Below are 115,343 nucleotides of genomic sequence, written 5' to 3'. Positions count from 1 at the left end.
AGCCGGGGCGACCATTGTCGGCGGGCATTCCATTGATGACCAGGAACCGAAATTCGGGATGGCCGTAACAGGGCTCGCTCATCCTGACCGGATCTTTACCAATGTCGGCGCGCGGCCGGGGGACTGGCTGATTCTTACGAAGCCGATCGGTGTCGGCATTTTGACGACGGGCATCAAGCGTGGCGCGGTAACGCCGGAGCAGGAGCTCGCCGTCACGGAAACGATGGCCGCGCTGAATAAACGCGCCGCCGAGCAGCTTGAAGGGCTTCATCCAAACGCAGTCACCGACGTGACAGGCTTCGGCCTGCTTGGCCACAGCTTTGAAATGGCGAAAGGAAGCGACGTCAGCTTCGAGCTGGAGTTTGCCAACGTCCCTCTGCTTGCCGGAACACGCGAGCTTGCAGAACAAGGCATTATCCCTGGCGGTTCAAAAGCGAACGAGCGCTGGCTTGAAGAGCAGGTCATCTATGCTGATCATATTACCGCCGTTGAGAAAAGCATTTTATGCGACGCGGTGACATCAGGCGGACTGCTGATCAGCCTTCCACCCGACGATGCCCGCCTCTATCTTGAACGGATGGAGCGCGACAATGCACAGGCTTACGTCATCGGTACAGTTACAGCTAAACAGGACAAGCCGCTCATCGTAAAATAAAAAAACGCCTAAGGCGTTTTTCAGCCTGTCGACAAAGTCTCGCAAAAGCGAGACGGTCGACAGGCTTTTTTGGTAGAAGGATTTGTCACGATCCAGAGTTTCGGGCACGCTTTCTGCAGGAGTCGGCCCTCCCACCCCGAGGAGGCTCACCAGCTTCCCGCGGAAAGCGAGGTCTATTTCAGGAGCGACGGATTCCTTCTTTTCATTTGTTCGGATAGTCATATAGAAAATACGTTTGACCCGCCCTCGTTTTTCCTACGATCTAAAAAGCGCCTATCCCTCTTTCCGCTCTTTCTCCATCGTTTTTCGCAACGCTTTATAGCCTGTTCTTGTCAGCTTTACCTCTTCATCTACATAGCCTTGCTTTTTTAACGCTTCGATTGTTTCCGGCGGCAAAGAACTGCTCAGTTCCTTACTGATTTCATTTAAATTCGTGATGGAGCCTTCCGCTATTTTATCCTGCTCAATTGCCGCAGCCACCTCTTTAAGCGGATCTGCTTTAACAAAATATTTCTTTGTCTCGATAACCGCTGTGCTGAATCGGCCTTTTACCTTCAACAGCTCTTCAAGTAAACTCGAACGCTCCGCATCCTTTTGTCTGATTTTCTCCCGATACGTCTGCTTTTCCGCTTCCTCGAGCTGCGCTTTGGCAAAAAGCTCCTCGAGCAGTTGGGTGCGGTCAAAATCAACGAGCGTCAGCTCTTCTTCTTTTTTCTGCACTTCTTTTTCAAAAATAATCGTCTCCTGATTCTCAATTACAGGCTCTGGAGTCGATTTTATCGGTTCATCCTGAAATTCCGTTTTTTGTTCTTTTCCTCTCCGCAGGACGACATAAGCAAGCCCAGCTAGAAAAAGAACGACGAACAAGCGGAAAAGCACTTCATATTGAACAACAAAGTAGAGAAGAACAGCAGCCAGGATCAATCCGGAAATTCTTTTTCCCCAGCCGGCACGCTTCTGCTCCCGCTTAGGGGATTGGTGATTTACTTTCTTCAACTGTTCGTTCATTTGCTTACTCCTTTACCTTGAACTGCACAACATCATATCATACTTTCACTAAGTCTATTGATCTATTTTTCGTTATTTAAGTTTTTGTTGCCTTCTTTTCTTGCAAATCCTCTTCTAAACTAGCAAAATAAATAAGAGTGAATGAATGATAAAGGAGGCAATGCTTTTTGACTACGCGTAAAAAAAGAAAAGGAGCAGCCGGCCTGACTGGGAGCTTGCTTGCTATGATGCTCTTCCTGTCTCCTCCTGCTTTTGCAGCAGAGGATGTCGCTGATGCTTGCGGCTATGAACCAATCTCGGGAGAAAATCCGCATTATCAAGTGACCAACTGTCTGCTGACGGAGACGGCGCTCGCTTATGATATTCCGCCGGAAATCGTTAAAGCGGTCGCCCACAAGGAAAATGGCGATTGGTCTCATTTCCAGGCAAACGGCGAAGCGATTGAAACCGCAGATGGTGGAATCGGCCTGATGCAAATTACGAACTACCAGCAATATGATGTCGACAGATTGAAATCAGATCTTATTTACAATATTCAGGCTGGTGCTGAAATTCTTGATCAAATGTTTGCCCGCCGTGATCTGCCAACGATTAACGATGGCGATCGCGATGTGATTGAACACTGGTATTTTGCCGTGCTTGCTTATAATGGAACGATGCCGGTCAACAGTCCGGTCGTCCAGGCAACGGGAGAGCGAAACGACGATGCCTATCAGGAGAAGGTTTGGGATATTATCGAGGAGTACCACCTCCTTCCGCTGGCAAGAATTCCGTTTGAACCAGGCGACTTTCGCTACGATCCAGAGGTGCGGGCGCCGATTGAATTTGTAACGACTCACTATGAAACAGAGCTTCCTTTAACGGAAACAACCTATCACTTCCTGAATGGCGATACGGTTTATTCCACGACAGGAGGTCTCCAGTTCCGCGAGAGACCGACTCGGGAAAGCAGCAGCCTTGGAACGATTGCCGAGGGGGAAGCGTTGACGATCACCGGCTCGTTTGTTTACGATGAATCAAACCCGGTGCGGACCAACCATTTTGTCTGGTACCCTGTTCAAAGAAGTGACGGCACGAAAGGGTTTGTCGCTTCGAGCTATTTAACCGCACAAGGAACAGAGCGTCCTGATCCGGTGGAGCCGCCACCAGCACTGCCAGAGCCACCGGCTGCGCCAAGTGAATTCTCGGATGTACCGGCCGGACACTGGGCGGCAACAGCCATCTATCAGCTGAGTGAACGCGGTGTCATTCAGGGCTATCCAAACGGAGCTTTCGGATTGAATGACTCGATCACGCGGGCACAGGCGGCGACGCTTTTAGCGCGGGCTGAAGGAATTTCCTTTGACAATCGCCCGAATCCGAATTTCCGGGACGTACCGCGCGACCATCCTTATTACGCGGCGATCGCCGCTGCCGTGGATGAAGGAATCTTCTCCGGCATAACAGCGACGAGCTTTCAGCCAAGCGCGCCATTAACCCGGGGGCAAATGGCCGTCCTGCTTACGAGACTGTATTCGTTTGAATCAGGCGGCACGTCCCATCCATTTACCGACGTTCCCGCCGGCATCTGGTATGAGCAAGCTGTCCAGACCCTGTACGCCAACGAAATTGTCGCCGGTATTACCGCGACTGCCTATCGCCCGACGATGGAAGTAACAAGAGGGCAATTCGCCGTCTTTATGCAACGGGTAATTGACTAAAACAACAAGTCCCAAAAGCAAATGCTTTTGGGACTTGTTGTTGAAGCAATGCGCGAAGCCGCTGCAAGATTTTAAGTCAACTAGGAGTGACTTTCTTCTAGTTGACGAGCAGCGTGCGAAGCCATTGCCGCTATGTGCTAAACCCATTCATCAGCTCGCAGCTACTACGACCTCGAATAAGCCGGGGTTTCGGCTCCTATCCCATCATTAATGTAAGCTGAAACGCTTCAATAACCGTAATTTGATGCGTCCCTTCTCCGAACGTAACGCTGCCTTCTTCTGCAAGGAGGCGATTGATGCTTTCATCCGCTCCCACCGTTTCTTCAACTCTGGTTGCCGATACTTCGACATCATTTTCATTTTGCAAATAGAGCGACACAGTCGAGGCGCTTTCGACTATCCAGCTGCTTTCGGCATCGCGGGGCTTGAGGCTAACCGGGTACTGCTGCCCGACGACTTCCACTTCAACATCACCCGGGACAAAGACGGTCGCTTCTACTTGAGGCGTCATTTGTGAAAACCCTGCTATTTCCCGCGGCAGCTGCTTAATGATAAGATAAAGCGTATCGCCGCGCTGGTATATTGAGGCGTATTCTTCCGGCCTGGAGACTAGCGTGTCCTCCTTCCCTAAGGAAGCCCGGTATGTTCCAAAGAGCGACAATTCAGCGCCGGTTGTCGCTTCAACCGTAAGCGGATATGGACCGGTCTGGACAACGACACGATTAACTTCGGGCTCAATCGGATGAGAGACCGGCGGCAGATCAAGCGTCCGCTCTTCCCGCGCAAGCTCATTTTCCACCAAATCAAGCAACCCGGTGGAGCTGGCAAGCGCAAAGGCAATTCCGGCCGTGCCGATCAGCGCGACGAAGAATATACTTAAAAAATCATAATGCAGCAGCGGTTTTTCCTGCTTTGATAAAAAAAGATAGACGAGCATTTCCAGCCCTAAAATAATCATAATGACCGGCCACCACGCCAGCATAATTTGCGAGACGCTAATCTCGCTAAATTGAGCAATGAAAAGAATGATTCCTAACAGGAGCAGAGACGCTCCCATTGAAATCGTACCGACACGCCAAACTCTCATGATACGTCCTCCTTATTCTTTCGCTTGCTGCCGACCAGCAGTTTGATCCCTCCACCAATGAGCAACAGGCAGACGATCGTCGTTTGAAAATAATGATCAAACCAGTACTTGAAATCGACGTTGAGCCAATCATCGAGCAGCGGTGCTACCGCCGGCAGTGCCATATGACTTGTTAAATAATAAAGCCCGAGTAAAATGAGCCCGATGCCGACCCATTTCTGCTGATTAAGAAAGTAAGAAATAATCGGTGTATCATCCAGTTCCTCTTTCCCGTAAGCGGAAGCTTTTTGCAGCCCGTCAAAAAAGCTGTAAAACCAAATAATCGGAATAAGGAACAAAAATATGCCGAGTCTAAGTACGTCTAAAATATAGATCGAAAATAAAAAGGCGGCCATTAATTGAATTCCACGTCGCTGGAGTCCAAGATAGAGGTGCCCCGCGCCGGGAAAAAACGACAGAGCGACGGCAATCGATTTGCTTTTCTTCCCATTCACCCGATTTAATTCGATGTCTTCGAGAATCGAGCGATCAATAAGCTCCTCCCCTTTGTGCTTTTTATTCAGCTGATGGATCGCATCAAAAAAACCATACACCCAGATCACCGGTAAAATGGCGAGAAACAGCAAAAACTCTTCTCTTGATGTAAGGACAGTCACGAAGAAAACCATCATAATCGTACCGACAAACGCCATAAACAGCGTCAAACCGCGATTCATCAAACCTAGCTGAAAATGGCCCAGACCCGGTATAAATGATAGCAAAATCGTAAAAAAACGTTCCTGCTCTTCGGTCGGGTTTTTCATTGCCTCCGCTTGATTGGCAGCCGTCGGATAAGCCGTTTTTGAAGCGGTAATCGCCGTGTCAACAAGGTTGACGACGTAAAGAATAACGCCTGCTATCACGACAAAGAACGCCAGCCCGTATTCCCAATGGGCGTACAGAAACGTAAAAATCACAATCAAGCCGAACTCTCCAAACATATACGCGAGCCCGCGAAGCGGCTTTCGTAAATAAAGCAAGCCCCCGCCAGGGAAGAATGCCAGCAAAAAAGCTAATATCGGGTTTTTCATTGATCGGTCTCCTCCCTATTTTTTTGTTCAATGACATTGAGCCAGGCAACGGTTTTATTAACAAGCTGCTCCGTTACCGAAGGCGAGCTTTCCGCGAGCGCCGGACTTTGGACAGTGGTAATGGAATGAAAAACACCGGAGGTCATGAACATGACGGTTATCGCTGCGGCGACCGTATAATGAACGATCGTCCTTTGATAAAATGGACGTGCCGCTTCAGCCTGCATCTCTTTCGGCTGTTCCGCCACCTTTTCAAGAATCTGACCGGTAAAGGCAGCTGGATCGGTCACATCCGGTAGCTTCTCCTCATAAGCAGCCACAGCGTGCAGATAAAGCTCAAGGCACTGATCACAGCGATACAAATGCTCCTCGTACTGCCGACGGGTGGAAAGATCGACCTCGTCCTGCACATACTTTTTCCATTGTTCTTCACTGATATGATTCATCAAAACTCCTCCTCCTTCCAATGCTTTTTCATCCACTGACGCGCCCGGTAAAGCTTTGTTTCAATCGTTTTCACCTGGACCTGCTGTTCATCAGCCATTTGCTGGTAGCTTTTCTCCGCAATATAAAAATCATAGACGACTTCCCGGTAGCTGCCCGGCAATTGATCGAGCTTTTCCCGCACGAGGCGCTGCTTTTCTGTCAGCATCACTTCAGCTTCAACGTGATCCTTGGCTGAAACCGCCGATTGAAACGCCAGCTGCTCGGTCATCTCCTCACGCCTGCGCTCCCGTTTCCTTCTACTATCAATCGCATGATTGACGGCGATGCGCGTCATCCATGTTTTCAACCCTTGATTCTCAAAGGTGGAGAGAGAATGATAGATTTTAATAAACACTTCTTGCGTCGCATCTTCAGCATCCTTCTGATCACGCAAAATCGCGTAGATGACGCGGAAAAGCTCTGTGCGATATTTCTCCACAATGAGCCTGAAGGCATGATCATCGCCGCTTCTCATTTTCTCTAGTAAAATCCGATCGCTAATCTCTCTCCCCCCTTTTTACGCCGCACATATAATAGACGACAGCGGTTGACCTAACCCCTACACTTTTTTTCAAATTACAGCTTATCTTATCATTTCGAATGAAAAAAAAGGGCTTGAGACAAAACTAGCTTTGGACCAACTGGCAATGGCTTCACACGCCACAAGCCCGTTGTGAGAAACCCACTCACAACGGGCTTTAAAAGATCGTGGCGGTTCCGCTCATTGCTTAGAGAGGCTGGGAAAAAGGTAAAAAAACAACCTTTTGTCCCAGCCTCCTCCATGCTACCTTTTGTTTCATCCCCGAAGCGGTCCGGACGTCTTCATCGCTCACAAGGAAGATCGCCTTGTTCTTTTTTTTGCAGAGGGCTTCGCTCCTCGCCCGGAGCAGGGAATAAAACCGCTTCCCTTCTCCTTTTAACTGCTGGCGATGGCTCCTCCTCTGCTTCGCTCACAAAGAAGATCGCTTTGTGAGCTAGTAGCGGTCGGCTTTGTGGCCGAGCTTCTGCGCCTCGTCGACGGCTTCGTCGGCCTGCTTGGAACTGGTATGTTCCTTACTCATTGTTCCTGCCGCCTTCAGTCCTTCGGCGACGCGACGGCCGTAATCCTCGTCAGCTTTTGTAAAATGCTCAATCATTTTCTCCTGAATATGCGGCTGACAGACAGAAAGCGCATCAACGAGGTTCGAAATCAGCTCGTCCTGCTCCCACGGCTCAAAGCTGCGGTACGTATCGCCGGCCTGCCCGAAGTTATTCTGCCGGTCAATCGGCTCGCGGACGAGCTTATCGTCGTAGTGCGGTTTATGGACGTCGCCGATCTGCTCCGCTTCCTTCAGCCCGCCTAATGACGACGGCTCGTAATTCGTATGCGGATTTTGACCTGGAGCGGTATCAACATGGTATTCCATTTGACCGCCCTGCTGGTTTGTCGCCACGCGTTTTTCCGGCGAGTTAATCGGCAGCTGTAAATAATTTGAGCCGACACGGTAACGCTGGGTATCGGAATAGGAAAAAGTGCGACCTTGAAGAAGCTTATCATCTGAAAAATCAAGCCCGTCGACGAGCACCCCGGTGCCAAACGCCGCCTGCTCAACTTCATTGAAGTAATTTTCAGGGTTTTTATTTAGCACCATCTTGCCGACAGGAAGGAAAGGAAACTGCTCCGCCGGCCAGAGCTTTGTCGGATCGAGCGGATCAAAATCAAGCTCCGGGTGCTCCTCGTCGCTCATCATTTGCACACAGAGCTCCCATTCAGGATAGTCGCCATTCTCAATCGCTTCGAACAAATCCTGTGTCGCATGGTTCGTGTTCGTCGCCTGAATGTGCTCCGCTTCCTTTTGCGTTAAGTTTTTAATACCTTGCTTTAACGGTTCCCAATGATACTTGATCAGCACCGCTTCACCCTTTTCATTCACCCATTTGTAGGTGTTGACGCCAGAGCCTTGCATTTGCCGGTAATTGGCCGGTATGCCCCACGGCGAGAATACGAAGGTGATCATGTGTGTCGCTTCCGGAGACTGCGATACGAAATCAAACATCCGCTCAGGATCCTGAATATTCGTCACCGGATCGGGCTTAAAAGCATGAATCATATCAGGAAACTTAAGCGGATCACGAATAAAGAAAATCTTTAAATTGTTACCGACAAGATCCCAGTTGCCGTCTTCCGTGTAAAATTTCACGGCGAACCCACGAGGATCCCGTGCTGTTTCTGTTGATTCACGTGCACCGACGACCGTTGAAAAGCGGACAAATACCGGCGTTCTTTTCCCTTTTTCCTGAAACAGCTTCGCCCGTGTATAAAGCGCGGGCGACTCGTCACCGACTTTTCCGTACGCTTCAAAATAGCCATGCGCCCCGGCTCCGCGGGCATGGACGACACGCTCCGGAATCCGCTCTCGGTCAAAATGCGAAATTTTTTCGAGAAAATCGTAGTTTTCCAGCGTCGTCGGACCTCTGTTGCCGACCGTTCTTACGTTTTGATTGTCAGTTACCGGATGTCCCTGCCGATTCGTTAGCGATTCGGCCGACTCCCCGGTGCCAAGCGGTTCCGTTTGATGCTCTTCGTCCTTCTTTTTCACTCAAATCCCTCCTTTTTGTACAATACAAGTGTGCCCGACAAAAAGGAAAACATGAGTAAAATTCATCTTTTTATTGAAAAGATTGGATGACGCCCTGCTTCATTTTTTTCTTACTGATAAATCGCGGAAAACGTCGCCTCATCAAGCTCTTCAGGCTTGCCGTCAAAAAGCAGCTGCCCGTCTTTTAAGGCGATGATCCGCGTCGCAAATTCCTTCGCCAGGCTGACATCATGAACATTGACAATCGATAGCAGCTCTTTTTTCTGATGAATATCGCGTAAAAGCGTGAAAATATGACGCGACGTCACTGGATCAAGGCTCGCCACCGGCTCATCTCCAAGCAGCAGCTTCGGCTCCTGAAGCAGGGCGCGCGCGATGCCAACCCGTTGCTTCTGTCCGCCGCTGAGCGCTTCAACCCGCCTGTCACCGTGGCGTTCGAGGCCGACCTGCTCCAGCGCCAGCCGCCCGCGCTGTTTTTCTTCTTTTGAAAACAAACCGAGCAGATTTTTCAACGCCGGCCGCCGGCCAAATAAGCCGGTCAGCGTATTTTGAAAAGCCGTCATTCGCGGGATTAAGTGAAAATGCTGAAAAATCATCACCATTTCCTGTCTGACCGCTCTCATCTGCGCTTCAGACAACGTCGTCAGCTCCTGTCCTTCAAAGTGAACCGAACCGGAGGAGACGGGCTGAAGACGGTTAATCGTCCGGACGAAGGTTGATTTTCCAGCTCCGCTTTTTCCGAGCACACAAACAAACTCTCCCTGTTCAAATGATAACGAGAGCCGGTCGAGCGCCGGCTCCGCCACCTTCGGATAGCGGACTACGACATCGGTCAGCTTCAACATCGACACCCTCTCCTTCCTGATCGTCTACGGCTAAATGACCCGCGCCCGGATCCGCCCGCCAATAAAATCAACGAGAAGCACAAGCGCCATGATACAAATAATATCAAGGGCAACCGCCGTGTAATAAAAGCTCTGAAAATGATTAAATAATTGCTGGCCGATTCCTCCGCCGCCAATAAAACCGAGAATCAACGACGTTCTGATCGCCACTTCAAACCGGTAGAAATAATGCGAAAGAACATTAGGCCATATTTGCGGCAAAATCGAAAATAAGTTGGCGACCCATTTCGTCGCGCCAATGGACTTCATCGCTTCCTGCGGACCGGGGTCGGCTGATTCGATCAGCTCGGCGATCAGCTTGCCGAGCACGCCGATATTATGAAGGATGATTGCCAGCACCGCTGCAAATGGGCCAAGGCCTAAAACCGTAACAAAAAGCAGCCCGAAGACAATTTCAGGAATCGAACGCAAGCCGCTTAACAGAAAGCGGCTCGTTCCGTACACTCCAATTGAACCGCTCGTATTTTGCGCGGCGAGAAAGCTGACAGGCAGCGCAATCATAAGAGCGAACAGCGAGCCTAAAAAAGCGACGGCCAATGTGACAATGCTATGATAGGCCATTCTCGGCAAAAGTGACCATTCGATTGGAAAAAAGCGGGTCGCCAGCATCTCAAACATGTTGCCGAGCTCGGTAAGCTGGCGAAAGTCAAATCCCGTTATCCGCATGCTCCACCAGCAGGCGACAATGAGCAGAATCACATAAACGATATACCGTTTCCGAAACCATACCATGGCGATCTATTCCAATGTCAGCATATCAAATTCCCGGGCGGCTTCTAGCACGTCAGCATACTTGCTGTGATCGGCTTCGACAAAAGCAGAGGCTCCACCGAAAATTTGCAGGATTTCCGGATCATCAATTTGATAAAACGTCTCTTGAATAGCAGCAATCGTCTCGTCATCCATTTCAGACGGAACGACCCATGGATATTGATAAAGCTGCTCCGACTGCCAAATGACCTTCACATCATCGCGCAAGGAACCGCCGTTGGCATCCGCTTCCTTCATCAACGCTTCCAAAATCGCGCTGTCAATCGCGCCGGCATCGACCGTTTGCTCCTGAACGAGCGAAGCGACAATATCATGTGAACCGGCAAATTGAACCTGATTAAATTGATGCTGATCCTCGCTCTCATAGTAACCGCGCTGACGCAGCTCAAGCCCCGGCATTAAATGACCTGACGTCGAGGAAATGCTGGCAAAAGCTAAATCAACTTCAGCCGCATCCTCTAACAGCTCATCGAGTGATTCCCACTGCGCATCGGCATGCGTAATAATATAGGAATAATAATATGGACTGCCCTCCACTTCCTGTGTAACAATCGCTTTTGCCCCGCTCTGTTCATGAGCGATGACGTACGTTAGAGGGCCGAGGAATGCTAAATCAATATGATTAAAATTGAGCGCTTCGACGACAGCATTATAATTCGGATACGACTCCACTTTCACCTCTCTGCCAAGTCCATCAGCGAGCCTTTCTTCAAGCAAATCCAGTCCAGTCTGCATCTCACCAACCGTTTGCGACGGAATCACAGCGACTTCAAACGGCTCTGAAGTCCCCTCTGATTCCGGTTGCTCCGTTCCTTCCGTCGGCTGCTCCGTTTCTCCTCCGCCACAGCCTGCCAATGCAAGCACAACTCCTACTGCTACTAACCATTTTTTCATTTGTTCTCCACCTTCTTATCATTCTCACGTGTTGCCTTGTAAAAAATACCACCATGATAAACGTTTGTAAAGTATTTATCCTTGTCTTTCACTTTCTGCTTACCTACTGCAGGCAGTGATCATACACAGCAAGCAACGCCGCGATTTCCTGCTCGACGGAATGCTTCGCTTCAACAAACAGCCGGGCCCGTTCGGTCAGCTGCCGGCGCCACTCATCACGCTCCAGCACTTGTTCGATGAGGGCGGGAAACTGTCCCGGCTGATCAAACAGCACCCCTGTCTCACCATCTACAATAATGCTTTCGTTTCCCGGGTTCCGCCGGGCCACAACCGGTTTACCGAACGCCATCGCTTCCAGCAACGCCATCGGCTGCCCTTCAGACTTTGACAAATTCAATACAAGATCGAACTGCTCGTACACAGAGCGCATACAGGCAAGCGGCACTTCCTGAATATAGTGAAACCAGTCATATTTTTGCCGGCGCCGCTCCACCTCTGCGAACAGCTTTTCATCCAACGCCGCGCCGATGATCGTAAACGTCAGCTCCGGCCATTTTTCCCGCATGCGCTTTAATTCTTCCCATATGTAAAAGACATCCTTTACGGGACGCAAGCCGGCCGGCAGTAGCAGCTTCGGCCAACCCGGATGTATCGGTATCTGCATTTCATAATCCGGGTCCGGTAGCCACGCGCTCTGCGGAATGACATAAATTCGTTCAGTTAATTCAGGATAGGCATGAAGCAGCTTGCTTCGCCCATCCTCACTAAAAACGGTAATCGCGCACGATTGGGTCGTGACAGACTGAATCAGCTTCGCCGCCTCTCTGTTTTTCAAATCTTCATTGACGTCAGTGCCTCCTGATGTCAGGACATAAGGCTTTAAAAATTCAAGCCCGTCCCTTTGCTTACGCCATTCGGCAAAACGTCTTAAATGAAGAATATGATACAGATCAGCCTCGGCAAAGCGCTCGTCCCACTCCTCGTCCCAGCTTGCTTCTTCATAGGGAAAGACCGTAACCTTGATGCCTCTTGCCACGAGCCCGGCGACAATTCGCTTCGCTGTCGTCGAGTTCCCGCGATTTTGTTCGTAATAAGGTGTAAAAAAGAAGAGATGCTTAAGCTTCATTTTCTTTTGACTCTCCTTTATCACGCCATCTGCGCAGCTGCTCCTGCCGCGACGTCAGTCCTATCTGATCCATTTTTTCTAAAAAAGGAACGAGATATTTGCGCGACAGACCGCTGATTTCCTTCGCCTCCTGCAAGGTGAACTCGGCACCCGTCCCTGCTTTCAAGCGATTCACATAGTCATTGAAGACTTCTACATCAACCGAATGCTTGTCATCAAGCTGATACAATCGCGCTGTCTCATGCACATAGTGGGTCAGCTCGTCGATTAAGGAAGCTGGCAGCTGCTGGCGCTCAAAATGATCCGTTAATGGCGTGACGTTCATCCCTTCCTCTTTGACCGCCGCAAGCGCCTGCTCGACCCGCTTTTGCCACTGCGCCGGCGGATGAGCGGTATGGGTCATGAGGGCGACATATGGACCTCGCCGTTCAAATGCTTCTTCTCGCGAATGTTCAAGCAGCCACTCCAGTAAACGGGCCGGATAACGCCTTTGATAGCTTTGCAGCAGCTCGGCTTTTTTTACGCCGGTCCGCAACGGATGCGCGCGGTGATACTCCGTCAGCTCAGCAAGCAGCTCCTGCCGCAGCGCAGCAAGTACGCTTTTGCTCGTCACCGCTCCGGCTACTACAACAAACGCTTGATGCTCGTCTGCCCATTCGTATAAAGCCGGCTCCGTCAGCTGCAAAACGGCACCAGCTTCAGAAACGTCGACGAGTTTCTTGTCTAATAGAAGCTGATCAAGCCGCTCCTCCGGTGTCGCTGTCTTTTTTTGTTCGAGCATGTTCACCGTTTCCTGTCCGAATCGATAGCTGCCCGCTTCGGGATCGATCACGACACCGCCACCGATCGTTTCCATCGGTGTCGGCCGCCGTAAAATAAAACGGTCCCCTCTTTTCGTCACGAGTGGACGGTCAAGTCGCAGCTGGCAAACAAGCTCGCTGTTCCCTTCCGTCAGCTCATTACGGTCAAAAAAGACAATCTTTCCGAAAACTTCAGCCGTGCCGAGATGAAGCTTCACCGCGCTCCGTTGCTTGACTGGCAGCTTAAGCGACGCAACCGTCGTTAACGCAATATCAATCGTTGTCGTCGTTTCAAACTGCCCGCTGCTCGCCAGAACATCGCCGCGCCTGATCTCCTCTTTGCTAATTCCGCCAAGGTTAATGGCGACGCGCTGACCCGCTTGCCCTTGCTTGCGAGCCTGATGATGGACTTGGAGCTGGCGGGCGCGCACGAGCTTGTTTTGCGGCAACAGTTCGAGCATATCTCCTTCCGAAACAGCACCTTCATATACCGTCCCTCGTACAATTGTTCCCTGTCCATGCACAGTAAAAACCTGATCAATCGGCAAACGAAAAGCGCCGCCGGACTCACGGCTTTCTGTCTCTTGCAGCTGTCTGATCAGCCCTTCCTTCAATTCAGTGATTCCGGACGCCGTTACGCTGTCAACATAAAACAGCTCGGCTTTTTCGAGAAACGTCCCTTCGACAGCGTCGCGAATATCAAGCTCTGCCAGTTCACGCCCCTCTTCATCGACGCGATCGATTTTCGTCATGACAATGATTCCTTTTTCAATACCAAGAAGGCGGAGAATATCGAGATGTTCCCGCGTTTGCGGCATCACCCCTTCATCCGCGGCGACAACAAGGATGACAAGATCAATACCGGCCACCCCGGCGATCATCTGCCGAATAAACCGTTCATGCCCCGGGACGTCAATTAAAGACACTTCCATTTGAGCCGTCAATGTAAGCGGCGCATAGCCGAGCTCAATCGAAATATTCCGTTCTTTTTCTTCTTTAAGACGATCCGTATCAACCTCGGTCAATGCCTTCGTCAGCGTCGTTTTGCCATGATCAATATGGCCCGCCATTCCAACCGTGTAATGCTTCATAATGTCAAAATCCCTCTTTCCAAAGCGTCAACTGTCTCACGCTACATCATACTACACGCCAGTCGCAAAACAAAAGAATAGTGGCTCAGCGCCCGGCCATGATCAACACTAAAAAAGGCTGAGTCAAACGGAATTCCCGTTTTTGACTCAGCCTTGCGTACATCGTGATTAATCAGCACCGCCACTGCTCTCTCATTAGCGTTGTTCCAAGCGGGCAATGCGTTCATCTAAATCGGGGTGACTTGAAAACAGTCTCATCACTCCGCCTTTTCCGTTTATTTTCATCGTCTGAATTGCCGTATCGTCCGTCCGGTCATTGACCTTCGCCCGGTCGACATACGCCTTCAACGAACGAAGCGCATGGGCCATTTTATCGTTTCCGGCTAAATCGCCACCGCCACGGTCAGCGTGGAACTCACGATGGCGCGAATACGCGTTGACGACAATGCTCCCGAGAATCGAAAATAAAATTTGGAAAATAATGATCGCCGCAAACTGGACAATCCATTGCAGCTCTGCTCTGACAAAGCGCGAGACGATAATTGCCGCAATCCGTGAGAAGAAGACGACAAATGTATTGACGATCCCCTGCAGCAAGGTCATCGTCACCATATCGCCATTGGCGACATGCGCCACCTCATGGGCGATGACACCTTCCACCGCATCCTCGTCCATCGTGTTTAACAGACCGGCCGAAACAGCGACGAGCGAGCGTTTCTTCGACGGCCCTGTCGCAAAAGCATTTACCTCAGCAGACGGGTAAATCCCGACCTCCGGCATATGTGTAAGCCCGGCCGCGCGTGAAAAGCGATGTACCTTTTCCACGACAGCCCGTTCCTGAGCCGATAAAGAACCATTTGGATCAAGCACCTTGACCTTCATCATTTTCTTCGCGACCCAGCGCGACATCGCCAAGGAAATAAACGAGCCGGTGAAGCCGACAAGCAAGCTAAAGATCATTAACGAAGCATAATCAATGCCCAAACCAGGACCACCTGTTTCAAACGTGCCATTGACACTTGTAAAACGGGTAATCAGCGACCAGACAATGACAATCGTCGTCATGACCATAATATTCGTCACTAAAAAAAGCAAAAATCGTTTCCCCATTTGTTCCCCTCCATATTCTCTTTGTTTAAGTGTAACATAGCTTGCAGCGCGGTTGAACGAAAATCATCGGCAAACGATGATTTCACGGACAAAGCGGCCTTTTTTCGCAAGCGCCCGGTCGATGACATGAAAGCCAGCCCCCTGTAAAAACGAATCGAGTTCTTCCACGGTCACGACGACAAGCTTACCGGCAAACGCCCGCGCCGCCTCAAGCATCTCCCGCTTCACGTCAGGACTGAGCACCGAACAAAGATTGTAGGGCATATCCATAATCGCGACATCATAACGCTCCCGGACTTCCCGCATATCGCGAAGGTTGACCGGACACTCGTAGCCGAAGTGAGCAACGTTTTTGCGCGCCTTCTGGGCGACGAGCGGATTGACCTCACCACCGGCAATCTCAATGCCCATTGACAAGGCCTCAATCAAAACCGTCCCTGCACCGCAGCACGGATCAATCACCTTCGCTCCTTGCGGCTCAGGCACGGCGATATTGACAACCGCTCGCGCGACCCTTGTGCTTAAGGCTGTTGAATACGCCTCCGGCTTGTGCTGATGCTCGAGCCAGATCGACTGACTTTCCTCGTAATAGCCGAGGAGCCAGCCTTCCGTCCATGTAAGCAGAGCGACGATCCGTTCAGGCTTGTTGAGATCCACCGTTCCCCGCAGCAACGAGCCAATCTCTCGTTCCAGCCGGCGACGCTCGTGAAAAGCAAGCGATTTTCCCTTTGCCAGACTGTCATTTTTGATCATCGTCACTTTAAAGGACTCCGCTTCAATGACCCGACCATCCGCTTTCGTGAGTAGCTCTTCCAACGACTCAGCCTGAACGATGATCTCGATTCGCCCACGTATAAACGGACTTCTGCTCGGATCAATCTTCTTCCTGCTTTGCAGCACCTTCATACCCGTATCTGCCCCAAAGAGGCTGCGCATTTCCAGCTTCGCTAACGCCTCGTCATCGTCATGATAGGCATAGAGGTACATATAATTTTTTTCTGCTGTCTTCATTGCTGCCTGCCCTTCTTTATTCATACGATCCGTTACACGAGAGGAGCGACACTTTTTTCCACCTCGGGATCGGAAATAAGCGGCGGGGCATGGTGCGGCTTGATGCGCGCATCGATGATTAGCTGATCACAGCCCCAGTGCTTGTATTCATAACGGCTGTTCACCCCGTACAGATCATGCGACGGATTGCTGCGCGTAAAAGTAACCCACAGGAAATTGGCCAGCGTGTCACTGACAAACGCACTGTCATCACATAGAATGAGCAATGGGCAGGAGTCAAGCCCGGCTTTTTCGGCAAGCTCGGAAGTGAGCTTCTTCACTTCCTCTTCTGCCTCGTCATAGCTGACAAAAGCTGGCCCCTGAAGCGCGACGACTCCCGGCATCACAAACTGCGGCCGCCCAAAGTCGGCAAGCCCTTCAAGCCCGGCCGGCACCTCCTGACACAGCTCACGCTTCTTCTCGCCATATGCCGCTATAACCACCTTGCTGCCTTGATTAAGTCCGGTCCCTGTATAATCAAGCGTATCAATCGTCGTATTCGTTTGAAAATGCAAATCGCGTCGCAAATCCACCCGTTCCAATATATACGTCAGAAATTCAATTTCCTGATGGGTGTCAAGCGGCTTGTCATCCTCCGCTGTAATGAACAAATATTTTGCCAGACTGACCTGCCCTGTTCCTAAAATACGGTTGGCGATCGTTAAAAGCTCGGCCGGCTGCTTCACCTGCGCATAAGGCGTGTAGCGCTCGCTGCCAATCGCAAACAGCAACGGGTGCACCCCCGCGGCATCGACAGCGTGAACTTCCTTCACTCCCGGGATTTCCTGCTTGATCGCGCTTCCCGTCAGCTCATGAATCAACTCGCCAAAAGCGGTATCCTCCTGCGGCGGGCGGCCAACGACAGTAAACGGCCAAATCGCCTTCGGCTTGGCAAACACTTTATGCACTCTCATGACAGGAAACGGGTGAGTCAGACTGTAATAGCCTAAATGATCGCCAAAAGGACCCTCCGGCTTCGTTTCGCCCGGATGAACTTCCCCCGTAATGACAAAATCAGCGTCGTGGCTAATGCAATAGCCGTCGACATAGCTGTATTGAAAGCGGCGCCCCGCCAGCAGTCCAGCAAAGGTCAGCTCGCTCAGCCCTTCCGGCAATGGCATCACCGCCGCCAGCGTATGCGCCGGTGGGCCGCCGACAAAAATACTGACCTTCAACGGCTTGCCAAGACGAGCCGCTTTCTCATGGTGGACACCAATTCCGCGATGGATCTGATAATGAAGTCCGACTTCCTTGTTAAGCTCATAGTCATTGCCGCTTAATTGCACCCGGTACATGCCGAGATTCGCATTCATGATTCCCGGCTTCTCCGGATCTTCACTGTACACTTGCGGCAGCGTGACAAATGCCCCGCCATCGTTAGGCCAATGATGAATCATCGGCAAATCGGAAATGCTGATCTCCTCAAAGCCGGCTGACTCAAAGCTTTTTTTCTGCGGCAGCGCCTTGCTCGCGGCGAGCCCGGTTTTCATATGCTTGAACGGCTGCTTGAGCACGCTCATCGGATCATTGCGCAGGGCGATAACCTCCTGCGTCTTCTGCAATGTCTCACGGAAAAGAAACTTGCTTCGCGCCAAATCGCCGAATATATTTGACGCCGCCCTGTACTTCGAGCCCTTCACTTTCTCAAATAGCAGCGCCGGACCCCCGGCCTCAAATACCTTCAAATGCAATGCCGCCATCTCAAGATAGGGATCAATCTCTTCTGTCACTCGCATCAACTGACCGTTTTTTTCAAGGTCTTTTATACTTTCTTCAAGAGTACGAACCATCATTCACTGCTCCTAAATCTGTCATAATAGCTTTATTATACTTCGTATCGAAGAGCTTGTCTGTAAACAGACAATGACTTTAAAGAAAATGCACAGCGATTTTTGGTTTGCAAGCTCCTTCCTTTGCTTGTATAATGGAGGCTGTCCCTTGGGGCTGGCTGCGACACTGGTGTTCGCCACGGTCTTCAAAACCGCCTGGGAGGCGCGTGCCGTCTCCGCTAGGTTCGATTCCTAGACAGTCCCGCCACAAATGATCCATACTATTGACATGTTACATTCACGATGAAATACACTGCAACCCGCGCCCCCTCTGTTCGGCCCATCAACCGGAACAAAACACCCCTTTATGCCTAGGTAAAGAATTTCTTTCCCATAAAAATCTTATGTAAACTTTATTGATCTTCCCTCTTTACAAGCTTTGTCCATATTGAAGTCAGCCAATCGTCCAATCGATGATTTTTTTTTTGTAATAATGGTTACGTTAAAACAGACATAAAAAACAGCGAAGGAAGTGAAGGAGGAATGGAAAGTGATATCAAGGAAGCATCTGTTTGTTAACCTGGCGCTACTCATTGTGCCGTGGCTGTCGATGCTGTTCATTGGAAAGCGTACTTTTAAACAATACTCTTTTTCGGGTATCGTTATCGTCATTTTCGAGATTTTAAATCACTTGTACGGAAATAAACGGAAATGGTGGAAGTTTTACGACAAACCAAATTCCTTTCTCAGAGATGAACTTCCTTTTGATATTGGTCCCTATATGCCTCTTTCGATGTGGATGCTCAAGCTTTCATACGGGAACTTCAAAAAATTTATCCTGCTCAACGCAATCGCGAATGGCCTTTTTGCCTTTGTCTTTTTCGACATCCTTGAAAAATTAAAAATTGTCCGCTTACACAAGCTAAACCGATCTCAATTCTTTATCTACCTGCATTACAAAGCGTATGTATTATATGGCGTTCAGTATTTATATGAAAAAGTAAACACTCGCCATTCCCTCACATTACAAAGATAGGGCAGCCCCTTGCGCTATCTTTGTTTTCCCTTCCCCACTTTTTCTTTGGCCCTGCGCTCATTTTGATTACATTGAATGCTGTCTAAACCTAGATAAATTCCTCTATTTTTTCTATACTAGTTTCAAAGAGGAATAGGGTAAAAAGATCAGACAGGAGGTATGCTTTATCAGTGATTTTTTTGATCAGTCCGATAAAGACGTATTAGATGAATTTATGGAAGCGTTGATAGAGGAAGAAAGACAGCAGATTAAGCTTGAAAAACGGCGTCAACTAAAAATAGCGAGAAACATCTCCGCTCCCTGTTCCCTTCAGGAAGCTCTGCGCGCTGTACCAAAAACACAGCTGGACTTGATGCGGCGGCTATTCAACATTTCAGGCTTGAGTCAATTAAAAAAAGCAGAGCTTGCAGATGAACTGAGCAAACGAATCCCTTCAGAGCTAATCGACCGATTCTTTCTGTTAAATGAAGAGAACTACAAGCTGTTACGCAAGTTAAGCAGGAATGAGTTTATCGCCGCTGCTGAATTGTCACTGGAGAAGCTCGCATTTTTGAGCGACTTTAGTATCGCGTTTCCAGCTTTCAGAAAAGCGAAAGCTGAGCTCGTTATAACGATGCCGGAGGAAGTCCGACATGTGTTTCAGCAAGCAGAGAAAAACAATCTGCAAGCAACAGTGAAAAGGAATACCGACTATTTGAATGTAACTGCCGGGATGCTTTACTATTACGGTTATTTACCCAATGATACCCTTTACGACATGATGACAGGGATGTATGGGGAGACCTTCGATATGATAGAGTACATGGATATTCTCTTTTTCAATATCGCTGAAATGGACATGCCCTTCATCCCGGCCGACGATGGTTGGCTCCACTGTAGAGTATTTGGTTCTGAGCATCTAAAAGAGGAACAGGCGATGTATCCGGAGGTCGACTATTATCCATTTACGAAGGAACAATTTTTGCAGGCAGCCGACGATCAATTTGTCGAATATACACCAGCGATGAAAAAGCTTCTCGCATTTCTGCAAGAGGGCTACCATCTCTCAAACGAAGATCTTCATGAGGAAGCGCTTGATTTTGACACGAGAATCAAAAACGATATAAGTTGGGATGAATTAATTACATCTGCCAAAGAGGAATTCGAACTCCCTACCGCCCCGATTGGCGAGCTGTTTACGAATCATCTGATGGACGTGTTTATGAATACCCGCCAGTGGAAATTCAAAGGCTACACCCAGAATGAAGTGAACCGCCTCTCCACCCCGGAAGAGCACAATGTCATCGACATGCAAAGCTACCGAAAAGTACGGAGAAACGCCCCCTGCCCATGCGGAAGCGGAAAAAAATACAAAAAATGCTGCGGACGGAAGTAAGAAATGCAGGTAAATAGAGGCCACTGAAAAACCTCTTTTTCCGTAACTCGAAGAAGAGTAATGGCTCCGCGCGTTGCGCGCCTTACTACGAGAAACCCACTCGTAGTAAGGCTTTCAAAATCAGGCAACGGCTACGCTCATTACGAAAAAGCTGTTGAAAAAGTACGATTTTCACTTTTTCAGCAGCTTCGGTAAATATGCGAATCTAAAACAAGGATCGAGCTACTATTTTCATAGCTCGATCCTTGTTTTAACCATTTTATTCAATCGGGAAAATCGTCCCTTTCTTCATGATCCCGTTTGGATCAAAAGCCTTCTTTAATGTTTCTAAAATATAGTAAGAGGAGCCATCTTCATCTTTCACCCATGCTGTTCTAATCGTTTCCACACCCATTTTTTGATGGCTAAGAAATCGCGTTTTCCTTTATATCCTCTTGTCTGCCACTCCTCTGATTCACTTCCAGGAATTCCGTTAACAATGCCGTCAGCCGGCCATGACCAAACTTCATCCGCCTGCCATTCCGGCATTCTTTGGAGTGATTGGCTAAAAAGTGCAAAATCTTTTTCCTTCGTTTCAGGATGTCTTTTGTTCCGTTCAGAAAAAACCATTCGTCGATCGTATTGTAAACGCCTCGATTGAGGCCATATCTTTTCTCACACCACTGTACGAAGGACAAGTCAGGTAAATGAATGATGAGATCGTCGTTTTCTTTCATTCCCCGTTCCCCCAGTTTGTTTGCCCGAGTGTAGTCACGTCAATTCTTTTATTTTCTGATCGGACTTTTGCGTCATGTCTGTTTGCTGTATCCATTCACGCAGTTGCTTAATGACCACTCTCTTTTCTTCGGCGCTAAGCGGTTGACGTTCATCTGCCCGTTGATAAATGAGACAGCTGTAGGTACCGTATAATAATTGATCAAAATAGTACGGAAAGTGTTTTTCACACGAGCAATTTTGGTTTTCATTCAACAAGTCACCCCATATGCATTGTTCGTACACATGAATCCGCTTCAGTTTGTCTCGTGTTTTCCGCAAATAGACCGTGAAGCTGCTTTCATTCAGGCGGTTTGTCATTTGATAAACGTCGATCTCCTGATTGGCCGCTTTCATCACTTTTCTTTCCCCTATATCGAGCCAATTTGTTTTTTCAAGCTGCCATGTAGTCACCTCACTGATCGTGACGAAGGGAAGGCGATGGAGTTCAGCCATTTCACGTAACCTGTCTAATGAGGCTATCTTTCCTTTTTCATCAAGAATTTCGCAAAGGTAGGCAACAGGTTCCTTTGTGAGCATATCCGCCAGAGAGACTGCCGCTTCGCAAATGTTCCGCTTTGTTATGATGCCTTTATCGCTGCTGATTAATGGAAAGATGTGACCCGGTCTTTTAAAGTCTTCTGCTTTCGTCCCTGCCCTGGCAAATGCGCGAATCGTCTCCGCACGTTCAAACGTGGAAATCCCTGTCGTTGATGTTGTATAGTCTACCGAAACAGCGAAGGCTTTAGCGGACTGTAACGAACCCGCTCCGCCGATCAGGGGCAAGGCGAGTCGCTTTGCATGACTTTCTGTAATGCAGACATAGACAAGCCCTTTTCCATGGTGAGCCATAAAATTCACCTTTTCCTTATTTACTTCCGTCGCCGCTCCCATCAAATAGCCAAGCTGACTGGCAAGATCATCATATAACAGGACAAGCCCAGATGGATCGTTCAAAGGTCCACTCACCCGGCTTCCCTCCTTCCAAATTGCTTGTTAAAGCAGCTTGCTCCGTTTTGGTCTTTCTCCATAAAAGGCGTACTCTAATAAATGACGAATTGAGGTTGCCTCAAGAGGCCGGGGGTTGTAGTATGGATGTTTCACAGCAATGTCCGCAGCTTCGTCAAGCTGCTCCTTCTTCATCCCGATTTCCTTTAATGAAACAGGAACACCCAAGGCATTTGTCAGATCGTATAAAGAGCCGGCGACATCATCAGGCTCGCAGTTGAGCGCCCGGGCGATCGCTTCCAGCGCCGGCCGGATAGCAGCTGAGTTGTACCAGAGCGCATAGGGCAGGATGACAGCATGCGTCTCCGCGTGCTGAAGATTATAGCTCCCCCCAAGCACATGGCACAGCTTATGATGGAGCGCCATCCCTACCGAACCTAGCACGAAGCTGCCGAGCCATGTCCCGTACAAAGCTTCCGTACGCAGGGTGACATCTTTCGGGCTCTCGATAAGCGCCTGCAACGTTGAACAGAGGACGCGAATTCCTTCCTCCGCCAACAGGGAAATGACCGGATTGGCATTTTCAGCATATAGCCCTTCTACACAATGGGCTACAGCATTTATGCCACTTGTCGCTGTCAGGCGTGACGGCAAGGTCACTGTTAATTCGGGGTCATAAATGACTGTTTTCGGCCTGACAAGCAAACTTTTCCCCGTTTTTTTCTGCCCGTTTTCCGTGATTCCCCAAATCGGTGTCATCTCTGAACCGGCATAGGTTGTCGGGATCGCCAAGATCGGGTAGCCAGTTTTCAAAGCGAGCGCTTTCGCCAGGCCAATTGAGGAACCTCCGCCAACAGGCACAAAGCTATCAACATCAAATTGACGCACGACTTTCATCGCATTATCGACCGTTTTTACGGGTACATGCTGAACCGCTTCCGTAAACATAGCGGCGCACCGTTCTCCAAGTAATGCGGCCATGCTATTGGCGAGTTCCCGGCGCCCCGCTGTCGTGATCACCAGTGCTCTTTTGCCGCCTAGTTTCTCCAGCTCAAATCCAGCTTCTCTTATCAGCCCTCTACCGAATTTGACACGGGATTCATGACTTTCATATAAAAATGCTTCCATTCCGATTCTCCTTTATCAAGGTCAACGCGAGCTCATCGAGCGGCATGTCTGAAAATCGTGGCAATTCCCTGACCACCGGCAATACATAAAGTCGCTAGCCCCCATTCAACTCCTCGCCTCATCATTTCATGAATCAGCGTCACACAAATTCTCGCCCCGCTGTTCCCAATCGGATGTCCGAGCGCGATTGCCCCGCCATTGACATTGACAATTTCCTCAGGAAGATCAAGTTCTTTCATGACGGCAAGCGCTTGTGCAGCAAAGGCTTCATTCACCTCTACTAAACCAAGATCCTCACGTCTCAGCTTCGCCATTTGTAATGCTTTTTCCGTTGCCTGTACCGGACCGATTCCCATCCGCTCAGGCTGCACTCCCGCTACCCCGACACCGACGATCTCAACGAGCGGCTTCAGTTGATAGTGCTTGATGATGTTTTCAGAGACGACGAGCAGCAGCGAGGCACCGTCGTTAAATCCTGACGAATTTCCAGCTGTCACCGTTCCATTTTGTTTAAACACCGGTTTGAGAGAAGCCAGTTTTTCGATCGTGGTTTTTCTAGGGTGCTCATCCGTGGCGAAAAGCAGCGGCTCCCCTTTTCGTTGCGGGACCGAAATCGGGATGATTTCGTCTTTGAACCTTCCGCTTATGATTGCCGCATTTGCTTTCGTTTGACTGGCATGGGCAAAGGCATCCTGCTCTGCTCTCGAGATCGAGTATTCTTCTGCGAGATTCTCAGCGGTCATCCCCATCGTCAATCGTCCATAGGTTTCTTCCGGCTGTGACCCCGGCTGACTCTCTTTATTCGGATCGAGAATCTCGGCATTTCCTGAGAAAAACCCGAACCGGGCATTGCGCAAATAATAAGGCGCTGTACTCATGCTTTCGACCCCTGCCACAATAAAGGCCTCCCCCAGGCCGGCTTTCATTTGAAAAAAGGCGTTATGAATCGCCTGCATCCCGCTTCCACATTGGCGATGAACCGTATAGCCCGGCAGCGACTCTGGAAAATCAGCTTTTAACAGCGCTTTTCTCGCTATGTTTGCCTGATCCTGACTTTGTTTCGCCTGACCGACAATGACCTCATTGATCAGGCTCTCGGGTAGCGATTTCTGCTTTTTGATATCCTGAAGCAAAGGTAAAAGCAAGTCATCGGGTTCGATCCTTTTCAGGGTACCCCCTAGCTTGCCGACCGCAGTGCGCTGTGCACGTACAATATACGCACGAGCTGCCATCCGACTCCCCCCTTCTATTAAATGCAAAAGACCCTTCCAAAATAAGCATGGGCACAATGTGCGTTTCTTCTGGAAGGGCAATGAGAAGTTCCGGCAAAACCGAAAGCGCTTTCTATTTTTTGATTACGATTTTCGGCAGAACCTCCCGCACTTCATTCTTTCACATTGCGAATCATCTCTCTTGCAAAATCGATTTCGTCGTCATTGATCTCATGCCCCATCCCTTTATATATAACCGTTTTCGTTTGAGCGCCGAGCTTGTTAAAAATCGCCGCGGTATCATGAATCCGTTGTTCCGGCACCCATTCATCGACATCGCTTGACCCCAGAAAAACCGGAGTATTCTGAAAGGAGCCTTGGCTATTCCATTTCGTGCCATCAGGCCCGATCACCCCACCCGTATAGACGATAATCCCGCCATACCGTTCAGGACGGCGTACCGCAAATTCAGCTGTTAAACAAGCTCCCTGCGAAAACCCGAGCAGGACGATCTTCGATTTCGGTATGCCCTCGGCGACCAGCTCTGAAATCCGCTGCTCATAGCAATCGAGAGCATAGCTTAAATAAGGCTCATTTTCAGCGATCTCTTTCATGAAGCCGACCGGGTACCAGCTGTTCTGAGCCGCTTGCGGGGCGACATAATGAACATCAGGAAGCTGGATGCGATCCACTAGATTCAAGACGTACTCAGTCGTTTGGTCACGCCCGTGCACCATGAAGACAACGGCTTGTGCTTCAGAAACCGCCGGCCCCCGCCTGACGACCGGCTGCTGTAAATGAATATTCATTAACGCGCCTTATTTCACCAGTGGCTTTTGCGGATTGGTGATCGGTTCAAGCTGGCTCATAATTTCTTCACTATCCTTAAGCTTCCACGGCGGAAGATGAAGCTTTTGTCCAAGCTCTTCAAACGGTTCATCGATCGTAAAGCCGATATCACTTGTCGTGAACTCACAAAGAATGCCACCAGGCGATCTGACGTATGCGGAATGGAAGTAATAACGGTCTTTAATTTCGGACATGTCGGTAAAGCCCAAGCCCGTCACAATTTCCCGCACCTGATTTAGCTCATCGTCCGTATCAACGGCAAAGGCAACATGATGAATCGTACCGGCACCGAGACCCCAGCTTCCTTGAGGAAGATCCGGCTCGTGCACAACATAAATCGTTTTATTCGCTCCCCCCTCCTTTAATTCATACTGATAATAATTCCTTTCCTGGCCGATAAATTGAAAGCCGAGCACTTCAGTAATAAAACGGTTCTGTTCTTCTACTTCCCGCACCGACATCGTCACACTATGGAATCCTTTGACCGCTTCGTTAATCGATACGTCATCGGTGACATATCCTCTCCTTGTATCCGTATCATCTTCGACAAATTCAAACTCAAGCCCGCATGGATGCATAAAAGTTAGGCGTCTTTGGCCAAAGCGTTCTTCAATGGTACCGTGCCGGACATGATGCTTTTGAAAATGCGCCACCCAAAATTCGAGTGAATTGGAAGGCACGGTATACGATGTGATCTTAACCTGCCCTGAGCCTCTTCTTGCTTTAATTCCAGCCTTTCCATACGGAAAAGTCGTCATCGCCGAGCCGATATCAGCATCAGCATTTGTATAATAAAGATGATAAATAGGCAATGGACCGTCCATTAAGACCGTCTGCTTAGCCAAACGTTGCCCGACAATCGTCGTAAAGAAGTCGACATCTTCCTGGGCGCCTGCCACCCCGGCCGTTACATGGTGAATCCCGTTAATAAGATTTTGCAGCATAGAATTCTCCTCCTTGTTCATTGTTAATTTGATGTGGTGAACCACTGTCTTCACTTTAAAACGCTGCTCTAACCAGTTACTTACACAGGCAGGCTCTTTTTCTTACTCACAGCGTTTTTTTTCTGACAAAAAGAGGAACGGAGAAAAATTAGCAAAAAGGCCGGGAAAAAGGTAAAAAACCCTTTAACCCGGCCTGCCTCACACGTGAATCTCCTTTATATCATTCGGGACAATTAATGCCGGCCCGGTGGCCTGCTGGACTTCCTCGACCGTCAGTCCCGGGGCGATTTCTTTTAAAAGCAGCCCTTCCTTCGTCACTTCAATCACAGCCATATCTGTAAAAATACAGCTTACACATTGTAAAGCGGTCACCGGATAATCAAGTTCCTTGACGATTTTCGCCTGACCATCCTTGCTCGTATGCGTCATCGCGATATAAAGTGCCTTCGCTCCGATCGCAATATCCATGGCTCCGCCTATCCCGCCTAATTGCACGCCTTTTACTTTCCAATTGGCAAGGTCGCCTCGTTCTGACACTTGCATCGCGCCGAGCACCGCCACATCAATGTGCTGACCTCTGACCATCGCAAAAGAGTCGGCCGAATGAGAGAAGCTCCCTCCCGGAACAAGTGTGACAGGCTCCTTTGCGGCATTGACGAGATCGGGATCAGCTTCATCCGGGTCAGCAAGCGATCCCATCCCCAGTACACCTTGTTCGCTGTGATAGATAAATTCCGCTTCCGGGGAAACGAAATTGCTGACCAGGACAGGAATGCCGATTCCTAAATTAATCACATCGCCATTACGCAGCTCTTGGGCGATCCGTTTGGCAATTTGCTCTCTCGATAGCAGTCGTTGATCCATTTTTTCTCAGCTCCTTTTTACGACACGTTGGACGAAAATCCCCGGTGTGACGATTGCCTCCGGGTCCAATTCACCGACCTCGACTATTTCATCAACTTCAGCAATCGTGACCTTGGCCGCCATCGCCATCACCGGATTAAAGTTACGCCCTGATTTGTTGTAAACGAGATTGCCCCAGCGATCCGCCTTTTTCGCGCGAATAAAAGCAAAATCCCCTTTGATTGCTTTTTCTAGAATACAAGTGATCCCGTTGAATTCCTTCTCGTCCTTGCCTTTTGCCACTTCCGTCCCGACACCTGTTGGTGTATAAAAGGCTTCAATGCCCGCTCCCCCGGCCCGGATCCGTTCGGCCATCGTCCCTTGGGGAATCAGCTCCAAATCAATTTTTCCCTGCTTATATTTTTCCTTAAACACATAGCTGTCTTTTTGCACCGGAAAAGAGCAGAGCAATTTCGCAATCCGGTCATGAGCGATTAATTTCGCAATTCCTTCCTCGTGATAGCCTGGATTGTTGCTGACGGCTGTCAGGTTTTTCGCCTCCTGGTCGTATAACGCATAAATTAATTCATACGGCACCCCCGCGCCGCCGAAGCCGCCGAACAAGACCGTGCTCGCGTTATCTACGTCAGCAACTGCCTCAGAAGCAGAAGCGATTACTTTGTTAATCATCTGTCACACCCTCCGTTCATCAAAAATAACCTGCTTATCAACTTCTGTAATCGGTATGGTTCTCCACATATTCAAACAGCTGCTGAGCGACGGATTCCTGCCTTCCTTTTTCAATCTCCTCGGCAATATGACCGACGAGCCCGACAGCCCTCGCCGCGACAGCAAATGACTTCACAAGTCTGTAATCAATCTCCATATCCGACATGATCGCCCCGATCGCTCCGGTGACATTTAACGTAATTTGCTTCCCTTTCTCCTCACAAAACTGCTTGTGCATCTCCAGCAATAGCTTTGAATGCTTACGGAGGAAGCCGAGATCTTCCGCTAACGCGAACAGCTTTGGTGTACGCGGATCGACCGGTTTATGGATGTGGTGACCAAACCCCGGCAGTTGCAAACCCTGCTCCTTCCGTTCCTTAATGACCGTCGCCGCAAGCTCTTCAATGCTCTTCTCCTCTCCATGCTGCCGGAAAGTGTTTTGCAGCATTTCAGAGACATATTCCATCGCCCCGAAATAAACAGTGCCGGCCCCAAGCAAGCCGGCCGCCACGGCAGCCTGAACAGCCTCGGGCGCGCCGAGATACGTAAGTCGGGCCGAAATGGAACTCGGGGTAAAGCCGTGCTCACAAATCGCGATCAACAATGCGTTGAGCATTTGTGATTCCTCCTCCGACGGCTTTCGATGCTTCGCCCCTAAAAACGCCATATCAGCAAGGGTAATGTTTCCGATTAACTGCTCGGCCAGGTCGTAACCATGTACTTCGATCGATTCTTTCGTTGACTTGCCAATTCTTGTTTCTAATTCCATCGCGACAGCCTCCCCATTCAATTCATGTAGAATAGAAAAACTATAAAATATATTTCTAACTGACTTCTTACTGGAAAGCGCTTTAATCTTACAAACGGACGGAGAAAGAACCGCCAAGCATAAAAAAAGAGCCTGGAAAAAAGGACGTCTTTCCCCTTTTCCCAGACTTGCATGGAGCGGGATCACTCTTGCATAATGCAGAAAAGAGCTGGGCCAAACGTTTTTTCTTTTAGCCCAGCCCTCGATTTGAGCTTGAGACAAAACTATCTTTGGGCCTACTGGCAATGGCTTCACACGCCACAAGCCATCCTTTCGTTTACTCGCACGAAAAAGTATAGCTTAAGGAGAGAAGATTTCTTTCTACCTTCGGAGCTCCGCCTAATTCAGAGCAGCGGTCACTTGCCAAACTGATTTCCTTATTGTTGAAATAGGATTGAGTGCCGACTAAAAACACGGCTGCAAGCAAGACCAGCGCACATAGCGCCATCCCTATTTTTCTGTTCAATTTCACCCGTTTCTACCTCCCAGCTCTATAGCCAGTTTATCATAACGTTTTGCTGAACAGCTTAGAGATATCATTAAAAAAGAGGCTTTATCTTGCAGCCTCTCTTTCTTTAAAACTTCAACGCCTTGCCCATATGAACCAGCTCTTTTGCCAAATGCTCCATTCGCCTGATGACTTCCTCATCGATCAGTTCTTGCCGTTCATTGAAATGGTCGCGCGTCACGTAGACAGAGCTTGGCGCTACAAAGGCGCGAAAATAGCCGGCTATCGGTTTCAGCTGATTTTCGATAACGAGATAATGCTGGGGAATTGCTCCTGTTGCGATAAATCCGATCACTTTGTTCCTTAACGCAGCTACCGGCGTTACATCAATTAGATTTTTTAACGGACCGGACAAGGATCCGTTAAAAATCGGCGTGCCGAATAAAAAGACATCAGCAGCATTCATAATGTCGATTACTTTTTTCGTATCCCCCTCATAGGCAGCCGGATCCCGCCCATCACAAAATTGGAGCTGATAGTTTTTCAAATCAAGCAGCTCTGTCTCGACAGTGGAGTCGACTTTTTTGATTTCGTCCAAGACGAGACTGACGACGGCACTCGTTTTCGTTCCAATGATCGTGCCGGAGATGCCAACGACTTTCATGTAAGTCCTCCTTTCGCCCTTTTCAGGCTTGTTACTCGTACATCATGTCGGGAAGAAATGTAACGATACTCGGGAAAACAACCAAAATCGCCGTGAAAATAATGATCGTGACAAGCATAGGAACGACGCCGCGAAAGATCGTTTGAATCGGGATATTTTTCGCCACTCCGCTGATGACATACACACTTAGCCCTAAAGGAGGTGTCAAAAGACCCATGTTCAGCACCAAAATCATAATGATCCCAAACCAGACGCCATTAAACCCTAAATCAATGATCAGCGGATAGACAATTGGCAATGTCAGGACGAGGATCGCGAAGCCTTCCATAAACAGTCCAAGAATGAGATAAACGAGCAAAATGATTAGTAAAATTAAATAAGGTGAAATGGTAGTATTGGCAACTGACGCTGATAATTGCATCGGCAGCTTTGAAATCGCCAAAAATTTCCCGAACACACCCGCGCCAATTAAAATCATAAACAGCATCCCCGTAATCCGCACCGTATCCATGATTGACTTTAAAAAATTCGTCCAGTTCAACGTTTTCGTCGCAAGAGCGATCAGAAGCGCCCCAATTGCCCCGACACCACCAGCCTCTGAAGGGGTAAAAAAGCCAAAATAGATTCCACCGATGCTGACGAGAAAGACGAGTAAAAACGGCCAGACCTTTTTTAAAGAGCCAATTTTCTCACGGAAAGGGGCCGACTCTGCTTTCAATGGAGCCAAGGCAGGATTTCTGCGAATCTGCACATAGACGGTGACCATAAATAAAAGCGCCATGGCAATGCCGGGGACAATACCGGCAATCAGCAATTGCCCAATCGGCTCCATTGTCAAAACACCGTATAAAATTAGCGTCACACTTGGTGGAATGAGAATCCCCAACGTCCCACCGGCGGCGACACAGGCCGTCGATACTTTTTGATCATAATGATAGCGTTCCATCTCTGGTAAGGCGACTTTGCCAATGGTTGCCGTAGTCGCCGAGACAGAGCCCGAAATTGAAGAAAAAAGCGCACAGGCACCAATCGTCGCCATCCCCATTCCTCCGCGAAGATGGCCGATCCAGCGGTCGACTGAATGGAACAGATCTCGCGCTAAACCACTGTAGGATAAAAACATCCCCATTAAAATAAACAAAGGCATGACACTTAAACTATAATTACTCGCCGTTTGAAAAGCGGTACTGCCAAGCTGAACCAAAGCGGCGTCGACATTCACGAGTAACGAGTAGCCGACAAAGCCGATTAATAGTAAAGCTACAGCGACTTGAACGCGAAGCAGAATTAGTGTGATTAACAACAGGATACTCAACCCGCCCAGCATTTCAGGACTCATGTTCCGGATTCACCACCTTCAGCAATGACTTCAAAAAATCAACGACGGCGGTCATGGCATATAGGAAAGCACCAAGCGCGCAAAGATAGACGAAGGCGGAAACCGGCAGATGCAAATCCCCCGTTAACGTCGTACTCGTCCGGCCGGCGAAGACAACCATTTGCCAGCCCATTAAAAAAAGCAATGAGAAGGTGACGAAATAGCTGATCGCATCGAGGACCGCCTGAGTCCGCTTCGAACATCTATCAACGAATATTCCAATCGCAATATGCTCCTTCTTGCTTTGAACGTAGCCGAGGCTCAGAAAGACGATTAGCGCCAGCGACAAATAGGTTAACTCGTGTGTTCCTACGATCGGCCTGATAAAATACCGGCCTGTGACATTGGCGAATGTCAGGATCATCAGCAGAACAATTAGAGTTGCCGCTATGAACCCGGCGATTTCATTGATTTTGCTCATTCCTTTTTCTAAGGAAGTAACAAATTTCCTCATTCCGCTCACCCCGGCTTTCCAGATTAATCAAGCGTTTCCTTCAGTCTGAGCACTTCTTCATATACCTCACGCCCGGGCAGGCCCATTGCTTCAATGCTTTCAATCCACTCATCTGCGACAGGCTGAAGCGGATTTTCCCATAAATGCTTTTCTTCTTCTGGAATATCAAAAATTTCGACGCCTTTTTCTTCTGCCATCCTCCAGCCTTCTTCAGCAAGCGAGTCATACGCTTCGGCATGCTTCAGGCCATATGCTGCAAATAATTCTTCAAGAGCCGCCTGATCGTCCGTGGAAATCTGACTCCACGTATCCTCATTGATGACGCAGAAGAATGTCGGCAATACGAGATTTAACCTCGTGATATGACCGGCGACGTCACCCAATTGAAAATTTGGAATCGTCGATCCATTGGCAAGCGCCCCGTCGACAATTCCGCGCTGCATGGCTTCATATACCTCGCCCATCGGCAGCGTGACCGGAATCGCTCCGAATGCTTCCAAAAATGCATTTCCAGTCGGCGATGGTGTTAAACTGATTCGCAGCCCTTGCAAATCCTCCGGCTTATGAATCGGTTTATCAACCGTAAATACGTTCTCCCCATCGCCAATCCATAAATAAGCAATCTTCGTTCCGTCGTGCTCTGCTTCAAATTCTTCTGAGAATGTTTTCAGCAGGGCATTCGATATCTCGGTTCCATTGATTGCGCTATCCCCAATGAACGGAAGGCTGTTAACCGAGACTAAGTGAAAAACCCCCGGCGTCGTATTGTGCAGTCCATATCCGATATCCGCAATCCCGGTAACGGTCATGTCATATGTTTCACTTGGTGCACCCAGTCCCCCTGCCGGATAGAGCGTTGCCGTAATCCGTCCTTCTGTCACTTTTTCAATTTCCTCCATTAGTGGTTCAACGACCTGAACATGCTGACCGTGCGGGCCCGGCCAAACACTCGCGATCGTCAATTCGATTGCCTCCGCTGCCTGCTGCCCCTCCTGCGAGGAGGAATCGCTTGCACGGCTATTCCCATTATCCTTCGTTGAGACCGATTCAGAAGACTGGCCGCTGCACGCCATCATTAGGGAAAGCATCAATAAAAGCATGCCAGCTACAATTTTTTTCATTTCACTCTTCCCTTCATTCATTATTACGAACATATGTCATTGCGTTTCCGTGCTTCTGCTCTGCCTGGAAAGACGGCCTGCTGTTTTCGGTTTTATCGAACTGGCAGGCAGCAGCCAGTCCTGATAAAAGTGAGCAGAAAACAGGTTTCCTGCTCACTTTGTCTACTTTCCCAGTCTCAAGTCAGCTGTCTACTTTGTCACATGAGCCGCCTGTAAAAATTGAAGTGTCGCGTCGACAACTGCGTCAAGCTCCTCAGCCTGAGGATAGTGGCCGGAATTTTCCATAATCACGACTTGGGAGCCCGGCAATTTTTTGTGGTATTCATAAGCATAATCAACCGGGACGAGTGCATCCTTTGCGCCCCAAATGATGCAGCTGTTCGCTTTCACCCGGTGAATCCGCCGGCTTAACCCCTTGTCCGGGATGCCCCACATAAATTTTGCGGCTTCTGCGGCGGCTGTATTTTGCGCGACCATAAAGTCAATCCGCTCTCGCTCATCCTCCGGCGCCGCATTGGCAAATGCCTGGGCTGCCGGTGAATGGAGATCGGCAAACAGATGCTGGAACAAGACATCCGGCGTGTTAAGCATCGTAAAAACATCCTTGACCGGCGCTTCATCAAGCCATAATCCTGCCGCGCACACTAGTACAAGGTTCGTCACGCGCTCCGGATTGGTCGCAGCCAGCTCTGCCGCAACCATCCCCCCGAACGAATGACCGATAATATCAACTTGTTCCAATCCGAGCGCATCAAACAATTCATAATAATACAGAACTAAGTCCCACCAGTCGCGTATTTCATCTTTGCCGAGCGAGCCGCCTGTTCCAATATGGTAAGGCGCGTACACTTTGTAATGCTCGGCAAGCCGATCTAAATAACCATCCCATTGCAGCCCGCCCGCGCCGTGAAGATAAACTAAAGGCTTCCCTTCGCCGGCAATTAAAACCTTCGCGCTGATGTTATCTCTTACGTTCACCGTTTCTACTGCTGGTACAGCCATGATTGATTCCTCCCTCTACCCTTTTTTTACCGCTGCTTTTTCTGTGACTTCCGGCCAGTTCTGCACCTCATATTGATCGCCCCAAATGTCGCGCACATGCGGAATCACTTCTTCTCCCATTAGACGGATGTTTTTCAATGCCAGCTCATGCGGCATCGATCCATGATTTAAGAGCGCGATAAAATGACCGACATGCAGCTTCTTAATCGCCTTTCTCATTTGCTTGATAACGCTTTCAGGAGAACCCGCAATAATATAGCCTCCTTCCACCATCTGTTCCCAGTTCAAGCCTGCTCTCAGCTTCGCCCCAGCGCTTTCGGTTCCATACTGGCTTTGCATCCCCGCCCTGACACTTTTTTCTGTCCGGTAGCCCGGAGCCTCGAGGAATTCCGGCGATACATGAAAGCTTTTTTCAAAGAAATAGTTAATATGCTCTTCATATTCTTCCTTCGCTTTTTCATCGGTTTCTGAAATACAGATCATTTGAACAAAACCGACTTTATACGGGTTCATATCGAGGCCTAATTGCTTCCGGCGCTCCCAGAACTTATCAAACTTATCTTTCGCAAATTCATGCCCATAAAAGCTGAGATAGCTATATTGATAGTCGTTTTCTGCTACCCAGTCAAACGTCTCCTGGCTAGCTGCGCCGCCCGGAATCCAAACGGGCGGATGAGGCTCCTGATAAGGCCGGGTCCAGACATTGACATATCTTAATTGGTTAAATTTCCCGTTAAAATGGAAGACTTCCCGTTCCTTCCACGCCTTCATAATTAAATCATGGGCTTCATAATAACGAGGCCTCAGCTCAGCCGGATTAATGCCATACGCATAGTTCGTATCCATCGAGGTACCAACCGGAAAACCGGCAATCAGGCGCCCGCCTGAAATATTATCCAGCATCGCCAATTCCTCGGCGACGCGAATCGGCGGATTATAAAGGGCCAGACTGTTGCCCAAGACGATCAGAACCGTTCGCTCCGAATCCTTCACTTTTCGCGCCAGTGTGGCGGCGATCAAGTTCGGTGAAGGCATCATTCCGTACGCATTCGCATGGTGCTCGTTTACCCCTACACCATCAAAGCCTAAATCAATCGCCAGCTCGTATTGATCGATAAAGTCGTTGTACATTTGATGCCCTTTTTCAGGATCATACAGTTTGTTCGGGAGTGAAATATAGACGCTTTTATACGTTTCCGTGAAATCTTCCGGTAAATCACGATACGACATTAAGTTCATGAATACAAATTTCATACTTTCCCCTCCGTTATCTCTTCTAATCTGAATTGTTTGTGCGGTCCACCACACTTGCCGCGTCCTTGCTGCCTCCTTTCTGTTCCAGTCGATCTAATCGCACTATAAAGGAGCCACCTAACCACACCCTTACAAGTAGTTCTGAATTTTCTTACAATTTTAACGCCAGCAAAATAGAAAAAAACTGTATGCCACTACAGCCCTTCTTACTGTAAGATAAATAAATACTAACAAGTGATAAATATTTTTCTTACGATTGACTTACACTCCCTTGACAATTAAGTAACTTATAAATAGTATTAATAGCAAAAATATGAGAAGTTGGGGATATCCTAGGTATGTTGGGCAACTTTATGAATGCGCTTACATTTTGAAGGAGGGTCTACATGCTATTTTTTGAATCAAAGTTAAGTGTGCCGCATTATACTCCTTATTTAGTTAGAAAGCGTCTATTTACTTACCTGGAAAAACATTTAGACTGTTCCCTCATCTGTTTGATAAGTGACGGCGGCTACGGAAAAACAACGCTCGTTTCGAGCTTTACGAAGGAAAGGAATATACCTACAGTCTGGTATAAGCTATCACAAATCGACAGCAATCCAGCTGTTTTTCTCTCTTATTTAAAAACCGCGATTATGAGAAAAATATCCGGCGAGAATGTGATCTATGATGTGTCGGACACTGACCTTTCCCGTGAGCTGGATAAGATTATGAGCATTTTATCAACCTGGCCGGAACGGCTCATAATCGTTTTGGATGATTATCAGACGATTGACCAAAGCCCGGAGATCGAACGGATGTTGATCAATATTCTATCGCATGTCTCCCCACACGTTACCTTTATCATTACGAGTCGCATACGCCCTAATTTAAATCTCGTAAATTTAAAGTTGAAAAATAAACTGGCTCGCTTGAGTACAAAAGAGCTGAGATTTACTCCAGATGAAATCAAGCAATACTTTTCCCATTTACACAAAATCGACTTACGGAACCAGGAAGTTCATTTCATTTATTCAAAAACAGAAGGCTGGGCTGCCTGCTTGCAACTATTGCAGGACTTGATCAAAGATATTAATGTAACGGAGCGGTTGCCGTTTTGGATAAACTTCAAAGGAACTGAAGATATTTACAATTATTTAGGTGAAGAAATTCTTGCCAAACAAAGTGATGAAATTAACTATTTTCTTCGGCGGACATCGATCCTTTACGAGCTTAGTCCGGAAGTCATTGACAAATATTTAAACATTCATCACTCAGAACAAATTATTGACCACCTGCTGACAAATCATCTCTTTATTTATCAAAATGATTATGGCGAAGTGCGCTACCACCCTTTATTTCAAGCCTTTCTGACGAAACAACTGACAACACAATCCGAAACCGACACGATTCAAAAGCTGCATAGTCAACTTTCGACAATCTATGAAGAAAAGAAAGATTTCTTTCATGCATTTGCCCATGCTATCTCCAGTAACAATTTTTTTATAGCGACGCAAATCATGGCAAAGATGAAAGAATTTTATCCGCCCTCCAGGTTTGTCGAATTTGTTGATTGGTTTTTCCAGGAAGTTTCTCCCCGGTTACATACAGCCAGTATTGGATTATTCCTTGTAAAATGCCTGCCGTTAAGCGCTTTGCAAAAAGTGATACCGGCGATGGAAAACAATTTAAAACAATATGGTAACCACCTGAATCCATTATCGGTTTCGCATTACAAGCATCAGCTCGCCGCCGCTTATTTTTACAGCGGGGAAATCGGTAAGGCTGAACAGCTTTGCGCCGAATCCTTGCAGGAGTCCCATCAAAACAAAGATAATCAGATGATCGCGATTAACCTTTCACTCCAATCTGTCATTTATTTCTATAAGGGCAGCGCTGATAAAGCGCTTGAAGCTGCTCAGAAATCGTTGTCATACCCAAATCTGAACAATTTTTTTCACCCTACTCATATTTCATCGTGGATATTAGCGGAAGTTCATCTCATGAACAAGAAATTAGATAAGGCGAAACTTCTGTTAGAAGAAACATTGAAAATATCAAAGCAACGCCATAACGCTTCTATCGTTTATCCTTACTGTTCAATGGGGAAATACTTTCGCTTAATTGGCGATCACCACCACGCGCTCGAATGGATTAATAAAGCGAAAGCTACGGCTGAGGAGTTTCAAATTGAATATGCGATGGCCTGGGTGTATAAAGAACTTTCCACGACTTACATGGAGCTCGAAAATTGGGATTTGGCAGAGCTTTACTTATCTAAAGCGTACTCATATGTCACGGACTCCGCCTATTTAAAATGCACCATTCTACAGTTACAAACCAGCCTTTACACAAAGCGGGGAAAAAATGAAGCCGCGGCCGATACGTTAAAAGAATTTCAGGACATCTGCACCGGCAAAAACTATCACTGGTTACTCTCCTCAGCTCCGGTTGAAGTGGAGCGGAGGCCGGTTCTCATCAAGGAGAAGCGGCATGCTGACCGCAGCGCTCTTTCCATCACAACGTTGGGAAACTTTGAAATCCTTGCCAATCATAAGCTCGTTCCTATTAAACGAAAGGCCAGTTTGCACTTGCTGCAATATTTGATTACACATCAAGGGAGTAAAATAAACAAAGACAGCATCCTTGACGAACTTTTTCCTGGCGGGCTGATGGAATCGGCGAACAACCAGTTCTACGTCGCCTTATCCAATTTGCGTAAATCGTTGGAGCCCGATTTAAAAAAAGGCCCCTCATCCTCTTTCATTAAGCGTGATGGTGAACATTATTATTTAGATACAGAGTACATTCACCTGGACATTAATGAATTCACCCGATTAGCAGAACAAAAAAACTCCCTCAGTCCGTTAGAAAGAATTCAAGATTTGAAACAGGCTGAAGCTTTATACAAAGGTGACTACTTCGAGGGCTATCCTTACAATATCTTTTTAGAGCTTGATCGGGAAAGATATCGCGTCCTTTATATCAACCTCCTACAGGAACTGGCCGAATATTATTGGAATACCGGGGACTATTCAACCGGACAACATTATTATGACAAATTATTAAACAAAGAACCTTATCAAGAGAGTCTTTACCTCGATTATATCGAGAAGCTGCTGACAGCGAAGATGCTTCTTCACGCCAACAGGGTATCAAAGCTTTATCAGCAAATGATTGAAAAAGAGCTCGGAATCCCGGTAGTAGCAAAAATCGAAGCGATGTTCAGCAACTATTCAAAATCGATGTGAAACAGGCGCGGTTCTGAGGAAAACCGCCTGTTTTTTTCAAGCATTTTCTCATTGTTTCCCTCCTTGACGGGTAGAGGATAGCCGTGCTTTCATGCTATTGTGATAGAAACGACAGAACAAAGCGGACGAGCTATATTCAATAACAGGAAGGATCGAGATGAAGGTAAACCGGGATTCACAATTTATTCGCGAGGTCCGTTTGAAGGAGGAGCTGATTTTGTCTTATGACACTTTCCCGCTTACCCTCCCGTTTATGCAGCATTTCGGGACGGTATCCTTTCATCCTAGACGTGTATCATTGGGGAGAATGGGATGGGAAAGTCAACGTTGCTTGAAGGAATTGCGATCGCCTTGGGATTTAACCCGGAAGGCGGCTCGTTGAACTTTTCTTTCGATTTTAATGGCTTATCCGGGCGCGAAAATCATCCAGCTTACCGAAGAGGGGATGGAGAAGTCAGCTTAGAGGAGATCGAGCATTATTCGCTCATGAAGCAATTTTAAAGGCTGGTCAAAAGGTAAAAAAAACAACCTTCTGTCCCAGCCTCTTCGCTTTTTATTTAGTAGCTAGAAGTTGTTCAATGCTGGCGATTTCGACGCATGTGCAGAGAACGTTCAACGCCTCTTTCAATTCGTCTACTGATGGGAATGTCGGCGCAATCCGAATATTCCGGTCACATGGATCAATGCCATACGGGAAAGCCGCTCCGGCTCCCGTCAAGGTCACGCCAACTTCCTTTGCCAGTGCTACCGTTTTGCGGGCTGCACCGTCAACAATATCGAGGCTGATGAAATAGCCGCCGTTTGGCTTTGACCATGTGGCGATTCCTTTGCCGCCCAGCTTTTCTTCAAGCGTCGAGAGGACAAGCTCAAATTTCGGCTTAATCAGCTTCGCGTGCTTTTTCATATGGGCGTCCAACGGTTCCACCTCTGTGAAAAAGCGGACATGCTGGAGCTGGTTGATTTTATCGAAGCCGATTGTCTGTGACGACATCAGTTTGAGAAAATGGTTGATATTGTCACGGCTAGCCGCTATGACAGAGACACCTGAACCTGGGAACGTCACCTTTGAAGTAGAAGCGAAGATGATCGGCCGGTTCGGCTGACCAGCTTCTTTGGCGGCTGCCAAAACATTTTTTAACGGATCATGCTCATCTGTCAAATGATGGACGGTATAGGCGTCGTCCCAAAACAGGCGAAAATCATTCGCTTTCGTTTCCATCGAAACGAGACGCTCCACCGTTTCGTCACTGTATGTTGCGCCGGACGGGTTGCTGTATTTCGGCACGCACCACATCCCTTTAATCGAATCATCTTCGCGAACAAGACGCTCGACTTCCTCCATATCCGGTCCTTCTTCATTTATCGCTACTTGGATCATTTCAATGCCAAACAGTTCACATATCGCAAAGTGGCGGTCATAGCCCGGCACCGGACAAATAAACTTGATCTTCCCCTGCTTCGACCACGGGGCGCTGCTTTCTGGGAACCCAAACACCATCCCGCGCATGATTGTATCATGCATTAAATTGAGGCTGGAATTTCCGCCAACAACCACTTCATCGGTCTCCACCTCAAGCAAATCAGCAAAAAAACGCTTTGCCTCCGGAATTCCGTCAAGCTGTCCGTAATTTCGTGTATCAACACCATTTTCTGCCTTCATGTCTGATTTTGAAGAAAGGACATCCAACATTGGCATCGACAATTCCAATTGCTCCGGACTCGGTTTGCCGCGGGACATATCCAACTTCAACTTTTTCGTGCGATATTGCTCATAGTCGGCCTTCAATGCGGCCAAACGGTCTTTTAACGCTTCTTCTGATTGATCTTGTAACTGAGTCAACGTCATTCGAGCTCCTTTGTTCCTATAATTTTCTTTACTTCTCCCATTGTAAAACAACTTGCGCCAAGATGTTAGTCTCGTTTTTCAGAAAAAAGCAAATTTGTGCTAAAACGTATCGGGAAAAATGTTGTTTTCCTGTCACGGAACATAACGAAATTGATCATCCGGCTATGATACTATAGATGTTTGAAAGGTTATGCCTTTCGGAGGCACGTCGTAATTTGGTATAATTTCAACAGAAATTTAAAACAGAGACTCAACCAGGCAGGAGACGGAACATGGACAAAAACGAAAAAGACAATCCTCATCAAAACAACTCATTTAGAACACAACTGGCCGCGCTGGTGACGCACCAGTATTTTCAGTTTGCCATTATCGCGATCATTTTTCTTAATGGACTGATTATTGTAGCGGAAACGTATTTGAAGGGCAATGCCCTCTTGCTGACGCTGGATAAAATCATTGTCTGGATTTTTATCGTGGAGATGATTTTGAAATTGGTCGGACTCGGCGTGAAAAGGTATTTTTCAAGCGGCTGGAATCTATTTGACTTTTCCATTGTCGTAGCAAGTATATTGTTTTACTCGACTCCTTTTGTCAGTATTCTCAGATTGGTACGGGTAATGAGATTGATCCGGATGATCCCGGCGATTCCGGCGCTCCGGAAAATTATTGACTCGCTTTTAAAGGCCGTGCCGGCCCTGACGGGAATCTTAGGGCTTACCTTTCTCATCTTTTCGATTTACGCGATTATCGGCACGACATTCTATCATGATGTTCTGCCTTACGAATTTTTTGGCAGCTTTCATTCTTCTTTGTTTACATTACTGCAAGTCGTGACATTTGAATCGTGGGCCAGTCAAGTGGCAAGACCGGTGATTCAGGAAATTCCCGCGGCGTGGATTTATTTCGTGTCGTTCATCATCATTGGCGCCCTGGTGATTTTGAACCTTGTGGTTGCTGTCATTTTAAGCTATTTGAACGCTGACGAGGATGCGCACCGCGACGAAAAGCTGGAGCAGGTGCTTGAGGAGAACAGAGAGGTGAAGAAAGAGCTTGCTGAAATTAAGCAGCTGCTACAAAACCGCTCATAGGAAAACAGGACGAAAAGGCTGACTAACGGAGAAAATCTGGCAGTCAGCCTTTCTTTTTTAACGTACTTCAGCGCCGAGACTGTTTTGAAAATGCTGCAAGGCAAACTCATGCCCGGCCGGATTAAAGCTGGCGACCCCTTTTTTGTGCACGACGAGGTCATAGCCACGCTCGTAGGCGCCATAGAGACTGTGAAGGACGCAAATATCGGTCGCCACTCCAACGAAATGAAGCTCCGTGATCCCTTTGGCGCGCAATTTCAGATCAAGATCTGTTCCGCTGAACGCTGAATACCTTGTTTTGTCCATGAAATAGACATTGGGCCGATCCTTAATTTCCTTATACAGCTCCCCCAGCTTTCCGTAAAGCTGCCGACCCGCGGTTCCGCGAATATTATGCGGCGGATACAGCCTCGTCTCCGGATGATGGTCATCCTCCAGCTCGTGTACATCAACGGCAAAGACAACAAAATCTCCCGCCTCCACAAATTGTCGTGTCAGTCTGACAATCTCCTCTTCGATCGCCTGGCCAGGCGCCCCACATGTCAACGCTCCGTCCGTGGCGACAAAGTCATTTGTATAGTCAATCGCAATCAATGCTTTCATAACTCCTTGCCTCCTTCCCAGTACCCCTATCATTCTAGCGGCAGCTGGCAGAATCCTGCCCGCCCCGGCGATCATTTATTTGCTTCGTTGGAAGGCAAAGACTATAATACTACTAGGAAAAGCGCGGACTGGACGTACGCGCTGTAAATGAGGTGGACATCGTTGGATAGTATTGCGGTTGTTTCTTTTTTAGGCGCTGCCATTGTTTTGACATTAATGCCGGGGCCGGATAATTTATTTGTTTTGGCCCAGAGCATCGCGAAAGGCAAACAAGCGGGGATCGCCACGGCGCTTGGGCTTTGCACCGGTCTGCTCGGTCATATTAGCGCAGCGGTGATCGGGCTTTCGGCGGTTATTTATCAATCGGCATTCGCTTTTACGATTGTCAAATACGCCGGTGCCGCCTATTTGCTGTTTTTAGCCTACAAAGCATTTCGTGCCAAGGAAACGGGCTTTGGGTCGCTGAGCGCCGATCCACTGGATTATCGTGCGCTTTATAAAAAAGGCGTGATTATGAATTTGCTCAATCCGAAAGTTTCCCTTTTTTTCTTAGCGTTCCTGCCGCAGTTTATTCATTATGAAGCAGGGCCCGTTGCCGGGCAAATGCTTGTCTTTGGATTGATCTTTTTGCTGCAGGCGCTCATTCTTTTCTCGCTCATCAGCGTGTTCGCCGGAAAGATTGGTACTTTTTTGCGGAAAAGTCCGGCGCTCGCCAGGAAGATCAATTTGATCGAAGGAAGTCTTTTTGCTTTCATCGGCTTGAGAATCGCCTTTAGCGAGCATAAATGAAGGATTTAAAGAGGAAGTGTGACTCACTCCCCTTCCTCAAACACCTCCATAGCCAAATCAGTATTCACCCCGGCGGCGGCACATACCCCTTGACCGGCAGCGATTATCAATTGTGAAGGCCCGGACTGCGACGTGTCTCCCGCAGCATAGACTCCGGCGACATTCGTTCTTCCTAACCCGTCAACAACAATCCCGCCGGTTTCATTCAGCTTACATCCGAGTGCTTCAGCAAAATCGGTCGGCTGCGCGAGCTTGGTTGGCACGAAGCCTCCAGTTCGCTTAATTTCTGTTCCGTCGCTAAACAACACGTTTTCCAGCTTCCCTTCCTCTCCCTCCAGACCGATAATTTGCTCCTCCTTCACCCTGATTCCTTTCCTCTGAAACAACTGCTTGTCTTCCGGCGATAACACAGAATGCCCATTCGTACAAACGACGAGGTCATTGCTCCACTGATAGATCAGCTTCACCATATGGGCGGCATGCTCTGTTTCAGCAATCAGCATCAAGGGCTGATCCCGTAATTCCCAGCCATCGCAATATGGGCAGCTGAAAACGCTCGTTCCATAAAAGGTCTCGATTCCCTTGATCTTTGGCAGGCTTTCTTTGAGACCCGTAGCGATAAGCAATGTGCGGCTGATAAAGCGCTCCCCCTGCTCTGTCATCAGCAAAAAGCGGTCTTCCGCTTCCTTTTTCACTTTGGCAATCTTTACTTGCTCAAAGCGGACAGACGGATAATGACGAATGTCCTTCCAAGCCAGCTCGCGCAATTCATTTGGTGACACCCCATCCCTCGTGAGAAAGCCGTGTGAATGCCGGGTAACCCTGTTCCGCGGCTGACCGTTATCAAAGACCAGGACACGTCGCTTTGCCCTCCCCAATACAAGCGCCGCATTTAATCCGGCAGGACCGCCACCGATAATCGCACAATCAATCATAGAATCCACTCCATTCATTTATAGAGATTAAAGATTGTTAAAGTCTATAATTAAGTTAAAAAAAATTACAGAACAACCGCATGCAGCGAGTCAACCATGCTTTGATCGACCTTTTTCACAATATCTTCAATCGTCCGGCTACTTAAATGCTGTTCCATTTTCTGTTCGGCTTCATTCATAACCGCCTCGATCAGGCAGCCTTTCTGTTCCTCGGGCCGATGCTCGACATGGCAATTGAACATCGAATTACTTCCCTCAATCGCATGAATGATGTCTAAAAACGTAACCTGTTTACTATCCTTAATTAAGCGATAGCCACCGTTCACCCCTGTTACCGACTCGATAAAGCCGCCTTTCACTAATGTCGTTAGCACTTTTGACAGATAGCTTGGCGATACCCGCTGCACCTCGGCCAGTGGCTTGACACCGATCGTTTTTCCGGCAGGCAACAGCGCCAAATAAACAATGGTGTGGAGCGCATAATTCGTCGCCTTTGAATACTTCATCTTCTCACCACCTCATTATAGATTCAATGAGTCTATAATATCGTTAGTCGAACGACGCTGTCAAATTTCTCATCCTTTTTTTACGACTGCCAAACGGTCAGAAAATACAATTCCTTTACTTTCATTCGTGAATCGACTATTATATAAATCGTAATAATTTCGTTTTAAAACAGGAAGGTGATAAGAATGGCAAAGAAATCAAAGATTGCAAAAGAAAAAAAGCGCCAAGAACTCGTGGCCCGCTATGCAGAAAAGCGAAGAGAATTAAAGGAAAAAGGAGATTATGTGGCGCTTAGCAAACTGCCACGTGATTCAGCGCCAAGCCGTTTAACGCGAAGATGCGAATTAACCGGCAGACCTCGTGGCGTGCTTCGTAAATTCAAGCTCTCCCGGATCGCCTTTCGCGAGCTCGCTCATAAAGGTCAGGTTCCCGGTGTGAAGAAATCGAGCTGGTAAAAATCCATGTGCAAAAAGAGAAATGACTTAGAGGATGGAATATAACGAAAGTTTGCAACTGCAATATCGAACAAAGCACCAAATTAGCGGATGAAATAGACGTAGACTCCAGCGGGAACAAAAGCAACGGTGAGACCCCGCAGTGCATAGCACGAGGAGGCTCACCAGCTTCCTGCGGAAAGCGAAGTCTATTTCAGGAGCGGTGCAGGTAGTCTCGCTGTCCTTTGTTCGGATATCCATGTAGTTTAGATACTTTTTCCCGACCTCTTCCCTTAAAGGAGGAATACACGAGATGAACAAAGTGCCTGTCACGGTTTTGAGCGGTTATTTAGGAGCCGGAAAAACAACGCTTTTGCAACATATTTTAACCAATTGTGAGGGGTTAAAGGTCGCCGTGATTGTAAATGACATGAGTGAAATCAACATTGATGCGATGCTGGTCAAAAAGAATCACTTTTCCAGAACGGAGGAAAAGCTTGTTGAACTGCAAAACGGCTGTATTTGCTGTACATTGCGGGAAGACTTGATGCAGGAGGTTGAACGGCTCGTCCAAGCGGGCGGCATCGATTATATCGTAATCGAGTCATCAGGCATAAGTGAGCCGATTCCTGTCGCGCAAACATTCACATACATTGATGAAGAGCTTGGAATTGATTTAACGAAGAATTGCACGCTCGATACGATGGTAACCGTCGTTGACGCCCATCATTTCTGGGAGGATTATCTTTCAGGGGAAACGCTGCATGAGCGACGGCAAGGAGTCGACGAAACCGACACGCGTGAAATTTCCGACCTGCTTATCGATCAAATCGAATTCGCCGACGTGATCCTGCTTAATAATGCCGATCTCATTGAAGAGGCTGACTTGCGTGAGCTAAGCGGTTTTATCCGCAAGAGCAATAGCGATGCCGTCATCATCCCGACCTCTTATGGAAACGTTGAGCTTTCCTCGATCCTCCATACTCGGAAATTTGATTTTGAAAAAGCGAGTCAGTCCGCGGGCTGGATCAAGGAATTAAACGAGGAACACACGCCGGAAACAGAAGAATACGGTGTTTCTTCCTTCGTGTATCGCAGACGCAGACCCTTTCACCCTCAGCGGCTGATGGACTGGCTCGAACATTGGCCTGATGCAGTTGTAAGGGCAAAGGGCTTTTTCTGGCTTGCCAGCCGAAATGAGATCGCCGGCTTGCTGTCACAGGCTGGCTCGACGATTACCATTCAGGGAGCCGGTAAATGGGTTGCCGCTTATGACGAGGACGAGCAGCAAGAGGTTCTGCGTGAGGAACCCGAGCTTTTACAGAAGTGGGATCAGGATTTCGGTGACCGGATGACCGAGCTTGTTTTCATTGGCATTGACATGGACGAGGAAGCTGTCAGCCGTTCGCTGGACCACTGCCTCCTCCGTGTTGAGGAAATGACAGTAGACTGGACAAGCCTTTCCGACCCGCTCCCGGCTTTTGTCGAAGCATAAAAGGCCCGGATAGAAGGCTAAGTAGAGAGAAAAAACATCGCAGCTGAAGACAAAAAGCCAGACCGTTGACAAAACTAGCTTTGGACCTACTGGCAATGGCTTCACACGCCAAAAGCCCGTTGTGAGAAACCCACTCACAACGGGCTTTTAAAGATCGTGGCGGTTCCGCTCATTGCTTAGAGACTGGGCAAAACAACCTTTTGTCCCACCCTCACTTTTACGTTAGTTGTCTCGGGTTGGTGACAAGGAGGATGGGTGTTTCTCCAGTGCCAGATGGCTAATTTTTAGGTTCATTGCAGCAAAAACAAGCATCACCGGCATCGAAGCCCTTTCAGCTTTGTCCGGCTTCATTCAAGGCATCCTGGCAAATAGATGAATCAGATCGGTATTCTCGATTTGTTGTCCGATAGGAAAGAAGCTGATCTTCCGGGCATATCTACTAGACGAAGCTCTGGATCGGGACAAATCCTTCTACCAAAAAAGCCTGTCGGCCGTCTCACTTTTGCGAGACTTTGTCGACAGGCTAAAAAAAGCTACCCTTTGTCTTTAGCTCTGATTTCCGATAATAAAGCGCCATAAGCCCGAAAAGACCTTGGCCTCGTATAAGGAAACGAGCAGGACGAGCAGGACAGGCCCGATAAATAAGCCGATAAAGCCGAAGAGCTGTAAGCCGGCAAACAAGGATACGAGCGTCGCCAGCGGGTTCAACCCGAGGCTTGAGGAGAGTACTTTCGGTTCGGCCAGCTGGCGCAGCACGATCGTAATCGTATACAAAATAAGCAGGCCAAAGCCTAAAAACAAGTCCCCCGTCACCAAACAGTAAATCCCCCACGGAATTAAAATAAGCCCAGTACCCAAATATGGCAGCAAGTCGACGAGGCCAAGAATGAGAGCGATCGTCAACGGCTGCTCGACGTTTAAAATAAGCAGACCGATGAAATTGACGACGGCTGTCATGCTAATTAATATAAACTGCGCCGTTAGAAAGCCGACAAGCTTTGTTTTCAAATCACGGTAGACGCTTGCAACCTGTCCGGAAACACGAATCGGCAGCTTTTCTTTGAGCCACACCTTCAACCGGTTCCAATCCTTGCTAATAAAATATAAGCCGAGCAACACGAATAAAAACACCGTCAATGTCAGCGGCAGCGCACCGACAAAATGAGAAAGACTATTGGCTACCGCCTGGCCGGCATTCCCGAGAATCGAGGCAAATTGACCACCGATCTGCTGAATGCTCGTTTCAATCGCGTTCTGCTGAGCCGGATCAAGCTCATCGATCATCCCGAGCCCCTTGATCCACAAAGGAACGAAATGCTCATTAAAATATGTTTGCAAATTGCGGGAAATCATTTCGATCTGCGTCGGGACAAACTGTGAGAGATATTGAAAGCCGTCAATTAGCTTGATAATGATCAAGGTCAACAAGCCGCCAACTAAGCCGAACAGGACGAGAATCCCGGTCAGAACAGCGAGCGGCCGCGGGAACCTTGCTTTTTTCTCAAGAATGTTGACGAGCGGGTTCATCAAAAAAGCGAAGACGGCAGCAATCAGAAACGGAAAAGTCAGCCAGACAAAATAGTAGAGAGCGAGCCAGCCAAGAACGATCAGCAAAGCAACAACGAGCATTCGCGCAATAACTTGAAGCACTTTATTGTTCCCCACTTGACACCTCCAACTAAGATCGGTCAGTCGCTATCAGCCGACCGCTTCGATTCACAACTGGTTTTTCTGTTCAAACCGGCTCAAAAGGAAAGCGCAGCCCGCCCCGAACAGGAAGGTCAGCACGCTGACCAGCAGCAAAAAGCGATCCGTGCCGATGCCCGGGTAAATTACAATTATCGAGCCGACAATAAAGCCGATAATAACCGCATAGGTTCCGACCTTGAATTGTCGCAAAAGCCAGGCGATGAACCGGCTTGTGACGATTAAGCCGATCGCGATCCCCGCCCCGACGGTCATAATAACGGGGATATTAATCGTCGATAAAGCATTGACGACCGTCGGATAAACACCGAAAAGCAGGAAAATAAACGAGCCGCTAATCCCCGGTAAAATCATCGCCGAGCTTGCCAGCCAGCCGGCAAAAAATAAAAGGGCATAATCACCTGTGCTTAAAGCCGTCATCACCGGCGCAAGCTCGTCTTCTTTGACAAAAACCGTTAAGCCGACGATCAGCGCTCCGATTAGCAGCAGGACATAATGAGCCGCCGTAAAGGTACGGGTAAACTCAATATCGTGCATCAGCTTAGGGATGATGCCAATAATCAAGCCGAGAAAAAAGAAAAAGGTCGGCTGCGGGTATTCCGCCAACAGCCACTCTACGAGATGACTGACGGCAAGGAGCGCTGCGACAATGCCGATCCCGAGCGGAAGCAAAAACATGAGATGCTTTTTCCATTGTCTCGTGAAAAGCCCGTTAATGGCCGCTAATAGATTCTGATAAATACCTAGCACTAACGCAATCGTTCCGCCACTTACTCCTGGAATCAGGTCGGAGATTCCCATTGTCATACCTTTAAAAATGTTACGCCATTCAAACAACACATCTTTCTCCTTTTCTAAACAGGTCGGTTCCTATGTAAACATGACAGGGAAGCAAACTGTTGTAATCAAATTGATGAGGGTCATGCATTTCCATCATTATTCTACCATTTCGCGCCATGATAAGCATGTCTTCTTTTGTCGCCTCGTAAAAAAGACCTTTACCATCAAAGCAGACCACTGAAAAACTTCCTTTTTCGTAACTCGAAGAAGAGTAATGGCGCCGCACGTTGCGCGCCTTGCTTCGAGAAACCCACTCGTAGCAAGGCTTTCAAAATCAGGCAACGGCTACGCTCATTACGAAAAAGCTGCTGAAAAAGTAAAAATCGCACTTTTTCAGCAGCTTTCCATCAAAGCAGACGTCTTTTCATGAAATGAAAGACGGAGCTACTGGTAAAGGTCTGGCTAACAACTTGATCCGGTTGCCAACAAAGCCGGGGATTTGCTCCCGTCATGACGACTTTATTGTACAGCTACTCCCCTTCGATTATAGTCATAATCATACCCGAATTGGTGATGTGATACAACTTGTTCACTGCTTTTCCTATTTCTTTCACAATTTTGCTTCAGACTGGTTCATAACTGACTGTAAACCTTCGGCAAAGTCTGGTCGTAAAATCCCTTTTTCCGTAATAATCGCCGTTATTAAACGGTGATCGGTAACATCGAAGGCCGGGTTGTATGTCTTGACATTAGCCGGCGCCATCGGTTCTTCGTACCACTTTGTCGTAATCTCCGTTGCATCGCGTTCTTCAATCACAATGTCCTTTCCTGTTTGGCACGAGAGATCAATCGTTGAGGTCGGCGCACAGACATAGAAAGGAATGCCGTAATGCTGCGCGAGAATCGCCACACCCGATGTACCGATTTTGTTAGCCGTATCGCCGTTAGCCGCGACGCGGTCACAGCCGACTAGCACCGCCTGCACCTTTCCCTCGCTCATCACGATTGACGCCATATTGTCACAGATTAAGGTGACATCAATCCCGGCTTCTGATAGTTCCCAGGCCGTCAGCCGCGCCCCTTGAAGCAAGGGTCGTGTTTCATCGGCGTACACCTTAAATTGATACCCCTGCTGCTGTCCCAAATAAATTGGCGCGAGCGCCGTTCCGTATTTCGCCGTCGCAATCGTGCCGGCATTACAATGCGTCAAAATGCCGTCTCCCGGCTTCAGCAACGATAACGCATACGTCCCAATCGTCTCACAGACCTGCTCATCTTCCAGGCGAATCGCTTCCGCCTCTTCCTTCAGCTCGGCGACAAGCTGGCTGACATCCGCCGTTGCTTTCATCTCGGTCACGAGCCGCTTCTCAAGCCGTTCAAGCGCCCAAAACAAATTAACCGCCGTCGGACGCGAGGAGCCTAGGTAATCTTTCACTCTGCCAAAAGCGGCATAAAGCTCGGCGGACGTTGACGCGCCGCTTTGCTTTGCGCCTAAATAAGCGCCGTACGCCGCCGCGATTCCGATAGCCGGCGCTCCTCTCACTTTCAAATGGTAGATCGCCTCCCACACATCTTCAGGCGTTTTCAATGTTTGATAGACCTTCTGTGTCGGCAGCAATGTCTGATCTAAAATGACGACAGCCTCGCCCGTCTCATTTAAGATGACGGATTGGACAATATCGATCATGTTCTTCATGGCCTTCCCTCTTTTCTTCAGCTCTCAACAATTGTCTTGATGAAATCCTGGCCGTTGCTGTACTGTTGCCGGTTAAGAATCAGCGTCTTTCCAACTTTTAAACAGAAGATTTCTGCTTCCGCCCGGCTCCCCGGTTCCTTGATTTCCGTTACATCCTTTACTTTAGCCAGTCCGATAACGCGCCGGCAAAGCTCAAGTCCGCATACCGCCGCCGTATCCTCGATAATTCTTTGAAGATAGTAGTCAAGAAACCCTTCGTATGACGCGACCTGTTCTGTTACTTCGCGCTTGTAGGCGCTGATAAATTTTTCTTTAAACAAGTCTATCGTCTGCTCAATCGTCTCGAGGATATATCCGCAAAACTGCTCGCGCTCCGCTTCATCTATCAGCGTGTGACGGCCATTGACATAGGCAAACAGCAAATTGGCGATTACATTGCCGATATCGTAACCAGCCGGGCCGTAAAAGGCGAATTCCGGATCAATCACTTTCGTTTCCGTTTCTGTGACGAAGATTGACCCGGTATGCAAATCACCGTGTAAAAGCGACTGGGCATTTGTCATAAAGTCGAACTTAAGCTTTGCTGTTTCCAGCGCCAGCGCCTTGTCGTTCCAAATTTCCTCTTCGACAAATGCCCGTGTGCCGTCAAACACTTCGTTGCGCGGGCATGGATAGAAAGGCTCTGTGTAAACGAGGTCCTCCGTGATTTCACATAGCTCAGGATTGATGAACGATTTAACGAGTTCCTTTTTCTCTTTATGATTCAGCACAAGATCCGATGTCGCCAGGAGAGTGTTGACTAAAAACGTGGAAATATGATCAGCGAATTTCGGAAACGTTCTCTTTTTTAAGAATGCAGTTCTCAAAATGTCAAAGTCAGATAGATCCTCCATCACGCAGCAGTTCATGATCGGATCATAGTGATACACCTTTGGCACGAAGCCTTCTGCCAGCTTCCCTTGCAGCCGTAAAATATCACTTTCAATCCGGTTGCGGTCCGGAGACACTTTAAACTCGTCCGAAATGCGCGCCACCGGCCCGGCCTGCTTAATAATAATTGACTGGCCGCCTTTCTGATCGCGGATCCGAAACACATAATTCAAGTTTCCATCGCCAATTTCCTCACATGTCAATTCAGCATCAGCTGGAAAAATCGACAGTCTCGTCTTCGTATAATCGACCGCTTCAGCTTCCGTCATCGTAAAATATTTCTCAGTAAATGTCGTCATCTTCCTTCCCCTCCCCGTTCATCGTTTACTTCTGTCTGCTTTTATAATAAGTCAGGGCCAGTGCCAAAGCGAGCACCGTTCCTTTTACAATGTCCATCGCGTAATACGGTACACTCATCATCACAAGTCCATTGGCCAATATTCCGATTAAAACAGCCCCGACAAACGTTCCGAGCGCGTTCGGCTTTCCGGCGCCAAGGACGGCAAAGCCGATGAAGGCCGCGGCGACCGCATCCATCAAATAAGGTCCGCCGGCATTAATTTCCGCCGTCATCACCCGCGAGGCGAGGACGATTCCTCCCAATGAAGCGAATAAGGCGGAAAGCAGGTAGGCAACGACCTTGTATTTGTTGACGGGAATGCCGGAGAGCCGAGCCGCTTCCTCGTTGCCGCCGATGACATACATGTAACGGCCATGCTTTGTATGCGTAAGGAAAATATGAACAATGAAAACAACGACAAGCATGATGATAATAATATAAGGCACCTGGCCGAGCTTGGCGAATCCGCTGCTGATCGTGCCCTCCGCATAGCTGCCATCGGGCATAATCATATTTTCAGAGACGGTCGCCCCTTTTGTATAGGTCAGCGCCACTCCTTGAATAATGAACATCGTCGCCAGCGTTAACAGCAAATCCGGAATTCGGACTTTGACGATCATAAAGGCGTTAAACGCACCGACAAGCAAAGCAACGGCAATGGCTGTCACGATTGCAACCGCAGTCGGCTGGGAATACCAGACAAACATCGAAATCACGACGGCGCTGGCAAGCGAGGCGACTGAGCCGACTGATAAATCAAAGCCGTCGACCGCCAGGGAAATCGTAATGCCGATCGCGATAATTGTCACGATCGAGATCGAGCGCAAAATCGTAATGATATTATCCGCCTTAATAAAGGACGGATTCACGCTGGCAAAGACAATAATCAGCACGACAATTAAAATCATCGTCCCATATTTATATAAAAAATTAAACAAGTCAAAGGACGCTTTATGGTCGCCCCTTTTTTGTTCCGCCATATTACTTTCCTCCAGTTGAGAGGTATAACAATTCCTCTTCGTTCGTAGTTGATGTGACGAGTTCCTTAGTCATTCGCCCATCGTACAGCACATACACCCGGTCGGTAATCCCGAGCACTTCCGCCAGCTCGCATGATGCGTAAATGATTGCTTTCCCACGGTCGGCAAGGCCGGCGATCAATTCAAAAATATCTTTTTTCGCGCCGACATCGACGCCTTTTGTCGGCTCATCGAAAATATAAAGGTCACTGTCGGCAATCAGCCATTTTCCGATCGCCACTTTTTGCTGGTTGCCGCCGGAGAGATGCTTGACGGTTGCCGCCGGACTAGGTGTTTTGATCGCAAGCGCTTCAATCATTTCCTCGGCCTTCGTTCGTTCCTTTTTCACATCAACGAAGCTGAATCGTTTGAGAAAGTTTCCAAGGCTTGATGCGGTCAAGTTCGTAACGACCGATTCTTCGACGAGCACCCCTTCCTTGCGGCGCTCCTCCGGCACAAGCGCGATCCGCTGGCGCACCGCCTCGGTCGGACTGGCAATGGTGACATTCTTCCCTCTGAGCGAGATCGTGCCGGCTTTTAGCTTCTCTGCTCCAAAAAGCAGCTTGCACAGCTCGGTTTTCCCGGCACCGACAAGTCCCGCTACGCCGATAATTTCCCCGGCTCTCACTGTCAGGCTGACATCATCAACCTTGTCGCCGTCAGAAATATGGGCAGCTTCCAGCACCACCTCCCCCGCCGTTTGCCTGCGCTCCGGAAACTGGGCTTCGAGCGACTTACCAAGCATATGCTCAATCACCCTCGTCGCGCTCGTTTCACTTGTACGTTCACGGGAAATATAGCAGCCATTTCTCATCACTGTGATTTCCTCGCAAATCTCAAACAGTTCTGGCAGGCGATGAGAAATGAAAATGACTCCGACATCCTTTTGCTTCAGCTCATTTACAACGCGAAAAAGCTGCTTCGTCTCTGTCATACTGAGCGGTGCCGTCGGCTCATCTAAAATGAGAAATTTGCATTCCGTCGACACGGCGCGGGCAATCAGCACCATCTGCTTTTCAGCAAGCGAAAGCTCACTGACCAGCTTTCGCGTCGGCAGCTTGACTTGAAGCGTCTCGAGGATCACCGCTGCCTGCTGATGAAGCCTTTTCCAGTCAATCATCAGTTTCTTCTCTTTATTGGCCACAAGAGCATTCAGCATAATGTTTTCCGCGACTGTTAAGCTTGAAACAAGCGCTGTATCAACTTCCTGGTAAACGATTTGAATGCCGTGCCGCCGGGCATCCTTTGGGGAGCGGATGTCAATGAGCTCCCCATCAAGGTAAATCTCCCCGCTGTAGTGATTGTACACGCCGGACAGCACCTTCATTAACGTCGACTTCCCGGCGCCATTGGCGCCGATCAGCGCGTGGGCCTGTCCGGTCTCCATTTCAAAGGAAGCCTCGTCCAATGCGCGCACACCGGGAAATTCGATTGAAATATTGCTCATTTTCAGGTTCATGCCATCACCTATTGGTTATGATGTTCTTTCAGTATCGTCATCCACTCTTCTTCAAACGCATCAGATATGCCCCAGCCTTCAATCACGTCAGCAAGGTTAACCATATTGACCGGTTCTGACCCGCCGATGAGGCTCTCTCTTGAAATCAACGATGCTTCCAAATCATAGGTTTGCGGGGTTTCCTCTCCGGCAAGCTTCTTCGCTAAAATCCGCAGATTGATCGAGCCGATCAGCTTCGGATCGACAGCAGCCGTGTAGCTCCACGTGCTGTTTTCCTGCTGCATCACTTGAAGATCGGCATTTGATACGTCAATTCCGTAAATCGCGATTTCATCACGGCCCGCTTCCTCCAGCGCACGAGCGGCCCCGATCGCAAAGGCGTCCCATGTCGCAAAAATCGCATCAATCTCCCCTTCAGGGTATTTGTTCAGCATCGCCGCGACCGCATTTTGTGTCTGTGTCGACGTATCCTCAGAGGCGACCCCAAACCGTTCAAGCTCGTTCAGCCCCGGATTTGCCGCAAGCACTTCCTGATAGACGTTGTTGCGGCGTACCATTGGTGGAAAGCCGTCAACCCAAAGATAAATCATGTTCGCTTCTCCGTTGAAATCCTCAACGAGCTGGTCAAGCGCCAGCGTCGCCAATGCTTCGTCATCCTGAGAAGTCAGCGTTACGCCTTCAATCTCTTCCAATTCAGCAATCGAATCGAACGTAACCACTTCAATTCCCGCCTCACGGGCGCGCTCAACCGCATCATAGGTCGCCGCATCGTCGCCATGCGATAAAATCAGCCCATCAACGCCAGCATCAATCGCTTGAGAAATTGCATCATGATAACGGGCCGTATCGCCGTTTGCTGTAAATACGTCGACATCAAAGCCGAGTGCCTCTCCTTCTTCCTTTACTCCGGCCAAATATTGCGCTGTATGATCATCGCCGCCGATTTTGCGGATCACTCTGATTTTCGTTTCTTCACCGCCGGCAAATCGTTCCGGCACACCTTCGATCGTGTCGCTTTCCGCTCCACCGCCCTGCTCTCCTGTTGACTCTTCTCCAGCTCCGCAGCCGACAAGCGTTACGGCAAGCGCCGCTGCCACTACTGATTTCCACCACTTATTTTTCTTCATTTGTCTCTCTCCCCTTTTTTGTCGGCAAAACATAAAAAAGCCTCTTTCACTCACGATCGAGAAAGAGGCGGAATGGACTGGCTCCGTCCTCTTATCTTTCAGCTCGTTTCACATGTAAAACGAGCTGTTGGATGTAGCACCGTGTCTTTACACCTTTTAGGCTTCCATCAATCTCCTTGATGAACAGACCGGTTGCCGGGCTTCATTGGGCCAATTCCCTCTGCCAGCTCTCGATAAGAGTGAATCATGTAATTTTATGTTTTACATTTTGAATTCTGAGAGTAATCATACGAGTCAGACATTCGTTTTGTCAATAGATTTTCGCAAAAATAATTCATAATTGACAGACGACTCTTCCTCTGGCATAATTCATTACATCATTTTCTAACGACAATACCAATACGAATACTCTTATTAAGAGCAGGTGGAGGGACGAGCCCGATGAAGCCCGGCAACCTGTTTCAACCGAGCGGTTGATTCAAGGTGCTAATTCTCTCAAGCGCAAAGCTGACAGATAAGAGGACATAGAATCATAGAATGGGTCCTCTTCTTTTTCAAAAAAGATGAGGATTTTTTTGTGATGGTAACGAAAGGAGGACTCCGCTACGATGAGTCATATTACGGCAACCTACAAGGTGTTTGACCAAAAAGGCGACCTCGCTAAAAAAGCGGAAGGCATCGCGCTCGGCCTGACAATCGGCTCCTGGACAAACCTTCCCGCACTGGAAAAGAAGCAGCTTGAAAAGCACAAAGGAGAAGTCATCTCTGTCGAAGAGCTTGTGCCAACGGCGGATGACAACCGTTATTTCTCCAGCAAACGGACGGTCGGCCTGATTAAAATCGCCTACCCTGCCGCCAACTTCAGCGCGGATCTGGCAGCGATTTTGACGACGATGTTCGGCAAGCTATCCCTCGATGGAGAAATCAAGCTTGTCGACATTGAGCTGTCGCCCCAGCTTGAAGCCCAATTTCCTGGTCCGCAATTCGGCATCAGTGGCGTCCGGGAACGACTCGATGTGTTTGACCGCCCACTGTTAATGAGTATTTTTAAAGGGATGATCGGCAAGGACATTGGTGAATTTCAGCAGCAGCTCAAGCAGCAGGCCATTGGCGGTGTTGACCTTGTCAAAGACGATGAGATTCTGTTTGATAATGAGCTGACCCCATTTGAACAGCGGATTACGACCGGCGTCCAGACGCTGGCTGAGGCCTATGAAGAAACCGGAAAAAGAACGCTGTACGCTGTCAACTTGACCGGACGGACGTTCGACTTAAAAGAAAAGGCGAAGCGCGCAGTCGATCTCGGTGCAAGCGCATTATTGTTTAATGTGTTTGCTTACGGCCTTGATGTGCTGCAAAGTCTAGCCGAAGATCCGGATATTGCCGTACCGCTAATGGCCCACCCGGCTGTTTCCGGGGCGATGACCGGCTCGCCTTATTATGGCTTCTCCAACAAAGTGCTGCTCGGCAAGCTGTTGCGCCTTGCTGGCGCCGACCTTGTCCTCTTCCCTTCTCCTTATGGCAGCGTCGCTTTGGAAAAGCAGGAAACGCAGGACATTGCGACAGCATTGACCACGCAAAGCCAGCTCAAGCCGGCCTTCCCGGTTCCATCGGCCGGGATTCATCCGGGGCTGACACCGCTTTTAATCAATGACTTCGGCCACGACGCGGTCATTAACGCCGGCGGCGGCATTCACGGCCATCCGGCCGGCGCTGATGCCGGGGCCCGTGCCTTTAGAGCGGCGATCGATGCTGTGCTCGCCGGACAGACTCTTGATGAAGCCGCCGGACAGCAACCCGAGCTGCGCACCGCGCTTGAGCTGTGGGGGCAGCGATGATGAGTTCAATTGACGGACGAAAGCCGATCATTTTCTGTGATTTTGACGGCACGATCACCACTAAGGACAATATTATCGCGATTATGAAGGAATTCGCCCCGCCCGGCTGGGAGCAGATTAAGGACGAAATCCTCGCCCAGCGGATTTCGATACGCGAAGGAGTCGGCGCGCTGTTTTCTCTCATTCCGGTGGAACGAAAAGCGGAGATCATTGCCTTTGTGCAGCGGCAGGCGACGATACGCGAAGGCTTTCAGCAGCTGCTGGACTTTACGAAGGAGTACGGCTTCGACTTTAACGTCGTCAGCGGCGGAATTGACTTTTTCGTCGAACCGATGCTCGCTCCCTACAAGCTGACTGATAACCTTTATTGCAACGGCAGCGACTTCAGCGGCGAGACGATCGAGATTCTCTGGCCTCACGCCTGCGACGCTGACTGCACAAATGATTGCGGCTGCTGCAAGCCGTCGATTTTGCGGCAGTATTCCGCCGAGGATTATTATAGAATCGTTATCGGCGATTCAATTACCGACCTGGAGGCAGCCAAGCTCGCCGATGAAGTGTTCGCCTGTGATGACTTTCTGCTTGAGAAATGTCAGGAGCTTGGCCTCCGTCATACGGCTTTCTCGTCCTTCCATGAAGTGATAGCCGGGCTGAAAGCGAAAAAAGGAGTGAGCATCAATGAGTGAAGCAGTACAGGAAAAATGGAATGAGCTTGCTGACATTAAAGATGAACTGGCCGCCCGCGACTGGTTCCCGGGCACAAGCGGAAATTTGTCGATCAAGGTCAGCGACTCGCCGCTCTCTTTCCTTGTCACCGCAAGTGGCAAAGACAAACGAAAACGGACAGCCGAGGATTTTTTACTAGTCGGCGGCAACGGCCAACCGCTTGAGGAAACTCATCTCAAGCCATCAGCAGAAACGGTGCTTCATCAACGAATTTACGAAAAAACCGATGCCGGCTGCTCGCTTCATGTTCATACGATTGACAACAATGTCATCTCAGAGCTGTACGGCGAACAAGGTGAAATCACCTTCCGTCGTCAGGAGCTGATCAAAGCGTTTAACATTTGGGATGAGGATGGCGAGATCACCGTGCCGATTGTTAAAAATTACGCCGATCTCCCCCGCTTGGGAGACGCGGTCGCCGAACGGATCGCTCCAGGCATCTACGGAGTGCTCATTCGCAACCACGGTATCACCGCCTGGGGACGAAATGGCTTTGAAGCGAAAAAACATTTGGAAGCTTTTGAGTTTTTATTCAGCTATCATCTTAAGATGCTGGCTTTAAGAAAATAACCATATTGAAGGAGGAAAATCAAATGGCTGAAATTCAAATTCGTAACACAGGAGAAGTCATTCACGGAGAAGAAGAGGTGCGCAGCTTTTTAGCAAGTCAGGACGTTCTTTATGAGCACTGGGATACGAGCAAGCTGCCTGAGCGTTTGCAAGGGGTTTGCCATCTGACAGATGGCGATAAGGAAGAGGTGCTGGCGACATTTGACGAAGACATTCGTTCCCTTGCCGAACGCCGCGGCTATCAAAAATGGGATGTCATCTCGTTAAATAATGACACGCCCGACCTCGACAAGCTGTTGAAAAAGTTCGAGCAGGTCCACACTCATACCGAAGACGAAGTACGGGCGATTACAGCCGGATCAGGGACTTTTGTCATTAAAGGGGCAGAAACCGGCTATTTCGATGTCAACCTCACACCAGGAGACGTCATTTCCGTTCCGGTCAACATCCCGCACTTCTTCACCCTCTCGGAAGAGCGCCAGGTCGTCGCCGTCCGCTTGTTCATTGATCCGGAAGGCTGGGTTGCTCATCCTTTTGCTGATCCTGAGTTTGAGGGAAGTAAATAAGAAAACCGTACAGCGGCTTTTCTTAAAAGCGGTGTGCGGAGCCGTTACAATGCAACGCGCGAAGCCGTCGCTCTTCTTCAATTCAACCCGAAAACTATATACGTTAGTGGCTGGGCGAAAGGAAAAACATCCTTTTGTCCAGCCACTTTAGCTTCTAGGATACCGCTCTTCTCTCCGCCTTCCCTTTCCGCGAGAGAAATTGCGGATTGGAGGCTAGAATGACCCCGGTTAAAATCAGGATGCCGCCGATCAGCTGTGCTTTCGCCAGGCTTTCTCCGGTAAACAGCACGGCGAGCACCGTCGTGAACAGGACGATCATATGCAAATAGTTGGACGCTCTGCCCGGTCCGACCTGCATCACGCCCTCGTTCCAGCAAATAAAAGAGAGAAACCCCGGAAACAAGGCGAGATAGACGACTGTCAGCATAAGCGAAGGTGATAGCGACGTCAGCTCGAGCGGCTCATAGGTCCGCTCGAAAAGCGCGAACGGAATCAGACAAGCAATCGCAATATAGATTGTGATCAAAAAAGTCGCTTTTTTCGGCAGATCGACCCCGAACCGCTTCATCAGCACCGAATAAATCGACCAGCAGATCACCGCAGCGACAACGATCACATCACCCGGATTGATCCGCAGCGCAACAATCGCTTCCATGCTGCCGCCAGTTACCACGACAACGACGCCGGCAAGTGAGACGACAATCCCGACGAACTGCCAGGGGACAATCCTCTCCTTCAAAAACATGACCGATAGTACGACAATCAGCAACGGTGAGAGCGAATTCACGAGCGATGCGTTAATCGATGTCGTATATTGTATCGCAATATATAATAGCGTATTAAAGCCGCCGACGCCGGTAATCGCCAGCAGAATCAGTACCTTCCAATTTGCCTTAAGGATCGCTTTATTCGCCTTCACCTCATTGATAACGAATGGCAAAAAGACAATACTGACAATCAGCCACCTTATTACAGAAAGCTGAATTGGCGGGATTTCCTCGATCACCATCCGGCTAAATGCAAAATTCGTTCCCCAAAAAAAAGTAGCCAGCACAAGCAGCAGATAGGGGGACTGCTTCAGTTTGTTGAATACGGCCTGCAATCATTTCGCCTTCTTTCTCTAGTCTAGTAGGTCAACTCCATCATACCATATTCTGTCTGCCGCGCGTGCTCGATTGCCGGAGGCTATCCTCATCCTCCTTCTATTATGATCGATTTCATTCTGTCTGTCGCGTACGCTCCCGGGTTGACCGCATTGGCGTCAAGCCAGTAGGAAATGCGAAAAGAAGAGCCATCCTCAAGGTGAAGCCGCAAAAAAACCGGATTGCTATATGCAATGTCAGAATAGATTCCATCAAAGCCAACATAAGCCAGAGAAAGAAAATCCTCGATAAAAGCGATTGTTTCTTCCTCACTGTAATCGTACATCTGGCTACCATCATTGCCGCTTTCCCGACTAAGCTTCGTCACTTTTCCTTCGATGTCGTACAGCTCCTTTATTGTCTCGGCCGCTTCATTTCTATGTACTTGAAAAAGTCGTCCCCCGGCGATCAGCCGGAAATCAGGCCGGTAGCCGACGCTTTCAAAAATCTCAGTTCCTTCCGGCAGAAAAGCAGCATCGCCATTTTCGATTTGATGATCGGCGCAGGCCTGGTCAGCAAGTTGAAAGGATACTTCACCAAGCTTTTCTCCTTTTTGACGCTGCCCCCCCTCCTTTCCCAATCCAATATATTCGATATCGTTATACATCAACACATCGGCCCATTCATTGATCTCATTCGGGCAGGTTTCCAGTTTTTGCACCTGAGACGAGCAGCCGCCCACCACCAATAAAAGCAGAATCATACCCTTTTTCATCTCGATCCCCCCTTTATGTGATGAGACGCCCGTTCGTCGGTTAACGTTTCTTCTTCGTGATTAAAATCTTCCAGAGCGGACGATCGCCCAAATGATCCAGAGAAAGAGAAACGAGGCGATCCCAAGCCCGATTTCGAGCGAAGGCAGGCGCGACAGAATCGTCTGCTCCGCCGTGAGTGAACCTCCGACAATCACCGCCGCCATAATGATGCTGAACGATAAAAGCACGATCGAAAACGAAAGCTTATTCGTAATCTGATCAATTTTATGGTTCAGCTGATCGAGCTCGGAAATCGACATTTTCATTTCCAGTTCATTGCGCCGCGCGGCACGGATCACGTGTTGCAGCTCCTTCGGCAAGTAGCGCAACGTCCTGAGTAAATCAATTGTCTCTTCCTGCATCTGCTTTGCGGCGCGGATCGGATCATAACGCTCTCTGACCAGATCGTGGCCAAACGGCTCGATAATATCAATAATGCGAAGCTGCGGCGCCAACGTTGCCAGCAGGCGCTCAATGGAAAGGATTGATTTCAGCAGCACCGTTAAGGACGATGGGACGAGACAGCGATGCTTGTGGGCAATATCGAAGATTTCCTGCAAGGCGTTTGCCAGGCTGATCTCGCTTATTTCCATCGTCGCATATTTGATCCGCAGCTGCTCGAGGTCGTCCCAAATCAGCTCCTGGTCACTGTCCTCCCGTAAAATTTCCATCCCGATCAGGGCGCGGTGCACTTTGTTTGTATCGCGCTTGTAAAGGCCGATCAACAGCAGTGCCAGCTCCTGCCGCATCCGACGCGAAAGCCGGCCGACCATGCCAAAGTCAATCAAGACGACCTTGTTCGCTTTCGTGACAAATACATTCCCTGGATGAGGATCCCCGTGAAAAAAGCCGTGGACAAACATTTGCTCAAACATCCCTTTGGCGAATTGTTCGGCTATCCGTTTAGGCTGATAGCCGGCTGCTTTTGTCGCCTCTGTTACTTTCACTCCATCAATAAACGACTGCGTCAGCACCTTTTTCGTAGAATAATCACTGTAGATCCGCGGTGCTGAAATATAACCGCTTTCCATGCTCTGCTTGCGAATCCGCTCGGTATTATCGGCCTCAATCACGAAATTAAGCTCCTGGCGCAGCACTTTCGCAAATTCGTCAAACAGCTCGACAAGCTGAAACTGCGCGACCCAGCTGAGGCGGTCCTCGGCCATCACGAGCAAATCAGCGATAATTTCAAGATCCGTTTCGATCAGGCGCTCAATCATTGGCCGGCGCACTTTGACGACGACCTCCTCCCCACTTATCAGCGTCGCCCGATGCACCTGTCCAATCGACGCCGCGGCAAGTGGCTGTTCATCGAAAGAGGCAAAGCAAGCCGGCAATGATGCTTGCAGTTCGGCTTCAATAATGCCCTTCACCTCCTGAAAAGGAAAGCTTGGCACATGATCCTGCAGCGTTTCCAGTTCACTAATAATCATCGGCGGAAATAAGTCAGATCGCGTACTCGCCACCTGTCCGAGTTTAACAAAAGTCGGCCCCAGTTCTTCCAGCAAAAGGCGGATTCGTTTCGCCATCGAAGCGTCGCTCTCCGGTTTCCTGCCAGACTTCCTCCTCACCTGGTCCATCAGGCCCAAATCACGGACAATATGGCCGAAGCCGTAATGAAACAAGGCCGTAGCTATCTCCTGATACCTTGACAAATGGCGCATTTTTCGTCTTAACATCTCTTCGTCCTTCCTTTTGACCGTTATCCTCTTCTATAACCATACCAAATTATCAGGCTGATCAAACACCCTGTTTTTTCTCACTGTGCTCATTACCTATTTTTCTCAGGCAGGTCCGGCGTGATGCGAATTCCCCCTGTTTTTCAACCATAGCAAAAAAGCAGTACAGCCTGCTAAAGACTATACTGCCAAGTTGACTCGTTAATCGAGATCGACATTATGGTAAACCTGCTTGACGTCCTCCAAATCTTCAAGAACATCAATCATTCTTTCAAATTGGGCCTGCGCATCAGCATCAAGGGTCACATCATTTTGCGCAAGCATCGTCAATTCCGCGACCGTAAAATCAGTAATGCCGGCCTGCCTGCATGCCTCCTGCACGGCATGGAACTGAGCGGGATCCGCATAAATAATAACCGAATCATCTTCTTCAAATAGATCACGAACATCGACATCGGCTTCCATCAGCAATTCCAGCATCTCTTCCTCCGTCTTCCCTTCAATGCCAAACACGGCAGTCGCATCGAACATATAGCTGACCGAGCCACTCACACCCATATTGCCGCCGTTTTTACTGAACGCCGCCCGAACCTCTGCTGCCGTTCGGTTGACATTATTCGTCAGCGCATCGACGATCACCATTGAGCCGTTCGGGCCGAAGCCTTCATAGCGCAGTTCATCGTAGTTCTCCTCTGAGCCGCCCTTTGCCTTCTCCAACGCGCGTTCAATGATCGCCTTTGGCACATTATACGTTTTGGCGCGCTCCAGCACGACCTTTAACGCCTGATTCGACTCCGGATCCGGCTCGCCCTGCTTGGCGGCGACATAAATTTCACGGCCGAACTTCGCATAAATCCGGCTCGTATTCGCATCCTTTGATGCCTTCTTTTCCTTGATATTATTCCATTTACGACCCATTGCTTAACACTCACTTTCACTTCAAGTAAATAGCGTTTCGTCATTCTTTTTTATTATACCTTACTTAGCAGAAAAAAACGAGATTGCAAGGGTCGTCGGAGATGGTTGGCGCTAGAGCTGTCCGTTCTTGACTGAGCACCTCCCCCACTTTGGAAATCCGGCAAAAATAATAGACAAGTTTCCCTTCATTCCTTGCATATGTATATAGCAGGGCTTGTTTAAGAAAGGAGAATGAAGATGGTTATTCGTTTACGGAAAGGCTGGCTGCTGCTTGCGCTCGCGGTCGTCGTCTCAAGTGTGTTATGGTACGTGCTGCAGGACCGTTCTTCAGTTGAAACCGCAGGACGGGCTGGTGAAATCTTTGAGCTCCATATGGTGACAAGTGAAATTAAGTCAACGACAGAGGACGGGCATGAGCTCGAGGCGTACCGCTGGGACCCTGGCACATTGTATATTCCAAAAGACAAGGACATCACCTTGCGCATTTACGGGGTGAATGGGATGGAGCATCCTTTTTATGTGGAAGGAACCGACATAAAAGGAACGGTCAAAAAAGGAGAAGAAACGCTGATTAATTTGCATTTTTCAGAGCCTGGCGTCTACCGCCTTATTTGCACCGCTCACAGCAATATCGAAAATAACGGACCAATGATCGCCTATCTGATCGTCGAGTAAGGCGACTACGTTTATGAAGGAGCGCCACCGGGAAGGTGACAGAAACGGAACAGAAAAGGAGGCGATCAGATGAAGCAATTTAGCGTGGCCCCAAATGCCGATGCATCGCGCTGGCTCGTCAAGCTGGAGGATGTCGCTCCTGAAGACAGCTTCACCTCAAAGGATGAAGCGATACGGGCAGCGGAGGAGCTGGCGCGGGAAAATCAGCCGAGCCGGGTTCTGATTCTTGATCAGCAGCATCAAATCATTGAAGAAAGACAGTATTAGACGTATGGGAGTTGCCGGCACGTCAAAATGGCGAAGCTGCTGAAAAGGGAAATCATCCTTTTTCAGCAGCTTTTTCGTCATGACGCTTTTCGGCAGCTCTCTTTTTTTACAAAAAAGCGACCCTCTTCCTCGTCAGACGCATAGAATAGCGGAAAGATGCGTAAGGAGAGATGGAAGCATGAAGATCAATTTTCCGGTATTTACTACCGAATCTAACGAACAGCGTGAATCGTTTGTTTTTTCGTATGCGGAAGGGGATGTGAATGGAGACTTTATCGTCGACTATGTTTATTTAATCGGGCAGCGGTCCGACGACAGTCCGTACAGCACGTCTGTCACGCTCGTGATTCAGGACGGAAGGACGAATCAATTTCACAGCGTCGCCCTTTCGACCGATCAAGGCTACGAGCCGCGCCTGTTCCTTGCCCCGTTTTCACGGGCGAATGTCGATGATATTTTGATCAGCATGGACTCAGGCGGGAGCGGCGGCTACGGCTATTATTATCTCTATTCGTTTTACGAGAATCAGCCTGTGCTTTTATTTGACTATGACGCTTTTGACCGGTTATATGACTATGAGGTGATCTACAAAAACGACTACCGAATCGAGGTGACAAACAAGACGCTGCATCTTTCCTTCGTCATCGACATTAGCAACCGTGATCATGACTACCTGGCAGATCTTTATCATCCGGACGGCACATTAAAGACCCCTCTGGAGGGGTCTGTTTCCGGGTTGAACCAGCTTTATCCGATTGACTTCGACGGAGACGGCGTCTATGAGCTGTATGCGCTGCAGCGCATTATCGGCCAGTATAATGCCGATGGTCTCGGGCTTGTCCAAACGCCGCTTAGTTGGGACGGCACAGCGTTTACACCGGCGTTCGGCAATCAATACGTCGCCGTCCTCGGCGTGAACCAATAGACGTTACAAATTTTCAAGAAAGACACGAATGACATCCGTACCGCCGACGACCGTGCCAAGCGTGCTGCCAATGTTCGTAAAAATAATAATCAGCAAAATGCGCGTCACTTTATTTTGCCAGAAGCCTTTGACAGAAACGACATCATCGGCAAGGCTTTCCAGATCACCGACATTCGGCCGGCGGAAATAAGCTTGTACAAACCCGGCAAACCAGCCTGCGGCAATTAATGGATTGAGCGAGCTGATCGGCGCGACGACAAAGGCGGTCAAAATCGTTAACGGATGACCAAAGGCAATCGCCGCTCCAAGGGCGGCAAATGATCCGTTCCACAGTATCCAGCTAATCGTCTGCTGGAGTCCAGCTGATGGGTTGGCGATGAACGTGTAGGCGATAACGGCCAGAATCATAATCGGAATCGCCCAGCCAATGATCTTCGGCAGCTTCGATTTTGGAGGAAGTTTCGTTAACGCCTGTAAATCCTGTTCTTTTTTGATTTCCTCCGTAATTCCCGGCACGTGGGCCGCGCCAAGCACCGCCACGACCTTTTTGCCCGGTGCTTCTTTGATCTTCTGCGCCAAATATTGATCTCGCTCGTCAATGAGCGGAACCTTTAAACGCGGAAAGGAAGCAGAAAAATCCTGAAGCGTGGCGTTAAGCATATCCTGAGATTTCATTTTCTCCAGCTCTTCTTCCGAGATCGTTTCATTTGTAAAAATGCTGCCAATCATCTGCGTCAACAGCTTCGCCTTGCCCCAGAAGCCGACGTTGCGCCAAATGCGGGCAAAGGTGATTTGTATGTTGCGATCAGCCAGAACAAGTTCGGCGCCTACTTCTTTGGCCGACTCGATTCCTTGGATCATTTCCTGCCCCGGCTGAATGCCGAATTGCTTGGCGATCCGCTTTTGAAAGGAAGAGATGACGAGATTCATTAATAGAAACGTTGTTTTCTTCGCCTTCATAATTTTAAAAATGTCCATTTCCTTCCAGCGATCCTGGTTTTGGATCGTTTCAAACCGCTGCTGATCCAGCTCGACACAAACAGCGTCCGGACGCTCTGTTTCAATTACTTCTTTGACCTGCTCCGCGCTTTTTTTCGAGACGTGAGCCGTTCCAACTAGAATAAATTCCTTGCCATCTTGAGATATTCTCGTAATCGTTTCCTCTGACATCGTTGACCTTCCTTCTCCAGACGTTTTCCCAGTAAGTATACCAATAATGGAGCCGAAAACATAGCGTTCTGTCAAAAGGAAGGTCCTCTAAAGCGAAACGCTCGGCACTGTTCGCTTTCTCTGAAAGCCTCTTTTGCCATTCTCGCAAACTGTCAGCTTAAAATCCTCTTAAAAATATCCTTCCCGGCATAGTGCGCAGCAGCTCCAAGCTCCTCTTCAATCCGCAGCACTTCATTCCATTTCACCGTTCTTTCAGATCGCGCGACCGAGCCAACCTTTAGCTGACCGGCATTTGTCGCAATTGCCAAATGAACGATTGTTGCATCCTCCGTCTCCCCTGAACGGGCAGAAATAACGGGCAAGTACCCGGCGCTTTTCGTCGACTCAATCGCATCCAACGTTTCCGTAATTGTGCCGATTTGATTCATTTTAATCAGAACCGAATTATAGACACCTTGCCGGACTCCTTTTTGAATGCGGGGAACTGATGTCGTGAACAGATCATCACCGATCAGCTGCAGCCGCTTGCCGATTCTTTCCGTCAGCTTGCGCGAGCCTTCCCAGTCGGTTTCTGCCATCCCGTCTTCAATGGAGATAATCGGATAGCGATCAGCCAAATCACACAGATAATCAATAAACTCATCACGCGTAAAGGAACGATTCTCTAAAGCAAGACGGTAGCTGCCATCCTCCTCGTAAAACTCACTCGAGGCGATATCGAGCGCAATCGCCACCTCTTTGCCCGGCTGATAGCCCGCTTCTTCAATTCCTTCCACTAGTAGCTGCAAGCCTTCTTCATTCGTGCTGAAGCCCGTCGGCCAAAAGCCGCCTTCATCGGCCGTCGCTAAAGGCTTCCCTTGTCTTTCGAAGACTTTTTTCGTTGCCTGATACACATTGACGACCATTTCATAGCCCTGTGAAAAGCTCGTTGAGCCGACCGGAATGACGAGATAATCCTGGAGGTCGGTTGTCGCTCTCGCATGGGCGCCGCCGCCGATAATTTGAATCATCGGCAGCGGCAGCTGCTTCGCATTCGCTCCGCCTAAATAGCGGTATAGCGGGACGTTGCTTCCGCGCGCTGCGGCCCAGGCGACCGCCATCGAAACGGCAAGTATGCTGTTCGCTCCGAGCCGTGACTTATTTTCCGTTCCATCGAGCTGGCACAACAATTGATCAATCGCCACCTGGTCGGTCGCATCTAAACCGAGCAAAGCAGGAGCGATAATCGACTCGACATGCCCGATCGCCTGATAGACCGCCTTCCCCTGAAATGAGCCAGCGTCTCCGTCGCGCAGCTCCAGTGCTTCGAATTTTCCGGTTGACGCGCCTGACGGAACCGTCCCCCGTCCCCAGCCTCCTCCGGCTAAATGGACATCAACCTCGACTGTCGGAACAGAGCGGGAATCAAAAACCTGGCGTGCTTTTATTTCAGTAATCGCAAATGGATTCATAAGAGCCTCCTCGTTTTTTTAACATGACGTGCTGAACATCGTGAAACGTGACAGCGGAGCTGATGATCTCGTAGCTGAGCTCACGAATTAGCGCTTTATCTTCAGCTGCCGTGATATACTCGGCAGGTGATTTGCCGTCGACTCTGGCGAGAAACAAAAAGGCGAGCAATCTGACCGTCTCGCGCTCCAGCTGCTGCCGGTCGATAAAGTCGATATGCTTGAAATAGCTGGCGATAAAGCATTGCATCAGATGCAAATAGGCCGGCGCCCATTTCTTTTCGTTGATCGACTTCAACAGAAAATGCGTCGTCACAAAGGCGAGGTCAAATGCTGGATGACCGATGTGAGCGACCTCATAATCAAGAAGATACAACCGTTTTTTCGTAACGAGAATATTCTTCGGGCTGAAGTCGCCATGGACAAGCGTCAGCCGCTGCTCAAGCAGGAGAGCAATCGTCTCGTCAATCATCGCTTGTAAGGACGGATGCTTTTCTTTGACCGTCTCCAGGTAGGGAGAAATCCGCAGCTCTTTAAAAATCTGCTGATTGGCAAACCGCTCATGGAAACGCTTACTTTTTGCCGCATGCTGATGGACAGTGGCGAGCGCAATTGCAATTTGCTCTGTTACTTGAAAATCAAGCCGCCCTGCTAATAATTGCTGCTTCCACACCACTGCCTCAAGCGGGGCCGCCTCCATCACATAAAGATACTGCTCGTCGTCACTATGGACAAAATCAGGCACCGCTTCGGGAATCAGCTCGTTAAGCGCAATCAGACAGTCTTTTTCAATCAAAATGCGGCGAATATCGGAAAACCAGTCATCCTTCACGTTGAGCTTTGACAATGCCTGCTTAACAACGAAGCTTCTTTTCTTTCGCTCGACCCTGACAACCTTGCAGGAAACACCACCCGTTAACGAAGTGTACTGAACATGTTCTCCCGTTTGAATCAAATGGCGATCCAGCAAATAGCTATGCAGGCTCTCCTTATTATTAATATCAATCATCTTGCTCCCCCTTTATCCCCGTCCGGACGAAAATAGCACTACCTGTTCCACCGTCTGCTTGCCGGCTTGAATATGCGTCGTCATACAGTCAATCGCCTGCCGGCTCTCTCCGCGCTGCAGATGAGTAAGAATCTCCTGATGCATGCCGATTTGTTTTTGCTGATCATAGCGCTCCGCAATTAGCTCCAGCAGCGTATACAAGCAGGGCGACAACGTTTCCCACAGCTTGCATAATGCCCGGTTTTGACTGCTTTCCACGAGCCGGCGGTGAAAATAAAGATCCAGCCAAATATACGGCTCACGCTCAGCGGCGGCGACGGATTCCATCGCCTTTACGATCTCGGTCATTTCGTGATAAGCCCGGCTGTCACCTGCTTCCACGCTTTCCTGGATCGCCAGTGTTTCTAAATACGTTCTCATCCTGCACCAGTCCGCGAAGCTTTTGTCTGAAAAACCGACGACATAAGGTCTGCCATTGCCCGGAATCTCAATCAACCCTTCGATATGTAGCTGTTTAATCGCATCGCGGACAGGTCCCCTGCTTAAGCCGAGCTCCTCCGAGACCAATTTTTCATTCAAGTGCTCGCGAAAAGCCCATTTCCCGGTGAGTATGCCTTTTCGAATGTAATTCGCGACTTTAACATGTGTCGCTTGCTTGATCTGCTCAGCAAAAAGAAGCTCCGTCACGACTGCCTCCTCCCTTGCTAAAATGTTAACAATTAATAATTAACTTATTACTTTTACTATATAATGAATGATCAGACTTTTCAATCGTTTTTTCAACAAACAAAAAGCAACCTCAGAGAAAGCCTCATAAGGTTGCGATGGTGGAGTGTATGAATACGTTTCTGAATGTGACTGTTCAGCAGAGCTAGTCGGCACCTTGCCAGGGAGATTTATGGTTCCCGCCTGTTCCAGACTTCCTCGTTAATCAGGGTTGGTGGCTTTTGTCCTTGTAATCCCTTTCGCAAATTGTCTGCGGCCAGCTTCGACATCTGATATTCACATTCGATCGTCGACGAGCCGATATGCGGCAATGTCACTACATTTGAAAGCGACAAGAGCGGATTGTCGGGCCGGGTCGGCTCTTCGGTGAAAACATCCATTCCGGCGGCGCGAATCTCTCCTTGTACAAGTGCCTCATAAAGTGCTTCTTCATCGATATTTTGTCCGCGTGAGCCATTAATAAAAATCGCTGTTCGCTTCATCCGCTGAAATTCCGCTTTTCCAATCAAATGCTTCGTAGCTTTGGAAGCGGGAACCATGAGACAGACATAGTCAGAACGTTCAAGCAGTTCATCAAGTTCGCAATAGGTCGCCTGGAACCGTTCCTCCGCTTCAGGCCGGCGCGAACGATTATGATATAAAATCTTCATATCAAATCCGAGGTGAGCCCGCTTGGCGATCGCCGTGCCGATATTGCCCATGCCGATAATCCCTAATGTTTTATGATGAACATCGATCCCGTATTGCTCCGGCTGCAAGGAAACTGTCCATTGCCCGGCTTTCACATAGTGATCGAGCTCAGGAATACGTCTGGCAGTGGCCAACAGCAGGCCGAACATCGCATCGGCTGTCGTATCATCAAGAATATTCGGCGTATTGGTCGCCATAATCTGGCGCTTTGTCAGCTCTTCTAAATCAAGATTGTCATAGCCGACAGAGACGTTGGAAACGATTTTCACATTCGGAGCGAGCTCGAGCAGCTCCTTCGTCACCTTAAGGGCAAGGCCGATAATGCCGTCCGCTTCTTTTAAAGCCTGATCAAAGCGCGGATCTCCGACATACTCATGGTTTTGAAATGATGTCACGTCAAATTCCTTTTCCAGTTCAGCCCGCACACGCTCATCGACTCTCATATAGGAAAGAACCTTTTGCTTCATTCTGATCCCTCTTTCCGAAAAAATATGATATTCCTTTTACGATAACACGGGAACGCGTACAGCGGCTATCGCTTTTTCCTACTAAATGTGCAACCATTCAGGCAGTCAGCTATGGTAAACTGACTGTAGTCACGAAACATTTGAAAGAGGGAAGCATATGTCGAAAAGCTTTGAAATTACAAACGTCGCCGTAGCTCTGCCTAAACAACTCGTTTACGGGCAAGACAAAGAACTGTATACTGGGATCGAAAAACAATTTGTGTCCGAGGTTTTTTTAACAAAAGACGGCTTCAACGGAGATGATGTCGCTGATAAAAAGCATCATGGCGGCCGTGACCGGGCCGTTTGTCTCTATCCATGGGAACATTATGCAAAGTGGAATGAGGAATTCTCGACCTCGCTTCCCCCATCCGCCTTTGGAGAGAATATTACGGTTAAAAACCGGCTTGAACGCGATGTGTATATCGGTGATATTTATCAGCTTGGCGAAGCGGTCATTCAAGTAACACAGGGAAGAGAGCCATGCCATACAATCGAAAAGCACACCGCCGTGCGCGGGTTGCTGAAGCGGCTCGTGCAAACCGGCTACACCGGCTATCTTTGCCGTGTATTGGAAGAAGGAACCGTCCGCGCCGACTCAGATTTGAAGCTGCTTGAAGAAAACGCTCATCGTGTCTCGGTGCTTGAAGCGAACGAAGTCTATTTGCAGCGCAACGTTCCCCGTGACGCGCTCGAACGTCTTCTGACGGTGCCTGAACTGGCAGTGCATTGGCGGAACAAGCTCCAGCAGCGTATATAGTTTCAGCTGTTAAACGGATTTTTGTGGAATGTGAGGGGATGAGTCATTTATAAAGGGTTGAGCGACAGCCTGTCGACAACCCTTTTTATAATGTATCGAGAGTAGAGCGTTTTGCTGGAAAAGGAACATCAGTCTGTGGAAAGGTGAGAGGCGCTGTCAGCTTTTTCATTGTTTCGGCTTCAGCCTTACTGGAAACTTGCTGCACGTTTGAAATCGGCTCCACGCCTCCAAAGCGAAAGCCTGCATTTGTTGGTTCCGATGCGTAGCTGTTTTCCGCTGCTGGCATTGGCTGTTCTCCTTCAGCGATAACATGGCCGACGAGCATGGCCGTTTCTTCCACCGTAAGCTCCCTTACTTCCTTGCCTAGATAAGTGTCGGCAGCTGTTAAAATACACCACACTTCTGAACCGCTTTGAATGCTTTTTAAGTATTGGTCGAGAAGCTCCCGCTTGCTCGCTTCGCTTTCTGTATATAAAAATAAGTAATCTTCAACCAGAAAGTTTTTTTGACTATGCATCATATTTTCAGTCGCCGCCTGTAAATATGTTTCGATTCCTTCCTGGTATCCGTCTGCTGTAACAGGGAAAAAGGCCGAGGGATCATCCTGATGACTTGTCTGCGCCTCCGTTATTTTATGAATCGTAGAAGATGAATAATACAGCACAGCATCCTCATCTTTTTCCTTCTTTTCATCAAAGCCGTAAATCGTCGATCCATTCATCGCAATTCCAAGAGCGGCAAACAATGTGAGAAAAAGGCCTGTTTTTTTACCGTAGCCCACTGCTGATCTGCTTCGCAATCTCATCTATCTACCCTCCCTTGTATCATGTTACGCTTACATCGATACCCTTATTAAACCACATTTAAACCATTATTTTAGAGAATATCCCAAAAAAATTGATTGGCAAGTTTGGAATATTCTTCTCTCGTTCGTCTCCGTCCCTTTTAAAGCTCTCCCCGTACTCTTCGGTCTCCACCCGGTGTTTCCCTTCTTTTTTCATTCTTATTGCTATGCTGACTCCGCTCAGAATATCCCGTCCACATCCTAAAATGACCCCTGCGAACCGTTTTATCCGGCTGACTACATGACTTAGGGGCCGAGACAAAAAGTTGTCCCAGCCCCGTTAATCACTTATTGAAACTGCTTAAAGAGTAACGTCACATTATGGCCGCCAAAGCCAAATGAATTCGAGATGGCGACAGTGACTGACTGATTGATCGTTTCGTTTGGCACATAATTCAAATCAAGCTCGGGGTCTCGTGTCTGATAATGAATCGTTGGTGGAATGATCCCATCCCTGATCGTCAATACGGAAAAAATCGCTTCCAGGGCGCCGGCTGCTCCGAGCAGATGCCCGGTCATCGATTTGGTCGAGCTGACGGCAAGCTTGTAAGCATGATCTTGAAACACTTCCTTGATCGCCATCGTTTCATAAAGATCATTATAATAAGTGGATGTTCCGTGCGCATTAACGTACTGAACCTCTTCAGGCTGAAGGCCGGCATCGGCGAGCGCTTTTCGTATGGCGCGCTGACCGCCTTCCCCGGCCGGGGCAGGGGTCGTAATATGATAGGCGTCACCGGTCGCCCCATAGCCGCCGAGTTCAGCGTAAATGCTCGCTCCTCTTGCCTTGGCATGCTCCAGTTCCTCAAGGATGAGCACACCCGCCCCCTCGGCGATGACAAAGCCATCCCGCTCTTTATCGAACGGCCGGCTGGCCTGCTCTGGATCAGGGTTCGTCGAGAGCGCTGTCATGTTTGAAAAACCGGCTATCGTCATTTCGGTGATCGCCGCCTCAGTTCCCCCTGTGATCATCATATCCGCTTCGCCATTTTGTATCGCCCGGTACGCATCGCCAATCGAGTTGGCTCCTGAGGCGCAGGCCGTGACCGAGCAATTATTAATGCCCTTCGCTCCGACTTCAATCGAAACGCGTCCCGAGGCCATATCAGGAATTAGCATCGGAATGATGAATGGACTTACCCGTTTCGGTCCTTTGCTTAAATAGCGCTTATGCTGTTCTTCAAACGCATCAAGCCCGCCAATCCCTGAACCGATCCAAACGCCGATCCGCTCCGGCGAGACATTATTCCCGATTTGAACGCGCGCATCCTCCAATGCCATTTTACTGGCGGCGATCGCGAATTGCGTGAAGCGTCCCATTCGTCTTGCTTCCTTGCTGTCGATAAACTGCTCGGGTTGAAAATCCTTCACTTCTCCTGCCACTTTCACCTGGAAATGTTCCGTATCAATTCGCGTTATTGGCGCGACACCGGATTTTCCGTTTTTGATCTGTTCCCATGTTGTAGCCGCATCATGTCCGAGTGGACTGACGGCGCCTATTCCTGTTACAACTACTCGTTTTTTCATCGTTATGCTCCTTTCGTTCATTTCCCCCATTTTAAACAGACGGCTCCCCACGTAAGTCCTCCGCCAAACCCTACCATGACGACAATATCTTCATCCTTAATCTTGCCAGCCTGCAGCTCTGCGAACAAAGCGAGCGGAATCGAAGCTGCCGATGTATTGCCGTGCCATTTCACGGTCGCTGCCACCTTGTCCGGCGCGAGGCTCAGCCGCTCTCTTGCCGCCTCAATAATGCGGAGATTCGCCTGATGCGGCACGAGAAAATCAACATCCTCATTCGTCAGTCCAGCGCGCCTTACGACCTCAAGGCTCGATTCAGGCATTTGCCTTACTGCGAACTTGAACACTTCCCTGCCTTTCATTTCGACATAGCCGCTTTCCGAAGACACGAGCAAATGCTCCGCCCCTCGGCCGTCAGCGCCAAGCTCAAATGATAAAATCCCTTTGCCCGCCGACACTTCACTTAAAATCACAGCCCCGGCCCCGTCTCCAAATAAGACACACGTATTGCGGTCCGTCCAGTCGACAATTTTAGAAAATTTTTCACTTCCGATAATAAGAACGTGCTCATATGTATTCGTTTCGATAAACTGCTTGCCCGTCACAAGGGCATAAATAAAGCCCGAGCATGCTGCGCTGACATCCATTGCCGGCACATCCTCAATCCCGAGTGCCTGCTGCACGAGACAAGCAACGGACGGAACAGCATGATCAGGTGTCGCTGTAGCAACAATAATGAAATCAATCTCCTTAGCCGCCAGCCCGGCATCATTAAGCGCCTGTTTTGCCGCTGAAATCGCCATGTCGGATGTATCGGTTTCCCTGTTCGCCACCCTTCTTTCCCTTATTCCTGTCCGCGTTTGAATCCATTTATCACTCGTTTCAACCATTTCTTCCAAATCTTTATTCGTTACCACTTCTTCCGGTAGATAAACGCCTACCCCCGTAATCCCAACAGCCTTCATGTAACCACCCTACTTTGCCTATCGTATGTTAACATTATAAAGCACAACAGGATAAAAAGGTAAAAGAAAAAAGCTTGAGACAAAACTAGCTTTGGACCTACTGGCAATGGCTTCACACGCCACAAGCCCGTTGTGAGAAACCCACTCACAACGGGCTTTAAAAGATCGTGGCGGTTCCGCTCATTGCTTAGAGAGGCTGGGGAAAAAGGTCAAAAAACAACCTTTTTCCCAGCCTCCCAAAACATGAACGAGATTTCCTCCTCGTTTCACTATCCAATCCCTACCTCTTTTTCCAATATCAACGCTGCATCCGGGACAAAACCACATTGGTTGCCCCAGCCTCACAAGCCGGGACCTTTCATGCTTCATTACGCCAAAACAGGCGTAGCGAGCCGTACGTCTTCCTGCTCGTGGCTAAGGTCATAGGTCAGGCAAACCGGCTTATTTGTCCGGGGATCGGTGACGATTTCCGCATCAATTTGAAATACCTTTCGCAGCACATCAGAAGTCATCACTTCATTGGCTGTCCCTTCTTTAATGACCGTTCCTTTGTTTAAGGCAATCATATAATGAGCGAAGCGGGCCGCATGGTTCAAATCATGAATGACCATCACGATCGTCCGCCCTTCAATTTTGTTCAGACGTTCCAGCAATTGAAGAACCTCCAGCTGGTGAGCCAAATCAAGATATGTCGTCGGCTCATCAAGCAGCAGCAAATCGGTCTCCTGAGCGAGCGCCATCGCAATCCATACGCGCTGACGCTGCCCCCCGGACAGGGCATCGATCGTCCGGTCGGCAAATTCGTTCATTCCCGTTACGTCAATTGCCCATTCGATCACGCGTCTGTCTTCTGCCTTCAGCTTACCGAACCCTTTCTGATGAGGAAAGCGGCCGTATGACACTAGCTCGTAAACCGTAAGTCCATTCGGTGCTTCCGGGGTTTGCGGGAGGATCGCCATCTTCTGCGCCAGCTCCTTCGTCGGCGTCTGGTGGATCGCTTTCCCGTCAAGATAAACAGCCCCATCCTTTGCCTTCAGCAAACGGGACATCGTTTTTAAGATCGTCGACTTCCCGCAGCCATTCGGCCCAATAATCGTCGTGACCTGGCCTTCCGGTATTGTAATATTCAGCTGTTTGACGATCTCAATCTCTCCATATGAAATGCCCAGATCCTTCGTTTCTAGCTTTCCCATCTGTGCTGATCCTCCTTATGCATCATTCGTTTTCATTAATAAGTAAATAAAATACGGCGCCCCAAGAATCGCAACGACAATCCCAACCGGAACTTCCGAAGGGGCAAGCAAATTGCGCCCGAGCGTATCAGCCACGAGCAGCAGCAAGGCTCCCAGTAAGGCAGATGTCGGAATGAGCCATTGATGCTTTGGACCGACAAGCCTCCTCGCCAAATGAGGAGCGACTAAGCCGAGAAAAGCAATACCTCCGCCGACGGCGACGCACGCCCCGGCCAGGGCCACGGCAATAAACAGCAGGAGCCTTCTTTCCTTTTCCACCTTTGCGCCAAGTCCGGTAGCAAGCGTATCACCAAGCTGCAGCACGTTTAAATAGCGCGCTTTATAAAAGGTGAGTGGAATCAAAATCGCGATCCACGGCAGCAGTGCCAGCACATAGCGCCAATCCGTCCCCCAAATCTGACCGGCAAGCCAGATCGTCGCTCTCATAAAGTCGTTCGGATTCATCTTCAGCTGAAAATAAATCAGCAGCGCGGAAAAAGCGGCATTAATCCCGATCCCGACAAGAATCAGACGGATCGGTGTTACGCCATCCTTCCAAGCAATCACATAAATGAGGAAGGCGGCAAGCGCAGCGCCGGCAAGCGCAAACAACGGCATGATAAAAATAGACAGCGTGCCAAGACCGCCCATATCTCCTTCGAAGAAAAAGATAAACATCACGACAGCAAAGCCGGCACCGGTATTAATTCCTAAAATACCCGGATCGGCAAGACCATTCTGTGACACGCCTTGCAAAATCGCTCCTGACACAGCCAGCCCCGCGCCAATTAAAAGAGCAATCACCATCCGCGGCAGCCGGAATTCAAACAGAACAAGAGCCTGCTGCTCCGTTCCTGCCCCGAGCAATGTCCGAAACACTTCGCCAGGCGAAATCCGGATCACCCCTAGATTAAGACTAATGATAAAAACAAGCATGATGCTGATGACAATCGCCCCGACTGTGATCAACGCTTTTTTATTCGCCGTTCCTTTCACTACAATCCCCTCCTTCCACTACGAGCAAGGTAAAGGAAAAAAGGAACGCCGATAAGGGCAGTAATAACGCCTACAGGTGTTTCATAGGGAGGATTGAGCATTCTTGCACCGATATCGGCAAGGACAAGCAGCAAGCCCCCAAGCACCGCGGAGCACGGAATAATATAACGATAATCAACCCCAACTAAAAAACGGGTCAAATGAGGGATGATAAGTCCGACAAAACCAATCGCTCCTCCGACCGAAACAGCTGCTCCGGTAAGCAGCACAACAACGAGAACGCCTATTGTTTTCACAACAAATGTCCGCTGCCCGAGTCCCTTCGCTACATCTTCTCCTAAACTGAGCACCGTCACGGAGCGTGAGATAAGCAGCGCCAGGCAAAACCCGATAATCGCGACCGGGACTAAAAGCTGGATGCTGATCCACTTCGTACCGGCCACACCCCCGGCATACCAGAAGCTGATATCCTGCGCAACGTTAAAATGAATGGCAATTGCCGAGGACAGCGCACTTAGCAAAGCACCGACCGCCGCTCCGGCAAGGGCAAGCTTCACCGGCGTTAAGCCGTTTTTCGAAAAGCTGCCAATGACAAAGACGATCAGCGCACCAAGCCCTGCTCCGGCAAAAGACCAGGTCAAGAGCCCCAAATAGCTTGTTCCTGGAAAGAAAGCAAAGGCAAGCGCAATCGCAAATGCCGAGCCATCGGTCACCCCCATGATCGAAGGGGACGCAAGCGGATTTCGCGTCATTCCCTGCATGATCGCTCCCGAGACGGCCAAAAAAGCGCCAACGAACAGCGCCGCAAGCGAGCGCGGAATTCGCAGCTCATAAATAATCTGGTGTGCGGTAACATCAGGCTGAAAAGCAAAGACCGCTTCCCAAACAGTGATAAAATCAATTTCAGCCGCTCCTAACGAAATGGAGGCAGCTAACGAAACAAGCAGCAGGATCAGCCCAGTAACAAATACCACGACTGAAACAACGGGCCTTCCGGTTGCCTTGCCTGCTTCTCCATCAGTAAGCTGTTCATTTCCAGCAGCTCCGTCTTTTCTCTTTTTCATTCGGTTCTCAATCCTTTTCCAGTTGCAGCAACACTAATACGATAATGAAAATCATTATCATAAGTGTACCGTACTTGTTTCTTTCACGCAATAACTTTCTTATATATATAGTCAAGCAAATAGCTCTGGCCAGATCAGCTTACCGTCGGTATACTTCATTCAATATCGTGATAACGATTATCATTATCAAACTAATGGCTCGCTGCTTTCGACAAAACAGTGGACAAAAAGAAAAAAAGCTTGCATCCGTGATAGAAAAAAATGAAAAAGTCGTCATTTTAGAAATCAGCGAAAAAGAAATGTTCTTGTACGGCACCTCCTATGGGCGCGGTGGCGAAATCATATATAACGAGCTGGGCTTACGCGCTCCGGTCAAGGTTGAGGAGATAGCTTTTGAAGCTGGCTGGGCCGGGATGACGCTTGAAGTTTTACCAGAGTATCTTGCAGAAGCCGATTATCTTCTTCTTGGCGTACGGGAGTTGGGAGAGGAGAACAAGAAAGACATTCAGAACAGCCCGTTATGGCAGAACCTTCCTGCCGTGCAGGTCGGCTGCGTCATGAAATATGATTTGGACTCTTTTTATTTCCAGGATCCGATCGCCCTTGAACAGCAACTGGATGAAACCGCCGCGTTTTTACTTAGCAAGCAGCAAGCAGGAGCGCCTAGCTGAAAAAGCAAGCAGGAGCCTTTTTGCCTGCTTGCTTTAGGCTTACAGCGCTCCGCCATCATCCGGAGACAGCTCTAGCTATGAGCGGGGAGCCTGATCGTAAAGGTCGTTCCTGCTCCTTTTTTACTTGTCACTTCAATCGTTCCGTTCATGCTGCGAATAATACTGAAAGAGACCGTTAAGCCAAGCCCTGTCCCTTTTTCCTTCGTCGAGTAAAAAGGCGTTCCAATTTGGGCAAGCTGATCCTCCGACAGACCGACTCCTTTATCAATAATCCGAATGTACACCCACTCTCTCGCTTTTGAAAGCGAAATCGTGACTTCCCCGTGAGCAGGGCTCGCCTCGATTGCATTTTTAATCATATTAATCAGCACTTGCTGCAGCTTCTCACGACTTCCATAAGTCGTCAAGCTCTGGCCGTCCTGTCCTTCAAATCGAAGCTCCACGCCGTTCATTAAAGCATAGGAAGACAAAGTTTGGCTGATCAGCTCCATTTCCTTGCATAAATCAATCTTCTCTGCCTTATCGACTTGAGGCTTGGCCAATGTCAAATAATCATTAATAATCATTTGAGCCCGCTCCAATTCATTCGTCATAATCGAAATATGCTCTTTATGCTTGGCCGGCAATTCGTCCGACCTGGAGAGAATCTGCATAAAACCGCTGACTACCGTCATCGGATTGCGAATTTCATGGGCGACGCTTGCCGCCATTTGTCCGATAATATACAGCTTTTCTGACTTTTGCATTTCCATATGTAGATAATCATTCTCACGGAACGTCTCAATCATATATACGACAACCCACATCATCACAAGATGCAAGCCGATATTAAACAGATAAAACCATATCATTTCATCCAGTAAAGCCGGAAAGATGAGTTGAATAAACAGCACAATTAAAAACGAATGAACGACGATAAACAAGCACGTCGATTGGATCTTCTTCCGAAAGCTGAATTGCAAATAATTTTTAAAAAAGACGAAAATAAGAATATAGGATAACACATAGGCAAGCAGGACGACATAGAATCCCATACCGCCAAGCGTCAGGCGATAGGCGATCATCAGAACCGTTAAGATCGTCCCGACCATGAAATTGCCGTATAGGAATGAGGCGACCCACGGCACACTGCGTACATCGAGCAGTCCGCCAGTGAGAAATGTAATCGGAAATGTCATACAAAGCCAGATGGAAATTCCGCATATAATCCCAATTAAAATAGAATGATAGCGCTTAAGTCGCGGATAATGGCGCAACAACGAATAATAGAATAATATAGGGAAGAAAATATAAATCATCTGCAATAATAACTCTATGAACATTAAGTCTTCAGCTCTTCTTCTCTAACATACATTGTCGTAACACCTTTCTCTTTTAAAATACGGCCAGCTTTTTATTTCGTCCAGCCAGGCTCATAGGTATAGATCGTCTCGCCGCCATGCTGGGCATTTCCCCGAAAATGCAAAAAATCTTCCTGATTCGTCAACACAGCCCGAAAAGACAGAAAATCCGCTTTCGTTACGCGGTAAGCTTCAATCTCTCCTTGACGAAGCTGGTTCAATATCATCTCTGCGTCTTTTGTTTCCATTGCATTCACTACCTTTTCCGTAAAAATCTTATCCGCTTTCTCCCTTGATTTTACCATAGGTGCCAAGGAAAAGTGATGATGATTTTTTTCTCGCTCCACACGAAAAAAGGATGCCTCGAATCGTCATGACCCATGACCTTCTAAAGACATCCCGCTGTGGGAAAGAATCATTACACTGTTTTTTTAAGAGAAAACCTGCTCTGCCGCTACATAGGAATAGCCTAAGTCACGTGCAACGGCCTCGTAGGTGACATGACCTTTTGCAATATTTAATCCGAGCTGAAGCGCTTTGTTTTCAAGCAGAGCCTGTTCAGCCCCTTTGTTGGCAATTTGCAGGGCGTACGGCAGCGTGACATTTGTTAAGGCAATCGTCGACGTCCGCGGCACTGCTCCCGGCATATTGGCAACCGCATAATGGACGACATCATGCTTCGTATACGTCGGCTCATCATGAGTCGTAATCCGGTCCACAGTCTCAATAATGCCCCCCTGGTCAATCGCCACATCGACGACGACAGAGCCCGGGCGCATCTGCTTAATCATTTCCTCCGTCACGAGCTTCGGCGCTTTCGCCCCGGGAATCAGCACCGCTCCAATAACAAGATCGGAATTCGCCACTGCTTCAGCGATCGTCAGCGGATTCGACATTAACGTCTGAATATCGGAACCATACAAATCATCGAGCTCGCGCAGGCGTTCCGGACTCAAATCAATAATCGTCACATTCGCGCCAAGCCCCATCGCAATTTTAGCAGCATTTGTCCCGACAACGCCGCCGCCGATCACGGTTACATTTCCCCGCGAGACGCCTGGAACACCGGATAATAAAATTCCCATGCCGCCGTACTGCTTTTCAAGAAATTGTGCACCGATTTGCGCCGACATCCGCCCGGCCACTTCACTCATCGGCGTCAAGAGCGGCAGCGTCCGGCCAACTTGCACCGTCTCATAGGCAATGGCCGTCACGCCGCTTTCGACAAGCGCCTTCGTTAATTCAGGTGCCGCTGCTAAATGAAGATAGGTGAACAGCACGAGTCCTTCACGAAAGTAGCGATACTCACTAGGAAGCGGTTCTTTCACTTTCATGATCATATCGGCCTTTTCCCAAATGAGCGCACAGTCCTCTTCAATTTCGGCTCCGGCCTGACGGTACGCCTCATCGTCAAAGCCGCTGCCAAGTCCAGCATTTGTTTCGACGGTCACCTGATGCCCGGCCTGAACAAGACTCATCACACTGGCCGGCGTCATCGCTACTCGATTCTCATTGTTTTTGATTTCTTTCGGCACTCCTACTCGCATCTTCATTTCCTCCTTTTCTCTTCATGTCCTATTGTCAGTATAAGCCTTTCTACCTTGCCCGGACATTGTGCTCATGTTAAAAATTGGAGACCTTCATTTGTTAGTTTTCACAAAAACAATGGAAATTATTAACTTAGACAAAATAGCGCAGAAACTTCACCGCGAACATTGCCAGTACACTCAGCATTAAAAATAAGCCATACACTCTCAGCTTGGCAATCTCCTCTTCCGCTTCTCCATTTGATTCAATAATCTGCCGCGTCATCTTACTAGCCAGCCCTAAATAAGTCGCGATAACGATCCAAAGAAGCAGCACGACAAGAAACCAGACGCTCGTCCATTCGACATTCAAAAACAAGCCGCTTACGAAAGAAATCACAATCGCTCCATGACCGGCGCGAAAGATCCATCTATAAATCCGCAGCACCTGCAACAGCCGTGCCTGCCCATCAAACAGGCTGCCTTTCACTAAATACGAAAAAGGAATCAGCAGGAAAAACACAACAGACACAAGCACATGAATCCCATAGCTCACTAAATACCCCATATTGCTTCACCTCCCCTATCATCATACATCTTGAATTCATAGCGGCAAATCTTTTTTTGTGTTAGGATAAAATGGAGAAAAAAATGGGGTGAAGAAAGATGCCTACCTGGTTTATGTGGTTTATTGTCTTCTGGACGATATTTCTAATTACCGTGATGTTTATCGGCGGATATTTTATGTTCCGCAAATTTCTGAAGCGTCTGCCCAAAGAAGACGGGAAATCCATCCTTGATTGGCAGGACTATTATATTGAAAAAACGCTGCATTTGTGGAGCGACGACGATAAAAAGCTGCTCAATGAGCTTGTTGAACCGGTACCTGAGCTGTTCCGCGATGTCGCGAAAGGAAAAATCGCCGGCAAAATCGGCGAACTGGCACTTGAGGACAACATTGAGGAATTAACGCAGGAGTATATTATTAGAGGCTATATTTTGGCGACACCAAAGCGCGACCATAAGTTTTTAATCAAGAAGCTGAACGAAAAGCAAGTCGATTTGAGTCCTTATCAGCATTTGCTTGAAAAAAGCTCATCCTGACCAAAGAAGAGGCTGTGACAAAAGGTTGTTTTTTTACCTTTTTGTCACAGCCTTTAAGCAATGAGCGGAACCGCCACGATCTTTTAAAGCCCGTTGTGAGTGGGTTTCTCACAACGGGCTTGTGGCGTGTAAAGCCATTGCCAGTAGATCCAAAGCTAGTTTTGTCTCAAGCCCCTTTCATTTTTACGTTACGTTTGAACAGGCACAACCCACTTTGATTTCGGCTTTGTTTCGAGCTGTTTTTCCACTTTTTTAAAGCGAAAAAACATCGCAATCCGCCACGGCAAAATCATGCCATAAGCGAGCAGAAAAAACATTCCGGCCAACTCTTCCACGTCAATCGCATCACCAATGATGACTTTAAACAAAATCCGCACAAGCAGCAAGCCGATTAACAGAAAGGCAAACGCCTTTGAACGCTTTAAGTAAATCCGGTTTGCTCTAATTTCAAACTTCGACATTTTAATTAGGAAAATCGAAAAAAACATCCCAACGGCAAGCGCCTCGACTACTTGTAAAAAGTCAGGCCGTGCCGGCTCATATAAAAACATAAAAAAACCAGTAGACATAAAGACCGGCGGTAAAATAATTTTTTTGACACTGGCCGGTTTTTTTGTCGCTTTCAGCCGAATAAAAATCGCGAGTATGGCCATTATCGCAGCTCCGATGGTCGAGATCCAAATATAACTGTCCTGCAAGCTGCCCACTCCTTTCTAAGGCAACAACGCGTTTGCCACCTATTTAAAGATACATGAAAGCGGACAAGGATTCAATCGCTTTCCGTCATCCCACTATATTCGCTTTATTGAAATGCGTCCGCCATCCCCCTCATCCAGACACGGCTTGCATCAATAAATCCGTTATCCTACCGGGCCACTTCCTGCTCTTTCCATTGTTCAATCAAGGAGATAAGCTTGTCAACCGCAATATCGATTTCGCTGTACTCCAGCACTTCTGCCTTGGAAGGATACTGCTTCGCAGCATGCGCATAGCGCGGATCATAATAGAATTCAAGCAAGGTGGCAAACATCTTTTGATAATCAGCTTGCTCCCGCAACGCTTCAAGCTCTTTATACAGCTGAGGTGTAAGATATTTCTTGATTTTCTCGACCGCTTCCCAAATCTCGCTTGCATACTGTTCCGGCTGGTAGGTGTTGTAAATATGCTCAACCCGTTTCCAAAATGGATACACAAGCTCGACTCTCGTCCCCCGTTTTTTCCCTTCAATGATGAATTCGGGCAGGACAATATGGCCGATTCGCTTGCTTTCCGCTTCAATGATGAGATAGCTTGAATCATCAAGCTCCTGCAAACGCGCCATCAGCTCATATTCAAACTGCTTTTGGCTTTTTTGTGCCAGACCGATATGGCCGAAGACAGAGCCGCGATGACCGGCCAGTCCTTCCAAATCAACAACCGGATAGCCTTTTTCAGCCAGCCGTGAAAGGATTTCTGTTTTTCTTGTCCCCGTATGACCGGCAATCACGAGATAGTCCCGCTTTTTTTCCGCCTGCTCGGCGAGCGATTGCTGAACATACTGACGGAAGGAACGGATCCCTCCCTCCAGCTGGTAACATTCGATCCCGAGCAACGCCAATGTAGCAGCAACCGTCTTGCTGCGCATTCCACCGCGCCAGCAATAGACAACCATTCTTTTATCGGGAGCCTGCTGCTGTAGCTCTTTCGCCTTCGCAAAGAAATCCGGCCATTTCGGCGCGTAAATCGCCACCCCGGCTTCAATTGCCGCTTCCCGGCTTTGCTGCTTATAAATCGTCCCGATCTTCGCTCTCTCCTCATTTGTAAACAAAGGAAGATTCACCGCACCTGGCAGACGATACTCCGCGAATTCAGCCGGCGAACGGACATCAATGTATAAATCGCTCTCATAACAGAGCTGCTTACGGGTAACCGTTTCAATTTGAACATTAGACACACGACATTCTCCTTTTCTCTTCAGAGGGAACACGGAGGGGCTGGGCAAAAGGTAAAAAAACTACCTTTTGTCCCAGCCCCCTGTCCATCCAACGATTAGTTCCATTGCTCTTCCAAACCGCTGGAAAGGATTCCCCATCTACGTCAAACCGTTGATGCATCAGACTTTCATCATTCTCCGTACAGGTTTTTCACTGAATAAAATATACCATACGCCGCCGTTTAAGTCCAGAAGGGGTTTACCTGACTACTCTTGCAAGCCCCCTCAATCATTCGCTTCCTTTTTATAATTTCTGTACCACTCTTGTAAATTGGGATAGGTGCTTGTTAATGGAAAAATCCCTACTGAATTACTGCTTCTATCAATTCTGATGAGCTGCTCCTTATCATCTGTTACGACGACAAATATATAGTTTGAAGGACTGGCAATGATTTCGTTCACTTTTCTCCCATCAAAAAATTGTGGTGCAAATCTAACACCTCTAATTATAAGGCCCCTTACTCCTTAAGTGAAAGTCGACCGTGATCTGTTTTAAAGAATCATTATCTAGCATGTATTCGTTCAACTTGTCCGGCTTTATCCCTTGATGAAACAGTTTGTTTTTCACGTAGTAGACATCAGCTTCTTTTTCAATTGCTTTATTGTATGTCTGTCTGATTTCCTCTTCAATCTGTCTTGTGATAAGTTGTTCTATCGTGTCCAGAGATAAGTCTTCTTCCAAATCGGTCAGCGAGCCGGATGCTTTTACGGTAACCGTAACCTCAGCTTTATTCCCGTTTGTTGTCACTTCCACTTCGCCTTTTGTGTCTGTCACATTGACCGATCCTTTAATTTCTCCCCCTTCATAAAAATCGAGCGGGATGTTATCGGCTGTATCCAGCAGCCATCTTTTCCCCACTAATTCGGCGAATGACAGCCACTCTTTGGCGAGGCCTTTCTGGCTGTCAATTGGAAAGGCTCCATCGATGATTAACGTGCTTTTCGGCTCAAGAGCTTTCGCCGATTGGGACCATTGCGTTTTATTGATTGAAATGGACGGCAGCAGGCTGATTTTTCCCGCTTCCTTGTATTCGGCGATAAAGGTGTGGAGTCGTTTCGGCTCAATATACGAGTTCATATCAAACATTTTTTCCGGACTGTACAAAATCGTATACAAAGGAGGAAGCTGAAAAAACCCGGTGATCGTCAAAATCTCACGTATGGAGTTTTTCGTGCCAAACACCCAAGGGGTATAGCGGAATTCCCCGTTTTTTTGCAGGGATTCATGGACTTCCTCCAGCCCATGCTCCAAGACAGATTCAGAATAAACAATCGTCCCGATATGAGCCCAGTTGATCGGAATTTGCGAAGTCCGGTACAAATCAAAAATCGCATCATTAATTGTCCGGCCGCTTACTTCCCCAATATATAATGGAATCGGCTCGGCAGCTTTATTATTTTCCTGAGTAACAATACTTGAGAAATCGAGCAGTTGGGTATAAATCGTATAGCGACCATCGTGAAAATCAATCCCGATCGCCGTCACATAGCTTTCTTCCCCCAGCTCCTTCGCATCCCAACATCCCGAGAGGAGAAGGAAGAATAAAAGCACGAGTCCACCTTTATACGAAAAGTTCATCTTCTTATTCCTTTCTATCAGGATCATTGACATTAAGCGTCTGTGCCCGCTCTTTGACGGAAACAACAGGAAGCTTAAACAGCGCCTTCATCACATCGTTCCTATCGAAAGGTGAAATCGGGCTTAAATAAGGCAGGCCGAAAGATTCCAATTTCGCTAAATAGCCGAGAACGAGAAAGACACTGCTAAAAAAACCGAGCATTCCAAGTATGGAAGAGAGCAATATCGCCAAAATCCGTAAAATGGACACCGTGCCGTATAAAGCCTGATTTCCAAGAGTAAACGTTGAAACAGCGGTCATCGCCGAAACGACTAACATCGTCGGTGAAGTGAGCCCCGCCCGGATCGCAGCATCACCGACAATGAGCCCGCCGACGACAGCAATTGTTTGTCCGACCGCTTTCGGAAGGCGCACCCCTGCTTCACGAAATATTTCAAACAGCCCGATGACCAATAACATTTCAACCGAGGTGCTAAAAGGTACACCGAGTCTCGAAGATCCGATTGTCGCCACAAGTGAAAAAGGCAACTGCTCGACATTAAAAGAGGTTAACGCCACCCAAAAAGCGGGCAAAAACAAGGAGGTGAACAAGCCTAAAAAACGGATAAGCAATTCAAATGTCCCGTAATAATATGGGATGTGCTGATCTTCAGGCGTTTTTAAGTTAAAGATCAAATTCGCCGGCGCAATAAGCACATTCGGCACATTATCGAGCATGATCGCACATCTGCCCACCGCGAGGCTGGCGACAACGCCATCAGGACGAGACGTCGCTTTCAGTAACGGAAATAGCGCAAGCTGATTGTCTGAGAGAAGGGCAAGCAATTGATTATCGGTTTCCAAAATATCGATGTCAATTTGCTCTAGGCGTCTCGTTACTTCTTCAATGAGCTCCTGATTGACCACATCGCTCAAATAAAGGAGCTGGACATTCGTTTTACTTCTTTTGCCGATTTCAAATTGCTTTGCAACAAGGGTTCTCGTTTTGAGCCGCTTGCGAATCAAGGCTACATTAGAACGGATGTCCTCGACAAAAGCATCCCTTGGGCCACGGAGAGAGACTTCGGTCGTTGATTCTTCCGGTGTTCTGACTGGAGGGTTGACCGTATCGCTTAAAAAGCACCTGTGTCCGATAAAAAAAGCGGTATAGCCACTGTACACTTTATCCAGTAACGTTTCCTCTGCTTCTTTTTTTCGCTTTTTCCCATCAAGATTGAGTCGTATCGAGCAGCGGACAGATTCAATTCCGCGGACTCCATTATCTGCATAAGCGTGCTGAAACTCCTGCAAATTTTCATTAATCATTTTCTTATCAATGAGACCATTGCAAAACAAGACAAGCACGCTGTTACGCTCTTCCCCTTTAACGAGAACATGCTCTTCCATCGTAATATCCGCTGACTGCTGAAAAAGGTTTTTTAAAAAGTCTTTCATTTCCTGGTCATGTTTCATTCTCCTTCATCCTTTTTCTTGAGAATTTAATGAATAATGCGATACATCCTGTTAACAAACAGCCGAACGCCGCTCCGATAAAGTAATAAAGATGAAGAAATGAGAGAAACGTTTCATTCGAAATAGGCAGTAAAATAAGAATAATAAACATAAGACAGATGCAGAGCTGGACGAGTATCCGTTTTTTTTTCTCTTTAATCGAAAGCAGCTGTGTTATGAGATAAAGAACGAGGGCAACCCGAAGTAAATTACCGGCCGACCATTGATAAATCGCCAGGAAGTCGACATGGTTGAAATAATCGCCGATTCTTAGCAGCCGCCATTGAAAAAATGAAGGATATCGAATATTCTTCGCTTCATGGACGCCGAAAATCGCGATGCTTCCAATTAGTGGACCGGCTGTTAATCCAGCCAGAAAGGTATTCATCAAAACGAGGTGCAAAAATTTAATTTTCCGCCTTATTTCGTGCTGCAAGAAGATAAACAAAAAGATTTCCACGCCAGAGCCGATCACATAAACTGCACCATGAAACACATCCTGCCAGTTATTCTCAACAAGGATCGGGGTAATCAGATCATAGTTCTTATCCGTCATCGTTCCAATTGAGACGAACACCCCCAATAAAATGACGAATGGCAGGATCATACCGGCGCAAATCGCGAGAACATTCAGGTGATTGTATGCAATAAAGAAAGACGGCAAGAGAAACCCAATCGCAAGAACGAGCGCGGGCGTATTGAATAAATAGGTTTCCGATGTCCAGTTGATCGTTTCTTCAATGCTTGTCCAGCCTGTTACAAATAAATAAACGAGTAAGAAAAAAGCAATGAGCCGGCTGGTCGCTTTGCCCACGTTCGCCGAGAGCCATTCCAAACACGATTTTTCCTGAAAACGCTGGATCACATAAACGAGTAAAATGGAAAACAGCAGCATGAACAAATAACCCGCAATCACGCTGAGCCAGGAGTCCCGGCCAGCCGAACCAATTAATAAAGGGGTTAAAATAACATGATTACTAAAGCCCGTACTTAAGAGAAAAATACTAAACAATTGGGTAATCGTAATTTTCCTTCTCATCATCCACTCTATTCCTGTCCCGTATTTTGTTTGTAGTGTTAGATTTTTTGGACTTTTTATACAGGAATTGAACGCAATCAGAAGCGAGGCTACTATGATCGGCGAGCGACTGAACAAGGGAAAATCATGCTTTTCAGCAACAAAAAAACCACCTTTCCCTGCTCAAGGTAGCAGAAAAAAGTGGTTTGATGAAAGAGTAAGCAAGCGGCGCAAACAGCTTGTCCGTTCGTACAGACCCTGTTTGAAGCCGTTGCGAATAAAGCTTATTTCGATTGCTGCTTCTGCATCGCTTTCATCATTTGATTGATTTTCTTTTGGGATGGATTCTGACCCATCTGCATCATCATGACACGGAGCATTTGCTCGTTAATCGGCGGATTCTTTTTCAAATAAGACATCATCGTCTTACGTGCAATAAAGAAGCCGAGCGCAATTCCAGCCACGACAGCCAGTGTATAACCAAGAATATGAATCCACATAAGTACCAACGTCCTCCTTCGTGCTATTAAACCGATTGGACACCGCCAATCAACCTAATCCATTATATCGTAATGATAAACGATTTAAAAGCACTTAAGGAAAATATCGCTAACGAGTCTGCTTATCCATGAGACTGTGATAATGGAAATTGCTGTTTGATTGGCCGCAGCCAGCCAAAGCGCTGTTCATTAAGCGAAAGGGCAAAGAAAGTCGGTTCGCATTTCCGCAGCACTTCAAAAAACATCGTCTCCGCCTCGGTGCTTTCCTCGCCATCCGAGGTCAAATAGAGCGCCCGTCGTTCAATCATCAATTCTGCCTTCGCGCCCCGGCTGAACAAATCGAGAAAGTAGCGGTTTTTATGCTGAATGTAACCCCGCTCATAACTAAACGCTTCATTTAATTTTTGCTGCAACAGTAAGGCCGGAATGGGTTTCGTAATATATTCAATTTGTTTACTCAACAGCTCACGCTTTTCTCCCCTAGCCTGCTCATGCTCTTTAAACAAATGAAATAATTTTGCCTCTTGTCCGTAATACTGACGAGCAACACTTTCTTCAAATATGAATAATTCATAATGTCTCATCATGGACACCCTTTCCTCAAACTGATTTCTATTAGTATACAGAAAGGTGACAAAATTCCTTGTCTAATCAAGAGCGAATTTCCCCACTAGTTTTGTCGAAAAAAGAGTGCCAAAAGGGGGATTTCCCCTTTGACACTCCTCCTAGCGGCAAGTCAGTCTCGCCGCTGCGATATTTTCCATCACAGACGCTGTGATGCTAACATACTCCTGCTGTTACTTTTGTAACAAGGCCTTTACCTTGGCGACAACATTATCGACAGTAAATCCATACTCTGCAATAATCTTCTCTCCCGGCGCCGACGCTCCAAATTGATCAATCGCCAGTACATCGCCGGCCGAGCCGACATATTTGGCCCATCCTAAGGAAGAACCCATCTCAAGTCCAAGTCGGACGCTGATGCTCGGAGGAAGAACTTCATCCTTATACTCCTGAGACTGTGCTTCAAAACGATCCCAGCTCGGCATGCTGACAACATTGGCATGAATGCCTTCCTTTTCAAGCGCAGATTGTGCTTCAACAGCAAGCGGCACTTCGGAACCAGTCGCGAGCAGCAGAACATCCGCTTGCCCATTTGCCTTCGAGACGACATATGCGCCCTTTTTCACGCCTTCATACGCACGCTCGGAAGTGCCCTCGATCGTCGTCAAGTTTTGACGCGTCAAGACGAGAGCCGTTGGTGTATCCTTGCTTTCGAGCGCAAGCTTCCAGGCCGCAACCGCTTCGTTGCTGTCACCAGGGCGGATGACAGAAAGGCCCGGCATCGCCCGAAGAGAAGCGAGCTGTTCAACCGGCTCGTGAGTCGGGCCGTCCTCTCCGACCGCAATACTGTCATGCGTGAAGACATAAATGACCGGAAGCTTCATTAACGCCGCGAGACGGATCGCCGGACGCAAGTAATCAGAAAAGACAAAGAACGTAGCGCCGAATACTTTCAGCCCGCCATGAAGCGCCATTCCGTTTACCGCTGCCCCCATCGCAAACTCACGTACACCGAACCAGATGTTTCGGCCTTCGTAATGATCACGGCTGAAGTCACCAAGACCTTTCATCATCGTTTTATTGGAAGAAGCAAGGTCAGCTGAGCCACCGAAAAGCTGAGGCACAGTCGCCGCAAAAGCATTCAACGCTTCGCCGGAAGATGAACGTGTCGCTACTTTGGAGCCAGTCTCATAAACCGGGGCATTCGCATCCCAGCCTTCTGGAAGCTCTCCTTGCAACGCCAGTTCAAATTGGGCAGCGAGCTCAGGATAAGCCTGCTTGTACTTCGCAAACAGCTCGTTCCACTCTTGTTCCTTTTGCCCGCCTTGTTCTTTTATAGCAGCAAAATGTTCACGTACTTCATCCGGAACATGGAAATCCTGTTCAAATACCCACTTGTAGGCTGATTTCGTCAAGCCTACCTCTTCTTTACCGAGCGGTGCCCCGTGAGAAGCCGATTTCCCCGATTTATTTGGTGAACCGAAGCCAATCACCGTCTTTACTTCAATTAGCGTCGGACGTTCATCTTGTTTCGCCGCCTCAAGCGCCTGATTGATTTCTGCCAGGTCATTACCGTCCTCGACACGAATCACTTGCCAGCCATACGCTTTATAGCGATCTTCTACGTTTTCGGAGAAAGAAATGTGCAACTCTCCATCGAGAGAAATATCGTTTGAATCATACAAAACAATTAAGCGGCCCAGCTTTAAATGACCGGCAAGCGAAGCGGCTTCAGCCGAAACGCCTTCCATTAAATCACCGTCACCGCAAATTGAATATGTATAATGGTCAACGATTTGAAAATCATCTTTATTATATGTACTTGCTAAATGACGTTCAGCCATCGCCATTCCGACCGCCATCGCGATCCCTTGTCCAAGCGGACCTGTCGTTGCTTCCACACCTGGCGTATGACCATACTCCGGATGTCCAGGAGTTTTGCTTCCCCATTGACGGAACTGCTTTAAATCCTCAAGCGAAAGATCATAGCCCGCAAGATGAAGCAAGCTGTACAGCAGCATTGAACCGTGTCCTGCTGATAACACAAAGCGGTCACGGTTTGCCCAGTTCGGGTTCGCCGGATTGTGGTTCATCCATTTTGTCCATAAACTATAGGCCATCGGCGCCGCTCCCATCGGCATACCGGGATGTCCTGAATTCGCCTTTTCAATACTATCAATCGACAGTGTTCGAATCGTATTAATCGCTAACGCATCAACTTTATTTCCCATCTTAACAACCATCCTTTCCAATAGGTGAAAACGAGCATTTCGCCTTTTATCATATACTTTCTCCCGTGTTTTCACAAGTGTTCTCTGAAGATTCGCTTTATGTTAGAATGCTCTGTTTCATAAAAGAAAAACTGCGCAGCGATTCTTTAGAGAGAAAGACCTGCAAGAAAAAAGCGACAGCTCATTTAATGAGGTCGCTTATTTTGATTTTCTTTGCTTAATTTAAGGGCATCAGGCGTGACGTCATTTCCATTGCCATCCACAACCGTCACGTTGTGAAGCTGCTGTTTAAATGACTGCCTGAACGTCTGGATATATTCATTTCGAAGCGTCTGCTGCTCCTGCGCTTCGGATTTCGTTAGCCCGGATGTTTTCGCCCGTTTGGCCAATTCATTAATTCTTGCAATTTTTTCTTTTGATAGCATCGCTAAAGCCACCTCCATGTTCTTCTAACTTTACAGGAAGACAGCCCGTCTTTCAACAGAAGCCGCTCGGCCTACTGCTGCTGTTCCCGCACATAATCCTGGTAGCGGCGATGAACGGTCGCCTTCGAGATGTCGTAGCCCAGCCCCCTTAATGTGGCGGCGATATCATGAAAGGTCAGCTCGAGCTTTCTGAGACGGATAATCTCTTCAATCGGCGCTTCCTTCTTCTGGCGCCCGCCTGCATGCGTCCGCTTCAGATTCTGTTCCGGCCGATAGCCATTTTTGATCGCTGTTTTCATTCCTCTTTTGATTTTGCTATTTTGCAGCTTGCGCTGGTATTCCTCCACGATCGCTACAATTTCCAATACCATTTCATCCGCTTCAGACAGAAACAGCTCTCCTTGATCGCGGATCGATAACACCGTCACGTTCAGCTTACGGAGCTGGTGAAGCAGGGCGATCTTCGCATTTCCCCTGCCAAGTCTCGTATCATCCTGAATCAGCAGCGTGTCCGCTTTACCTTCCTGAAAAAGATCAAGGACAGCGAGCATTCCTTCCCGGTCGACTTCATAGCCGCTTGCCGTCTCTCTGATCTGCTCCACGACTTTCAGCTGCTTCTTTTCTGCCAACTGCAAAAGCTCCGTCAGCTGACGCCGTAATGAAGATTCCTGTTGCGCTTTTTCCGTACTGACGCGGCAATAAATTATCGCTGCTCCCATTCGTTTTCGTCACTCTCCGGCTCCATCTCTTCATTTGAATAAACAAACAGCCAATTGTCCTTCTCCATCGCTTGATTGAGTTGCAGTGGATGCGCCGGGCCGGCAAACAGGTCTTCCTCCAGCTGTTCGGCGTCATAGCCGACCTGTTGGTCTCCCCGATCGCTTGTTAAAAGAGCTGTATACATAAATACTAATGCGACAATCGCCAGTATGACAATAAATAATTCCTGTCCAGTAAGTCGTTTAATCATTTCGCTTCACCTCAAATAAGAATATCTGTTCGCTTTTATAATAATAAGAACAAGCGTTTGTGTCAATAGTTTTTTTAGAACTAACGTTTGCATTACATATGTTCGCATGGTACAATTTAGCTAAACAGGAAAGCGAATTGGGGTGACATGATGTCAAAGCTATCAAAGAGACAGCTTGAAATACTGGAATACATTAAAGACGAGGTAAGGAAAAAGGGATATCCGCCCTCTGTAAGAGAAATTGGAGAAGCCGTCGGTCTCGCTTCCAGTTCCACGGTACACGGTCACTTGTCCCGCCTTGAAAAGAAAGGCTACATCCGCCGGGACCCGACCAAGCCGAGAGCGATTGAGATTCTTCATTTGGATCATGAGGTTCAAGCTGTTAAGGAGCAAAAGACGACGTATGTTCCGATCATCGGAAAGGTCACTGCGGGGAATCCAATTACCGCGGTTGAAAATATTGAAGATTACCTGCCTCTGCCTGATCATCTCGGTTCACATGAGAATACATATGTTCTTGTGATTCAAGGGGACAGTATGATTGAAGCCGGAATTTTCGATGGAGATATGGTCATTGTCCGCCAGCAGCAATCGGCTGACAACGGGGATATTATCGTTGCGATGACAGAAGAAAACGAAGCCACCGTGAAGCGTTTCTTCCGCGAGAAGGATTACATTCGCCTTCAGCCGGAAAACTCAACAATGGCCCCGATTTTATTAAAGGATTGTACGGTTCTGGGAAAAGTGATCGGCGTTTTTCGGACGATTCACTAAGCAAACCCATATATTGCTGAAGCGCTTTGTTCTCATTAGAACGAGCGTTTTTTATTCTCGCTTTGAAAAAAAGAAGGAAACCCTTCCTCTCTGTACTTTGCCGAATGAACGAGCCATTTTAAAAATTCGACTTCCTTTTGGGTAAGCTTTCGGCCCAGCTGCTGCTCCAGCATCTTTTCCATTTCTTCTACTTTTTTGGCCAGCTTCAACTTCCTTCCTCCTTTTCTCATCTAAACTTTTTCAGCTCGCTGAAACGATTTTTCTTTAAAACAAATGAGGATATGACCAAGGTTTCCCTTTGACATATCCTGTATCCAGTATGTAAAAAGGTGAAGCGATCCTATCTATTATAAGGCTGGTGCTACTAAACACTTTTCAGCTCTCTTACTTTCAGTTCATTTTTTAACGTTTCAATGAAATCATGCTCTAACCCACACTTGATCGCTTCGGCTAATGCTTCCTGCAACTTATCATCAGTCAGCTTTTCAAGACTTTTGTTGTAGCACGTTATGTACATGTCGTTCATCCTTCCCTTATTTATTACTGATAAATACCCACTATCTTCATTCTTAAAACGTAATTTTTTCCTAATTCCACTCATGAAAGCAGTGCTTTGTATAGGATGACAGCCTGAGTCAAACAATAATAAAGGCAGCGGCATCTTGTTGACTTTTAGGAGGGCAAAGTATGAATGAACAGCAACAGCTTTATGCAGAAATTTACCGGACAAAAGAAAAACTTCTCGAGTTAAATTCAAATTACTGGGACTTATACTCTGACTTTTCTACCTGGTACTTCTGGGTTAATTTACTGACGATCCTATTACCTCTCTTTTATTTGTATAAAAAGCTTGATCGGACAAGGTTTTTTGAAATATCATTTTATGGCTATACCGCCCATGTTCTCTGGTCAAATATTGATCAAATGCTTTCGATGTATAACCTGATTGATCATCCTCACCGCTTAACGTATGTCCTGCCGTCCGGAATCACGATCACTGCAGTGCTCTTTCCGGTAACATTCATGTTGTTGTATCAATATTGCAGCAATCGTCAGAAAAGCTTTTTCCTTTATGCCATTTTCGTTTCCGTCTTTTTTTCTTTTGGGCTTGCAGGATTTTCAAGGCTAATTGGCCTCCTTACGATGCACAAGGGAATGAATCTGTTTTATTTATTTCTGATTGACATTTTAGTCGCTTATGCTGCTTATGCATTTACGGCTTTGTTCAAATACTTAAAACAAAGGAAACCGGTGATATAGCAAACAGAAGTCAACAAAGGCTGTCGACTTCTGTTTTTTTCATTTGTTAGTGCCTCTTTTATATTCAGCCCCAAAGCTTCTCTACTTTTAACGGAACGTATACTTTGTCGCTTTTGATCGCTTTATGAATAATCGGATTTTTAAATTGATTGCGCAATTCCTTCTCCAGCTGTTTGCGTCTTTCGGCCGCCTGCTTACTCATGCTCATGTCAAGATTGTCTTTTTCCATTTCGCTCTCTCCTTTTCTTGATGTTTACCTGTCTTATTCCCGATTTGCCTGTCGTAAAACAAAGAAAAATCAAATTATTCATTGTCATTTTTCAGAAATATGATACTATTATTACAATACTTATCATTCATAGTTGTTTTGTATGATTTATAAGCAAACACAGATGGGGGAACGAGAACACATGAGAAAGCCAAAGCCATTATTGATTCTTTTATGCGCAATCGGAATTTTCTTCGGTTTGGTCGCTTGCGGGCAGAGCGAGCAGACAGCTACAGAAGGTCCGGCGGATCAAGACGAGCAGACAGATGAGACGAGTAAGGAGGAAACAGCAAGCCTGGAATATCCAACGAGGGATATTGTCATTTTAGTCGGACATGGGGCCGGCGGCGGAATGGATACATTTTCCCGCCAGGTTGCCGCCGGTCTCGAAGACAGACTCGGGGTAAACGTCAATGTGATCAATCATGAAGGAGCGGGCGGCGTGATCGCCAAGGAAATAGGCGCCAACGAACCGGCCGACGGCTATACGATTGTCGCCACGGGAGCCCTGCCGATTCAAGTGGCGATGGGAACAAATACCGACAATCAATTAAATGTCTTTACCCCGATTGCCCGGCTGCAAAGTGATACCTTTGCTTTGCAGATCAAGCCAGGCACGTTTGAATCGATCGAGGATTTGTTCGAGCAAGCGAAATCAAGCACGATCAAGATCGGCGGTACAGGGATCGGCACTACCGATCACATCGTCTTTACGATGCTTCACGCAGAAACGGAATTGGCGATTGAATTCATTCCGTTTGAAGGTGCCGGTCAAATGCACGCGGCGCTTCTCGGCGGCCACATCGACGCGATGCTGGAAGAAGTCGGCCCTGTCGCCTCTTCTATCGAGGCTGGAGAAATGGAGCCAATTCTGTTCTTCGCCGAGGAGCGGATTGACGATTTCCCGGATGTTCCAACAAGCGTGGAACTTGGTTATGATATTACGACTGGCGTAGAACGCGGTTTAATGATCCGCAATGAAGTACCGGACGAAATTATTGAGCTGTTGGAAGAAACCGTGAAAGATATTTACGACTCACCTGAGTATAAAGAATTTGAGAAAAATGCCTTTTTGCATCTTCGTGAAGGTTGGCTCAGCTCAGAAGAATACCATGAAAAACTAACAAACGACATCGAACTGTTTACCGAAATTTTATCTTCAATCGATACGGAACAACAATAGAACAAACGCTTTCAGGGGCTGGGCAAAAGGGAAAGAACAAATAACCTTTTGCCCAGCCCTTATGCAATTGGCTTTTCTTTATCTGATAACCGCCGGAGCTTTTAAATCAACATCGACATTGATCTGATACTTCAGCTCAGGATAGAGCCTCTTCCATTCTTCTTCCTCGGTTTTCGTGCTGTTCCAATGTCTCGCCCGGTACTTCAGACCAAAGCCGAGTGGATCTACAGCATTGTCTTGAAGTTTTGCGACTAAATCGGTGAGATCGTTTTTGATCTTCTCCTCCATCGATTCAGCGATTTTGGACAAATCGGCACTTTGAATCAGCTTTGGAGAGCTTTGTTCCTCCACTTTTCCTTTCACGTCCACTTTTATCAGCGCCCTATCATCAGCTTCAAGAGAAATACGGGCGGCTGCTTTATCAATCGACATCATCAGCATCGAACGCGGCTAAAACAGCGTTCATTAGCGCCAGCATAATAAGAAGCGGCAAAAAAAGAAAAATCACCCGCTCAATAATGAAAAATTCCATGTACATGGAATCCGTAGCCGCAGCCCACGGGAAAAGAAAATGGGCGACGTTATAGGTTCCGTGCAAACCGACAGGAACCGGCAGCCTCGTTCCGGCGATGTCAACGTCAGTTGAATGCGGGTAATTTCAGGATTATACGCCACAAATAAAATGTAGAGCCCCGGCAAAAACGTACTGATCAAAAAAGCAAGATAACGCAACGACGTTAAAATCAAGCGAACTGCCAGCTGCTGGTAGTGATCATCCATCGATGACAAAAAATCGAACAGAATCGACGGAATAATCATCGCCGTCGGACTGTTTTCATCAAGAAGGATGATTTTCCCTTCCGCCAGATTTTTCACGACGCGGTCAGGCCGCTCGGTTATCACTAAGGTCGGCAGGATGCTCCATTTATAATCGATCAAATATTTATGCAATTGGGTGATCGATTGCAACATATCGACATCCATTCGGGAAAGCTTTTCTTTTACGTGCGCCAGCAGTTTTTTATCAACGAGCTAGTGATCAATTAAAACTGCGATATCAGATGGCGCCCGCTTTCCGATCTTTTGCACATCAACCTGCAAATGAACAGAATGATAGCGGTTGCGAATCAAGTTCAAGTTCGTAATCAGCTTTTCATTAAACGCATCCTGCGGCCCTTGAATAATCGGCTCCAACTCGGACTCGCCTCAACATTTTTCAGGTCGACCAGAAAGATCGTCTCGTCTAAAAAGACAATAATATGTCCTTCCACAACCCTTTGAATCATAAGCTCCACATCATCTGTCTCCAGGCTATCCGGAAACGAACGGAGATATGTTTCATAGTCAGACTTCGTTTTTGTTTCAAACATCGGAATCATGATAAATTGCTTTAGCGCAGACTCTTCACACAAGCTTTTATATAAAGCAAATGCGCTTTCGCATCCCCAGCCTGCATGCTGCGCGAAACGACATCAAAGGCGTCAGCGAATGTCTCAGTGATCTTCTCTTTACTCTTATTAATTGACTCTTGTTTGTCCATGGGAACCTTCCTTGATTTATTGGCTATTATTTAACATTTCTCATTTTGCGGAATATACTCTTTTAACCAAACTTGATCTAGTGTCTTGGCGTATTTCTGTTTAAGGGAGAAATTAGGCGTAAAGAAAAAGCGCTCATCTTTGAGCACTTTTTCTTCCAGTTTGTCAGCCTTAATGCTTTGCAAGTAGCTGATAATAAGCTGTTCTATTTTAAGTTCCTTTCCCCTTCAACACTCATTTACTTCCTTCTTCTTAAAACAACGATTATTAATAGTATTCCTACAATGATAAAGATGATATTCGACAAAATAAAATCAATCATCCATGTTCTCTCCTTATATGATATTCCGCCAATCCGCTGCATGCCTTCGAGTCGAAGAAATGAAAGTGGCAGTCCATTCAATGAAGGCCGTGTTTAACGACCCAAAAGCAGGCTGAACTTTATACTTTGTCATCAACTGATCTACGAAATTTTTTAGCATATGGTTTCATAACAATCCATCCTAAAAAAAATAAATATAATTATTAAAAGCACCTCGCACAGAAGATGTGATAGGTGCTTTTTACGTCTTAAGATTCGTTCGTGCTTGTAGTACGCTTTTACACGTATAATAACACGTGCTGTAATAGAAGTAAGAAAGGAGAACATAATGAAATCGTACTCGTCATCAGACCTCATAAAACTGATCGAGAAAGAAGGATGGATACTTATTAGGGTAAAGGCAAGTCCTCATCAATGAAATACGCAAATTAACCTCACCAGTAATGTGTTTACTACCATATTAGCACGATTTCAGGTGCCAAACGGACATTTAACGGACATCACTCTAACGCCATCCAAGTAAAGAGCCAAAATATAAAAACCCTCAACGCCAACAGCGTCAAGGGTTTCAATCTTAGTAGTTTTGCAGGTATTGGTCGCGTTCCCAAGGGTGAACCTGGGTGCGGAACATATCCCATTCGATTTCTTTTGCTTCCACAAAGTGCTCAACTGCGTGCTCGCCGAGAGCTTCAACTAGCACTTCGTCGCTGATCAGCTTGTCAACCGCTTCTTTCAATGTAGCTGGAAGATCGTTAATTCCTTCTTCGATGCGCTCTTCCTTGCTCATCACGTAGATGTTGCGGTCTGTTGCCGCTGGTGGCGTTAATTTTTTCTTAATGCCGTCAAGACCGGCTGCAAGCATTGCTGCCATTGCAAGATAAGGGTTAGCCGCAGGGTCCGGGCTGCGCACTTCGATACGTGTACTAACGCCGCGTGAAGATGGAATCCGGACAAGCGGACTGCGGTTGCGCATCGACCATGCTACATAGACAGGTGCTTCGTAGCCTGGTACAAGACGCTTGTAAGAGTTGACGATTGGATTCGTAAGCGCAGTGAAAGCTTCTGCGTGCTTAAGAATTCCGCCTAGAAATTGCATCGCTGTTTCGCTAAGCTGACTGTCTGTTGATTCGTCAAAGAACACATTTCCGTCTTTGTCGAACAGTGACATGTTACAATGCATTCCTGATCCGTTCACGCCGAATAATGGCTTTGGCATGAATGTCGCGTGAAGACCATGCTTGCGGGCAATCGTCTTAACAACGAGCTTAAACGTCTGGATGTTGTCACAAGCTGTAACCGCATCTGCATATTTAAAGTCAATTTCGTGCTGGCCAGGTGCTACCTCATGGTGGGAAGCTTCGATATCAAAGCCCATGTCTTCAAGCTCAAGTACGATATCACGACGGCAGTTTTCACCTAAGTCAGTTGGCGCAAGGTCAAAGTAACCACCCTTGTCGTTCAGTTCAAGTGTCGGCTCACCCTTTTCATCATTTTTGAAAAGGAAAAATTCCGGCTCAGGCCCGATGTTGAACGCGGTGAAACCAAGCTGCTTCGCTTCGTTCAGCACCCGCTTAAGAATACCGCGCGGATCTCCTTCAAACGGAGTTGGCTCTTCACCCGGTTTACCAGGCTGATAAATGTCACAAATAAGACGGGCTACTTTCCCTTTTTCCGGTGTCCAAGGGAAGATGACCCATGTGTCTAAATCCGGGTACAAATACATATCTGACTCCTCGATACGAACAAACCCTTCAATCGAAGAACCGTCAAACATCATTTTGTTGTCAAGCGCCTTTGGCAATTGATCAACCGGTATCTCTACGTTTTTAATGATTCCTAGTAAGTCGGTAAATTGAAGACGAATAAAGCGGACGTTTTCTTCATTTGCAATGCGCATAATGTCGTCTTGCGTATACTTTGCCATCCTATGTAATCCCCTTTCAAAATCATTTATTTAGAAAAACAAGCGCTTCGCTAAAAAGGCGTTGTTTTTTCTTAATCTAATTTTCAATGAAAGAAACGCGACAGCTGACCTTGGATAATGGAAGCCCGTCCCATCCGGCCGGCCATAACAAGCTCATTCTTCAGATGCTTTCTCAGCTCGCGGTCGCTCATGCTTTTATCTGTTTTCTTTTCCGATTCAGCATGGTTCTGCGCCTGCTGCTTCATCTGGATAACCTGCTTCACCCCGGAAATATTGACACCTTGTTCAATTAAAGCTTTAATTTCTAACAATCTATCAACATCGTAAAAGGAAAACAAACGCTGGTTTCCCTTCGTTCTTGCCGGTGCGACGAGACCGTGCTGTTCATAATAACGAATCTGTCTGGCTGTTAATTCCGTTAACTGCATGACAATTCCAATTGGAAACAAAGGCATATTTCGACGAACTTTATCGTTCATGTCAGCAACCTCCTTCGCTCTCTATTTTATTCTACTAGATGTCAAATACCGTGTCAACAGATGTCAGGTTAGTTGACATCAAATTGCCATTCTTTACATAACACGACGCCTGCTAGTCGATTTTGTGTTCGATTATCGAATCAATCGCCTGCAGTACGGCAATTTTTACATGCTCATACGTCAGCCCGCCTTGTATGTACGCGACATATGGAGGGCGGATCGGTCCGTCCGCAGTCAGTTCAATGCTCGCTCCTTGAATAAAGGTCCCGGCCGCCATAATGACTTTGTCCTGATAACCCGGCATCGGACTTGGCTGCGGCGAGACGTGGGCGTTTACGGGCGAAGCGGCCTGGATTGCCTGACAGAATGTAATCATTTTTTCCGCTGTTGGAAAGGTGACCGATTGAATCAGGTCGGTCCGCCTTGTTTGCCAGCTCGGTGTCGTTTCCATCCCAAGCGCTTCTAATGCCGCAGCGGTGAAAACAGCGCCTTTTACCGCTTGCGAGACGACATGGGGCGCAAGGAAAAAGCCCTGGTACATCTCAAGCAAACTGTACAAACTCGCCCCGCCTTCCGCGCCAATTCCCGGAGCCGCGAGTCGATAAGAAGCAAGCTCGATCAGCTCCTGCTTGCCAACGAGGTAGCCTCCTGTCTTTACGATGCCACCGCCTGGATTTTTAATAAGCGAGCCGGCGATAATGTCAGCGCCAACATCACACGGCTCCTTCGTTTCAACAAATTCGCCGTAGCAATTATCAACGAAAATAATCGCGTCTTTCTTTAAGCTGCGAATAAAGCTGATCATCTGTTCGATTTGGCTGATCGTAAAAGAGGGGCGGTTGCCGTAGCCTTTTGAGCGCTGAATGCCGATGACCTTCGTTTTGTTGCTTAGTGCTTCTTTAATTCGTTGTTCGTCGATCCAGCCGGACTCCAGTAATGGAATCGCGTCATACTCAATTTGAAAATCCTTGAGCGAGCCTTTTCCGTTTCCGCGAATGCCGACGATTTCCTCCAGCGTGTCATACGGCTTTCCTGTAATATACAAAAGCTCGTCCCCCGGCCGCAATAGTCCAAATAAAGCCGTCGCAATCGCATGCGTCCCTGAAATAATCTGCGGGCGGACAAGCGCCGCCTCGCCTCCAAATACATCTGCATAAATCGCCTCAAGCGTATCACGCCCGCTATCATCATACCCGTATCCGGTTGACGGAGTAAAATGAAAATCAGCGACTTGATGCTCGCGAAAAGAACGCATCACTTTTGCCTGATTTTCACAGGCGATTGCTTCTATTTCCTGATGGTGGGCATGAATGTTTCTTTCAATCGTTTCCGTTAGTTCTTTCAGCTGCTTTTGATGTTGCAATTGACTATACATGTTCTGTTATTCCTCATCTTTCATCCGATTCCGTAATTCTTGACCTAATGCCGTATGCTGGCTAACATAGCCACTTACCTCGTATCGCTCCTCCGCTTCATCCCACTGCTGGACACTGCGCAATGTTTCCTGTTTGCAGCGCGCAAGTAAACGTCCCTCGTCAGGAGAAAGCATGACTCGATAAGGCATGAGCTGCTCAACAAGCTTTTCTTCAATGACGTGCTTTAATTCAGTCACATCTTCCTGATCAAATGCGCTGACCTCAACCGAATCCTCTGTTCGCGTCGGAAAGAAATCCGCGACTTGCTCGTCGGCTTTATTATACACCAACAGCTGCGGAATCTTATCCGCCCCCAGTTCTTCGACTAACGTCTTCACCGTGCGCTCATGCTGGAGGTAATCCGGATTGGAACTGTCGACGACATGCAGAAGCAAATGAGCGTGCTGCAGCTCTTCCAATGTTGAGCGAAAAGCGGCGACAAGCGTCGTAGGAAGATCTTGGATAAAACCGACCGTATCGGATAAAAGCACCTGCAGGCCGCTTGGCAAAACAAACTGTCTTGTCGTTGGATCAAGCGTCGCAAAAAGCTGATTTTCCTCCAGTGTATCCGCCGCTGTCAGGCGGTTTAACAGTGTCGACTTTCCGGCATTCGTATAGCCGACAATCGCGATTTGCAATACCTCATTCTGTTTTCGCCGTTCGCGGTAGCGCTGGCGATGACCAACGACGGCTTCCAGCTGATGCTTGATCTCATCCATCCGGCGACGGATATGTCTGCGATCGGATTCTAATTGGGTTTCCCCCGGTCCTTTTGAGCCGATCCCCCCACCTTGCCGTGAAAGGGCCAGCCCTTGTCCAGCCAAGCGTGGCAATAAATACGACAACTGTGCCAGCTCAACCTGCAGCTTCCCTTCTCTCGATTGGGCCCGCGCGGCGAATATATCCAAAATTAACTGCGTGCGATCAATGATCGTCACCTTTGTGCGAACGTGCATATTGCGCACCTGACTTGGTGACAGTTCATCATTAAAGACGATCGTATCAGCCTGCTTTTCTTCAATTAATGTGATAATTTCATCGACCTTTCCCCGGCCAATGTAAGTGGAGGGTTCGACCTTCTGCCGTTTTTGCGTCACGGTCGCGACGACAGTCCCCTTTGCTGTTTTCACGAGGCTTGCTAATTCATCCAACGAACGAGCAAAGCTGTCATCATCCTCGGTAAATTGACAGCCGACTAAAATAACTTTTTCCGTTTCCCTTTGCTGGACTTCCTGCACACTACTCCACATCCTTCAGCTAGTCTTCCATTTAGTATGGACAATCATTGTTCATCTTACCATGAAACGGCAGCAGAAGGAGAGAGCAGTGGCGAGTTGATTAACCGATTTGACATTTTTCCTTAATCGCTTCAATCATCTGTTTCGCTCTTTGCTCAATCGTATGGTGCCGGTGAATAAATTCATAGCCTGCCTGACTAATCCGCTTTCGTTCTGCGTCGTTTTTTAAATAGTACTCGGTTTTTTCATAAAATGTATCGACGGTGCAGGCAACATAATGAACCTGGTCGACAAAACCGAGCTCTGCAATTTCCTGATTCGTTTCAGCCAATAGTAATGTTTTGCAGGCAAGCGCTTCAAAAAACTTCAGTACCGCCACTCCTCCTGCCCTGCTGCGGCTCCCACATGTATAAAAGATTTTGGCCCGATTTAATTCGCGCGCATAGCGTTCATTGACCAAAATCTCCTCATCGCCTGATAAAGCGACGACTCGATGGCCCGGGTGAGGCTGATAAACAAAGCCTGGTTCTGTTCGCATTCTTTCAAATACGGCATCACGAAACGCATATCTTCCCTTTACAGGCATTGCTTTTGGAGCTTTGTCAGCGGGCAAATGACTTTTGTCTTCAATATAAACGAGCCCCATTAATAAGGAATCAATAGCTTTCTTTTCTTTCCAATCCTTCATCACAGCTGGATTGATTGCCCACGGCCACCAGCAAAGCCGCTCACTGTATTGGGGAAACCTGTGTAAAAACGGGTGCTTCGTCGCGGAAAAAATAATATCGACTTTGTTTTCGTCGAAATAGTTCCGCCGCTCCTCCGGTTTCCAATCAACATCAATCACATAGCACCCTTTAGGGATATCGATTTGACCCAGGCCCGTGATCTTTGGCGCTAAACCGAAATTCCAAGCGATGTCGTAGTGAAAAATAAAATCCGGCTGAAAATCCAAACGGGCTAAAATTTCCTCGATATCTCCCTCTTCATGCCAGTACTTTACATCGGCGTATTTCTCGAGAGCGCGGATCATATCCATCTTCGGCCGGTGTTTTATATAAACCCAAATCTTGTTGATTAAGACGAGTATTTTCACCTTTCGTGCCTCGCTCATTTCTTTTCACCCCTTTTTGCTTCCATATTTTATTTCTATGTAAAACTTGGCTTACCGCTGTAGACATTCAGGAAAGAATTCAAAAACAGGCAGGAAGTCATGCTTGTCCATGTAAAAAAACAGGACCGCCAGCTCTCCGGCAATCCTGCTTTAACAGCCCCCTCACGTCAGCTTGACATGAGACGAATGAAATTGAAAATCCTCGCGTTTAATTTGCGTCAGCGCCTCCCGGTCATAGCGCTGCTCCCTCAATAAGCGCACCGCCTGGAGGCGTATCGCTTCCTCGATGATATTGCGAATATAGCGGCCGTTACTGAACGTTCGCTCCTGCTCCTGACTAATTTTGCGCAAATGCTCCTTAACGTGATAAGCGCCGTCCTTAGACAGCTCATACTCCCGCTCTTCCAGCATGCGGTGCACCATTTCCATCAGCTGGTCGGTCGTATAATTCGGAAAGTCAATCGCGATCGGAAAGCGGGAAGGCAGTCCGGGATTTAAAGAAAGAAAGTAGTCCATCTCGCGCGAATAGCCGGCGAGAATCAGGACGAAATCATGCTGATGATCCTCCATCGCTTTCACTAACGTATCAATCGCTTCCTTGCCAAAGTCCTTCTCGCCCCCCCTGGCGAGAGAATATGCTTCATCAATAAACAGAACCCCGCCGTTGGCTTTTTTCAGGACATCCCGGGTTTTTTGCGCCGTGTGACCGATGTATTCCCCGACAAGATCAGCCCGCTCTACTTCAATAAAGTGGCCTTTCGTCAGCACCTCCATTTCAAAGAGAAAAGAAGCGATAATCCGGGCAACTGTCGTCTTACCCGTTCCAGGGTTTCCTTTAAAAATCATGTGCAGCACTTGCTTGTTTGTCTTTAACCCTTTTTCTTTTCGGCATTGGTTAATATAAAGCCAGGCGTATATTTCCTTAATCAGCCGCTTTACTTGCTCAAGCCCGACATACTGACCTAGCTCCTGCTCAAATTTCAGTAAAATTTCATGCTGCTCTCTTTCCTCTTTTGATTGAAAAAACGGCTCAATTTGATCGTTCGTGTCGATCGTTCTATGATTGAGCACAACATTGATGCGCCCACGTTTTCTTGTCTGTGCTGGGTTATTCATGCTGTCACCCCTTCGCTCCATCTACAGCGTAAGACAAATAGCTTCTTTTACAATATACGCAAAAATGGGCGAACATGTGAGTAATGATTGAAAAAGCGCTGACGGTTTTTCTTAGAAGCGGCGCGCGAAGCCGTTACCATCTTTTGAGGAGGTCTGAAAGTGGGGGTTTTTCAGACAGACGCGTAACGGGCAGAGCCGACGCCCTTCTTTGATTAGGCTTTCCAACTCGCTTGAAACCACGAAAAGGGGACTCTTGAATTTTATAAATTCTTATCTTTTAAGAAAAGTGGCAAGCCGCCCTTTCCCTTTCTTAGAAACAATGTGCGCAGCCGTTACAAGAAGGTGGACGTTTTTCTGAAAATGAGAAAAGCCGACACCTTCTCTTTCCAAAAAGAGGAGCTGATAGTACACTTAAAAGGGAGAGGAGGGAGGCATGTGACGATAGAGCTCGCCCACTATATGGAAGAGTATTTACAGTATCTTGCGTTTCAAGGAAGGAAACCGTCAACCCTGAAGCGTTACCGTTATGATCTGCTCGATTTTTGCAGCTGGATCAGGACAACGAGGGCGGACAAGCTGCCCCTTGAACAAAAGGAAGTCAGTGCTGCCGAACTGGAACTGTTTTTCAATGAGCTTCTGTATGAGCGCCGCTATCACACCCGGACGATTCGCCGTATTCACAGCGTCTTACGCCAGCTCGCCCGCTATGAGGCAAGTCTCGGCCGTTCGCATTTACGCCCTGTGCTTGAGCTGGAACCGCCGAATCTGGCGGAAACCCCTCTCGGCGAGGATGAGTGGCTGACAGCGAAAGAAAAAAGCCAGCTCTTACACACCCTCTCCTCCGAGCGCGGTCTGTCCGAGCAACAGCTGGAAACCTTCCCTTTTTATCGCGAACGCAATCAATTGATCGTCCTGCTGATGCTGAAATATGGCTTATCCCTGCGCGAGGTTCATCACCTCTCGATCCGTGATGTCAAATTTGAAGCGAACGACATCCTCGTCCGTTACGAGGAGCCGTCGCGCCGGCTGACGCTTGAAGATGGAGATAAACAGCTCGCTTACCGCTATTTCCAAACGATTCCCGAACCGGTGCGGCCACGCTACCATAGTACCGATCCTTTCTTTGTCGCGTTTGATTTCAAACGAAAGACCTTTCACTGGTCCTATGACGATGACGAGCCGAAGCGGATGACGGTGATCGCCATGCAGAAAATGCTGCGGATGGAAGTCAAGCGGGCCGGGCTGCGCAAAGGAATCAGTGCCCAAACATTGCGAAACACCTATATATTGGAACAGCTCCGCCAAGGGATGACGAGCGACGAATTGATCAGCCGAATCGGCTATACGTCCCCTCTCTCGTTGAAGCGTTATTTACAAACCGTCGAGGAAATGTCGAGAAAGAAAAAAGAAACCGTCTCAGAAGGGTAATACTACCTTTTGAGACGGTCACTGAAAAGCCCTTGCCATGAGCAAGGCGTGCAAAATCAGCACTACATAACGAAAAAAGGGAAGCCAGACAGTTGAGACAGCTTTTAACCGGCGTCGAAACTTCCTTTACAAAAGAAGCTTGCTTCCGGCAGGTGTTCAAAGGAAGCATGCCGCCTTTTGGCATACTCCTTTTATGTTAAAGAGTTGAGTCTGCTTCAGACTTCAACTGGACATTGCGTTGAGGAGCAAACGTTGAAATCGCATGCTTGTAAACAAGCTGTTGCTTTCCTTCCGTTTCCAAAATGACCGTAAAGTTGTCAAATCCTTTGACCTGTCCGCGCAGCTGAAAGCCATTTAATAAAAACACGGTTACGGCAATATTATCTTTTCGCAATTGATTTAAAAACTGGTCTTGAATATTGATAGGTTGTTGTTTCATCGGATTGTCCTCCTCTAATTGGCTCTCTCTTTACTTCGCTATCGAAGAATTATTTCCTTCAACAAATGTACAAATTTCGTGAAAAACTTGATCTGTTAAACCAGCCGTCATATCAAACCAGCTCGCTTCTGATTTGTTGCGAAACCATGTCAGCTGCCGCTTGGCATAGCGCCGTGAATTTTGCTTCAGCGTCTCAACCGCTTCATCAAACGGGCAATCTCCGTCAAAGTAAGCAAACAGCTCCTTATAGCCGATTGCCTGAACGGCTTGGCCCGTTCTAAGCCCCGTATCATAAAGCCGCCTTGCTTCCTCGACCAGCCCATCCGCGATCATCCGGTCAACCCGTAGATTGATCCGCCTGTAAAGCAGCTCCCGCTCCATCGTCAGCCCGATATAGGTCAGCTCATAAGGCGAATCGTGACGCCGTTCGTCCTGCTGCTGGGCTGAAAACGGTATGCCGGTCACCTTCGTTACTTCGAGTGCGCGGATGACACGTCTGACGTTGTTCGGATGAATCAGCTCCGCTGCACGGGCATCGGCCTTGCGCAAACGCTCGTGCAACGCTTCTTTACCGTGAGCTTCAGCAAACGCCTCCAGCTGCTTGCGGTAAGCTTCGTCGACCGGCAGCGTTTCAAGCTGGTAGCCTTTTGTGACGGCATTAACATACAAGCCGGTGCCACCGACGAGAAACGGCAGGCGGCCCGCGGCATTAATCTGCTCAATCAGCGGCTCGCAGCGTTCCTTGAACTCGGCGACGGAAAACGGCTCCGACGGGTCCTTGATATCAATCAGATGGTGCGGCACGCCTTCCTGCTCGGCTGTCGACACTTTTGCCGTGCCGATGTCAAGCCCTTTGTACACCTGCATCGAATCACCGCTGATCACTTCGCCGTTATATTTATGGCATAGCTTGATGCTGAGTGCTGTTTTTCCAACGGCAGTCGGACCTACTATGACAACTAGCTTCTTTTTCATCATCTTCTCCCTGTTTGTCAAAATTCAAACGTGCTTCGTGTCACTTTTTCTTTTTTCAATGTAACCGTAATGAAAAGCAGCATGCTGCCTTTTGCATACACGGAAAGAAAAGCGGGCGAACCGGCTGCTCTGCCAATGATCCTTCAGTACAACGCGAAAGCGGCTCACCCGAAGGGCCTCTTCGACCACAGCCTCTGTCAGCTCGTCATGACAGGCAAAGGGCTTCAGTGCGCTGATCCCGCTTGAAGCCGGCAAATGCGTTTCAAACATCGGATCGAAATAGACGACGTCAACCGATTGATCGGGGAGGGTACGTAAATAGTCGAGATGATGAACAGCAACAACGTCGACTTCTCTCATCGCCGAGAGCATCTCCCCGCTCCCTTCCTGCCAATGTCTCAGTCCTTCGGCAACAATCAAAGCGAGGACGGGATTCGCTTCAAGTCCTGTCACCGAGCCTTCCCGTCCAACGGCGACCTTGGCGACAAGACTGTCAGCAGCCAGTCCAAGCGTACAATCAAGCACGCTCATCCCCGGCCGCAGGCCCGCCGCCTCAACGAGCGGATCATGCCCGGAGCGAAGCAGCTGCTTGACGCGAAACATCGCCGAATTAGGATGATAATAAAACGGTTCTCCACCTTCTTGCGGATAAAGGGTCAGCCTTTGCTTTCCGACGACGAGCACATCTGTCCGGTAGCGCTTCGTCAAGTCCTCGACCGAGCTTTTTCCCCGGCCGATAAATGGACTGTTCAGCTTACGACCGATCTGTTCGGCTTTTTCGCTGACATGTCTCGCATTTCTCTCCACGGTAGTGACAATCATCGCCTGACTCCATTCCTTTCCTTACATCACTCGCTTAAACATTTTTTCCAACGCATAGGTCGAGAAATGGACGATGATCGGCCGTCCGTGCGGGCATGTAAATGGATCCTGACATGCTCTCAGCGCTTCAAGCAACGCAAACATTTCATCCTGGCGCAAATGCCGGTTCGCTTTAATCGCCGCTTTGCAGGACATCATAATCGCCGCTTCCTCGCGCAGCTTGGCGATGTCGACCTTGCGATGCGTCAGCAAATAATCGATAATTTCCCGGATCGTCTCTTCCTCTGCTCCTTTTGGGAGCCACGTCGGATGAGACCTGATAATAAACGCCTGTGTGCCGAATATTTCAAGAAAAACCCCGACCTCGGCCAACGCCTCTTTATGCTCCGTTAAAATTTCCTTTTCCTGAGCAGTGCATTCGAGCGTAATCGGCAAAAGCAGCTCCTGAACCTGCGGCGTAATGTCACCGACTTTGTCGCGATAATATTCATATTTAATCCGTTCCTGAGCGGCGTGCTGATCGATCAAATACATCCCTGTATCATTTTGCGCGACGATGTAGGTCCCATGCATTTGTCCAACCGGATATAAAACCGGCACGCGCTCCTGTGCTTCCGGCGTGACAGCTTCTTCTTCGCTGCTCATTGCCTGCTGAGGCGGGGCGGAAGGCGCTTCAACGAATTCTTCCTCCTCTGCGTGGACAGCTGCTTCCGTCTGCTGCTCTTCCACTTCTGAATAAAGCGCTGGCGGGGGAGCAGGCGTTTCGCGCACGGCTTCCGCCTGATGGCGTTCCGGCGCCGGGGCTTCGCCGTTCAGTTGAGCCTGCTGCGCCTGAGTTGGTGCTTCAGGCTGCTTGTAGTCAAGCTGAAGCGCGAGCTGCTCACTTTGCTTCGACGGAGTAACTTCACTGCGTCTGTTCAGATCAGCTGCGGGTATCAGCTGCTCCTTTTGCCAGATGGCACGGATCGTTTTTGTTAAAAGTTCGCCCAGCTCTTCCTCTTTACTTAAGCGCACCTCAAGCTTCGCCGGATGGACGTTGACATCAATCAGCTGCGGATCCATCGAAATCGCGACAACGGCAATTGGATACCGGCCAATTGGCAGAAGCGTATGGTAGCCGTCCTGAATCGCCCGCGCCAGTGCATAATTGCGGATAAAACGGCCGTTTACAAAGATCGACATATATTGACGTGAAGCCCTTGTCAGCTCCGGCAATCCGGCATATCCTTCGATCGTGTAATCAAGTGATTCTCCGGAGAACGGGCGCATGCTGCGGGCGACATTCCGTCCATAAATCGCCGCCACTACTTGTTTTAAGTCACCATTCCCTGCTGTTTTCAGCATTTCCTTTTGATTGTGATAGCATTCAAAGGCGACATCCGGATGGGCGAGGGCCAGCCGATTGACGATATCGCTAATGTTGCCCGCTTCTGTATGAACGGTTTTGACATACTTCAGCCGAGCCGGTGTATTGTAAAATAAATTCGTCACCGTAATGTCGGTCCCTTTTCGAGCCGGGGCCGCTTTTTTATGCTTGATCACGCCGCCCTCAAGCCGCAGCTCCACGCCCGCGCCTTCGCCCGTGCTCGTCTGCAACGTCAGATGGGAGACAGAGGCGATACTCGGCAGCGCTTCGCCGCGAAAGCCGAGGCTTTTAATCTGAAACAAATCGCGATCTGTTTTGATTTTGCTCGTCGCATGACGCAAAAACGCTGTTTCCACGTCTGCTTCTGGTATGCCTTCCCCATTATCGACAACGCGTAGCGAGCTCAAGCCGCCCTCTTCAATTTCAATCAAAATATGTGTACTGCCAGCGTCAAGCGAGTTTTCAACGAGTTCCTTCACGATCGAAGCGGGTCGCTCGACAACTTCCCCGGCGGCGATTTTGTTCGCAAGGGCATCATCGAGCTTGATAATTTTCGCCATCTCTCCCTCTCCTCTCTTGTTTTCCCTCTATTACTTTAATAAACGTTGCATCTCGTTTACAAAACTGATCGCTTCAATTGGCGTCATATGAAGAACATCCTTCTCACGCAGCTGCTTTAACACCGCTTCTTCCTTCTCAGCATGGCGTGACGGCTTGCGCTTTCGTTCCGTCGTCGCCGCTGTTTCCTCGATTGCCGCTTCCGCGAACAAAGACAGCTGTTCACCAACTTGCTGAGGCGACGGCCTCTGCCATGCTTGTCCACCGTCCTTTTCCAGCTCCCGCAGCAGGTCGTCCGCCCTTGAGATGACCTCTTCCGGCAGCTCGGCCAATTGCGCGACATAAATCCCGTAGCTACGATCCGCCTGTCCATCGACCACCTTATGCAAAAATACGACCGTTCCATCCTCTTCCACTGCGGAGACATGGACATTTGTCAAATGCTCAAGTGAGCTTTCAAGCGCGGTCAGTTCATGATAATGCGTTGAAAACAGCGTCTTTGCCCGCAGATGATCATGAATGTATTCAATGATCGCCTGAGCGAGAGCCATCCCGTCATAGGTTGACGTGCCGCGCCCGATTTCATCGAGCAGAAGCAGACTGTTTTCCGTCGCTTTCGTCAGCGCATACCGTGTTTCCAGCATTTCAACCATGAATGTGCTTTGCCCGCTCGCTAAATCGTCAGCGGCGCCGATTCTCGTAAACATCTGGTCAAAAACCGGCAATTCCGCCTGATCGGCCGGGACAAAGCAGCCGATTTGCGCCATGATGCTCAAAAGAGCAAGCTGACGCATATACGTGCTCTTCCCGGCCATGTTCGGCCCGGTAATGAGCAGCATTTCACGGCCTTCCTCCATCATGACATCATTGGCGACATACTGCCCTTTCGGAATCACCGTTTCGACGACAGGATGCCGTCCGGCGACGATATGAATGCGACGGTCCGGTGAAAATTGCGGCCGCGTATAGCGCCGTGTTTCACTGACAGCGGCAAAGCCAGCAAGAGCGTCGATTTCACTGATCGCCCGGGCCAGCGCCTGAATCGCGGTAACGTACTGCTTCGCTTCTTCGCGGACAGCGACGAACAGTTCATATTCCAGCTGCTCCATTTTTTCTTCCGCTTCTAAAATAAGCGCTTCTTTTTCCTTCAGTTCAGGGGTAATAAAGCGCTCGGCATTCGTCAATGTCTGCTTACGCTCGTAGCGCCCTTCCGGAAGCAGGTGAAGGTTCGCTCTCGTCACTTCAATATAGTAGCCGAAGACGCGGTTAAAGCCGATTTTCAGCGACTTCACCCCGGTCTCGCGCTTTTCTTTCTGCTCCAGCTCGGCGATCCACTGCTTGCCGTTTTTGCTTGCATCGCGATAGGAATCGAGCTCCTGATGAAAGCCGTCGCGGATCATCCCGCCTTCGGTGACGGAAATCGGCGGATCATCGACGAGGCTCGTTTCGAGTAAATCAACGAGCTTTTCAATGAATTCATCCTCACGGAACCAGCGCGCTGCCAGCTTTGGATCAATCGCTGTAATCGTCTGCTTGATCAGCGGAATACTTTGCAAGGAGCGCTTCAGCTGAACAAGCTCTCTCGCATTGACGCTTCCGTAGGCGATCCGGCCGGAAAGTCGTTCCAGATCATAAACATAGCGCAGCTGCTCGCGCAGTTCCTCACGCTCGAAGTAGGCAGAAATAAACGCTGACACGACATCCAGCCGTTCTTCAATCGCTTCCTTTTGCAGCAACGGCCGCTCAAGCCAGCTTTTCACAAGCCGCCCGCCCATCGCTGTCACTGTCTGATCAATCACGGCGAGCAGCGAACCGGCCTTCTTTTTCTCCCGCAGCGATTCCGTTAATTCGAGATTGCGGCGCGTGTGGGTGTCCATTTTCATAAACGAATTCGTCGCATAATAGCGGACCCGCTGCAAATGAGCAAGGGAGCGCTTTTGCGTGCGGATTAAATAGTTTACGAGTCTTGCGACACTTTGAACGAGCTTGTCCGAAGACAGCTCCGTGCACAGGTCGGCATACTCCGGCTCAAGCTCGGTTTTCTCCTCGACGGAGATCGTAAGCGGCCATTTCTCCTCCAGCCGTTTGTGTAAGTCAGGCGAGAAGTCGGCAGCAACGACGAGCTCCTTCGCCTGGGCGCCGGTAATATCGGCGATCACTTCCTCAAAATCTGCGATCAGCGTCACCGCGCATTCACCGGTCGTTAAATCAGCGCGGGAAAGGCCGAATGTTTGATCGTCAAAGCAAGTCAACGCGACTAAATAATTGTTTTCTTTTTCTTTAATTTGATTGCCGTCCATCACCGTGCCCGGCGTCAGCAGCTTGACGACCTCGCGCTTGACGACGCCTTTTGCTTCCTTCGGGTCCTCGACCTGCTCGCAGATCGCGATTTTATAGCCTTTTTCAATCAGGCGGGATATGTATTGATCGGCTGAGTGATAGGGAACGCCGCACATCGGAATTCGTTCCTCACCCTGCCCCTGGCCACGGCCGGTTAACGTAATTTCCAGCTCTTCGGCTGCCAGCTTGGCATCTTCATAGAACATTTCATAAAAATCACCAAGGCGAAAAAATAAAAAGGCATCTTTATATTGAGCCTTTATCTCCAAGTATTGCTTCATCATTGGGGTTAGCTGTGCCATCTTCGTTCCTCCACGTTCCATGATCAGTGATTTTTATTATAACATAGCTGGAACGATTCTTACATCCGCGGTGGATTCTTCGCGGCTTTTAAAAAAAGAACTGACTCAAGTTCGTCGACTTTTGAGTCAGTCCGTTTGATTAATTTTCAAATTCCTTATGGAGAAAGTTCGGGTCGAGGTTCTCGTATTCCTCGTCGCTTACTTCGTCGACGTAGTCATCCTCGGTAAACTCTTCAAGTAAGCCGTCCGGATTGACCGCTACGGCCACCTTTGTTTCTCCGATACATTCGACGATAAATTCCCGTTCCACCTGTACTTCAACGTTAGCTCCGTTTTTCGAAATCGTCGCTTCCAGTGTATTTGGCTGTTGAACGGCGCGGGCAATCACGTCCATCTCCGCTGATAATACGTTCTCATCTCTCATTGAAAGTGCAATGACATCTGTATACGTGACCGTCTGTGTGGCGACATCCGTCTTTGTATTCTTATTGTAGGAAAACCACACATTAATATCGTAGCTGCCTTTTACCTCTACGTTTTCACCTTTTTTCTCAGCACTGTATTTATGGTTAATGATCCAGCAGCCAAGAATGCTTGACGGTTTATGTGCAGGGGTAATCGTATGAGTCGTTTCAGAGAATTTACGACCCTTTCCACATACCGCTTTTGTAATAATCTCACGATAGTTAAACCCATTTTCTGTCTGAGACATGAAACTAAACCCTCCTCTTTCTCATATCATCGTCATACGCACGGCACGGCTTACGCCTAAGCGGTTCGTCAAAATCTTCACTGTCATCCTATGCAGGGCGAATAACCAATGTGCATGAAACTAGATCATGAAAACAAAATCCTATCTGTAACACGATATGCCTTGAGCGAAGGGTTTAGTACAGAAAAAAGACAAAGAGAGCCTGAAGCAAAAGGTTTGCATTGATATGCTCCCCTTTCGGTAGACAGATGAAAAAGAAAAAATCTGTTGATCGAAAGGGGAGTATTTTTATGGGTCAGAAGAGGTTTCCCATTGAAGTAAAAGTAGAAGCGCTTCAGGTATTGGAGGAAGG

At 48.2% G+C, this 115,343-nt stretch carries 113 protein-coding genes, 1 tRNA gene, 2 pseudogenes and 2 riboswitches (1 of these 118 running past the window's edge); of the genes and pseudogenes, 25 read left to right on the top strand and 91 right to left on the bottom strand.

From position 1 onward, the window contains the following. On the top strand, window positions 1-655 hold the 3' portion of the coding sequence (gene selD / locus ABMB67_RS00580) for a selenide, water dikinase SelD (protein WP_285890168.1). The gene continues 395 nt to the left of window position 1, outside the view; the window shows 655 of its 1,050 coding nt (coding positions 396-1,050); the start codon falls outside the window, past its left edge; its stop codon occupies window positions 653-655. Window positions 656-928: 273 nt separating this feature from the next. Here the strand turns inward: selD and ABMB67_RS00575 are convergent, their stop codons facing one another. After that, complete coding sequence (locus ABMB67_RS00575) at window positions 929-1,663, bottom strand: hypothetical protein (protein ID WP_354570791.1); 735 nt, start codon at window positions 1,661-1,663, stop codon at window positions 929-931. 167 nt (window positions 1,664-1,830) lie between these two features. On the opposite strand from ABMB67_RS00575, the gene ABMB67_RS00570 reads away from it, so the two are divergent. Then, window positions 1,831-3,363: an S-layer homology domain-containing protein gene (locus ABMB67_RS00570; protein ID WP_354570790.1), complete on the top strand. Its 1,533-nt coding sequence runs from the start codon at window positions 1,831-1,833 to the stop codon at window positions 3,361-3,363. 196 nt (window positions 3,364-3,559) lie between these two features. On the opposite strand, the gene ABMB67_RS00565 is transcribed toward ABMB67_RS00570, so the two are convergent. The 13 genes from ABMB67_RS00565 to ABMB67_RS00505 all read right to left on the bottom strand — a co-directional run bounded on the left by ABMB67_RS00565 (window position 3,560) and on the right by ABMB67_RS00505 (window position 18,125). After that, window positions 3,560-4,450 carry a hypothetical protein gene (locus tag ABMB67_RS00565; RefSeq protein WP_354570789.1) on the bottom strand — a complete coding sequence of 297 codons (891 nt, stop codon included), beginning with the start codon at window positions 4,448-4,450 and terminating at the stop codon, window positions 3,560-3,562. Next, entirely contained in the window at window positions 4,447-5,520 is a 1,074-nt protein-coding gene (locus ABMB67_RS00560; protein WP_251222190.1) for a hypothetical protein, read from the bottom strand. Before ABMB67_RS00560 ends, ABMB67_RS00565 begins: the two co-directional genes overlap by 4 nt. Then, window positions 5,517-5,966 carry an anti-sigma factor gene (locus tag ABMB67_RS00555; RefSeq protein ID WP_251222189.1) on the bottom strand — a complete coding sequence of 150 codons (450 nt, stop codon included), beginning with the start codon at window positions 5,964-5,966 and terminating at the stop codon, window positions 5,517-5,519. The genes ABMB67_RS00560 and ABMB67_RS00555 overlap by 4 nt, the downstream gene beginning before the upstream one ends. Beyond that, entirely contained in the window at window positions 5,966-6,481 is a 516-nt protein-coding gene (locus ABMB67_RS00550; RefSeq protein WP_354570788.1) for a sigma-70 family RNA polymerase sigma factor, read from the bottom strand. Before ABMB67_RS00550 ends, ABMB67_RS00555 begins: the two co-directional genes overlap by 1 nt. Window positions 6,482-6,980: 499 nt before the next feature. After that, window positions 6,981-8,585: a catalase gene (locus ABMB67_RS00545; RefSeq protein ID WP_354570787.1), complete on the bottom strand. Its 1,605-nt coding sequence runs from the start codon at window positions 8,583-8,585 to the stop codon at window positions 6,981-6,983. A gap of 110 nt (window positions 8,586-8,695) precedes the next feature. Continuing rightward, window positions 8,696-9,430: a phosphonate ABC transporter ATP-binding protein gene (gene phnC / locus ABMB67_RS00540; protein WP_354570786.1), complete on the bottom strand. Its 735-nt coding sequence runs from the start codon at window positions 9,428-9,430 to the stop codon at window positions 8,696-8,698. 30 nt (window positions 9,431-9,460) lie between these two features. Continuing rightward, the gene (phnE, locus tag ABMB67_RS00535) at window positions 9,461-10,222 is read right to left on the bottom strand and encodes a phosphonate ABC transporter, permease protein PhnE (RefSeq protein WP_251222185.1); all 762 of its coding nucleotides are present in this window, start codon (window positions 10,220-10,222) and stop codon (window positions 9,461-9,463) included. Window positions 10,223-10,228: 6 nt separating this feature from the next. Continuing rightward, entirely contained in the window at window positions 10,229-11,155 is a 927-nt protein-coding gene (gene phnD, locus ABMB67_RS00530; protein ID WP_251222184.1) for a phosphate/phosphite/phosphonate ABC transporter substrate-binding protein, read from the bottom strand. Window positions 11,156-11,258: 103 nt separating this feature from the next. After that, window positions 11,259-12,281: a glycosyltransferase gene (locus ABMB67_RS00525; RefSeq protein ID WP_354570785.1), complete on the bottom strand. Its 1,023-nt coding sequence runs from the start codon at window positions 12,279-12,281 to the stop codon at window positions 11,259-11,261. After that, window positions 12,271-14,172 carry a selenocysteine-specific translation elongation factor gene (selB, locus tag ABMB67_RS00520; protein ID WP_354570784.1) on the bottom strand — a complete coding sequence of 634 codons (1,902 nt, stop codon included), beginning with the start codon at window positions 14,170-14,172 and terminating at the stop codon, window positions 12,271-12,273. Before selB ends, ABMB67_RS00525 begins: the two co-directional genes overlap by 11 nt. Window positions 14,173-14,367: 195 nt before the next feature. After that, entirely contained in the window at window positions 14,368-15,282 is a 915-nt protein-coding gene (htpX, locus tag ABMB67_RS00515) for a protease HtpX (protein WP_354570783.1), read from the bottom strand. A gap of 63 nt (window positions 15,283-15,345) precedes the next feature. Beyond that, a complete protein-coding gene (locus ABMB67_RS00510) occupies window positions 15,346-16,293 on the bottom strand; it encodes a TRM11 family SAM-dependent methyltransferase (RefSeq protein ID WP_354570782.1) in 948 nt (315 codons plus the stop codon). A gap of 32 nt (window positions 16,294-16,325) precedes the next feature. Next, entirely contained in the window at window positions 16,326-18,125 is a 1,800-nt protein-coding gene (locus ABMB67_RS00505) for a UbiD family decarboxylase (RefSeq protein WP_435528534.1), read from the bottom strand. A gap of 147 nt (window positions 18,126-18,272) precedes the next feature. Here ABMB67_RS00505 and ABMB67_RS00500 point away from each other — a divergent pair. From ABMB67_RS00500 to ABMB67_RS00490, 3 genes are all read left to right on the top strand, one after another. After that, window positions 18,273-18,369, top strand: a tRNA-Sec gene (locus ABMB67_RS00500). 282 nt (window positions 18,370-18,651) lie between these two features. Beyond that, window positions 18,652-19,137, top strand: coding sequence for a hypothetical protein (locus ABMB67_RS00495; protein ID WP_251222178.1), 486 nt, complete (start codon window positions 18,652-18,654; stop codon window positions 19,135-19,137). Between the two features lie 214 nt (window positions 19,138-19,351). Further along, window positions 19,352-20,512 carry a YecA family protein gene (locus ABMB67_RS00490; protein ID WP_354570781.1) on the top strand — a complete coding sequence of 387 codons (1,161 nt, stop codon included), beginning with the start codon at window positions 19,352-19,354 and terminating at the stop codon, window positions 20,510-20,512. A 259-nt stretch (window positions 20,513-20,771) separates the two neighbouring features. Here ABMB67_RS00490 and ABMB67_RS00485 read toward each other — a convergent pair whose 3' ends face one another. From ABMB67_RS00485 to ABMB67_RS00405, 17 genes are all read right to left on the bottom strand, one after another. Next, window positions 20,772-20,900 (bottom strand): hypothetical protein, encoded by a 129-nt coding sequence (locus ABMB67_RS00485; RefSeq protein WP_354570780.1) that lies wholly within the window; start codon window positions 20,898-20,900, stop codon window positions 20,772-20,774. 16 nt (window positions 20,901-20,916) lie between these two features. Beyond that, window positions 20,917-21,228, bottom strand: coding sequence for a hypothetical protein (locus tag ABMB67_RS00480; RefSeq protein ID WP_251222176.1), 312 nt, complete (start codon window positions 21,226-21,228; stop codon window positions 20,917-20,919). Between the two features lie 34 nt (window positions 21,229-21,262). Further along, complete coding sequence (locus tag ABMB67_RS00475) at window positions 21,263-22,234, bottom strand: 3,4-dihydroxy-2-butanone-4-phosphate synthase (RefSeq protein ID WP_354570779.1); 972 nt, start codon at window positions 22,232-22,234, stop codon at window positions 21,263-21,265. Between the two features lie 27 nt (window positions 22,235-22,261). After that, complete coding sequence (locus tag ABMB67_RS00470) at window positions 22,262-23,341, bottom strand: maleylacetate reductase (protein WP_354570778.1); 1,080 nt, start codon at window positions 23,339-23,341, stop codon at window positions 22,262-22,264. Between the two features lie 32 nt (window positions 23,342-23,373). Next, window positions 23,374-24,573: a thiolase family protein gene (locus tag ABMB67_RS00465; RefSeq protein WP_354570777.1), complete on the bottom strand. Its 1,200-nt coding sequence runs from the start codon at window positions 24,571-24,573 to the stop codon at window positions 23,374-23,376. 152 nt (window positions 24,574-24,725) lie between these two features. Continuing rightward, entirely contained in the window at window positions 24,726-25,361 is a 636-nt protein-coding gene (locus ABMB67_RS00460; RefSeq protein ID WP_354570776.1) for an alpha/beta hydrolase, read from the bottom strand. A gap of 9 nt (window positions 25,362-25,370) precedes the next feature. Continuing rightward, window positions 25,371-26,345, bottom strand: coding sequence for a ring-cleaving dioxygenase (locus ABMB67_RS00455; RefSeq protein WP_354570775.1), 975 nt, complete (start codon window positions 26,343-26,345; stop codon window positions 25,371-25,373). Between the two features lie 198 nt (window positions 26,346-26,543). Beyond that, window positions 26,544-27,209, bottom strand: coding sequence for a 3-oxoacid CoA-transferase subunit B (locus tag ABMB67_RS00450; RefSeq protein ID WP_251222170.1), 666 nt, complete (start codon window positions 27,207-27,209; stop codon window positions 26,544-26,546). Between the two features lie 6 nt (window positions 27,210-27,215). Continuing rightward, complete coding sequence (locus tag ABMB67_RS00445) at window positions 27,216-27,878, bottom strand: 3-oxoacid CoA-transferase subunit A (RefSeq protein ID WP_354570774.1); 663 nt, start codon at window positions 27,876-27,878, stop codon at window positions 27,216-27,218. A 37-nt stretch (window positions 27,879-27,915) separates the two neighbouring features. Beyond that, a complete protein-coding gene (locus tag ABMB67_RS00440; protein ID WP_354570773.1) occupies window positions 27,916-28,686 on the bottom strand; it encodes a citryl-CoA lyase in 771 nt (256 codons plus the stop codon). 316 nt (window positions 28,687-29,002) lie between these two features. Next, window positions 29,003-29,197: a hypothetical protein gene (locus tag ABMB67_RS00435; RefSeq protein ID WP_251222167.1), complete on the bottom strand. Its 195-nt coding sequence runs from the start codon at window positions 29,195-29,197 to the stop codon at window positions 29,003-29,005. A 103-nt stretch (window positions 29,198-29,300) separates the two neighbouring features. After that, entirely contained in the window at window positions 29,301-29,837 is a 537-nt protein-coding gene (locus ABMB67_RS00430; RefSeq protein ID WP_354570772.1) for an NADPH-dependent FMN reductase, read from the bottom strand. Window positions 29,838-29,868: 31 nt separating this feature from the next. Beyond that, window positions 29,869-31,176: a TRAP transporter large permease gene (locus tag ABMB67_RS00425; protein ID WP_354570771.1), complete on the bottom strand. Its 1,308-nt coding sequence runs from the start codon at window positions 31,174-31,176 to the stop codon at window positions 29,869-29,871. Next, a complete protein-coding gene (locus ABMB67_RS00420) occupies window positions 31,166-31,669 on the bottom strand; it encodes a TRAP transporter small permease subunit (RefSeq protein ID WP_354570770.1) in 504 nt (167 codons plus the stop codon). The genes ABMB67_RS00425 and ABMB67_RS00420 overlap by 11 nt, the downstream gene beginning before the upstream one ends. Before the next feature lie 23 nt (window positions 31,670-31,692). Further along, window positions 31,693-32,790 (bottom strand): TRAP transporter substrate-binding protein, encoded by a 1,098-nt coding sequence (locus ABMB67_RS00415; protein ID WP_354570769.1) that lies wholly within the window; start codon window positions 32,788-32,790, stop codon window positions 31,693-31,695. Between the two features lie 189 nt (window positions 32,791-32,979). Then, the gene (locus tag ABMB67_RS00410) at window positions 32,980-33,792 is read right to left on the bottom strand and encodes an alpha/beta fold hydrolase (RefSeq protein WP_354570768.1); all 813 of its coding nucleotides are present in this window, start codon (window positions 33,790-33,792) and stop codon (window positions 32,980-32,982) included. A gap of 15 nt (window positions 33,793-33,807) precedes the next feature. After that, window positions 33,808-35,046 (bottom strand): LLM class flavin-dependent oxidoreductase, encoded by a 1,239-nt coding sequence (locus ABMB67_RS00405; RefSeq protein WP_354570767.1) that lies wholly within the window; start codon window positions 35,044-35,046, stop codon window positions 33,808-33,810. A gap of 386 nt (window positions 35,047-35,432) precedes the next feature. Between ABMB67_RS00405 and ABMB67_RS00400 the strand changes: the two genes are divergently transcribed. Beyond that, window positions 35,433-38,276 (top strand): AfsR/SARP family transcriptional regulator, encoded by a 2,844-nt coding sequence (locus ABMB67_RS00400; protein WP_354570766.1) that lies wholly within the window; start codon window positions 35,433-35,435, stop codon window positions 38,274-38,276. A gap of 157 nt (window positions 38,277-38,433) precedes the next feature. Continuing rightward, window positions 38,434-38,777 (top strand): annotated as a pseudogene (locus tag ABMB67_RS23430) (AAA family ATPase). 52 nt (window positions 38,778-38,829) lie between these two features. Here the strand turns inward: ABMB67_RS23430 and ABMB67_RS00390 are convergent. Further along, window positions 38,830-40,122, bottom strand: coding sequence for an aspartate aminotransferase type Ic (locus ABMB67_RS00390; RefSeq protein ID WP_354570764.1), 1,293 nt, complete (start codon window positions 40,120-40,122; stop codon window positions 38,830-38,832). Between the two features lie 272 nt (window positions 40,123-40,394). Between ABMB67_RS00390 and ABMB67_RS00385 the strand changes: the two genes are divergently transcribed. Continuing rightward, window positions 40,395-41,210 carry an ion transporter gene (locus ABMB67_RS00385; protein ID WP_354570763.1) on the top strand — a complete coding sequence of 272 codons (816 nt, stop codon included), beginning with the start codon at window positions 40,395-40,397 and terminating at the stop codon, window positions 41,208-41,210. A gap of 57 nt (window positions 41,211-41,267) precedes the next feature. Here the strand turns inward: ABMB67_RS00385 and ABMB67_RS00380 are convergent, their stop codons facing one another. Then, window positions 41,268-41,813, bottom strand: coding sequence for a cysteine hydrolase family protein (locus ABMB67_RS00380; RefSeq protein ID WP_354570762.1), 546 nt, complete (start codon window positions 41,811-41,813; stop codon window positions 41,268-41,270). 162 nt (window positions 41,814-41,975) lie between these two features. Here ABMB67_RS00380 and ABMB67_RS00375 point away from each other — a divergent pair, with 162 nt between their 5' ends. Beyond that, entirely contained in the window at window positions 41,976-42,602 is a 627-nt protein-coding gene (locus ABMB67_RS00375; RefSeq protein ID WP_354570761.1) for a LysE family translocator, read from the top strand. Window positions 42,603-42,625: 23 nt separating this feature from the next. Here ABMB67_RS00375 and ABMB67_RS00370 read toward each other — a convergent pair whose 3' ends face one another. Further along, the gene (locus ABMB67_RS00370; protein ID WP_251222154.1) at window positions 42,626-43,537 is read right to left on the bottom strand and encodes an NAD(P)/FAD-dependent oxidoreductase; all 912 of its coding nucleotides are present in this window, start codon (window positions 43,535-43,537) and stop codon (window positions 42,626-42,628) included. Window positions 43,538-43,602: 65 nt separating this feature from the next. Then, on the bottom strand, window positions 43,603-44,043 hold the full coding sequence (locus ABMB67_RS00365) for an Rrf2 family transcriptional regulator (protein WP_251222153.1): 441 nt from the start codon (window positions 44,041-44,043) through the stop codon (window positions 43,603-43,605). Window positions 44,044-44,229: 186 nt separating this feature from the next. Here ABMB67_RS00365 and rpsN point away from each other — a divergent pair, with 186 nt between their 5' ends. After that, on the top strand, window positions 44,230-44,499 hold the full coding sequence (gene rpsN / locus ABMB67_RS00360) for a 30S ribosomal protein S14 (RefSeq protein ID WP_251194123.1): 270 nt from the start codon (window positions 44,230-44,232) through the stop codon (window positions 44,497-44,499). Window positions 44,500-44,791: 292 nt separating this feature from the next. After that, window positions 44,792-45,973, top strand: a complete 1,182-nt coding sequence (locus ABMB67_RS00355; protein ID WP_354570760.1) for a GTP-binding protein — start codon at window positions 44,792-44,794, stop codon at window positions 45,971-45,973. Window positions 45,974-46,195: 222 nt separating this feature from the next. Here ABMB67_RS00355 and ABMB67_RS00350 read toward each other — a convergent pair whose 3' ends face one another. The 8 genes from ABMB67_RS00350 to ABMB67_RS00315 all read right to left on the bottom strand — a co-directional run bounded on the left by ABMB67_RS00350 (window position 46,196) and on the right by ABMB67_RS00315 (window position 55,031). Continuing rightward, window positions 46,196-46,324, bottom strand: coding sequence for a hypothetical protein (locus ABMB67_RS00350; protein WP_354570759.1), 129 nt, complete (start codon window positions 46,322-46,324; stop codon window positions 46,196-46,198). A 195-nt stretch (window positions 46,325-46,519) separates the two neighbouring features. Beyond that, window positions 46,520-47,638, bottom strand: coding sequence for a sporulation integral membrane protein YtvI (gene ytvI / locus ABMB67_RS00345; RefSeq protein ID WP_251222151.1), 1,119 nt, complete (start codon window positions 47,636-47,638; stop codon window positions 46,520-46,522). 51 nt (window positions 47,639-47,689) lie between these two features. Continuing rightward, on the bottom strand, window positions 47,690-48,487 hold the full coding sequence (locus ABMB67_RS00340; protein ID WP_354571115.1) for a DUF368 domain-containing protein: 798 nt from the start codon (window positions 48,485-48,487) through the stop codon (window positions 47,690-47,692). Between the two features lie 583 nt (window positions 48,488-49,070). Then, complete coding sequence (mtnA, locus tag ABMB67_RS00335) at window positions 49,071-50,147, bottom strand: S-methyl-5-thioribose-1-phosphate isomerase (protein ID WP_390188843.1); 1,077 nt, start codon at window positions 50,145-50,147, stop codon at window positions 49,071-49,073. 26 nt (window positions 50,148-50,173) lie between these two features. Continuing rightward, complete coding sequence (mtnK, locus tag ABMB67_RS00330; protein ID WP_354570757.1) at window positions 50,174-51,385, bottom strand: S-methyl-5-thioribose kinase; 1,212 nt, start codon at window positions 51,383-51,385, stop codon at window positions 50,174-50,176. Window positions 51,386-51,410: 25 nt separating this feature from the next. Beyond that, on the bottom strand, window positions 51,411-52,406 hold the full coding sequence (locus ABMB67_RS00325) for an ABC transporter permease (protein WP_251222148.1): 996 nt from the start codon (window positions 52,404-52,406) through the stop codon (window positions 51,411-51,413). A 1-nt stretch (window position 52,407) separates the two neighbouring features. Beyond that, window positions 52,408-53,904 (bottom strand): sugar ABC transporter ATP-binding protein, encoded by a 1,497-nt coding sequence (locus tag ABMB67_RS00320; protein WP_354570756.1) that lies wholly within the window; start codon window positions 53,902-53,904, stop codon window positions 52,408-52,410. Window positions 53,905-53,912: 8 nt separating this feature from the next. Then, window positions 53,913-55,031, bottom strand: coding sequence for a sugar ABC transporter substrate-binding protein (locus ABMB67_RS00315; protein ID WP_251222146.1), 1,119 nt, complete (start codon window positions 55,029-55,031; stop codon window positions 53,913-53,915). 88 nt (window positions 55,032-55,119) lie between these two features. Continuing rightward, window positions 55,120-55,271, bottom strand: a riboswitch (SAM riboswitch). Window positions 55,272-55,439: 168 nt separating this feature from the next. Further along, window positions 55,440-55,552: riboswitch (SAM riboswitch) on the top strand. A gap of 87 nt (window positions 55,553-55,639) precedes the next feature. Here ABMB67_RS00315 and ABMB67_RS00310 point away from each other — a divergent pair. The 4 genes from ABMB67_RS00310 to ABMB67_RS00295 are packed head-to-tail and all read left to right on the top strand — an operon-like array spanning window position 55,640 to window position 58,731. Continuing rightward, window positions 55,640-56,869 (top strand): 2,3-diketo-5-methylthiopentyl-1-phosphate enolase, encoded by a 1,230-nt coding sequence (locus ABMB67_RS00310; protein ID WP_354570755.1) that lies wholly within the window; start codon window positions 55,640-55,642, stop codon window positions 56,867-56,869. Next, on the top strand, window positions 56,869-57,555 hold the full coding sequence (locus tag ABMB67_RS00305; protein WP_354570754.1) for a 2-hydroxy-3-keto-5-methylthiopentenyl-1-phosphate phosphatase: 687 nt from the start codon (window positions 56,869-56,871) through the stop codon (window positions 57,553-57,555). The genes ABMB67_RS00310 and ABMB67_RS00305 overlap by 1 nt, the downstream gene beginning before the upstream one ends. Continuing rightward, window positions 57,548-58,165: a methylthioribulose 1-phosphate dehydratase gene (locus ABMB67_RS00300; protein WP_354570753.1), complete on the top strand. Its 618-nt coding sequence runs from the start codon at window positions 57,548-57,550 to the stop codon at window positions 58,163-58,165. The genes ABMB67_RS00305 and ABMB67_RS00300 overlap by 8 nt, the downstream gene beginning before the upstream one ends. 23 nt (window positions 58,166-58,188) lie before the next feature. After that, on the top strand, window positions 58,189-58,731 hold the full coding sequence (locus ABMB67_RS00295; RefSeq protein WP_251222142.1) for a 1,2-dihydroxy-3-keto-5-methylthiopentene dioxygenase: 543 nt from the start codon (window positions 58,189-58,191) through the stop codon (window positions 58,729-58,731). 154 nt (window positions 58,732-58,885) lie between these two features. Here the strand turns inward: ABMB67_RS00295 and ABMB67_RS00290 are convergent, their stop codons facing one another. The 4 genes from ABMB67_RS00290 to ABMB67_RS00275 form a co-directional block, all read right to left on the bottom strand. Next, entirely contained in the window at window positions 58,886-59,833 is a 948-nt protein-coding gene (locus ABMB67_RS00290; RefSeq protein ID WP_251222141.1) for a DMT family transporter, read from the bottom strand. 89 nt (window positions 59,834-59,922) lie between these two features. Beyond that, a complete protein-coding gene (locus ABMB67_RS00285; protein WP_354570752.1) occupies window positions 59,923-60,588 on the bottom strand; it encodes a hypothetical protein in 666 nt (221 codons plus the stop codon). A 60-nt stretch (window positions 60,589-60,648) separates the two neighbouring features. Further along, window positions 60,649-62,307, bottom strand: a complete 1,659-nt coding sequence (locus ABMB67_RS00280) for an ABC1 kinase family protein (RefSeq protein WP_354570751.1) — start codon at window positions 62,305-62,307, stop codon at window positions 60,649-60,651. 201 nt (window positions 62,308-62,508) lie between these two features. Continuing rightward, complete coding sequence (locus ABMB67_RS00275; protein WP_354570750.1) at window positions 62,509-63,225, bottom strand: YebC/PmpR family DNA-binding transcriptional regulator; 717 nt, start codon at window positions 63,223-63,225, stop codon at window positions 62,509-62,511. A 237-nt stretch (window positions 63,226-63,462) separates the two neighbouring features. On the opposite strand from ABMB67_RS00275, the gene ABMB67_RS00270 reads away from it, so the two are divergent. From ABMB67_RS00270 to ABMB67_RS00260, 3 genes are all read left to right on the top strand, one after another. Then, the gene (locus tag ABMB67_RS00270; RefSeq protein ID WP_354570749.1) at window positions 63,463-63,900 is read left to right on the top strand and encodes a cupredoxin domain-containing protein; all 438 of its coding nucleotides are present in this window, start codon (window positions 63,463-63,465) and stop codon (window positions 63,898-63,900) included. 69 nt (window positions 63,901-63,969) lie between these two features. After that, complete coding sequence (locus ABMB67_RS00265; protein ID WP_251222136.1) at window positions 63,970-64,167, top strand: DUF2188 domain-containing protein; 198 nt, start codon at window positions 63,970-63,972, stop codon at window positions 64,165-64,167. Window positions 64,168-64,345: 178 nt separating this feature from the next. Then, complete coding sequence (locus ABMB67_RS00260; RefSeq protein WP_354570748.1) at window positions 64,346-65,092, top strand: YybI family spore inner coat protein; 747 nt, start codon at window positions 64,346-64,348, stop codon at window positions 65,090-65,092. Window positions 65,093-65,095: 3 nt separating this feature from the next. Here the strand turns inward: ABMB67_RS00260 and ABMB67_RS00255 are convergent, their stop codons facing one another. The 5 genes from ABMB67_RS00255 to ABMB67_RS00235 form a co-directional block, all read right to left on the bottom strand. Beyond that, window positions 65,096-66,262, bottom strand: a complete 1,167-nt coding sequence (locus ABMB67_RS00255) for a TraB/GumN family protein (protein WP_251222134.1) — start codon at window positions 66,260-66,262, stop codon at window positions 65,096-65,098. A gap of 152 nt (window positions 66,263-66,414) precedes the next feature. Next, on the bottom strand, window positions 66,415-67,713 hold the full coding sequence (eno, locus tag ABMB67_RS00250) for a phosphopyruvate hydratase (protein WP_354570747.1): 1,299 nt from the start codon (window positions 67,711-67,713) through the stop codon (window positions 66,415-66,417). Further along, a complete protein-coding gene (locus ABMB67_RS00245) occupies window positions 67,691-68,719 on the bottom strand; it encodes a phosphotransferase family protein (protein WP_354570746.1) in 1,029 nt (342 codons plus the stop codon). Before ABMB67_RS00245 ends, eno begins: the two co-directional genes overlap by 23 nt. A 12-nt stretch (window positions 68,720-68,731) precedes the next feature. After that, window positions 68,732-69,406 (bottom strand): GntR family transcriptional regulator, encoded by a 675-nt coding sequence (locus tag ABMB67_RS00240; protein ID WP_354570745.1) that lies wholly within the window; start codon window positions 69,404-69,406, stop codon window positions 68,732-68,734. 209 nt (window positions 69,407-69,615) lie between these two features. Beyond that, on the bottom strand, window positions 69,616-70,602 hold the full coding sequence (locus ABMB67_RS00235; RefSeq protein WP_354570744.1) for a 2-hydroxyacid dehydrogenase: 987 nt from the start codon (window positions 70,600-70,602) through the stop codon (window positions 69,616-69,618). 157 nt (window positions 70,603-70,759) lie between these two features. On the opposite strand from ABMB67_RS00235, the gene ABMB67_RS00230 reads away from it, so the two are divergent. Next, window positions 70,760-71,401 (top strand): MOSC domain-containing protein, encoded by a 642-nt coding sequence (locus ABMB67_RS00230; protein WP_354570743.1) that lies wholly within the window; start codon window positions 70,760-70,762, stop codon window positions 71,399-71,401. An 85-nt stretch (window positions 71,402-71,486) separates the two neighbouring features. On the opposite strand, the gene ABMB67_RS00225 is transcribed toward ABMB67_RS00230, so the two are convergent. From ABMB67_RS00225 to ABMB67_RS00200, 6 genes are all read right to left on the bottom strand, one after another. Then, entirely contained in the window at window positions 71,487-72,206 is a 720-nt protein-coding gene (locus ABMB67_RS00225) for a transglycosylase domain-containing protein (RefSeq protein WP_354570742.1), read from the bottom strand. 327 nt (window positions 72,207-72,533) lie between these two features. Then, on the bottom strand, window positions 72,534-73,772 hold the full coding sequence (fabF, locus tag ABMB67_RS00220) for a beta-ketoacyl-ACP synthase II (RefSeq protein WP_354570741.1): 1,239 nt from the start codon (window positions 73,770-73,772) through the stop codon (window positions 72,534-72,536). Between the two features lie 17 nt (window positions 73,773-73,789). Further along, on the bottom strand, window positions 73,790-74,734 hold the full coding sequence (locus ABMB67_RS00215; RefSeq protein ID WP_251222126.1) for a beta-ketoacyl-ACP synthase III: 945 nt from the start codon (window positions 74,732-74,734) through the stop codon (window positions 73,790-73,792). Between the two features lie 368 nt (window positions 74,735-75,102). Continuing rightward, window positions 75,103-75,927, bottom strand: coding sequence for an ABC transporter ATP-binding protein (locus ABMB67_RS00210; RefSeq protein WP_251222125.1), 825 nt, complete (start codon window positions 75,925-75,927; stop codon window positions 75,103-75,105). A 15-nt stretch (window positions 75,928-75,942) separates the two neighbouring features. Further along, window positions 75,943-76,902 carry a FecCD family ABC transporter permease gene (locus ABMB67_RS00205; RefSeq protein WP_251222240.1) on the bottom strand — a complete coding sequence of 320 codons (960 nt, stop codon included), beginning with the start codon at window positions 76,900-76,902 and terminating at the stop codon, window positions 75,943-75,945. A gap of 59 nt (window positions 76,903-76,961) precedes the next feature. Beyond that, window positions 76,962-78,026, bottom strand: coding sequence for a FecCD family ABC transporter permease (locus ABMB67_RS00200; RefSeq protein ID WP_354570740.1), 1,065 nt, complete (start codon window positions 78,024-78,026; stop codon window positions 76,962-76,964). Between the two features lie 74 nt (window positions 78,027-78,100). Here ABMB67_RS00200 and ABMB67_RS00195 point away from each other — a divergent pair, with 74 nt between their 5' ends. Then, window positions 78,101-78,697 carry a TroA family protein gene (locus ABMB67_RS00195; RefSeq protein WP_354570739.1) on the top strand — a complete coding sequence of 199 codons (597 nt, stop codon included), beginning with the start codon at window positions 78,101-78,103 and terminating at the stop codon, window positions 78,695-78,697. 71 nt (window positions 78,698-78,768) lie between these two features. Here ABMB67_RS00195 and ABMB67_RS00190 read toward each other — a convergent pair whose 3' ends face one another. The 4 genes from ABMB67_RS00190 to ABMB67_RS00175 all read right to left on the bottom strand — a co-directional run bounded on the left by ABMB67_RS00190 (window position 78,769) and on the right by ABMB67_RS00175 (window position 82,131). Beyond that, entirely contained in the window at window positions 78,769-80,019 is a 1,251-nt protein-coding gene (locus ABMB67_RS00190; protein ID WP_354570738.1) for an ATP-binding protein, read from the bottom strand. A 71-nt stretch (window positions 80,020-80,090) separates the two neighbouring features. Beyond that, complete coding sequence (gene ykzS / locus ABMB67_RS00185) at window positions 80,091-80,285, bottom strand: protein YkzS (protein ID WP_251222121.1); 195 nt, start codon at window positions 80,283-80,285, stop codon at window positions 80,091-80,093. 183 nt (window positions 80,286-80,468) lie between these two features. Next, window positions 80,469-81,584 (bottom strand): alanine dehydrogenase, encoded by a 1,116-nt coding sequence (gene ald / locus ABMB67_RS00180; RefSeq protein WP_354570737.1) that lies wholly within the window; start codon window positions 81,582-81,584, stop codon window positions 80,469-80,471. A 133-nt stretch (window positions 81,585-81,717) separates the two neighbouring features. Next, a complete protein-coding gene (locus tag ABMB67_RS00175) occupies window positions 81,718-82,131 on the bottom strand; it encodes a hypothetical protein (protein ID WP_354570736.1) in 414 nt (137 codons plus the stop codon). Window positions 82,132-82,229: 98 nt separating this feature from the next. Between ABMB67_RS00175 and ABMB67_RS00170 the strand changes: the two genes are divergently transcribed. After that, window positions 82,230-82,667: a DUF2621 domain-containing protein gene (locus ABMB67_RS00170; protein ID WP_354570735.1), complete on the top strand. Its 438-nt coding sequence runs from the start codon at window positions 82,230-82,232 to the stop codon at window positions 82,665-82,667. A 188-nt stretch (window positions 82,668-82,855) separates the two neighbouring features. On the opposite strand, the gene ABMB67_RS00165 is transcribed toward ABMB67_RS00170, so the two are convergent. The 11 genes from ABMB67_RS00165 to ABMB67_RS00115 all read right to left on the bottom strand — a co-directional run bounded on the left by ABMB67_RS00165 (window position 82,856) and on the right by ABMB67_RS00115 (window position 93,418). Further along, a complete protein-coding gene (locus tag ABMB67_RS00165; protein WP_354570734.1) occupies window positions 82,856-83,365 on the bottom strand; it encodes a CcdC family protein in 510 nt (169 codons plus the stop codon). A gap of 167 nt (window positions 83,366-83,532) precedes the next feature. Further along, the gene (mnmH, locus tag ABMB67_RS00160; RefSeq protein WP_354570733.1) at window positions 83,533-84,600 is read right to left on the bottom strand and encodes a tRNA 2-selenouridine(34) synthase MnmH; all 1,068 of its coding nucleotides are present in this window, start codon (window positions 84,598-84,600) and stop codon (window positions 83,533-83,535) included. Between the two features lie 481 nt (window positions 84,601-85,081). Further along, the gene (locus ABMB67_RS00155; protein WP_354570732.1) at window positions 85,082-86,218 is read right to left on the bottom strand and encodes a Ger(x)C family spore germination protein; all 1,137 of its coding nucleotides are present in this window, start codon (window positions 86,216-86,218) and stop codon (window positions 85,082-85,084) included. Window positions 86,219-86,222: 4 nt separating this feature from the next. After that, entirely contained in the window at window positions 86,223-87,671 is a 1,449-nt protein-coding gene (locus ABMB67_RS00150) for a spore germination protein (protein WP_251222114.1), read from the bottom strand. Further along, window positions 87,661-88,752, bottom strand: a complete 1,092-nt coding sequence (locus tag ABMB67_RS00145; protein ID WP_354570731.1) for a GerAB/ArcD/ProY family transporter — start codon at window positions 88,750-88,752, stop codon at window positions 87,661-87,663. The genes ABMB67_RS00150 and ABMB67_RS00145 overlap by 11 nt, the downstream gene beginning before the upstream one ends. A gap of 260 nt (window positions 88,753-89,012) precedes the next feature. Beyond that, window positions 89,013-89,228: a YneF family protein gene (locus tag ABMB67_RS00140; protein WP_251194082.1), complete on the bottom strand. Its 216-nt coding sequence runs from the start codon at window positions 89,226-89,228 to the stop codon at window positions 89,013-89,015. Between the two features lie 122 nt (window positions 89,229-89,350). Further along, complete coding sequence (gene sirA / locus ABMB67_RS00135; protein WP_251222112.1) at window positions 89,351-89,815, bottom strand: sporulation inhibitor of replication protein SirA; 465 nt, start codon at window positions 89,813-89,815, stop codon at window positions 89,351-89,353. Window positions 89,816-90,025: 210 nt separating this feature from the next. Then, window positions 90,026-92,023: a transketolase gene (gene tkt / locus ABMB67_RS00130; RefSeq protein ID WP_251222111.1), complete on the bottom strand. Its 1,998-nt coding sequence runs from the start codon at window positions 92,021-92,023 to the stop codon at window positions 90,026-90,028. Window positions 92,024-92,208: 185 nt separating this feature from the next. Continuing rightward, on the bottom strand, window positions 92,209-92,448 hold the full coding sequence (locus tag ABMB67_RS00125) for a DUF896 domain-containing protein (RefSeq protein WP_251222110.1): 240 nt from the start codon (window positions 92,446-92,448) through the stop codon (window positions 92,209-92,211). 71 nt (window positions 92,449-92,519) lie between these two features. After that, window positions 92,520-93,167, bottom strand: a complete 648-nt coding sequence (locus ABMB67_RS00120) for a YneB family resolvase-like protein (RefSeq protein WP_251222109.1) — start codon at window positions 93,165-93,167, stop codon at window positions 92,520-92,522. Beyond that, window positions 93,152-93,418: a hypothetical protein gene (locus tag ABMB67_RS00115; RefSeq protein ID WP_251222108.1), complete on the bottom strand. Its 267-nt coding sequence runs from the start codon at window positions 93,416-93,418 to the stop codon at window positions 93,152-93,154. The genes ABMB67_RS00120 and ABMB67_RS00115 overlap by 16 nt, the downstream gene beginning before the upstream one ends. 150 nt (window positions 93,419-93,568) lie before the next feature. Here ABMB67_RS00115 and lexA point away from each other — a divergent pair, with 150 nt between their 5' ends. Continuing rightward, entirely contained in the window at window positions 93,569-94,192 is a 624-nt protein-coding gene (gene lexA, locus ABMB67_RS00110; protein ID WP_251222107.1) for a transcriptional repressor LexA, read from the top strand. A 35-nt stretch (window positions 94,193-94,227) separates the two neighbouring features. Here lexA and ABMB67_RS00105 read toward each other — a convergent pair whose 3' ends face one another. Continuing rightward, window positions 94,228-94,401 (bottom strand): hypothetical protein, encoded by a 174-nt coding sequence (locus ABMB67_RS00105; protein WP_251222106.1) that lies wholly within the window; start codon window positions 94,399-94,401, stop codon window positions 94,228-94,230. 155 nt (window positions 94,402-94,556) lie between these two features. Continuing rightward, on the bottom strand, window positions 94,557-94,709 hold the full coding sequence (gene sda, locus ABMB67_RS00100) for a sporulation histidine kinase inhibitor Sda (RefSeq protein WP_251222105.1): 153 nt from the start codon (window positions 94,707-94,709) through the stop codon (window positions 94,557-94,559). A 170-nt stretch (window positions 94,710-94,879) separates the two neighbouring features. Between sda and ABMB67_RS00095 the strand changes: the two genes are divergently transcribed. Continuing rightward, entirely contained in the window at window positions 94,880-95,452 is a 573-nt protein-coding gene (locus tag ABMB67_RS00095) for a hypothetical protein (protein ID WP_251222104.1), read from the top strand. Between the two features lie 64 nt (window positions 95,453-95,516). On the opposite strand, the gene ABMB67_RS00090 is transcribed toward ABMB67_RS00095, so the two are convergent. Continuing rightward, the gene (locus tag ABMB67_RS00090) at window positions 95,517-95,681 is read right to left on the bottom strand and encodes a hypothetical protein (protein ID WP_251222103.1); all 165 of its coding nucleotides are present in this window, start codon (window positions 95,679-95,681) and stop codon (window positions 95,517-95,519) included. Window positions 95,682-95,862: 181 nt separating this feature from the next. On the opposite strand from ABMB67_RS00090, the gene ABMB67_RS00085 reads away from it, so the two are divergent. Further along, window positions 95,863-96,903 carry a tripartite tricarboxylate transporter substrate binding protein gene (locus ABMB67_RS00085; protein ID WP_251222102.1) on the top strand — a complete coding sequence of 347 codons (1,041 nt, stop codon included), beginning with the start codon at window positions 95,863-95,865 and terminating at the stop codon, window positions 96,901-96,903. Between the two features lie 78 nt (window positions 96,904-96,981). On the opposite strand, the gene ABMB67_RS00080 is transcribed toward ABMB67_RS00085, so the two are convergent. The 9 genes and pseudogenes from ABMB67_RS00080 to spoVK all read right to left on the bottom strand — a co-directional run bounded on the left by ABMB67_RS00080 (window position 96,982) and on the right by spoVK (window position 106,049). Then, window positions 96,982-97,335, bottom strand: a complete 354-nt coding sequence (locus ABMB67_RS00080; RefSeq protein WP_354570730.1) for a Ger(x)C family spore germination C-terminal domain-containing protein — start codon at window positions 97,333-97,335, stop codon at window positions 96,982-96,984. Window positions 97,336-97,407: 72 nt separating this feature from the next. Further along, window positions 97,408-98,097: pseudogene (locus tag ABMB67_RS00075) on the bottom strand (spore germination protein). A 196-nt stretch (window positions 98,098-98,293) separates the two neighbouring features. Then, window positions 98,294-98,443 (bottom strand): hypothetical protein, encoded by a 150-nt coding sequence (locus ABMB67_RS00070; RefSeq protein WP_354570729.1) that lies wholly within the window; start codon window positions 98,441-98,443, stop codon window positions 98,294-98,296. 894 nt (window positions 98,444-99,337) lie between these two features. Continuing rightward, window positions 99,338-100,687: a type I glutamate--ammonia ligase gene (gene glnA / locus ABMB67_RS00065; RefSeq protein ID WP_354570728.1), complete on the bottom strand. Its 1,350-nt coding sequence runs from the start codon at window positions 100,685-100,687 to the stop codon at window positions 99,338-99,340. An 83-nt stretch (window positions 100,688-100,770) separates the two neighbouring features. Next, window positions 100,771-101,166, bottom strand: coding sequence for a MerR family transcriptional regulator (locus tag ABMB67_RS00060; protein WP_251222097.1), 396 nt, complete (start codon window positions 101,164-101,166; stop codon window positions 100,771-100,773). Between the two features lie 112 nt (window positions 101,167-101,278). Beyond that, a complete protein-coding gene (locus tag ABMB67_RS00055; protein ID WP_354570727.1) occupies window positions 101,279-102,541 on the bottom strand; it encodes a methionine gamma-lyase family protein in 1,263 nt (420 codons plus the stop codon). A 6-nt stretch (window positions 102,542-102,547) separates the two neighbouring features. Continuing rightward, entirely contained in the window at window positions 102,548-103,819 is a 1,272-nt protein-coding gene (hflX, locus tag ABMB67_RS00050; RefSeq protein WP_354570726.1) for a GTPase HflX, read from the bottom strand. 100 nt (window positions 103,820-103,919) lie between these two features. Then, window positions 103,920-104,933: a glycosyltransferase family protein gene (locus ABMB67_RS00045; RefSeq protein WP_354570725.1), complete on the bottom strand. Its 1,014-nt coding sequence runs from the start codon at window positions 104,931-104,933 to the stop codon at window positions 103,920-103,922. A gap of 162 nt (window positions 104,934-105,095) precedes the next feature. Further along, on the bottom strand, window positions 105,096-106,049 hold the full coding sequence (spoVK, locus tag ABMB67_RS00040; protein WP_354570724.1) for a stage V sporulation protein K: 954 nt from the start codon (window positions 106,047-106,049) through the stop codon (window positions 105,096-105,098). 435 nt (window positions 106,050-106,484) lie between these two features. Between spoVK and ABMB67_RS00035 the strand changes: the two genes are divergently transcribed. Further along, complete coding sequence (locus ABMB67_RS00035; protein WP_251222092.1) at window positions 106,485-107,477, top strand: tyrosine-type recombinase/integrase; 993 nt, start codon at window positions 106,485-106,487, stop codon at window positions 107,475-107,477. Window positions 107,478-107,673: 196 nt separating this feature from the next. Here ABMB67_RS00035 and hfq read toward each other — a convergent pair whose 3' ends face one another. The 6 genes from hfq to ABMB67_RS00005 all read right to left on the bottom strand — a co-directional run bounded on the left by hfq (window position 107,674) and on the right by ABMB67_RS00005 (window position 114,991). Further along, on the bottom strand, window positions 107,674-107,916 hold the full coding sequence (gene hfq / locus ABMB67_RS00030; protein ID WP_251194064.1) for an RNA chaperone Hfq: 243 nt from the start codon (window positions 107,914-107,916) through the stop codon (window positions 107,674-107,676). A 30-nt stretch (window positions 107,917-107,946) separates the two neighbouring features. Continuing rightward, complete coding sequence (miaA, locus tag ABMB67_RS00025; protein ID WP_354570723.1) at window positions 107,947-108,891, bottom strand: tRNA (adenosine(37)-N6)-dimethylallyltransferase MiaA; 945 nt, start codon at window positions 108,889-108,891, stop codon at window positions 107,947-107,949. A 24-nt stretch (window positions 108,892-108,915) separates the two neighbouring features. Further along, a complete protein-coding gene (locus ABMB67_RS00020) occupies window positions 108,916-109,713 on the bottom strand; it encodes a class I SAM-dependent methyltransferase (RefSeq protein ID WP_354570722.1) in 798 nt (265 codons plus the stop codon). Between the two features lie 21 nt (window positions 109,714-109,734). After that, window positions 109,735-111,639: a DNA mismatch repair endonuclease MutL gene (gene mutL / locus ABMB67_RS00015; RefSeq protein WP_251222089.1), complete on the bottom strand. Its 1,905-nt coding sequence runs from the start codon at window positions 111,637-111,639 to the stop codon at window positions 109,735-109,737. A 30-nt stretch (window positions 111,640-111,669) separates the two neighbouring features. Beyond that, window positions 111,670-114,279 (bottom strand): DNA mismatch repair protein MutS, encoded by a 2,610-nt coding sequence (gene mutS, locus ABMB67_RS00010; RefSeq protein WP_354570721.1) that lies wholly within the window; start codon window positions 114,277-114,279, stop codon window positions 111,670-111,672. A gap of 139 nt (window positions 114,280-114,418) precedes the next feature. After that, entirely contained in the window at window positions 114,419-114,991 is a 573-nt protein-coding gene (locus tag ABMB67_RS00005) for an outer spore coat protein CotE (RefSeq protein WP_251222087.1), read from the bottom strand. Window positions 114,992-115,343 lie beyond the last annotated feature (352 nt).

The organism is Halalkalibacter oceani (assembly GCF_040544555.1).
Classification (GTDB): domain Bacteria; phylum Bacillota; class Bacilli; order Bacillales; family Bacillaceae_D; genus Halalkalibacter; species Halalkalibacter oceani.
The sequence above is the reverse complement of the archived record's forward strand: the minus strand, read 5'-3'. Positions and strand labels throughout refer to the sequence as shown.

Bases quoted from the DNA above. Each gene is read 5' to 3' on its own strand.
- ABMB67_RS00575 (WP_354570791.1), bottom strand. From the start codon at position 1,663: ATGAACGAACAGTTGAAGAAAGTAAATCACCAATCCCCTAAGCGGGAG.
- ABMB67_RS00565 (WP_354570789.1), bottom strand. From the start codon at position 4,450: ATGAGAGTTTGGCGTGTCGGTACGATTTCAATGGGAGCGTCTCTGCTC.
- ABMB67_RS00560 (WP_251222190.1), bottom strand. From the start codon at position 5,520: ATGAAAAACCCGATATTAGCTTTTTTGCTGGCATTCTTCCCTGGCGGG.
- ABMB67_RS00555 (WP_251222189.1), bottom strand. From the start codon at position 5,966: ATGAATCATATCAGTGAAGAACAATGGAAAAAGTATGTGCAGGACGAG.
- ABMB67_RS00550 (WP_354570788.1), bottom strand. From the start codon at position 6,481: ATGAGAAGCGGCGATGATCATGCCTTCAGGCTCATTGTGGAGAAATAT.
- phnC (WP_354570786.1), bottom strand. From the start codon at position 9,430: ATGTTGAAGCTGACCGATGTCGTAGTCCGCTATCCGAAGGTGGCGGAG.
- phnE (WP_251222185.1), bottom strand. From the start codon at position 10,222: ATGGTATGGTTTCGGAAACGGTATATCGTTTATGTGATTCTGCTCATT.
- phnD (WP_251222184.1), bottom strand. From the start codon at position 11,155: ATGAAAAAATGGTTAGTAGCAGTAGGAGTTGTGCTTGCATTGGCAGGC.
- ABMB67_RS00525 (WP_354570785.1), bottom strand. From the start codon at position 12,281: ATGAAGCTTAAGCATCTCTTCTTTTTTACACCTTATTACGAACAAAAT.
- selB (WP_354570784.1), bottom strand. From the start codon at position 14,172: ATGAAGCATTACACGGTTGGAATGGCGGGCCATATTGATCATGGCAAA.
- htpX (WP_354570783.1), bottom strand. From the start codon at position 15,282: ATGGGGAAACGATTTTTGCTTTTTTTAGTGACGAATATTATGGTCATG.
- ABMB67_RS00510 (WP_354570782.1), bottom strand. From the start codon at position 16,293: ATGAAGACAGCAGAAAAAAATTATATGTACCTCTATGCCTATCATGAC.
- ABMB67_RS00505 (WP_435528534.1), bottom strand. From the start codon at position 18,125: ATGATGGTTCGTACTCTTGAAGAAAGTATAAAAGACCTTGAAAAAAAC.
- ABMB67_RS00490 (WP_354570781.1), top strand. From the start codon at position 19,352: ATGGAAGCGTTGATAGAGGAAGAAAGACAGCAGATTAAGCTTGAAAAA.
- ABMB67_RS00480 (WP_251222176.1), bottom strand. From the start codon at position 21,228: ATGAAAGAAAACGACGATCTCATCATTCATTTACCTGACTTGTCCTTC.
- ABMB67_RS00470 (WP_354570778.1), bottom strand. From the start codon at position 23,341: ATGGAAGCATTTTTATATGAAAGTCATGAATCCCGTGTCAAATTCGGT.
- ABMB67_RS00465 (WP_354570777.1), bottom strand. From the start codon at position 24,573: ATGGCAGCTCGTGCGTATATTGTACGTGCACAGCGCACTGCGGTCGGC.
- ABMB67_RS00460 (WP_354570776.1), bottom strand. From the start codon at position 25,361: ATGAATATTCATTTACAGCAGCCGGTCGTCAGGCGGGGGCCGGCGGTT.
- ABMB67_RS00455 (WP_354570775.1), bottom strand. From the start codon at position 26,345: ATGCTGCAAAATCTTATTAACGGGATTCACCATGTAACGGCCGGGGTG.
- ABMB67_RS00450 (WP_251222170.1), bottom strand. From the start codon at position 27,209: ATGGATCAACGACTGCTATCGAGAGAGCAAATTGCCAAACGGATCGCC.
- ABMB67_RS00445 (WP_354570774.1), bottom strand. From the start codon at position 27,878: ATGATTAACAAAGTAATCGCTTCTGCTTCTGAGGCAGTTGCTGACGTA.
- ABMB67_RS00440 (WP_354570773.1), bottom strand. From the start codon at position 28,686: ATGGAATTAGAAACAAGAATTGGCAAGTCAACGAAAGAATCGATCGAA.
- ABMB67_RS00430 (WP_354570772.1), bottom strand. From the start codon at position 29,837: ATGAAAGTCGTTGGCATCTCCGGCACGATCATTGGAACGAAAACGAGT.
- ABMB67_RS00425 (WP_354570771.1), bottom strand. From the start codon at position 31,176: ATGAGTCCTGAAATGCTGGGCGGGTTGAGTATCCTGTTGTTAATCACA.
- ABMB67_RS00420 (WP_354570770.1), bottom strand. From the start codon at position 31,669: ATGAGGAAATTTGTTACTTCCTTAGAAAAAGGAATGAGCAAAATCAAT.
- ABMB67_RS00415 (WP_354570769.1), bottom strand. From the start codon at position 32,790: ATGAAAAAAATTGTAGCTGGCATGCTTTTATTGATGCTTTCCCTAATG.
- ABMB67_RS00410 (WP_354570768.1), bottom strand. From the start codon at position 33,792: ATGGCTGTACCAGCAGTAGAAACGGTGAACGTAAGAGATAACATCAGC.
- ABMB67_RS00405 (WP_354570767.1), bottom strand. From the start codon at position 35,046: ATGAAATTTGTATTCATGAACTTAATGTCGTATCGTGATTTACCGGAA.
- ABMB67_RS00400 (WP_354570766.1), top strand. From the start codon at position 35,433: ATGCTATTTTTTGAATCAAAGTTAAGTGTGCCGCATTATACTCCTTAT.
- ABMB67_RS00390 (WP_354570764.1), bottom strand. From the start codon at position 40,122: ATGACGTTGACTCAGTTACAAGATCAATCAGAAGAAGCGTTAAAAGAC.
- ABMB67_RS00385 (WP_354570763.1), top strand. From the start codon at position 40,395: ATGGACAAAAACGAAAAAGACAATCCTCATCAAAACAACTCATTTAGA.
- ABMB67_RS00380 (WP_354570762.1), bottom strand. From the start codon at position 41,813: ATGAAAGCATTGATTGCGATTGACTATACAAATGACTTTGTCGCCACG.
- ABMB67_RS00370 (WP_251222154.1), bottom strand. From the start codon at position 43,537: ATGATTGATTGTGCGATTATCGGTGGCGGTCCTGCCGGATTAAATGCG.
- ABMB67_RS00365 (WP_251222153.1), bottom strand. From the start codon at position 44,043: ATGAAGTATTCAAAGGCGACGAATTATGCGCTCCACACCATTGTTTAT.
- rpsN (WP_251194123.1), top strand. From the start codon at position 44,230: ATGGCAAAGAAATCAAAGATTGCAAAAGAAAAAAAGCGCCAAGAACTC.
- ABMB67_RS00355 (WP_354570760.1), top strand. From the start codon at position 44,792: ATGAACAAAGTGCCTGTCACGGTTTTGAGCGGTTATTTAGGAGCCGGA.
- ABMB67_RS00350 (WP_354570759.1), bottom strand. From the start codon at position 46,324: ATGAAGCCGGACAAAGCTGAAAGGGCTTCGATGCCGGTGATGCTTGTT.
- ABMB67_RS00340 (WP_354571115.1), bottom strand. From the start codon at position 48,487: ATGACAATGGGAATCTCCGACCTGATTCCAGGAGTAAGTGGCGGAACG.
- mtnA (WP_390188843.1), bottom strand. From the start codon at position 50,147: ATGATCGATATTGTCCAATCCGTCATCTTAAATGAGACGGGCGAGGCT.
- mtnK (WP_354570757.1), bottom strand. From the start codon at position 51,385: ATGACGACATTTACTGAGAAATATTTTACGATGACGGAAGCTGAAGCG.
- ABMB67_RS00325 (WP_251222148.1), bottom strand. From the start codon at position 52,406: ATGGCGGAACAAAAAAGGGGCGACCATAAAGCGTCCTTTGACTTGTTT.
- ABMB67_RS00320 (WP_354570756.1), bottom strand. From the start codon at position 53,904: ATGAACCTGAAAATGAGCAATATTTCAATCGAATTTCCCGGTGTGCGC.
- ABMB67_RS00315 (WP_251222146.1), bottom strand. From the start codon at position 55,031: ATGAAGAAAAATAAGTGGTGGAAATCAGTAGTGGCAGCGGCGCTTGCC.
- ABMB67_RS00310 (WP_354570755.1), top strand. From the start codon at position 55,640: ATGAGTCATATTACGGCAACCTACAAGGTGTTTGACCAAAAAGGCGAC.
- ABMB67_RS00305 (WP_354570754.1), top strand. From the start codon at position 56,869: ATGAGTTCAATTGACGGACGAAAGCCGATCATTTTCTGTGATTTTGAC.
- ABMB67_RS00300 (WP_354570753.1), top strand. From the start codon at position 57,548: ATGAGTGAAGCAGTACAGGAAAAATGGAATGAGCTTGCTGACATTAAA.
- ABMB67_RS00295 (WP_251222142.1), top strand. From the start codon at position 58,189: ATGGCTGAAATTCAAATTCGTAACACAGGAGAAGTCATTCACGGAGAA.
- ABMB67_RS00285 (WP_354570752.1), bottom strand. From the start codon at position 60,588: ATGAAAAAGGGTATGATTCTGCTTTTATTGGTGGTGGGCGGCTGCTCG.
- ABMB67_RS00280 (WP_354570751.1), bottom strand. From the start codon at position 62,307: ATGTTAAGACGAAAAATGCGCCATTTGTCAAGGTATCAGGAGATAGCT.
- ABMB67_RS00275 (WP_354570750.1), bottom strand. From the start codon at position 63,225: ATGGGTCGTAAATGGAATAATATCAAGGAAAAGAAGGCATCAAAGGAT.
- ABMB67_RS00270 (WP_354570749.1), top strand. From the start codon at position 63,463: ATGGTTATTCGTTTACGGAAAGGCTGGCTGCTGCTTGCGCTCGCGGTC.
- ABMB67_RS00265 (WP_251222136.1), top strand. From the start codon at position 63,970: ATGAAGCAATTTAGCGTGGCCCCAAATGCCGATGCATCGCGCTGGCTC.
- ABMB67_RS00260 (WP_354570748.1), top strand. From the start codon at position 64,346: ATGAAGATCAATTTTCCGGTATTTACTACCGAATCTAACGAACAGCGT.
- ABMB67_RS00255 (WP_251222134.1), bottom strand. From the start codon at position 66,262: ATGTCAGAGGAAACGATTACGAGAATATCTCAAGATGGCAAGGAATTT.
- eno (WP_354570747.1), bottom strand. From the start codon at position 67,713: ATGAATCCATTTGCGATTACTGAAATAAAAGCACGCCAGGTTTTTGAT.
- ABMB67_RS00245 (WP_354570746.1), bottom strand. From the start codon at position 68,719: ATGATTGATATTAATAATAAGGAGAGCCTGCATAGCTATTTGCTGGAT.
- ABMB67_RS00235 (WP_354570744.1), bottom strand. From the start codon at position 70,602: ATGAAGCAAAAGGTTCTTTCCTATATGAGAGTCGATGAGCGTGTGCGG.
- ABMB67_RS00230 (WP_354570743.1), top strand. From the start codon at position 70,760: ATGTCGAAAAGCTTTGAAATTACAAACGTCGCCGTAGCTCTGCCTAAA.
- ABMB67_RS00225 (WP_354570742.1), bottom strand. From the start codon at position 72,206: ATGAGATTGCGAAGCAGATCAGCAGTGGGCTACGGTAAAAAAACAGGC.
- fabF (WP_354570741.1), bottom strand. From the start codon at position 73,772: ATGAAAAAACGAGTAGTTGTAACAGGAATAGGCGCCGTCAGTCCACTC.
- ABMB67_RS00215 (WP_251222126.1), bottom strand. From the start codon at position 74,734: ATGAAGGCTGTTGGGATTACGGGGGTAGGCGTTTATCTACCGGAAGAA.
- ABMB67_RS00210 (WP_251222125.1), bottom strand. From the start codon at position 75,927: ATGGGAAAGCTAGAAACGAAGGATCTGGGCATTTCATATGGAGAGATT.
- ABMB67_RS00205 (WP_251222240.1), bottom strand. From the start codon at position 76,902: ATGCTTGTTTTTATCATTAGTCTTAATCTAGGGGTGATCCGGATTTCG.
- ABMB67_RS00200 (WP_354570740.1), bottom strand. From the start codon at position 78,026: ATGAAAAAGAGAAAAGACGGAGCTGCTGGAAATGAACAGCTTACTGAT.
- ABMB67_RS00190 (WP_354570738.1), bottom strand. From the start codon at position 80,019: ATGTTCATAGAGTTATTATTGCAGATGATTTATATTTTCTTCCCTATA.
- ykzS (WP_251222121.1), bottom strand. From the start codon at position 80,285: ATGGAAACAAAAGACGCAGAGATGATATTGAACCAGCTTCGTCAAGGA.
- ald (WP_354570737.1), bottom strand. From the start codon at position 81,584: ATGCGAGTAGGAGTGCCGAAAGAAATCAAAAACAATGAGAATCGAGTA.
- ABMB67_RS00175 (WP_354570736.1), bottom strand. From the start codon at position 82,131: ATGGGGTATTTAGTGAGCTATGGGATTCATGTGCTTGTGTCTGTTGTG.
- ABMB67_RS00170 (WP_354570735.1), top strand. From the start codon at position 82,230: ATGCCTACCTGGTTTATGTGGTTTATTGTCTTCTGGACGATATTTCTA.
- ABMB67_RS00155 (WP_354570732.1), bottom strand. From the start codon at position 86,218: ATGAACTTTTCGTATAAAGGTGGACTCGTGCTTTTATTCTTCCTTCTC.
- ABMB67_RS00150 (WP_251222114.1), bottom strand. From the start codon at position 87,671: ATGAAACATGACCAGGAAATGAAAGACTTTTTAAAAAACCTTTTTCAG.
- ABMB67_RS00145 (WP_354570731.1), bottom strand. From the start codon at position 88,752: ATGATGAGAAGGAAAATTACGATTACCCAATTGTTTAGTATTTTTCTC.
- ABMB67_RS00140 (WP_251194082.1), bottom strand. From the start codon at position 89,228: ATGTGGATTCATATTCTTGGTTATACACTGGCTGTCGTGGCTGGAATT.
- sirA (WP_251222112.1), bottom strand. From the start codon at position 89,815: ATGATGAGACATTATGAATTATTCATATTTGAAGAAAGTGTTGCTCGT.
- tkt (WP_251222111.1), bottom strand. From the start codon at position 92,023: ATGGGAAATAAAGTTGATGCGTTAGCGATTAATACGATTCGAACACTG.
- ABMB67_RS00125 (WP_251222110.1), bottom strand. From the start codon at position 92,448: ATGCTATCAAAAGAAAAAATTGCAAGAATTAATGAATTGGCCAAACGG.
- ABMB67_RS00120 (WP_251222109.1), bottom strand. From the start codon at position 93,167: ATGGGAGCAGCGATAATTTATTGCCGCGTCAGTACGGAAAAAGCGCAA.
- ABMB67_RS00115 (WP_251222108.1), bottom strand. From the start codon at position 93,418: ATGATTAAACGACTTACTGGACAGGAATTATTTATTGTCATACTGGCG.
- lexA (WP_251222107.1), top strand. From the start codon at position 93,569: ATGTCAAAGCTATCAAAGAGACAGCTTGAAATACTGGAATACATTAAA.
- sda (WP_251222105.1), bottom strand. From the start codon at position 94,709: ATGTACATAACGTGCTACAACAAAAGTCTTGAAAAGCTGACTGATGAT.
- ABMB67_RS00095 (WP_251222104.1), top strand. From the start codon at position 94,880: ATGAATGAACAGCAACAGCTTTATGCAGAAATTTACCGGACAAAAGAA.
- ABMB67_RS00090 (WP_251222103.1), bottom strand. From the start codon at position 95,681: ATGGAAAAAGACAATCTTGACATGAGCATGAGTAAGCAGGCGGCCGAA.
- ABMB67_RS00085 (WP_251222102.1), top strand. From the start codon at position 95,863: ATGAGAAAGCCAAAGCCATTATTGATTCTTTTATGCGCAATCGGAATT.
- ABMB67_RS00080 (WP_354570730.1), bottom strand. From the start codon at position 97,335: ATGTCGATTGATAAAGCAGCCGCCCGTATTTCTCTTGAAGCTGATGAT.
- ABMB67_RS00070 (WP_354570729.1), bottom strand. From the start codon at position 98,443: ATGGACAAACAAGAGTCAATTAATAAGAGTAAAGAGAAGATCACTGAG.
- glnA (WP_354570728.1), bottom strand. From the start codon at position 100,687: ATGGCAAAGTATACGCAAGACGACATTATGCGCATTGCAAATGAAGAA.
- ABMB67_RS00060 (WP_251222097.1), bottom strand. From the start codon at position 101,166: ATGAACGATAAAGTTCGTCGAAATATGCCTTTGTTTCCAATTGGAATT.
- ABMB67_RS00055 (WP_354570727.1), bottom strand. From the start codon at position 102,541: ATGTATAGTCAATTGCAACATCAAAAGCAGCTGAAAGAACTAACGGAA.
- ABMB67_RS00045 (WP_354570725.1), bottom strand. From the start codon at position 104,933: ATGAGCGAGGCACGAAAGGTGAAAATACTCGTCTTAATCAACAAGATT.
- spoVK (WP_354570724.1), bottom strand. From the start codon at position 106,049: ATGAATAACCCAGCACAGACAAGAAAACGTGGGCGCATCAATGTTGTG.
- hfq (WP_251194064.1), bottom strand. From the start codon at position 107,916: ATGAAACAACAACCTATCAATATTCAAGACCAGTTTTTAAATCAATTG.
- miaA (WP_354570723.1), bottom strand. From the start codon at position 108,891: ATGAAAAAGAAGCTAGTTGTCATAGTAGGTCCGACTGCCGTTGGAAAA.
- ABMB67_RS00020 (WP_354570722.1), bottom strand. From the start codon at position 109,713: ATGATTGTCACTACCGTGGAGAGAAATGCGAGACATGTCAGCGAAAAA.
- mutL (WP_251222089.1), bottom strand. From the start codon at position 111,639: ATGGCGAAAATTATCAAGCTCGATGATGCCCTTGCGAACAAAATCGCC.
- mutS (WP_354570721.1), bottom strand. From the start codon at position 114,279: ATGGCACAGCTAACCCCAATGATGAAGCAATACTTGGAGATAAAGGCT.
- ABMB67_RS00005 (WP_251222087.1), bottom strand. From the start codon at position 114,991: ATGTCTCAGACAGAAAATGGGTTTAACTATCGTGAGATTATTACAAAA.